This window comes from Paraburkholderia dilworthii, from assembly GCF_000472525.1.
Taxonomy (GTDB): Bacteria; Pseudomonadota; Gammaproteobacteria; order Burkholderiales; family Burkholderiaceae; genus Paraburkholderia; species Paraburkholderia dilworthii.
Genome location: NZ_AWZT01000002.1, coordinates 173,014 through 288,356, shown reverse-complemented (window position 1 = coordinate 288,356; position 115,343 = coordinate 173,014). Strand labels below are relative to the sequence as shown.

The 115,343-nt window shown below is 61.4% G+C and carries 94 protein-coding genes, 1 other RNA gene and 1 pseudogene (2 of these 96 only partly in view); 61 read left to right on the top strand and 35 right to left on the bottom strand.

Going from position 1 to position 115,343, the window contains the following annotated elements; all coding sequences use genetic code 11:
* Together otnI and gcl are read right to left on the bottom strand one after the other, a co-directional pair.
* Positions 1-805: the 5' portion of a 2-oxo-tetronate isomerase gene (otnI, locus tag F759_RS0104960; RefSeq protein WP_027798879.1), read on the bottom strand. It extends 5 nt beyond the left edge of the window; 805 of the gene's 810 nt are visible here — the first part of the coding sequence; the start codon lies at positions 803-805; its stop codon lies off the left edge, out of view.
* 96 nt (positions 806-901) lie between these two features.
* Positions 902-2,677, bottom strand: coding sequence for a glyoxylate carboligase (gene gcl, locus F759_RS0104955; protein ID WP_027798878.1), 1,776 nt, complete (start codon positions 2,675-2,677; stop codon positions 902-904).
* A gap of 346 nt (positions 2,678-3,023) precedes the next feature.
* Between gcl and F759_RS0104950 the strand changes: the two genes are divergently transcribed.
* The 7 genes from F759_RS0104950 to F759_RS0104920 all read left to right on the top strand — a co-directional run bounded on the left by F759_RS0104950 (position 3,024) and on the right by F759_RS0104920 (position 8,797).
* Positions 3,024-3,938 carry a LysR family transcriptional regulator gene (locus F759_RS0104950; RefSeq protein ID WP_027798877.1) on the top strand — a complete coding sequence of 305 codons (915 nt, stop codon included), beginning with the start codon at positions 3,024-3,026 and terminating at the stop codon, positions 3,936-3,938.
* Between the two features lie 349 nt (positions 3,939-4,287).
* Positions 4,288-4,662: a 30S ribosomal protein S6 gene (rpsF, locus tag F759_RS0104945; RefSeq protein WP_027798876.1), complete on the top strand. Its 375-nt coding sequence runs from the start codon at positions 4,288-4,290 to the stop codon at positions 4,660-4,662.
* Positions 4,663-4,712: 50 nt separating this feature from the next.
* Positions 4,713-5,012: a primosomal replication protein N gene (gene priB / locus F759_RS0104940; protein ID WP_027798875.1), complete on the top strand. Its 300-nt coding sequence runs from the start codon at positions 4,713-4,715 to the stop codon at positions 5,010-5,012.
* Between the two features lie 2 nt (positions 5,013-5,014).
* Positions 5,015-5,290 (top strand): 30S ribosomal protein S18, encoded by a 276-nt coding sequence (gene rpsR, locus F759_RS0104935; RefSeq protein ID WP_006048825.1) that lies wholly within the window; start codon positions 5,015-5,017, stop codon positions 5,288-5,290.
* Between the two features lie 27 nt (positions 5,291-5,317).
* Positions 5,318-5,770: a 50S ribosomal protein L9 gene (gene rplI / locus F759_RS0104930; RefSeq protein WP_027798874.1), complete on the top strand. Its 453-nt coding sequence runs from the start codon at positions 5,318-5,320 to the stop codon at positions 5,768-5,770.
* Positions 5,771-5,935: 165 nt separating this feature from the next.
* Positions 5,936-7,321 (top strand): replicative DNA helicase, encoded by a 1,386-nt coding sequence (locus F759_RS0104925; RefSeq protein ID WP_027798873.1) that lies wholly within the window; start codon positions 5,936-5,938, stop codon positions 7,319-7,321.
* Between the two features lie 330 nt (positions 7,322-7,651).
* Entirely contained in the window at positions 7,652-8,797 is a 1,146-nt protein-coding gene (locus tag F759_RS0104920) for a tyrosine-type recombinase/integrase (protein ID WP_036023622.1), read from the top strand.
* 308 nt (positions 8,798-9,105) lie between these two features.
* Here the strand turns inward: F759_RS0104920 and F759_RS0104915 are convergent, their stop codons facing one another.
* Positions 9,106-9,678, bottom strand: a complete 573-nt coding sequence (locus F759_RS0104915; protein WP_152530587.1) for a hypothetical protein — start codon at positions 9,676-9,678, stop codon at positions 9,106-9,108.
* Positions 9,679-10,116: 438 nt separating this feature from the next.
* The gene (locus tag F759_RS0104910) at positions 10,117-10,713 is read right to left on the bottom strand and encodes a recombinase family protein (protein WP_027798870.1); all 597 of its coding nucleotides are present in this window, start codon (positions 10,711-10,713) and stop codon (positions 10,117-10,119) included.
* Positions 10,714-11,269: 556 nt separating this feature from the next.
* Between F759_RS0104910 and F759_RS37245 the strand changes: the two genes are divergently transcribed.
* The 11 genes from F759_RS37245 (at position 11,270) to F759_RS0104855 (ending at position 30,977) form a co-directional block, all read left to right on the top strand.
* Positions 11,270-19,666: a two-partner secretion domain-containing protein gene (locus F759_RS37245; protein ID WP_161633305.1), complete on the top strand. Its 8,397-nt coding sequence runs from the start codon at positions 11,270-11,272 to the stop codon at positions 19,664-19,666.
* Positions 19,667-19,673: 7 nt separating this feature from the next.
* The gene (locus tag F759_RS0104900) at positions 19,674-20,090 is read left to right on the top strand and encodes an Imm63 family immunity protein (RefSeq protein ID WP_027798869.1); all 417 of its coding nucleotides are present in this window, start codon (positions 19,674-19,676) and stop codon (positions 20,088-20,090) included.
* Between the two features lie 182 nt (positions 20,091-20,272).
* Positions 20,273-22,351 (top strand): two-partner secretion domain-containing protein, encoded by a 2,079-nt coding sequence (locus F759_RS0104895; RefSeq protein ID WP_244438784.1) that lies wholly within the window; start codon positions 20,273-20,275, stop codon positions 22,349-22,351.
* Entirely contained in the window at positions 22,351-24,162 is a 1,812-nt protein-coding gene (locus F759_RS0104890) for a ShlB/FhaC/HecB family hemolysin secretion/activation protein (protein ID WP_051377130.1), read from the top strand. Before F759_RS0104895 ends, F759_RS0104890 begins: the two co-directional genes overlap by 1 nt.
* 2 nt (positions 24,163-24,164) lie before the next feature.
* Entirely contained in the window at positions 24,165-25,046 is an 882-nt protein-coding gene (locus F759_RS0104885) for a peptidylprolyl isomerase (RefSeq protein WP_027798866.1), read from the top strand.
* 493 nt (positions 25,047-25,539) lie between these two features.
* Positions 25,540-26,103: a hypothetical protein gene (locus F759_RS43605; RefSeq protein WP_209440471.1), complete on the top strand. Its 564-nt coding sequence runs from the start codon at positions 25,540-25,542 to the stop codon at positions 26,101-26,103.
* A complete protein-coding gene (locus tag F759_RS43600) occupies positions 26,100-26,777 on the top strand; it encodes a Shedu immune nuclease family protein (protein WP_322787079.1) in 678 nt (225 codons plus the stop codon). Before F759_RS43605 ends, F759_RS43600 begins: the two co-directional genes overlap by 4 nt.
* Before the next feature lie 256 nt (positions 26,778-27,033).
* A complete protein-coding gene (locus F759_RS37235; RefSeq protein WP_051377101.1) occupies positions 27,034-28,083 on the top strand; it encodes a PDDEXK family nuclease in 1,050 nt (349 codons plus the stop codon).
* A gap of 23 nt (positions 28,084-28,106) precedes the next feature.
* Positions 28,107-28,427: a cyclic-phosphate processing receiver domain-containing protein gene (locus F759_RS44970; RefSeq protein WP_027798865.1), complete on the top strand. Its 321-nt coding sequence runs from the start codon at positions 28,107-28,109 to the stop codon at positions 28,425-28,427.
* A gap of 1,581 nt (positions 28,428-30,008) precedes the next feature.
* Complete coding sequence (locus tag F759_RS0104860) at positions 30,009-30,302, top strand: hypothetical protein (protein ID WP_027798863.1); 294 nt, start codon at positions 30,009-30,011, stop codon at positions 30,300-30,302.
* Complete coding sequence (locus tag F759_RS0104855) at positions 30,303-30,977, top strand: hypothetical protein (RefSeq protein ID WP_027798862.1); 675 nt, start codon at positions 30,303-30,305, stop codon at positions 30,975-30,977.
* Here F759_RS0104855 and F759_RS0104850 read toward each other — a convergent pair whose 3' ends face one another.
* The gene (locus tag F759_RS0104850) at positions 30,978-31,289 is read right to left on the bottom strand and encodes a helix-turn-helix transcriptional regulator (protein WP_152530586.1); all 312 of its coding nucleotides are present in this window, start codon (positions 31,287-31,289) and stop codon (positions 30,978-30,980) included.
* Between the two features lie 115 nt (positions 31,290-31,404).
* Here F759_RS0104850 and F759_RS0104845 point away from each other — a divergent pair, with 115 nt between their 5' ends.
* The 5 genes from F759_RS0104845 to F759_RS0104820 all read left to right on the top strand — a co-directional run bounded on the left by F759_RS0104845 (position 31,405) and on the right by F759_RS0104820 (position 37,818).
* Complete coding sequence (locus F759_RS0104845) at positions 31,405-32,268, top strand: FtsZ/tubulin family protein (protein ID WP_027798860.1); 864 nt, start codon at positions 31,405-31,407, stop codon at positions 32,266-32,268.
* A gap of 48 nt (positions 32,269-32,316) precedes the next feature.
* The gene (locus tag F759_RS0104840; RefSeq protein WP_027798859.1) at positions 32,317-33,027 is read left to right on the top strand and encodes a hypothetical protein; all 711 of its coding nucleotides are present in this window, start codon (positions 32,317-32,319) and stop codon (positions 33,025-33,027) included.
* A gap of 66 nt (positions 33,028-33,093) precedes the next feature.
* On the top strand, positions 33,094-33,687 hold the full coding sequence (locus F759_RS0104835) for an acyltransferase (protein WP_027798858.1): 594 nt from the start codon (positions 33,094-33,096) through the stop codon (positions 33,685-33,687).
* Between the two features lie 64 nt (positions 33,688-33,751).
* On the top strand, positions 33,752-34,690 hold the full coding sequence (locus tag F759_RS0104830) for an FtsZ/tubulin family protein (RefSeq protein ID WP_027798857.1): 939 nt from the start codon (positions 33,752-33,754) through the stop codon (positions 34,688-34,690).
* A gap of 767 nt (positions 34,691-35,457) precedes the next feature.
* Positions 35,458-37,818 carry an NACHT domain-containing protein gene (locus F759_RS0104820; RefSeq protein WP_027798855.1) on the top strand — a complete coding sequence of 787 codons (2,361 nt, stop codon included), beginning with the start codon at positions 35,458-35,460 and terminating at the stop codon, positions 37,816-37,818.
* A 322-nt stretch (positions 37,819-38,140) separates the two neighbouring features.
* Here the strand turns inward: F759_RS0104820 and F759_RS0104815 are convergent, their stop codons facing one another.
* Together F759_RS0104815 and F759_RS37230 are read right to left on the bottom strand one after the other, a co-directional pair.
* Positions 38,141-38,584 carry a 3'-5' exonuclease gene (locus F759_RS0104815; protein ID WP_027798854.1) on the bottom strand — a complete coding sequence of 148 codons (444 nt, stop codon included), beginning with the start codon at positions 38,582-38,584 and terminating at the stop codon, positions 38,141-38,143.
* A gap of 225 nt (positions 38,585-38,809) precedes the next feature.
* Positions 38,810-40,027 (bottom strand): phage/plasmid replication protein, II/X family, encoded by a 1,218-nt coding sequence (locus F759_RS37230; protein ID WP_051377099.1) that lies wholly within the window; start codon positions 40,025-40,027, stop codon positions 38,810-38,812.
* Positions 40,028-40,582: 555 nt separating this feature from the next.
* Here F759_RS37230 and F759_RS0104805 point away from each other — a divergent pair.
* Positions 40,583-41,497 carry a hypothetical protein gene (locus tag F759_RS0104805; protein WP_027798853.1) on the top strand — a complete coding sequence of 305 codons (915 nt, stop codon included), beginning with the start codon at positions 40,583-40,585 and terminating at the stop codon, positions 41,495-41,497.
* A gap of 150 nt (positions 41,498-41,647) precedes the next feature.
* Here the strand turns inward: F759_RS0104805 and F759_RS0104800 are convergent, their stop codons facing one another.
* Positions 41,648-42,751: a hypothetical protein gene (locus F759_RS0104800; protein WP_152530585.1), complete on the bottom strand. Its 1,104-nt coding sequence runs from the start codon at positions 42,749-42,751 to the stop codon at positions 41,648-41,650.
* Positions 42,751-43,128, bottom strand: coding sequence for a helix-turn-helix transcriptional regulator (locus F759_RS40025; RefSeq protein WP_084534198.1), 378 nt, complete (start codon positions 43,126-43,128; stop codon positions 42,751-42,753). The genes F759_RS0104800 and F759_RS40025 overlap by 1 nt, the downstream gene beginning before the upstream one ends.
* An 808-nt stretch (positions 43,129-43,936) precedes the next feature.
* On the opposite strand from F759_RS40025, the gene F759_RS0104790 reads away from it, so the two are divergent.
* Both F759_RS0104790 and F759_RS0104785 read left to right on the top strand, forming a co-directional pair.
* Positions 43,937-44,563, top strand: coding sequence for a DUF47 domain-containing protein (locus tag F759_RS0104790; RefSeq protein ID WP_027798850.1), 627 nt, complete (start codon positions 43,937-43,939; stop codon positions 44,561-44,563).
* Positions 44,563-45,573, top strand: coding sequence for an inorganic phosphate transporter (locus F759_RS0104785; RefSeq protein ID WP_027798849.1), 1,011 nt, complete (start codon positions 44,563-44,565; stop codon positions 45,571-45,573). Before F759_RS0104790 ends, F759_RS0104785 begins: the two co-directional genes overlap by 1 nt.
* Before the next feature lie 84 nt (positions 45,574-45,657).
* On the opposite strand, the gene F759_RS0104780 is transcribed toward F759_RS0104785, so the two are convergent.
* The 12 genes from F759_RS0104780 to F759_RS0104720 form a co-directional block, all read right to left on the bottom strand.
* Positions 45,658-46,464: an SDR family oxidoreductase gene (locus F759_RS0104780; protein WP_027798848.1), complete on the bottom strand. Its 807-nt coding sequence runs from the start codon at positions 46,462-46,464 to the stop codon at positions 45,658-45,660.
* A 373-nt stretch (positions 46,465-46,837) separates the two neighbouring features.
* Positions 46,838-48,079: an NlpC/P60 family protein gene (locus F759_RS0104775; RefSeq protein WP_027798847.1), complete on the bottom strand. Its 1,242-nt coding sequence runs from the start codon at positions 48,077-48,079 to the stop codon at positions 46,838-46,840.
* Positions 48,080-48,283: 204 nt separating this feature from the next.
* A complete protein-coding gene (locus F759_RS0104770) occupies positions 48,284-50,143 on the bottom strand; it encodes a PhoH family protein (RefSeq protein ID WP_027798846.1) in 1,860 nt (619 codons plus the stop codon).
* Between the two features lie 356 nt (positions 50,144-50,499).
* Positions 50,500-50,961: a peroxiredoxin gene (locus F759_RS0104765; protein ID WP_027798845.1), complete on the bottom strand. Its 462-nt coding sequence runs from the start codon at positions 50,959-50,961 to the stop codon at positions 50,500-50,502.
* Between the two features lie 172 nt (positions 50,962-51,133).
* Positions 51,134-52,027 carry a polysaccharide deacetylase family protein gene (locus F759_RS0104760; RefSeq protein WP_027798844.1) on the bottom strand — a complete coding sequence of 298 codons (894 nt, stop codon included), beginning with the start codon at positions 52,025-52,027 and terminating at the stop codon, positions 51,134-51,136.
* A 10-nt stretch (positions 52,028-52,037) separates the two neighbouring features.
* Positions 52,038-53,102 carry a bifunctional UDP-4-keto-pentose/UDP-xylose synthase gene (locus F759_RS0104755; RefSeq protein ID WP_027798843.1) on the bottom strand — a complete coding sequence of 355 codons (1,065 nt, stop codon included), beginning with the start codon at positions 53,100-53,102 and terminating at the stop codon, positions 52,038-52,040.
* Positions 53,099-54,034 (bottom strand): formyltransferase, encoded by a 936-nt coding sequence (locus tag F759_RS0104750; RefSeq protein WP_027798842.1) that lies wholly within the window; start codon positions 54,032-54,034, stop codon positions 53,099-53,101. Before F759_RS0104750 ends, F759_RS0104755 begins: the two co-directional genes overlap by 4 nt.
* A complete protein-coding gene (locus F759_RS0104745) occupies positions 54,031-55,083 on the bottom strand; it encodes a glycosyltransferase (RefSeq protein ID WP_027798841.1) in 1,053 nt (350 codons plus the stop codon). Before F759_RS0104745 ends, F759_RS0104750 begins: the two co-directional genes overlap by 4 nt.
* The gene (locus F759_RS0104740; protein ID WP_027798840.1) at positions 55,080-56,249 is read right to left on the bottom strand and encodes a DegT/DnrJ/EryC1/StrS family aminotransferase; all 1,170 of its coding nucleotides are present in this window, start codon (positions 56,247-56,249) and stop codon (positions 55,080-55,082) included. Before F759_RS0104740 ends, F759_RS0104745 begins: the two co-directional genes overlap by 4 nt.
* A gap of 207 nt (positions 56,250-56,456) precedes the next feature.
* Positions 56,457-56,828: an SMR family transporter gene (locus F759_RS0104730; RefSeq protein WP_027798839.1), complete on the bottom strand. Its 372-nt coding sequence runs from the start codon at positions 56,826-56,828 to the stop codon at positions 56,457-56,459.
* Positions 56,829-56,853: 25 nt separating this feature from the next.
* Positions 56,854-58,575 carry an ArnT family glycosyltransferase gene (locus tag F759_RS0104725; protein WP_027798838.1) on the bottom strand — a complete coding sequence of 574 codons (1,722 nt, stop codon included), beginning with the start codon at positions 58,573-58,575 and terminating at the stop codon, positions 56,854-56,856.
* Positions 58,576-59,002: 427 nt separating this feature from the next.
* On the bottom strand, positions 59,003-59,377 hold the full coding sequence (locus F759_RS0104720) for an Mth938-like domain-containing protein (protein WP_027798837.1): 375 nt from the start codon (positions 59,375-59,377) through the stop codon (positions 59,003-59,005).
* 544 nt (positions 59,378-59,921) lie between these two features.
* Here F759_RS0104720 and F759_RS0104715 point away from each other — a divergent pair.
* From F759_RS0104715 to moaE, 6 genes are all read left to right on the top strand, one after another.
* Entirely contained in the window at positions 59,922-61,169 is a 1,248-nt protein-coding gene (locus tag F759_RS0104715; RefSeq protein ID WP_027798836.1) for a pyridoxal phosphate-dependent aminotransferase, read from the top strand.
* Positions 61,170-61,394: 225 nt separating this feature from the next.
* Positions 61,395-62,726, top strand: a complete 1,332-nt coding sequence (locus F759_RS0104710; RefSeq protein ID WP_027798835.1) for a homoserine dehydrogenase — start codon at positions 61,395-61,397, stop codon at positions 62,724-62,726.
* A gap of 8 nt (positions 62,727-62,734) precedes the next feature.
* Complete coding sequence (gene thrC / locus F759_RS0104705) at positions 62,735-64,186, top strand: threonine synthase (protein ID WP_027798834.1); 1,452 nt, start codon at positions 62,735-62,737, stop codon at positions 64,184-64,186.
* Positions 64,187-64,533: 347 nt separating this feature from the next.
* On the top strand, positions 64,534-65,895 hold the full coding sequence (locus F759_RS0104700; protein WP_027798833.1) for a molybdopterin molybdotransferase MoeA: 1,362 nt from the start codon (positions 64,534-64,536) through the stop codon (positions 65,893-65,895).
* 24 nt (positions 65,896-65,919) lie between these two features.
* Entirely contained in the window at positions 65,920-66,177 is a 258-nt protein-coding gene (gene moaD, locus F759_RS0104695) for a molybdopterin converting factor subunit 1 (RefSeq protein ID WP_027798832.1), read from the top strand.
* A 17-nt stretch (positions 66,178-66,194) separates the two neighbouring features.
* Positions 66,195-66,671 carry a molybdopterin synthase catalytic subunit MoaE gene (gene moaE / locus F759_RS0104690; protein ID WP_027798831.1) on the top strand — a complete coding sequence of 159 codons (477 nt, stop codon included), beginning with the start codon at positions 66,195-66,197 and terminating at the stop codon, positions 66,669-66,671.
* Between the two features lie 121 nt (positions 66,672-66,792).
* Here the strand turns inward: moaE and F759_RS0104685 are convergent, their stop codons facing one another.
* A complete protein-coding gene (locus tag F759_RS0104685; RefSeq protein WP_027798830.1) occupies positions 66,793-67,335 on the bottom strand; it encodes a group III truncated hemoglobin in 543 nt (180 codons plus the stop codon).
* 312 nt (positions 67,336-67,647) lie between these two features.
* Between F759_RS0104685 and F759_RS0104680 the strand changes: the two genes are divergently transcribed.
* Complete coding sequence (locus F759_RS0104680; RefSeq protein WP_027798829.1) at positions 67,648-68,148, top strand: Rrf2 family transcriptional regulator; 501 nt, start codon at positions 67,648-67,650, stop codon at positions 68,146-68,148.
* Positions 68,149-68,281: 133 nt separating this feature from the next.
* Positions 68,282-70,879 (top strand): ATP-dependent chaperone ClpB, encoded by a 2,598-nt coding sequence (clpB, locus tag F759_RS0104675; RefSeq protein ID WP_027798828.1) that lies wholly within the window; start codon positions 68,282-68,284, stop codon positions 70,877-70,879.
* A 244-nt stretch (positions 70,880-71,123) separates the two neighbouring features.
* Here the strand turns inward: clpB and F759_RS0104670 are convergent, their stop codons facing one another.
* Complete coding sequence (locus F759_RS0104670; RefSeq protein ID WP_407668518.1) at positions 71,124-71,660, bottom strand: YidB family protein; 537 nt, start codon at positions 71,658-71,660, stop codon at positions 71,124-71,126.
* 125 nt (positions 71,661-71,785) lie between these two features.
* The gene (locus F759_RS0104665; protein WP_027798826.1) at positions 71,786-72,376 is read right to left on the bottom strand and encodes a ComEA family DNA-binding protein; all 591 of its coding nucleotides are present in this window, start codon (positions 72,374-72,376) and stop codon (positions 71,786-71,788) included.
* A 294-nt stretch (positions 72,377-72,670) separates the two neighbouring features.
* On the opposite strand from F759_RS0104665, the gene F759_RS0104660 reads away from it, so the two are divergent.
* Both F759_RS0104660 and F759_RS0104655 read left to right on the top strand, forming a co-directional pair.
* A complete protein-coding gene (locus F759_RS0104660; RefSeq protein ID WP_027798825.1) occupies positions 72,671-73,168 on the top strand; it encodes a MerR family transcriptional regulator in 498 nt (165 codons plus the stop codon).
* On the top strand, positions 73,120-73,557 hold the full coding sequence (locus F759_RS0104655; RefSeq protein WP_027798824.1) for a carboxymuconolactone decarboxylase family protein: 438 nt from the start codon (positions 73,120-73,122) through the stop codon (positions 73,555-73,557). The genes F759_RS0104660 and F759_RS0104655 overlap by 49 nt, the downstream gene beginning before the upstream one ends.
* A gap of 179 nt (positions 73,558-73,736) precedes the next feature.
* Here the strand turns inward: F759_RS0104655 and F759_RS0104650 are convergent, their stop codons facing one another.
* The 8 genes and pseudogenes from F759_RS0104650 to trxA form a co-directional block, all read right to left on the bottom strand.
* Positions 73,737-75,116, bottom strand: a complete 1,380-nt coding sequence (locus F759_RS0104650; RefSeq protein WP_027798823.1) for an MATE family efflux transporter — start codon at positions 75,114-75,116, stop codon at positions 73,737-73,739.
* Between the two features lie 2 nt (positions 75,117-75,118).
* Positions 75,119-76,876 carry an ArnT family glycosyltransferase gene (locus tag F759_RS0104645; protein WP_027798822.1) on the bottom strand — a complete coding sequence of 586 codons (1,758 nt, stop codon included), beginning with the start codon at positions 76,874-76,876 and terminating at the stop codon, positions 75,119-75,121.
* 356 nt (positions 76,877-77,232) lie between these two features.
* The gene (locus F759_RS0104640; protein WP_027798821.1) at positions 77,233-77,499 is read right to left on the bottom strand and encodes a type B 50S ribosomal protein L31; all 267 of its coding nucleotides are present in this window, start codon (positions 77,497-77,499) and stop codon (positions 77,233-77,235) included.
* A gap of 167 nt (positions 77,500-77,666) precedes the next feature.
* On the bottom strand, positions 77,667-78,503 hold the full coding sequence (locus F759_RS0104635; protein WP_027798820.1) for a M90 family metallopeptidase: 837 nt from the start codon (positions 78,501-78,503) through the stop codon (positions 77,667-77,669).
* A 14-nt stretch (positions 78,504-78,517) separates the two neighbouring features.
* Positions 78,518-80,074, bottom strand: a complete 1,557-nt coding sequence (locus tag F759_RS0104630) for an MFS transporter (protein WP_027798819.1) — start codon at positions 80,072-80,074, stop codon at positions 78,518-78,520.
* 173 nt (positions 80,075-80,247) lie between these two features.
* Positions 80,248-80,706: pseudogene (locus tag F759_RS37225) on the bottom strand (MerR family transcriptional regulator); the annotation flags it as partial.
* Between the two features lie 175 nt (positions 80,707-80,881).
* The gene (gene rho / locus F759_RS0104620) at positions 80,882-82,150 is read right to left on the bottom strand and encodes a transcription termination factor Rho (RefSeq protein ID WP_006048863.1); all 1,269 of its coding nucleotides are present in this window, start codon (positions 82,148-82,150) and stop codon (positions 80,882-80,884) included.
* A 284-nt stretch (positions 82,151-82,434) separates the two neighbouring features.
* Entirely contained in the window at positions 82,435-82,761 is a 327-nt protein-coding gene (gene trxA, locus F759_RS0104610) for a thioredoxin TrxA (RefSeq protein WP_006048864.1), read from the bottom strand.
* Between the two features lie 428 nt (positions 82,762-83,189).
* On the opposite strand from trxA, the gene ffs reads away from it, so the two are divergent.
* The 7 genes from ffs to F759_RS0104580 all read left to right on the top strand — a co-directional run bounded on the left by ffs (position 83,190) and on the right by F759_RS0104580 (position 91,058).
* Positions 83,190-83,288, top strand: an RNA gene (gene ffs, locus F759_RS40385) — signal recognition particle sRNA small type.
* Positions 83,289-83,575: 287 nt separating this feature from the next.
* Positions 83,576-86,332 carry a DNA polymerase III subunit gamma/tau gene (dnaX, locus tag F759_RS0104605; RefSeq protein ID WP_027798818.1) on the top strand — a complete coding sequence of 919 codons (2,757 nt, stop codon included), beginning with the start codon at positions 83,576-83,578 and terminating at the stop codon, positions 86,330-86,332.
* A 71-nt stretch (positions 86,333-86,403) separates the two neighbouring features.
* The gene (locus F759_RS0104600; protein WP_006048866.1) at positions 86,404-86,730 is read left to right on the top strand and encodes a YbaB/EbfC family nucleoid-associated protein; all 327 of its coding nucleotides are present in this window, start codon (positions 86,404-86,406) and stop codon (positions 86,728-86,730) included.
* A 274-nt stretch (positions 86,731-87,004) separates the two neighbouring features.
* Positions 87,005-87,601: a recombination mediator RecR gene (gene recR, locus F759_RS0104595; RefSeq protein ID WP_027798817.1), complete on the top strand. Its 597-nt coding sequence runs from the start codon at positions 87,005-87,007 to the stop codon at positions 87,599-87,601.
* 101 nt (positions 87,602-87,702) lie between these two features.
* A complete protein-coding gene (locus tag F759_RS0104590) occupies positions 87,703-89,007 on the top strand; it encodes a CaiB/BaiF CoA transferase family protein (RefSeq protein WP_027798816.1) in 1,305 nt (434 codons plus the stop codon).
* A 135-nt stretch (positions 89,008-89,142) separates the two neighbouring features.
* Positions 89,143-90,180: an ABC transporter substrate-binding protein gene (locus F759_RS0104585; RefSeq protein ID WP_027798815.1), complete on the top strand. Its 1,038-nt coding sequence runs from the start codon at positions 89,143-89,145 to the stop codon at positions 90,178-90,180.
* A gap of 56 nt (positions 90,181-90,236) precedes the next feature.
* Positions 90,237-91,058, top strand: coding sequence for an ABC transporter ATP-binding protein (locus F759_RS0104580; protein ID WP_027798814.1), 822 nt, complete (start codon positions 90,237-90,239; stop codon positions 91,056-91,058).
* 176 nt (positions 91,059-91,234) lie between these two features.
* On the opposite strand, the gene F759_RS0104575 is transcribed toward F759_RS0104580, so the two are convergent.
* On the bottom strand, positions 91,235-92,572 hold the full coding sequence (locus tag F759_RS0104575; protein WP_084534197.1) for a DUF2142 domain-containing protein: 1,338 nt from the start codon (positions 92,570-92,572) through the stop codon (positions 91,235-91,237).
* Between the two features lie 282 nt (positions 92,573-92,854).
* Here F759_RS0104575 and F759_RS0104570 point away from each other — a divergent pair, with 282 nt between their 5' ends.
* Positions 92,855-93,679, top strand: a complete 825-nt coding sequence (locus F759_RS0104570; protein ID WP_027798812.1) for an ABC transporter permease — start codon at positions 92,855-92,857, stop codon at positions 93,677-93,679.
* Between the two features lie 126 nt (positions 93,680-93,805).
* Here the strand turns inward: F759_RS0104570 and F759_RS0104565 are convergent, their stop codons facing one another.
* Entirely contained in the window at positions 93,806-94,780 is a 975-nt protein-coding gene (locus tag F759_RS0104565) for an NADPH:quinone oxidoreductase family protein (RefSeq protein WP_027798811.1), read from the bottom strand.
* A 221-nt stretch (positions 94,781-95,001) separates the two neighbouring features.
* On the opposite strand from F759_RS0104565, the gene surE reads away from it, so the two are divergent.
* The 6 genes from surE to rlmD all read left to right on the top strand — a co-directional run bounded on the left by surE (position 95,002) and on the right by rlmD (position 101,353).
* On the top strand, positions 95,002-95,760 hold the full coding sequence (gene surE, locus F759_RS0104560) for a 5'/3'-nucleotidase SurE (protein WP_027798810.1): 759 nt from the start codon (positions 95,002-95,004) through the stop codon (positions 95,758-95,760).
* Entirely contained in the window at positions 95,757-96,881 is a 1,125-nt protein-coding gene (locus F759_RS0104555) for a protein-L-isoaspartate(D-aspartate) O-methyltransferase (RefSeq protein WP_027798809.1), read from the top strand. Before surE ends, F759_RS0104555 begins: the two co-directional genes overlap by 4 nt.
* Before the next feature lie 5 nt (positions 96,882-96,886).
* On the top strand, positions 96,887-97,825 hold the full coding sequence (locus tag F759_RS0104550) for a peptidoglycan DD-metalloendopeptidase family protein (RefSeq protein WP_027798808.1): 939 nt from the start codon (positions 96,887-96,889) through the stop codon (positions 97,823-97,825).
* Between the two features lie 11 nt (positions 97,826-97,836).
* Positions 97,837-98,916, top strand: coding sequence for an RNA polymerase sigma factor RpoS (gene rpoS, locus F759_RS0104545; protein ID WP_027798807.1), 1,080 nt, complete (start codon positions 97,837-97,839; stop codon positions 98,914-98,916).
* A gap of 4 nt (positions 98,917-98,920) precedes the next feature.
* Entirely contained in the window at positions 98,921-99,697 is a 777-nt protein-coding gene (locus tag F759_RS0104540) for a 3'-5' exonuclease (protein ID WP_027798806.1), read from the top strand.
* Between the two features lie 225 nt (positions 99,698-99,922).
* Complete coding sequence (gene rlmD, locus F759_RS0104535) at positions 99,923-101,353, top strand: 23S rRNA (uracil(1939)-C(5))-methyltransferase RlmD (RefSeq protein ID WP_027798805.1); 1,431 nt, start codon at positions 99,923-99,925, stop codon at positions 101,351-101,353.
* Positions 101,354-101,476: 123 nt separating this feature from the next.
* Here the strand turns inward: rlmD and F759_RS0104530 are convergent, their stop codons facing one another.
* Entirely contained in the window at positions 101,477-102,289 is an 813-nt protein-coding gene (locus F759_RS0104530) for an outer membrane protein assembly factor BamD (protein ID WP_123282643.1), read from the bottom strand.
* Between the two features lie 86 nt (positions 102,290-102,375).
* On the opposite strand from F759_RS0104530, the gene F759_RS0104525 reads away from it, so the two are divergent.
* The 11 genes from F759_RS0104525 to F759_RS0104470 form a co-directional block, all read left to right on the top strand.
* Positions 102,376-103,701, top strand: a complete 1,326-nt coding sequence (locus F759_RS0104525; RefSeq protein WP_027798803.1) for an RluA family pseudouridine synthase — start codon at positions 102,376-102,378, stop codon at positions 103,699-103,701.
* A complete protein-coding gene (gene pgeF / locus F759_RS0104520; protein WP_027798802.1) occupies positions 103,698-104,555 on the top strand; it encodes a peptidoglycan editing factor PgeF in 858 nt (285 codons plus the stop codon). Before F759_RS0104525 ends, pgeF begins: the two co-directional genes overlap by 4 nt.
* A 635-nt stretch (positions 104,556-105,190) precedes the next feature.
* Positions 105,191-107,056, top strand: a complete 1,866-nt coding sequence (phaC, locus tag F759_RS0104510) for a class I poly(R)-hydroxyalkanoic acid synthase (protein ID WP_027798801.1) — start codon at positions 105,191-105,193, stop codon at positions 107,054-107,056.
* 150 nt (positions 107,057-107,206) lie between these two features.
* A complete protein-coding gene (locus tag F759_RS0104505; RefSeq protein WP_027798800.1) occupies positions 107,207-108,388 on the top strand; it encodes an acetyl-CoA C-acetyltransferase in 1,182 nt (393 codons plus the stop codon).
* 208 nt (positions 108,389-108,596) lie between these two features.
* Positions 108,597-109,337: a 3-ketoacyl-ACP reductase gene (locus F759_RS0104500; RefSeq protein ID WP_027798799.1), complete on the top strand. Its 741-nt coding sequence runs from the start codon at positions 108,597-108,599 to the stop codon at positions 109,335-109,337.
* 129 nt (positions 109,338-109,466) lie between these two features.
* Entirely contained in the window at positions 109,467-110,090 is a 624-nt protein-coding gene (gene phaR / locus F759_RS0104495) for a polyhydroxyalkanoate synthesis repressor PhaR (RefSeq protein ID WP_027798798.1), read from the top strand.
* Between the two features lie 295 nt (positions 110,091-110,385).
* Entirely contained in the window at positions 110,386-111,777 is a 1,392-nt protein-coding gene (rimO, locus tag F759_RS0104490; RefSeq protein ID WP_036023566.1) for a 30S ribosomal protein S12 methylthiotransferase RimO, read from the top strand.
* A 3-nt stretch (positions 111,778-111,780) separates the two neighbouring features.
* The gene (locus F759_RS0104485) at positions 111,781-112,716 is read left to right on the top strand and encodes a sugar kinase (RefSeq protein WP_027798796.1); all 936 of its coding nucleotides are present in this window, start codon (positions 111,781-111,783) and stop codon (positions 112,714-112,716) included.
* 76 nt (positions 112,717-112,792) lie between these two features.
* Entirely contained in the window at positions 112,793-113,977 is a 1,185-nt protein-coding gene (bktB, locus tag F759_RS0104480; RefSeq protein ID WP_027798795.1) for a beta-ketothiolase BktB, read from the top strand.
* Between the two features lie 50 nt (positions 113,978-114,027).
* A complete protein-coding gene (locus F759_RS0104475; RefSeq protein WP_027798794.1) occupies positions 114,028-114,711 on the top strand; it encodes a hypothetical protein in 684 nt (227 codons plus the stop codon).
* A 130-nt stretch (positions 114,712-114,841) separates the two neighbouring features.
* Positions 114,842-115,343: the beginning of a cystathionine beta-lyase gene (locus F759_RS0104470; RefSeq protein ID WP_027798793.1), read on the top strand. 683 nt of this gene lie beyond the right edge of the window; only the first 502 of its 1,185 coding nucleotides appear in the window; its start codon is at positions 114,842-114,844; the stop codon falls past the right edge of the window.

Genomic DNA, 115,343 nt, shown 5'->3' with positions numbered 1-115,343 from the left:
CCGCGGCGTGCGCGGCGCCGCGTGTTTGCCCAGCAACGCTTTGCACCCAGCCGAGGCCGGCGGTGGTGGTCGTGCGTGGCTTGTATTCGCAGCCGACGTAGCCGTCGTACCCAATCGAGTCGAGCAGGTCGAACAGGAACGGGTAGTTGATTTCGCCGGTGCCGGGTTCGTTGCGCCCCGGGTTGTCGGCGAGCTGGATATGCGCGATTTGCGGCAGATTCTTTTTGATCGTTGCCGCGAGTTCGCCTTCCATCCGTTGCATGTGATAGATGTCGTATTGCAGGAACAGATTGTCCGAGTCCACCGCGCGGATCACGTCGAGGCCTTCGGCCGAACGGTTCAGCGCGAAGCCCGGAATGTCGTAGGAATTACACGGCTCGACCAGTAGCTTGATGCCAGCCTTCTTCAATTCACCCGCAGCAAAACGCAGGTTATCGACGATGGTCGAGCGTGCCTTGTCCGCATCGACGCCCGCGGTCGGAATGCCGACGAGGCAGTTCAATTGCGGCACCTTCAGCGCGCTTGCGTATTCGATCGCACGGCCCACGCCTTCCTGGAACTCGCTCACGCGATCGGGCAGACACGCGATGCCGCGCTCGCCGGCCTCCCAGTTGCCCGCGGGCAAATTGTGCAGCACGAGCTTCAGCCGATTCTGCTCAAGACGCTCGCTCAACTCGGCGATTCGATACGGATACGGAAACAGGAATTCGACAGCGCTAAACCCCGCGTCCGCTGCGGCCGTGAAGCGCTCAAGGAACGGAACCTCGTTGAAAAGCATGGTGAGATTCGCTGCAAATTTCGGCATGGTACGTAGGTCTCTTTGGTCGGTCAGTGGAAAAGCTTCATGACGCGATTGCAACGAAGTCGTGCAATCGCGCTCAAGCGGTCGAAGTCGTACAGATCAGTCGAGCATGCTGATCGCAGTCGGCGCGTCTTCGCGCTTCGCGGCCAGTTCTTCGAACTCGTTGATCGCATCGATTTCCGTGCCCATCGAAATGTTGGTCACGCGTTCCAGAATCACTTCGACGACCACCGGCACGTTGAACTCGGAGAGCATCGACTGTGCTTTTTGCAGCGCGGGCTTAAGCTCTTCCGGCTTGAACACGCGAATCGCCTTGCAACCGAGACCTTCGGCCACCGCGACGTGGTCGACGCCGTAGCCGTTGGTTTCCGGCGAGTTGATGTTTTCGAAGCCGAGCTGCACGCAGAAGTCCATGTCGAATGCGCGCTGCGCCTGGCGGATCAGGCCGAGGTACGAGTTGTTCACGACCACATGCACGTACGGCAGCTTGAATTGCGCGCCGGCCGCGAGTTCTTCGATCATGAACTGGAAGTCGTAGTCACCAGAAAGCGCGACGATCGGTCGTTGTGGGTCAGCGGCGCGCACGCCGAGCGCTGCCGGAATCGTCCAGCCGAGCGGGCCAGCCTGGCCGCAGTTGATCCAGTTGCGCGCTTTATAGACATGCAGGAATTGCGCGCCGGCGATCTGCGAAAGACCGATCGTGCTCACGTAGCACGTGTCGCGGCCGAACACCTGGTTCATCTCTTCGTAGACGCGCTGCGGCTTCATCGGCACGTTGTCGAAGTGCGTCTTGCGATGCATGGTCTGCTTGCGCTGCTGGCAATCGGCGACCCATGCGCTGCGATCCTTCAGCTTGCCTGCGGCCTTCCATTCGTTGGCGACTTCGACGAACAGTTCGAGCGCGGCCTTCGCGTCCGACACGATGCCCAGATCCGGGCCGAACACGCGGCCGATTTGCGTCGGCTCGATGTCCACGTGCACGAACTTGCGGCCCTTCGTATAGACGTCGATGCTGCCCGTGTGACGGTTGGCCCAGCGGTTGCCGATGCCGAGCACGAAGTCGGAGGCAAGCATCGTCGCGTTGCCGTAGCGGTGCGAGGTTTGCAGACCGACCATGCCGGCCATCAGCGGATGGTCGTCGGGAATCGCGCCCCACGACATCAGCGTCGGAATCACTGGCACGCCGATGGTTTCGGCGAACGTGACGAGCAAATCCTCAGCGGCTGCGTTCAGCACGCCGCCGCCCGAGACGATCAGCGGCTTCTCGGAATCGTTGAGCAAGGTGAGGGCGGCTTCGATCTGTTTGCGCGTCGCCTTCGGCTTGTAGACCGGCAGCGGTTCGTAGGTGTCGATATCGAATTCGATTTCGGCGAGTTGCACGTCGATCGGCAAGTCGACCAGCACGGGGCCGGGACGGCCCGAGCGCATCAGGTGAAATGCCTGCTGGAACACGCGCGGCACGAGCGCCGGCTCGCGCACCGTCACGGCCCACTTGGTGACGGGCTTGGCGATCGATTCGATGTCGACGGCCTGGAAATCTTCCTTGTACAGACGCGCGCGCGGCGCTTGTCCGGTGATAGCCAGAATAGGGATCGAGTCGGCCTGAGCGGAGTACAAACCGGTGATCATGTCGGTGCCGGCGGGGCCCGACGTGCCGATGCACACGCCGATATTGCCCGGCTGCGCGCGTGTGTAACCTTCGGCCATGTGCGAAGCGCCCTCGACATGGCGCGCGAGCACGTGGCTGATGTTGCCCGCCCGGCGCATGGCCGAGTAGAACGGGTTGATCGCTGCGCCCGGCACGCCGAACGCGGTGTCGATACCTTCTTTTTCGAGCACCAGTACGGCGGCGTCGACGGCTCTCATCTTGGCCATGAATGTCTCCTGAATGTTTGGGATGGGCAAATAAGGCTGTTGAACGCACTTTAGGCTTGACCTAAAGGTTTGATAAGATCAGTCGGTGTCGCTTATTTCGAAACAAAAAGTATGGAATGGGGCGACGGAATGGTGGGCGGCGCGGGTGTTGGGCGTTGGGGGCTTTGCGTGAGACTGGACTTACGCGCTGAAAAGCGGATTTGGGGGCAGGTGAAGCGCTAGCTCGGGTCGACTCGCGGTGCGTGGGACACGAGTAAGCGCTGAAGCGCTAACTCGGATCGACTCGCGGTGCGTGGGACACGAGTAAGCGCTGAAGCGCCAACTCGGGTCGACACAGGAGACAACGGTGGATCGCTTCAAACAGATCGAAACCTTTGTGCGCGTCGCGGACGCGGGCAGCCTCGCCGCCGCGGCTTTGGAGGAGGGCGTGTCGCCTGTGATCCTCGGCCGCCGCATCGACGCGCTCGAAAAACGCCTCGGCGTGAAGCTGATGTACCGCTCGACGCGGCGGCTCGTCGTCAGCGAGGACGGCGCCGCGTTTCTGGAGCGCTGCCGCGGACTATTGACCGAATGGGACCAGGCCGAGAACGAACTGAGCGCCGGACGCCGCGCGGTGAACGGCCATCTGATCGTGTCGGCGCCCGCCGCGTTCGGCCGCAAGCACGTCGCGCCGCTCGCGCCGGCGTTTGTCGCCGACAAGCCGGAACTACAGGTGTCGTTCAACCTGACCGACCGCGTCGTCGATCTGGTGCGCGAGGGTTACGACCTGTCGATACGCATCGGCGGTGCGGTCGATCCGAACTTCGTCGCGGTGAAGCTGGCGTCGAACCGCCGCGTGGTTTGCGGCACGCCCGACTATTTTCGCAAGCACGGCAAGCCGAAAACGCTCGAGGACCTCCCGCGGCACAACTGTCTGGCGTTCAATCTGCAAGGCGGCCAGAACCGAGGCTGGTATTTCCGCCGTAACGGCAAGCTCGTCACGGTGCGTGTGGGCGGCACGCTCGATTGCAACGACGGCGAACTACTGCACCGCTGGGTGTCCGAAGGGCTTGGGCTCGGCTGGCGTTCCACGTGGGAAATCCAGCAGCAGCTCGCGCGCGGCGAACTGGAAACGGTGCTCGACGAATTCGCGCTGCCCGACTACGACATTCTCGCGGTCTACCCGCAGCAACGCTACGTGCCGGCCAAGGTGCGCTATTTCATCGATTACCTGAAAGAAATCTACGCGAGCGAGGATTACTGGAACCAGCCGGCGTATTAGCGCGCTGAGACCCGCGAGCATGGCGGCGTGGCGCAATCGCTGGCACCGCGGCGGGCGCGGCGTGGGAACAGGCGAGGAAGCGGACCTTGAAGCGCGAACCTCGAAGCGGCACGGAAGACACATCTGCAAGCGGCACAGAGGGTCGAAAGCGCCCGACGGGCAACCGAGCGACGAGGAAGCTCATATTGTTCGTGCAACGCCCAAGCTAAATCATTGAAAACACGCCTGAATCGCTTGCTGAGACGATGCAATGCCTTGCAAGCCGACCCCGATCGGGCTACAATCTTCGGCTTCTCACTTGCCGCACCGGTTCAGACGCCCGGGTGGCTTAAATCCACAAGGAGTGTGTATGCGTCATTATGAAATCGTCTTTATCGTGCATCCCGATCAGAGCGAGCAGGTGCCCGCCATGATCGAGCGTTACAAGGGCACGATCACGTCGCACGGTGGCCAGATCCACCGTATCGAAGACTGGGGCCGTCGCCAACTGGCCTACATGATCGAGAAACTCGCGAAGGCTCACTACGTCTGCATGAACATCGAATGCGACCAGACCACGCTCGACGAGCTGGAACACGCGTTCAAGTTCAACGACGCCGTGCTGCGTCACCTCATCGTCAAGATGAAGAAGGCCGAAACCGGCCCTTCGCCGATGATGAAGGAAGTGCAGCGCGAAGAAGCCAAGAAGTCGGCTGCTACGCAACCGTCCGAAGCGCAGGCTTAAGACACACTATTTAAGCTACCAGATCAAGCGTCACCCTCGTCAAAGGCTTCATGAACCGGCTGCAACTCACGGCCAGCGTCGTCGAACGCGAACCGGTGCGGTACACCCCCGCCGGCGTTCCGATTGCAGGCTGCACGTTGCACCACCGCACGGAAGTCGTCGAAGCCGGTATTGCCCGGCAAGTCGAACTGACCATGCAGGCGGTAGCCGCAGGCGAGGCGAGCGGTAAGCTGGAAAGCTGTCCGATGGGCGTGGAAACGCTCTTCACAGGCTTCCTGGCAAAAAAGCACCGCAACGCAAGAACTCTGGTATTTCACATCACAGCATTGCAGGACATTGGAAAGGACTGAATATGCCCCGCCCGACTGGTAAGAAATTCGACAAGCGTCGTCAGCAACAAAATCCGCTCTTCAAGCGCAAGAAGTTCTGCCGTTTCACGGCTGCTGGCGTCGAATACATCGACTACAAAGACATCGAAACGCTGAAGGACTTCATCGGCGAAAACGGCAAGATCACGCCGGCGCGTCTTACGGGTACGAAGTCGCACTATCAACGCCAGCTGGACACGGCCATCAAGCGCGCACGTTTCCTCGCGCTCGTGCCGTACACCGACCAGCACAAGGCCTAACCCGACGACGCGATAAGGAGCATCCGAATGCAAATCATTCTTCTGGAAAAAGTCGTCAATCTGGGCAACCTGGGCGATATCGTGAAGGTCAAAGACGGTTACGCACGTAACTTCCTGATCCCGAACAAGCAGGCTCGCCGTGCAACGAAGGAAGCGCTGGCTGAATTCGAAGTCCGCCGCGCTGAACTCGAAAAAACCGCCGCTGAAAAGCTGGCTGCTGCTCAAGCTCAAGGCGAAAAGCTGGCTGGCTCGACGGTTCAGATCGGCCAGAAGGCCGGTGTGGACGGCCGTCTGTTCGGCTCGGTGACGAACGCCGACATCGCCGAAGCACTGGGCAAGCAAGGTTTCGCAGTGGAAAAGGCGCAAGTGCGCCTGCCGGAAGGCCCGCTGAAGATTGTGGGCGATCACCCGGTTCAGGTTTCGCTGCACACCGACGTCGTTGTCGATGTGACGGTGTCGGTACTCGGCGAGCACGTGTAAGCCGACCGCATCTGAACTGACCGCATCAAGCATCAGATAGTATTGGCCAGGTTGTTGCTGGCTAAGGGCAGGGGCCGGGCAACCGGCCCCTGCCTTTTTTGTGGCCGTTATTTTTTGCTCCTCCCGCTGGCCGCGGTCGCCTGATTTCCACGATAATTCCTCTCCATGAACGCACCGTCCAAAGATCCCCAACTCGAGTCGCTGAAAGTCCCGCCGCATTCGATCGAGGCCGAGCAATCGGTGCTGGGCGGCTTGCTGCTGGACAACGCGGCGTGGGATCGCATCGCCGATTTCCTGTCGCAAAGCGATTTCTATCGCTACGATCACCGCATCATCTACGAGCACATCGGCAAGCTGATCGCGGCCACGCGTCCGGCCGACGTCATCACGGTTTACGAAGCGCTTGGAACGTCGGGCAAGGCGGAAGAAGTCGGCGGGCTCGCGTATCTGAACGCGCTCGCGCAAAACACGCCGAGCGCGGCGAATATCCGGCGTTATGCCGAAATTGTGCGCGACCGCGCAGTGCTGCGACGGCTCGTTTCCGTTGCCGATGAAATCTCCGCCGACGCCTTCAATCCGCAAGGCAAAGAAGTCCGGCAATTGCTGGACGAGGCGGAATCGAAGGTGTTTTCGATCGCCGAAGACGGCGCGCGCGGCACGCAGGGCTTCCTCGAGATCGGGCCGCTGTTGACTCAGGTGGTCGAGCGGATTGACACGCTGTATCACACCGCGAATCCGAGCGATGTAACCGGCACGCCGACTGGTTTCGTCGATCTGGATCGCATGACCTCGGGCATGCACGGCGGCGAGCTAATTATCGTCGCGGGGCGCCCGTCGATGGGTAAGACCGCGTTTTCGATGAACATCGGCGAATACGTCGCGGTCGAATACGGCTTGCCGGTCGCAGTATTCTCGATGGAAATGCCGGGCTCGCAACTCACCATGCGTATGCTCGGCTCGGTCGGCCGACTCGATCAGCACCGCATGCGAACCGGCCGTCTGACCGACGAAGATTGGCCGAAGCTCACGCACGCGGTGCAAAAAATGAGCGAGGCGCAGATTTTCATCGACGAAACCGGTGGACTGAATCCGATGGAACTGCGCTCGCGCGCGCGGCGCCTCTCGCGCCAGTGCGGCAAGCTTGGCCTGATCATCATTGACTACCTGCAACTGATGAGCGGCTCGTCGTCCGGCGAAAACCGCGCAACCGAAATCTCGGAGATTTCGCGATCGTTGAAGAGTCTCGCCAAAGAACTGGATGTGCCGGTGATTGCCTTGTCCCAGCTCAACCGGGGCCTGGAACAACGCCCGAACAAGCGGCCGATCATGTCGGACCTGCGTGAATCCGGCGCTATCGAGCAGGATGCCGACGTGATCCTGTTTATCTACCGCGATGAAGTGTATAACCCGGACAGCCCGGATAAAGGCACCGCGGAAATCATTATCGGCAAGCAGCGTAATGGTCCTATCGGGCCGGTTCGTCTCACGTTCCACGGCCAATTCACGAAGTTCGACAACTTTGCGGGCGCGCAGAATTTCTACGGCGATTAAGCGCGAATAGTGCCGGCCCAGCGGAAAAAACAGCGCCAAAGCAACCGGGCTGTTGTAACCGCGCTTTGCAAAGTGCTACATCGCGCCCGCAACGGTACAATATGGCGGTTTTATGTCAGCCATAATGTGACCAATTTTCGGGATCCCAATGTTCGGTCGATTCATGCCCACCGAGGGCAAATGTCAGTGTCCGGGGTTGTTCGGTACGATTCGAGTTAGACTTGACATGTTCTTGATAAGCAAGGACTTTTGGTCAAATTGGTTCGTTGGAGTCCGGCAGCGATTTTTCGTATAAAATTCGTATACGGAACTTCGTGAGGGTGTCGCGTGGTGAAAGTAAACATTCAATCGAAAACAGCACGTTCAAAGCTTGAGCCGCGCCGCGAGCCTTACTGGGCGCGCATCAGCACGGGTGTTCACGTCGGATACCGTAAGTTGGAATCGGGCGCGGGCACTTGGATTGGACGTCGCATGGGCGAGGACGGGAAATACCAGTTCAGTTCGTTCGGTGATGGACTTTACGAGTTTAACGAAGCTCGCAAACAGGTTGAGCGATGGGCCGATGAATTGGCGGCGGGTGTTCACCACGACAGAAAGACGGTTGCCGACATATGTCGCCTGTATGTCGAGAATCGGCGTATGGAGAAGGGTGAGGCGACCGCTTACGATGCCGAGGGCAGATTTAAGCGATTGGTCTATGAGGAACCCATCGGCGCAGTCAATATCGCAAGGCTGCGCCCTCTGGATGTCGAACGGTGGCGCAATGCACAACTAGACGATGCCTCCCCCGACGACGAGGAAAGCTACAAGCGCGCAAAGGATTCCGTGAACCGTAATCTCAAGTCGTTGAAAGCGGCGTTGAACTACGCCAAGGCGAGGCTCAAACTTGTTTCGAGTGATGCGGGCTGGAAGGAGGTAAATCAATTCCCTGATGTCGCTACCCGCCGGAAAGGCTGGTTGACCCCCGAGCAACGTACTCGCTTACTTCAGGCTATGCCGAATGATTTGCGCACGTTCTCGGTTGGGCTTTTGCATATTGGCGCGCGCCCGGGCGAACTTGCGAATGCCAACGTTGCCGACTTTGACCGTAGCGCAGGGCTCTTGATGCTCGACGGCAAAACGGGAAGTCGCAAGGTGCCGTTGTCGGACAGAGCGCGTGAATTCTTCGCTTCGCAGGCCAAAGATAAAATAGGTAACGCGCCCTTATTGACCACAGCGGACGCGCAGCGCTGGACCGCACCCGCTTGGGGTAGAGCGTTCCGGGAGGCTCGGGAAGTTGCCAGCATGCTGGACGCAGTTATGTACTGCATGCGACACACGTACATCAGCGAGTCGATAGCGCAGGGCATCGACGTTTACACGGTGGCCGAGTTGACGGGCACGAGCGTCGCAATCATCCAATCAAATTATGGGTCGTTCACCGACAATATCGTCGAACGGCTCAATCGCGTTTCAGTAATCGGCGAAAATTACTGAGCCGTCTTCGGCCGGTATTAAATGACAATCCATTGAATTCAAAACGATTAAACGGTTCTTTGTTTTTTCGGCTCACAAAGCGACTGTCAAAGGTGGCGCCCGATCTTGAGCCGATGGCATCCCTAGCCGGTAGATAATTAGTTCTGGTCTGTTGGTGGCGGGGCATCGGTACGATGACATCGTTAGCCCTTCGCCCGAGCAACCGACCATTACAAGCGCGTTCGCTCCGAGTTGCAGTGATTCAGGAACGGCGGGCAGGACAAGACCCCAGCGGCGGCGCTAAAGTTAAGGCTGATGAGATTCCCACGCTACTCTTCAATTTCAGGAAGCAGTGTTGGATCGAGGTCGATTGTGTGTTGCCTCGGATTCCGCTCGCAGATAAAGCGGTCATCCCGCGGCCCATTCTTGGGGCCAATATTCCGCAGGCGCATCTTTGAGCGGCACCACGGGCACGTTGCGGTGAAGCTGCTCAGATAAATTCCGTCGCGTGTGCCAGCCTCTAGGTAGTATTTTCGTAACAAGAACGGCTCGAAGCGCTTGCGGCGCAATACCGCTGCAACGACGAAAGAAAACGTACCCAGCATGAATAAAAACATAAACAACGCGTACCACGAGGAGTGCCGCGGCTGGGAGAACGGCTGAAACAGCGTGAAGTACAAACCTACAATGCTGGCAATTCCTGTAACGATACCGAAAACGCTAAGCGTTCCAGCCTTAATCGAAGCTCCACCTAGCACGGAGCTTCGCTTTATCGCCATTTGCTCTGGAGTAAAGGCTGGCTTGCCGCCATTTCCCAGGTTTAACGTGGCACCTCGGAAATCGCCAATACCGATATTTACGCTTCCATCGCCACTCTGTGTGCCGTTATTATCGCCGTTCACTTGTGTTCCCAAATAAAGAGCTCGGCCCCGAACGACAGGGCAATCCGTACACGGTCCCAATGCTTAGATATCAGACTAAGGCAGATTGTACATATTTACGTAGCGTGGTCCATCGACGCGCCAAGATTACCGCTGTCGCTTATCAGCTCGCCGGTAGCGCTGGACGGCACGGTCAACATACGTGCGTTTTTCTACCGTCCCCGAAGTGGCAGAGCGGTGGTAAAAAGGTCCTCTAAACCAATTGATTGACCGGTGTCAGCGCTGCAAAGGCCCTCGCTCGTTGCACCGCCCCTGTTGCGCCGAGGCGCCGTCCGCGGCCTCCATCAAAACAGCATTTGGAGATCAAGTTTTGAGCGGTTCGGATGCTTGGTCGGCTTAGCGTTCCCGGTAATCTAACCAATTGACGAGATTGCAGCCAAAAAGGAATGCATCCCGCTGTTAACTCTTAAGCTCAGCACACGCCCTTTTGACTGTTGCCGTGCCAACACCGAACTTGTCGGCGGTTTCCCGGATGCTCGCGCCGTGTTCCACCCGCCATGCCTTAATCGCGTCGTAGTCGTGTGAGCGTGCGCGTCCCTTGTATTTGCCTTTGACCTTCGCGATGGCAACTCCCCGACGCTGCATCTCCGCGCGGTTCAGATAGTCTGCTTCTCCCTGCGCGGCCATGAACGCTAGAATTGCGTCGCGCGTTGCTTTCTCGATGGGGTCTTTGGCCTTGCCGTCGAAGGTCATGCCGTTCAGCGTGCATTCGACGCGTACTTCCAGCGCCATCAATCGGCGCATGGTCGCATGTAGCTCGTCGTAGCGGCGGCTGATGCGGTCCAGCCAGCGCACAATGAGAATGCCGCCGTGCCGCAAGTCGTGCTCAGCTTTGCGCCACTGTTCCCGTGCGTCTGGAGCCACGTGATAGCCGCTCACGCCCTCGTCAATGAAAACGTCCTTGTCGTGCACGCCGTGGGCTCTAGCGTCCTCGTACTGGCTCGCGGAAGACTGGCCGTCCGTGGTGGAAATCCGCCCGTAATAAACTCTGCGCATGGTTTGTGCTGGATCATTTGAATTGGTGGATCGATTTTATCATGGATCAAATACCCGGTTGATCCTGTTGATCCATGGCCCAACGATCCGGCGCGTGGGCCGTTACGGTGTACCCAAAAGAGCCAGCGGGAGTAAGCGTCTTCGTGCGGAGACTGGCTCGGGGAGAATGCCGTAGCGCGGTGTCGCTCGAAGCCGGATATCGCGCAGTCGGTTGCAAACCGGTGTTTGCAACGCGATGGTTTTGCCCACATACGAACTCCGCCAGTATGTGAGCCTCGAATTTCGAATCCGGTTTCGAAATATGAATGTAAGGTTATGCGTCTGGAATTAATGCACCTTAAATCTGTGTCCTGGAAAAGACAGGCACAAAATTTGTGACATTCACTTGCCGGAAGATTCGGTAATATCCAATCCGAAAAAATAAATTCGGATAAAAATAATGCTACGGGGTGCTCGTGAGAGCATGCTGCGACTCGCCCAACAAGAGGCCGCGCAGCAGGCAAAGGTTTTTGATGCGACGGGAAGCGGCACAGCGGAGCCCAAGCGCCCGCTATGGATGAAAGCGACTGCCTGCGTAATGGCGGTCGTGACCTATCTGTTGCCCGGCGTGCTTACGCTGGACGAGGTCGCGCACGCCGCGCCGATCGTCGATCCGCGCGCACCCATTCCCTTCATGCCGAGCGTCACGCAGACGAGCACTGGCATACCCGCGGTCAATATCGCCGCGCCGAACGCGAACGGCATTAGCGTCAACAACTACCAGTCGTTCAATATCGACGGCAACGGACTGGTGCTGAACAACAGCCTCGCCGGTGGGACGCCATTGCTGGGCGGAACGCTTGCGGCGAACCCGAATCTGGCCGGCCGTACCGCGAGCGTCATCGTCAATCAGGTGACGGCAACCGGACCGGCTTCCACGCTGGTCGGTCCGCTCGAGGTCTTCGGCGGTCCCGCTTCCATCATCATCAGCAATCCCAATGGGCTATCGGTCAACGGACTGTCACTGACCAACGCGACGGGCCTCGTGTTGACCACCGGCACGCCGCAATTTGTGACCGCGGTCGCCGGGACATCGACTGACTTCGCGCATGCGGGCTCGCTGGCCTACAACGTGACGTCGGGCAACGTGTCGATCAATGGGCCGGCTGGCGTCAATGGACCGGGCGCGGGGATCGAGGGCACGGTGGGCAATATCGATGTGATCGCACAGACGATCAGTCTGAATGCACCGTTGCGGGCGAACCAGCGAATCAATCTGGTCACGGGCAATCAGCTCGTGAGCCCGACGGCATCAGACGCATCGGGGACGAACTACGGCACGGCATCGAACGGAGTAGCCAACACGGCGGCTGCGATCGGAAACCAGGCGATCGCGATCGATGCGAACCAGTATGGATCGGTGACGAGCGGGCAGATATACATCGTCTCGACGGCAGCCGGCATGGGCGTAAATACGCAGGGAGCGTTGTCCGCGACAGCAGGCAATCTGACCGTCACGTCAAACGGCGACATCGCGGTGAACTCGACTTACGCGCAACAGGCGGCGAGTCTGACAGGCGCGGGCAAAGTGTCCATGTCCGGCACCAATCTCGCGAATCAGTACACGGTCACCGCGAACGGCGACGTCGCAGCCAATACGGCCTCCGTGCAGTCGGTCCAGGACCTGAATATGACTGCGGGCGGCGGCCTGAACGTCGGCACCGCGCAGTCCAACGGCAGCGTCAATCTTCGGGCCGGTGCCGACATGTCGGTCGGCGCGGTGCAGACGGGCAATAACCTGTCGATGACGACAACGGGCAGCACCGGCAACGGTGACATGACGATCGGCGGTGCCGTGTCGGCGCCTGGCGTGATCGCGCTGAACGCGGCCCGTGATGCAACAGTGAATGGTGCGGTCACCGGCGGCAGCACCGTGCAGGTGCTCGCACAACGCAGCGCGACGGTTAATGGTCGCCTGTCGTCGTCGGGCGATCTCACAGTGGTCGGTCAAACGGGCAACGTAACGACTGCAGGAGATGTGCAGACGAGAGGAAATCTCAGCGCCGCTGCAGGCCAGACGATGGCGCTGGGCGGCAACGTTGCGGCAAACGGCAATGCGACGCTGAACGCGGGTACCGATCTCGGTATATCCGGCACATTGGCAGGCAATGGCACTGGCGTGCTGGGCGCGGGTGGCAATCTCACCGCGAATGGCGCCGTGACCTTCGGCCAGAACGCGACGCTTACCGCCGGCCGGAACGTCGATCTGCCTGGCGCCGTGACGGCAGGCGGAACCTTGAACGTGATGGCTGGCAACAGCTTGACTGTGGGTTCCGCTGCCGCGGCAGGCGACACAACCCTGGCAGCCAGCGGTGGCGCCGCAACGATCAACGGCGCAATCCTGAGCGGTGGGAACGCTGCTGTTAGTGCTGCAACAGACGTGGCCGTTGCCGGCAGCATTACGGGTAACAAGACGGGCAAGTTGAGCGGTGGTCGCGATGTGTCATCGAGCGGGGCGGTGACCTTTGGACAGGACGCGGTCGTTACGGCCGGGCGCAACGTTGATCTTGCCGCTGCTGTAAAAGCTGGCGGCAACTTCGCCGTTACGGCTGACAATAACGCGACCGTGGGCGGCGCGGGTGTGGTGGGCAATACGACGCTGATTGCAACAAGCGGTGCCGTAACCGTCAACGGCGCGCTCGCTACCGGTGGCAACACAATCGTGAGTGCCGCCACGGACGCAATCGTCTCCGGCGCGATCACCGGCAATGGCACAGGAAATCTGAGTGCGGGACGCAATCTGTCGGGTGGCGGCACGGCAGGCTTCGGGTCGGACGCAACCTTGAGTGCAGGGCAGGCGATCAACCTGTCCGGGTCGTTGCAAACGGGCGGCAATCTGAGTGCCACTGCGGGTACCAGTCTGACGGTGGGTGCCGCGACCGCAGTAGGCAATGCCACGCTCAAAGCTAACGGAGGGGACGCCGCGATCAACGGCGCGGTCCTCAGTGGTGGCGATCTCAATGCGCGGGCCACGGGCAACCTCACTGTGACGGGGAGTGTGACCAGTCTCGGGAAGACCGCTTTGACGGCCCAAGGCGGCAATCTCGCCGCACAGGGTGGGTTGAACGCAGCGGGCGACGCTACATTAGCGGCGGCCCACAATCTCGCGGTGACAGGCACGACGCAGGTTGGTGGCGACGCGACCCTGACCGGTGCAAGCATCGGCACGGGCGGAACGACCACCGTTTCGGGTAATCTCGTGGCGACCGCGCAGAACGGTCTCGACCTGTCCGCCGGGCAACTGAACGTCGTGAAAAACGCTACGTTATCCGGTGTCAACGTGACGACGGGCAACGCGCTGATTGGCGGGAATCTCAGCGCGAACGCGTCGAATCAGTTGACGACGGCTGGCGCCCAGACGCTCGTGCAAGGCACGGCTACATTGTCTGGTCAGAACGCGGTCGTGAACACGGGTAGCGTGCTGGCGGGCGGCGCACTGACGGTGGCCGGCGCGAGTGTAACGAATACGACGAACGCAAGCCTTATCTCAACTGCTACGACGACCGTCAATGCGACGAACCTGAACAACCAGGGATCGATTGCCGGCTTGACGACCGCTGTTACGGCGAATGGCGTGCTCACGAACAACGGCGGCGCGATTATCGGCACCAATGCGCTGAATGTCACGACCGGCAATCTGGCGGGCAACAGCAACGGGGTGATTTTTGCAGGCAGCACCAGCGCCGCGAATCCCGGTGTGCCCGGCGATGCGACGGTCACGGTGACAGGCGGCAACGGCACGTTCAACAACGCCGGCGGCCAGATTCTCGCGCAGAACAATCTGACGTTGAATCTCGCGAACCAGGCGTTCGATCCGTCGTCGGCTTTGAGCGGCATGCTCAATCTCGGCAACACGCTGACGATTAATACGCTGCAATTGAACAACGCGGGCACGTGGGCGATGCCGGGCAACAGCGTCGCTATCAACGCGACGCAGGGCTTCAGCAACAGCGGCACGATCAGCAAGGCCGGCGACATCACGCTGTCGACCAACGGCACGCTGCTCAATAGCGGCACGATCAGCGCAGGCAATGACGTCAACCTGTCCGGCACGATCGTCAATCAGGCGGGCGGGACGATCCACGCCAACGAGGACGTCAACCTCACCGGCGTGACGACCAATCAGGGTACGGTCAGCGCGGTGCGCGACATCAACCTGAACGGCAGCAGTTACGACAACAGCGGCGCGACGACCGCGGCAGGGCGCAATCTGAACGCGAACCTGGCCGGCGACCTGACGAATATCGGCGGCAAGATCACCGCGCAGAACGACATCACGATCACGGCCGCCGATGTGAACAACAGCCGGGCCGGCGCAAACACGACGACCACCACGACGTCGAGTACGACGATTGCGGCGGCGGGCATGGGATCGGCGTTTCTATCGACGGCGATCGGATCGCTGACATTCTCTGGTTCCACGACAAACCAGATCGACGGTTCGACCAATACCTATTCGGGTTCGCTCACCGGGCGCATCGGCGATTTCCAGCCGGCTTCGGCGACGGAAGTTGCGCCCGCCGATCTGAGCGGTGGTACGTTTAACGGCATTGCGCTGCCCACGGTCACGCAGTCCATCACGACGACACAGCCTACCGGTCAGGCAGGTGTGATTGCAGCTGGACACGATCTGTCGATCACGACCGGCACGTTGAACAATCACGGCAGCACGATCTCGGCCGGGCACAACATCGCGTTGAATGTGGCGGCGCTCGACAACGGCGGCGATGCGGTGACGAGTACGATTACCGACAGCATCGACAGTGGCGCATTCTCCAGTTTTCTGGCACAGCTCAGTGCGGCGTATACGGCGGGGACCTTGGTCCCGATGCTGCAATCCATCGACGATCAGGGCAATCCCGCTGCCGGCACGTATAACCCGAACTCAGCGAGTATCGGCGTGGGCAGCGCGCCGCCGGCTCCGCAAACTTCGACGCTTACCGTCTATACGAACCAGAACGCCGGTCAGATCGTCGCAGGCAACGATCTGGCGCTGACCGGTACGGCCGGCGGGTTGACGAACACGGGCAGCCTCTACGCGGTCGAGGACTTGCGCATTACCGCGAGCGGCTTCACGAATCAGGGCTATTACACAGGCTCCGTGACGTCGAAGACGGGTTGTGCGTCCGGCGTCTCCGTAGCGCAATGCGGTTATATAGGAACGGTGATCTCGTCACCCAGTGGCAACGACGTCTACTATCAGCGGCCGGGGCAGGATGTCACCGATGCGATGACGAGCTCCCAATTCTTCTGGGCGCTTGCGGGTAGTTTCAACGCGACCTATGGGCCGGGCAACGACGCCACGCTGGTCTACGGCGATCAGACCACCACGCAAAGCTACGGCTACACGCAGACGAACAGCACGGTGTTCGCCGGGCGCGACCTCATCATCGCGGCGCCGGCCGTGAACAACACCTACGGCAATCTGCTTGCCGGCCGCGACGTCGTGATCGGCGGTTCGGGGACCACGCGTAGCAACACCGACCCGACCAACCCGCAGACCAATCTCACGCAGTCGGCCAGCGTGACGAATACATCGGGCAATATCCAGGCGGGCCGCGATATCGCGATTAATACCGCTGCGTTGACCAATGCGTTGGCCGCGCCCGTGCAGATTTATCAGAACTTCGGCAAGACCGCCGTGGCCGGTTGCAGCGGCGCCAATCTGCACTACTGCGACGCCTTCACCGACCAGCAATCAGGCGATGCATCGACGATCACGGCGAATCGTAACCTGTCGTTCAGCGTGGGCACGTTGTTCAACACGGGTAGCCTGATCACGGCGGGCGCGCAGGCGTCGATTGCGGCGACATCGACGGTGACCAATCAAGACCAGACGCTGAACGCTTACTGGCATGACGCCTTCTACGGTGGCGTGATCGGCGGGTCGAAGCCGCCTGATAACTTCGGCTGCGGAACGGCAGCAAACTGCTCGACGCTTTTCGGCAGTGCGTACCACGCGAGCGACAGCGTTCAGCCCCCCACGCCGTACAAAAGCCTGTCAGGCACGATACAGGCCCCGTCGTTGTCGGTGACCGCTGGCGGTCAATTGCAGAACTCGGGCAACGTCCTAGGGCAGCAGGTTGCGTTGACGGGGGCGACGCTCGTCAACGGGCTGACATCGCCGGCTGTCTACACGCCTCAACCGACGGGCTCGAATCAGGTCATTCCGTTGGGCCCGGTAGGTGTGCCGGTCGTTGCGTCAAATGCAGCGAATAAGGCCGCGAATATGGTAGCCATCGGCGCAGGTCTGTCGGGGGCGTCAGGCATTGCAGGCGGCATTGCAGCCGTGTCCAGCGGGTCGTTGAGTACGGCAGGAAGTACGTCCGCAGGCGTGAGCGCGCCAGGTAATGCCGCAGGGACGATCACCACGCCGACCTTGAGCGCGAGTTCTCCGTCGGTGCCAGCGTCTCCGGGCGTTTCGGTCGTGACTGGGGAGTCTGCAGCCAGTGGTGCTCCGAACATCAGCTATCTGGTCAACAGTCCGGCTTCGCTGGTGATCGGCAACATCGGGCCAAGCCAGTTGCTGGCGAACCTGCCCGCAAGCTTGCAGCCGAACACCACGCAGTTTTACTACGATCCGTTCACTGAAGATCAACTCCTACAGCAGGCGGCGCTGACACAGACGGGGCAGGCTAGCTTCGTGAGCGGGCTGTCTTACGACAACACCAGGCAGTCGTCCATCACGGATCAGGAGAAGAAAGCGCTGTACGGCAACGCGATCCAGTACGCCGAGGCGAACAACATTGCGCTGGGTACGGCGCTGACGCAGAACCAGATCGCCGCACTCGACAAGCCGATGCTCTGGTATGTCGAAGAGACCGTGCCTGAGCCGGGATGTACCGCAACCGGGACGGCGACCTGTCCGACGGTTGATGCGCTGATGCCGCAGGTGTATCTGCCGCAGAACTACGCCGTAGTTCTGCACGACGGCACGATCAGTGGGCAGAACGTCACGCTCACCGCGTCGAACGGTGGTTCGATCACGAATACCGGCTCCATTACGGCGACGGACACGTTGACGGTTAACGCGGGTTCGTTGACGAACCAGCAGCGTTCGACGGACATTGGGACGCAGAGTACCTACATTCCCGATCTCTATGAGTTGATTACGACTACGGGCACCGTCGCGCAACAGGGCGGGTTCATGTCGGCCGGAAATTACCAGTTGAATGTCGATGCGGTAAACCAGATCGGCGGCGCGCTGCAGAAGCTCAATACGGATGGCACGGTTGACACGGCGGGGACGCAGCAGCAACTGGCGGCGCTGAAGACGCAGTTGGGCAGCAGCTTTACGCAGTCGACGGTGCAGAACGATCTGCATACGAGTGTGACGTCGCTGGCGGATAGCGCGGGGATGTTTCAGACGATCGGGATGCTGGCGGTGATGGTGGTCGCGTCGGTGATTACGGCGGGGGCAGCGTCGGCCGTGATCGGGGTGGGCGCCCCTGCAGGCAGCGCGCTTGCGGCCGGTACGGCGGCCACGGCGGGGGCCGCCGCAGTGCCGGCGGGGGTGGCAAATATCGCGTTGTCCGCGGGTATTGCGGGGATGACGAGCAGCGCGCTGGGGCAGGCCGCAAACGGCACGTTCAGTCTCAACTCGATGCTTGAAGCTGGCGCTACAGCGTTCGTGACCGCGGGGCTGACGAACGGAATCACGGTAAGCGGCGGCACCCCAGGATGGACGTGGACCGCGTCGCCTAACAGTCTGGCGTCGCTGGCGGGCGTGCAGAGTGTCGGCAATGCACTGGTGCCGCAGGCCGGGCAGGTGACGGCGAGCACGGTGCTCGCGCAGGGCGCGGCGATTGCGGGCGAAGCGACGATTCAGGCCGGTGTGCAGACTGCGATTGGTGGCGGCAGCTTCCTGACGAATCTGCGCAACAGCGCGGTGAGCGATGTCGCGGCGGCTGCGGCGTACGCTATCGGTAGCAGTACCGATCCGCTGACGCTTGAAAACGTGGCGGAGCATGCGATCCTCGGTTGTGCGGCGAGTGCCGCCGAAGGTAATGGATGCGCAGGCGGTGCATTGGGAGCGGCGACGAGTGCGGTCGTCACGCCGTTTGCGCTGGCCGGTATCGATCCGAGTGCGTCGGCACCGGATGCAGGGCAGACAGCGGCGATCGCGGCCATTGCCATGCTTGCAGGCGGCGGTGTGGCCGGAGCGCTCGGGCAGAACGTAGGGCCGGCCGCGACCTGGGCGCGGAACGAGGCACTGAACAACGACCTCGCTTCACTCCTCCATATGCAGGCGGCTGTCGGTGCGGCGCAGAGTGCCTTTGCGACAGCCGGTAACTCGTTGTCGGGAGTCTGGAACGGGATGGTTAGCGTTGGCGAGATGGTTGCGAATATCCCCAACGGGGGGCCGTTCGCTTCGCCGGGCGATCCGGGGTATATCTCCGCAAGCAAGTTGAAGTTGCCGTATTCACCGGGCGATCAGGTCGGACCAGCCGCCGAATTCCTGACTGCTGCGCTGGCGACCAGGGGCGTTGGCCAAGGTGCGGCAGATGCGGAAGCTGAAGCGATTGCCGGGAGTGCCTCAGCCAGCGCAGGTGGAACCAGCCGGTCGACTGCGCTTGCTACGTTACAGTGGCCGCCGAACGGCGGGGTCTGGGGTGTCGCGGAATCGACTACGTTGCAACCGGGGACGTTGATAGATCGATTTGGTAATTCGATGGGCACCTATGCCGCACCCGCAGGCGCGCCGTTCAATACTCGTGGATTGCCTGTTGGCTCTTATGAGGCTCCTTATAATGCCTATCAGGTGGTGTCTCCGCTCACGGTTCAGCAGAGTTATGTGATGCCATGGTTCGGTTCCACGACGGGCATTCAGTTCCAGTTGCCTCAGAGCGTCACCAGCTTATTGGAGCAGGGTGTCCTTGCGCCGGTTACTTTACCCAAACCTCCATTGAAATAGAGCATCTATGCGCAATCACGTCCAGGTCGAATTTGACCAGATTAAAACGATGGTCGACGGAATGGCGACCCGCATATCGGCTCCCTCATGTTTACTGCCGACTTACGGGTCATCGGAAGACATGGGGCGACCATATGTCGAAATTGATGCTCACGGGTATCACCTAATTGTCGTTGAGAGAGGCGTCGAACAGTACAGGACGACAGTAAAGTCTCGCGATGATCTCTTGTTCGAAATATTTCGAAGCGTGGCATCTGCAATGGCTTTTGAGTTCGAAAGGCAACAGGCGCAACGTGACGTTGATCCGCGGCGCGTGGCGTTCGACAAGGCGCTTTCGATATTGGGAACGCTGAATAAGGATTGGGAGAAACGGCAAAAAGAGCACTATGATCGAGTGCTACTCAAATCGCCGTTGAGAACTTAGCGTTACAACCGCCGCAGGATAGGCTTGCGCCGGAAATTGACCGGGCAGCGAGCGACGACGAGAGCCGCCCACGTGCCAGGTTTGTGCTTTATGGCGTCTGAGCGTGACGCGGCGCTGTGAACCAGGAAAAATGCAGCCAACAGCGGCCAGCAGACATAAAAAGCTAAGGCTCGGGGAAGCACTTGAATACCAACACCCAAGGGAAGAAGCGTTTATCGCGCCTATCCCGCTTATTGTTCGTTATTGCCGCAGACGCAACCTTCGCGGTCGCAGCGTTTACAGCTCATGCCGCCAGCATCATCCCCGACGGCGGCACAGCCACGGCCGTCATCACGTCACCTGCCGGCCGGCAGACCGTCAACCTCGCCCCCACAATCGGCGGAGTCTCGAACAACACCTACACCTCATTCAACGTATCGAAGGCCGGTGCCGATCTGAACAACGTCGGCATCAACGCACGCACGATTGTTAATCAGGTGACCAGCACGAACCCCTCGCTGATCCAGGGCGACATCAACGTGCTGGGTCCTCGCGCCAATGTGATCCTCGCGAATCCGAACGGCATCACGATCGACGGCGGCAGCTTCGTCAACGCGGGCCACGTCGTGCTCTCGACTGGCCAGGTGAGTTTCGACGATCTCGTGCCGGCTCCCGGCGTGACACAACGCAACGTTGTGCTGACCACTAACCGTGGCGCAATCACCATCGGCCCCGGCGGCCTGAGCGGCACACTCGTCAATCTCGACTTGATCGCCAAACAGCTCTCGGTGAATGGTCCAGTGAAGAACGAATTCACGACCTCCACAGGTGGCGTGCGAGCGATCGTCGGCGATAGCACGAATACCTACGACACGAGCCTATCCCCCAGCGACAACAACCACGACTGGCTCGTCAGCACGACGTCACCCGGCACGACGAACTCAGCATTGGCCGTCGATATCACCGCACTCGGCGGACTGACCGGTGGCCGTGTCCAACTCATCGTCACGGACAAAGGCGCGGGCGTTCGCAGTCTCGGCGCGATCTACGCAAGCGCGGGTGACGTCATCGTATCGTCGCTCGGCGACATCGGCGTAATCGACGGATCGATCAAGGCCGAAAACAACATTCAGATCACCACGCCCGGTGCCTTCTCGTTGCAGGGCGCGCAGATGTCCGCCGCAAATGGCGCGACGCTCAGCGCGAACGGCATCACATTAGTCGACGATGCCACAGGCGGCTCAACGCTCAGTGCGCAAAACGGAGCGATCAAGCTGACCAGTACCGGCGACATCTCTAATACGGGCAGCCTGATCCAGGCCGGCGCAATCAACGCGAGCGGCGCAGCGGTCGGCGGTGATGTGACCTTGAGTGCTACAGGCAACATCCTGAATCGTTCGAGCGCAGCGAATCTGGGCGTCGTCTTCGCGGCGAATGGACAAACGTCGCTAAGCGCGCAAGGCAACATCACCAACGAGAACGCCCGCATCCTCGCGAACGACAAAACGAGCGTGACCGCGCAAGGCGACGTTTCGAACATCATCGATCACACCGACGGCACGAACAGCGGTAAGCCGGTCGCGTACTCGCGTACGGGCGGTAGTTTTGTTTTCTTCACGCACGACACCAGCGGCTTCGACGTCGATTACGGCACCGTTACGCAACCAGGCCAACTAGCCTATATCGCATCGACTGATGGCTCGGTGACGGTCTCGGGAAGAAACGTCACCAACTCCGGTGGCTTGATCCAATCGAATAAGGGAAACATATCGATAACCGCGCAGCAGGCCTTTACCAACGCTGCGGTGTTCTCGGGCCAGGCCAGTTATTCGCGCAGTTGCTGGATATTCTGTCATGCGAGCGCATCGAGTAATGTGATGCCCAATGGCGGCACGATCCAGTCCGGTGCGGATATTGCAATTTCCGCGGGGACCGTCGCGCGCAACATCGGGGGGAATGTTTTTGCAGGCGGCAATCTTAACGTGACGGCGCCGGTGACATACGCACAAGGCGTAACAGGTTACTCGGCGATCAATCAGGACCGCGGCTTCAAGGCATTCTTCGGCAGTACGTGGGCGCAGATTATTGCGAGCGATGTTGGTGGGGGCTTCACGGCCAACGGCTCGGTTTCGTTAGTCGGCAGCGCCGTTATCGATGGCGGCTACATCACCGGTAGTAACGGTGTCTCGGCAAGCGGTGGCATAACGACAGTCCGCGCGCCCGCGACGACACCTGTTCAGATCGGCCAGCATCTCGGCATGACGACGTGGTGGTGGCATTGATGCAGTCCGTATCGACCAGACCGCGCCTGAAGTGCGCGGGAATAGTGTACGCAGTTGCACTCGTCTTCGTGCATAGCGTCGCCGTCCACGCGCAGACGCCACCGCCGCCCGCTCAACCTCTGCCGTTAGCACGTCCGATTCAGGACCCCGCACAGTTAATCATCGATCAACAGCGTGAGCAGGCGACGCAGCGGCAATTGAATCAGCCGCCCGCATCGATTGCGCTGCCGGAGCCGACTTCGCAGGGTTCGCTCGACGTTCCTCCCGACACACCAGTCGATCAGATCGTCGAGACGGGACCCGCCTTTGCGATCAACCGCATCACGGTGGACGGCAATACGGTGCTCGCGCAAAAGCGTATCGACGCAATCGTGACACCGTTCGTCGGTCACGCGCTCGGTTCGCATCGTCTGAATGTACTGCTTAAACGATTGACTGATGCGTTCGTATCGTTCGGCTATATCACGACGCGTGCGTTCCTCGGCCCGCAGAATCTCGAGTCGGGCATATTGAACATTAGAGTTCAGGTAGGCCGCATCGCGGGCTATACGTTGAACGGCAAGCCGTTAGGCCAGCGGCTCAAAAAGGACGAACAGTCGGCCGGTGGCGGACTCCTGACGGACGCTGGATCGGAGTGGGCATTCCCGGCGGCGCCTGGTGACGCGCTCAACCTTGGAGACATCGATCAGGGGGTATCCCAGATCAACCGGCTGCGGCGCAATCAGGCTGAAATCCAGATTCTGCCGGGACAATCGCCGGGGGATTCCATTGTCGCGATCAACAACCGGCCCGGGGACCGCCTTTACTACACGTTGGGTGTCGACAATTATGGCAGTGCTGCAACTGGGATAACCCGCTACCGGGCGGGCGTGGAAGCGGACAACCTGATCGGCTTGCAGGAGTCGATCAGTCTGAATTTCCTCGACAGCGAGGACAGCAATGCGTTCGTCGGTTCGTTTGCGATGCCGTATGGCCGTCACACATTCAGCTATACCTTCTCGGATTCCGAATATCAGCAGCTAGTCGGCACGAGCGCGCTAATGTACGGACGAACGCTGAGCCATATTCTCGGCTGGAACTATACGCTGGATCGCACGCAGGCCGGCATTGCGAATCTCGACGCCACATTGTCATGGCGACGTACCGACCGCGAAATCAACGACATCGAATTGAATCCGCAGCACATTGCGGTACTTCGTATTGGCGGCAACTGGTTGCGTAAATTCGTGCTGAACGATGCCCCTGGCAATGTCACGCTCGATGCTGGTGTCTCAGAAGGGCTGCCGTGGTTAGAAGCGGATCACGACGCACATGGGATAGGCCGTGACGACGCCCATAGCCAGTTCACCAAGCTGGATGCGACCGCATCGTTCACTGTTCCTCTTCCCAAGTTAGGCCGGGCGGCACTGGTCTATCGCGGCACCTTGAGTGGTCAGTTCACGAACGTCGCGCTCTATGGTTCCGAGCAGTTGTATCTCGGTGGTATGGATACGGTTCGCGGTTTCCGCTCGGGTGAGATATCGGGCGACCGGGGCATGTACTCGCGCAACGAGGTCGCGTGGGTGAATACGCCCGCATGGCGCGACGGTCGAATCGAACCGTACATTTTTATCGACGCGGGAAAAGCGAGCCTCATTGCGTTGCCGGGATTCCCGACACTCGCCGGTGCGGGGGCAGGGCTGCGCGGGCAGTGGTTATGGCATCGGCAGATGCTTTCTGCGGAGGCGCTGGTCGGGCGGGCGCTCACGCAGCCGGCTGCACTTGGCCCCAAGGCGACACTTGTCCTTGCGACACTCAACTGGAATTACTAGGCATGAAACGAACTTCCTCTTTCACGCTCCGGACGGTGGTGCATGCAATGCTCGCGTCCTGTCTGGTGGCGTCGGCAGCCATCTCGGCTCAAACGATGGCAGATGCGCAGACGACCGCAGGCCCGGCGACGATGCCTGTCGGAACAGTGGCGATCGTCAATAGTGTCGCGATCCCGCAGGCGAAGCTGGACGAAGCCGTGCTTCAGTCGCGCCAGGCTGACACGCCGCAACTGCGCAAGACGTTGACATCGCAGTTGGTCGCACTAGAGTTGTTCCGGCAGGAAGCTGAGAAACGACACTATGGGACGAAGCCCGAGGTGACGCAGGCGATGAACGCGGCGAAGGCAAACGCCGAAACGGCGCTCTTCCTGAAAGAAAACGTACACCCGGAACCGGTCACGGATGCGCAGGTAAAGGCTCAGTACGATCAGATCGTCGCGTCGCTCGGCAAGGATGAATACAAGCCCCGAATCATTTCGGTTGCGGATGACGCAACGGCCGCTCTCGTCCTTGGAAAGCTGAAATCCGGCGTGGCATTCGACCAGCTCGCCCGCGAGTACAGCATTGCGCCGAGCAAGTCAGTCGGAGGCGAGTTGCCTTGGGTCAGCTTCAGAACGCCCGTTGCCGACGGACATACTCAGGGTGTGCCGTTGCCGATAGCGCAGGCACTGACGCAATTGCCGCCGGGCGGAGTGACGCCTGCGCCGGTCGTCGTCGACAATGCGCGTGTGCTTGTGAAGCTGGATGCGCGCCGGCCAACCGAGGTCCCTACTTTCGACCAGGCAAAAGGGGCGATTCGGCAGCAGTTGCAAACGGTAGCACTGGAAAAAGCGGCTGCGAGGCTGGTAGCCGGATTGCTAAAAGATGCGCGCATTGAGCGATAGTGCGAACATCTCACCGTATATAACCGGGTCGAAGTTGCGCATGGCGAGAGTCTCACTTGGTAGGGGGCAACAGGATTCCGTGACAGGCTAGTAGATTTGATCGGTCAGCGCCTGGTCGCCGTGACACGGAGAGACGCTTACGTCCTTTGTCTTCATTTTTCTGACAGCGCGACGTTCTACATTGAGGCAGGCTATGAACCCTCATCGCCAGAAGCGTTTGATTTTATCGGTCGAAATCTCTTTTGATACCACGAGTTCAACGGATAAACCGCCAAGTTGAAGGTTCGCTCTGGAACTGGTCGAAGGACCACTTCGGGGCGGGGGCCGGGCGCCGGGCGCGGCCGGAGCCTTCGCTGGCGGCGTGCCGAGCGACGCGGGTTCTGTGGAGGCTTGGCGGTTCTATTGTTGGCGCACTCGTTCAGATGGGTACTTTGAACCAGAGTCTTTGGTACGCCACAACTAGACGCGAAATCATCTCGCACTGAGGGAAAACATGTTGAATTTCCGTACCACGAAGGCCGGCGTCGATTTTGACTACCAGCCGGAGCTTGGCAATCAACATCAGTGGGTCTGGGAGGAAATGAAGAGTGGGAAGTCCACGGAGGTATCTCGCGTATTCTCCTTTCGAAAAGCGGACCTCAAGAATCCGCCCACCAACAAAACGGACTTTGATGAGTACGTCTATACATTTCGCTTTGGCACGTTTGAAGACGAGTACTTGCGAATCCCCGGCCGTGTCCTTTCTATCGAGCGAGATGTCCTCGTAAGCCGCGAGCTTCGGCTCAAGCGTTCGGTCTTTGTCGCGGAACGCAATGTCTCAATTATGAAGCGACTCTCCGATCTTCTCGATAATGACGAGCCTATTGTTATCGGGGGCGGCCGTGCCGGGAACATTCCACTGCCCGTCTATCAGGAGTTGCTCAGGAGATTCCCTACCACATATGAGCTTAATCGCTACGCTGCTGCACGCGTTCACACCATCCTCTCGCAGTATGTGGATGGCCTGAAGGATGCACGGGGGTTTTATGAGTCGTACCTCGATAACGGTCAGCGCTGAACGGAACCTTTTCTGCTCAAAATCCGTCGGAACTCAAAGCGTTAAAGGAACAGGAGGTCCTCAAGTACCGCCTTATCCACGACGAAATTCAACAAAGTCTGCTGACCGGCAAGAACCTGTCCGAGAAAGAATGGCAACAGCGGATGGTTTCATTCCTTCTACTGCTGTTTCCAAAGTACATCAGGGTGCTTCAAAACATCACAATTAACGACTACTACAGTAAGCCTGGTAAAACGTCCAAGCGGTATATCGACATCGGCCTAGTGGACGCGAGCGGGAACCTCGACGTCATTGAACTCAAAAAACCCTTCGAAGACAAAATTCTTCGCCAAGGACTGTACCGAGGCAACAACATTCCGACTGCCGAGTTGACCGGTAGCGTCATGCAGGCAGAGAAGTATCTCTTCCACTTATCGAAATGGGGTGTCGACGGAGAGCGCGCCCTCACGAAGGCCTACGCCTCCGAACTTCCTCCTGGATTGGATATCCGGATATCCAATCCGAAGGCAATCATTATCGTCGGCCGCGGCCAGCTTGGCGGTAATAAGATGACTGATAGTCAGCAACTCGATTTTGAAATCATCAAGCGCAAATACGCAAACATGATGGACATCATCACTTACGATGACTTACTAGGCCGCCTCCAAAACACCATCTACGCGCTCGAACACTGACACGCCACTCCAGCCAGTGACGTAGTGCTTCCTGTGCCGGAGGGGCCTCGCTGAGACGCCGAGCTCCTTCGACGGCTTCCGCGCGCCATGCTTCGTCATTTTTCTTCCTCCTGCGGGCCGACGAGGCACGATTTCGCTATGCGGTCTGCCTGGAAAGCGCGCGCAATTGCGCGGGTCATTTGTTAAGCTTCAGCTTTTTCGCGGACGCGGGTCATGGGTGACCCATGAAATGCCGCGGGACCATCGGGGTTTCACCATGCTCTTCAAGCTGAAATCAAATAATGCAAAAATCGACGAGCTCGAACCCGTCGCCTATAAGGATTTCGCTTCATTCGGAAAGCGGGAGAAAGAATTGGAGGAATTGATCGCTGCCAGTCTCTTCGGCGTTCTGTTCGAGGACGCGCGGCTCATGCCGGTCTTTCAGGAGCGGCAGTATCAGGCCGAAGCCGATATTTACGCGCTCAATGAGTGCGGCGATCTCACAATCTTCGAACTAAAGCGCGGCTCGGCGGGAAATGACGCCGTTCATCAGGCGCTAAGATACGTGCAAGACGCGGCGGGCTGGTCGTTCGCTGATCTGCGGCGCAAGTATCAGCAATACAAGGGTTCCGGTGCCGATCTTCAGGCGGCCCACAAGGAAGCGTTCGATTTGGAACACGTGCTTGAGCCGAAGGAGTTTAACCGCAGGCAACGCGTTTCGATCATCGGCAGCGCCGCCGATGAAAGTCTGATCAGTGCCGTGGATTACTGGAAGCGTCAGGGCATCGCGATCGACTTTCTTCCGTATCGAATTTACGAAATCGCGAACGAACGATACTTCGAGTTCTTCGCGCCGCCCTATGACGTGCACAAGAATCCGCACGATCTGAAGGGCGTGCTGTTCGATACGAACCGGAGTTACGACGAAGACGCGATCTGGGATATGCTCGAGATGAATCGTGTGGCTGCCTACGGCGACGCGAAGCGATTCGTTCATTATCTGAGTCCCGGCGACATCGTTTTTTTGTCGCACAAGTGGACGGGCGTCGTCGCTGCCGGCAAAGTCAGGAACACGTCTGTCAAGCTGCTCGACGACAAGGATGGCCTCTACCGTGACGTCGAATTTCTGACGCCTGTTCCGCAGCGAAGTGGGTCGCCGCGCGGGATGCCGTTCAGGAAAGTGTCAGAATACACGGGCAAGAGCTTCTACTGGGCGCGCACGATCAAGGTGCCGTACTTGTCCCGGTCCGAAGCCGATGCACTGGTTTCAGCGCTGAACGATTTCCTCGTTCCGCCGACGCACGCCTCGCTTGCTGCGCCGGTCTAACACCATGACGAAATGTCCGTGACGTGACTTATCGACTTTTCATCGACGATCTCAGGCAAGCCCCGGACGACTCGTGGGTCGTCGCCAGAAGCTCAGACAAAGCGTTGAGCATCATTGCCGAGAGGGGTTGTCCTCGCGAGATATCCTTCGACCATGACCTCGGTGGACACGATACAGCCATGACCGTCGTGAAGGCTTTGGTCGAGTTCGACCTCGATGCCGGCGGACGATACATTCCTCCCGACTTCGACTTCGTCGTTCACAGCTCCAATCCGGTCGGCGCACGGAATATCTCGGGACTTTTGCAGGGGTATCTGCAAGCACGCGACGAGCGTCGGAACTAGGCAATAAGCGGTGATCGATCGGCGAGGGGCGTGGCCCCTGCCCACAGCCGCGCTAGTTTTCATCCAGCGCCGCTGGGGCAATGTATCGGCGATGCGCGGTGCAACGTCGCACGTCGCGTCGGCGGTACCAGCGTGTCTCGGCCACCGATGCTATCGGCATCCGGCCGATCGCATCCGGCAGTAGCCGGGCCAGTTTGGGACATTCGCCACGCGGTGAGAATCTCCATCAACCGGAGGTCCCTTCGCGGCTAATTCGGGCTGCGCAAAATAATATTCATGTGGCTTGCGTCAGGCCGTCCTCTTCAAGACGTGTCGTCCAGCCGCGAGCCAGAACGTCAGGCCGGCAATCGCGCCCGCCAAAGCGAACACCGGGCTGACCAAAAGAACTTCGTGCCAAAATCTCGTTGGCGGCGGAGGATTGGGAGGATCGGTGTACCACGTCAAACTAGATGTAGCGGACACGACTGTGGCGGCGCCGAGAAGCGCCAGCGCGCAACCCACCGAAACGTAAAAGAGCGGGTTCCGAATGCCGAAGCGGGAGACGAAAAGGTAAAGCACGACACACGGCAGAGCCGAAAGTAGCGCGCCCGGCACACAAAGAACAAAGATAACAAGACAGTCCGATAGGAGAACGCCAAACGTTCCCTCAAGCGGATATAGCAGCCCGCCAGACGCCCTTTGCGAGATCACGTGTGGCAGCTGAGACGCGACGATAGAGCCAGTCGCGGCGGTTACGGCCAGCAAATAAGCCACGGTGACACGTGCAGCCGACGGCCGCAGCAGCGGCATACTAGGTTCCATGGTTGTTCAGAGTTTGACGTTGAGTGCGATCATAAATCGAATGTCTGTTTCGCGGAAAGCTGGGAGTCCGCTTCGGGTCGGCAACAAAACTCCAATGGTTGCGGCCTTTACGTCAACAGTTCGCGTTGCTGACGTTCGAACTGGACGGGGCGGCCTTGGTGTCGGGGCCGCCACCTCGGACTTCGTCATCCTAAATGTTTAAGGCGCCATTTTGCTTATTTTTTGAGCAGCTTTCGCCCGAGCCGGCACTGCGCGCATCATCAAAGTGGCAAACTGCGGCGCCCTCAACTTACAAAGCTTTCATGCGCTGCCGATCGGCCCGCTAGGAGGATGGCAGTTGTTCGCCCATACGGAACCCTCATGCGATGTATGAGAAGCCGGCCACGCCCCGGATCGCGGGTCGCAGGGCGGTGCTGTCGTCGCGGGAGTCGATGGCAAACTGACAGACGATGACGGAGAAGTAACATTTACCGAATTTCGTTGTCTCGGTTTTTTTTGACCGTTCTCGGCAACTCGTGTTACATTTTTTCGGGCGAAACGGCTTTCGAACTCGGTTTTCGCTCGTCTTTTGCCGAAAATCGCTTTCATGAGCATCCTGCCTGCCGGTTGCCTTCCAGTTCTTCGCTCATGCCTGAACTCGCACACCGGCACCTTCTCCTAGCGCCTTTGCAATCCCGAACGCCCATTAGCAACCTGGCGCTCTAGTTTCTCACCATTGAGCTTTCAACCGGTTAGTCATCGGGGAACTTCGCTCGCCTTATAACTTTAGGACACCTGATCATGATTCGAAAAAATCTGACAGCGCTTTTTCGCCTCGGTCACACGGTCGCAACGCCCGGGGCTGTGGACCTTCTTGACCGCACTGAAACCGATAGCGCTGGGCTGTTGAGGCGGCATCAGTGCGGCGATTGGGGTGTTGTCTCTTCTCAGGACGCAGCCTCGAACAGTCAGGCCATCGTAAATGGCACACGCATTCTCTCTGCCTATGAGTTAGGCGCTAATCGCGAGCGGCTGTGGATCATCACCGAGGCCGATCGACAGGCAACGACCCTGCTTTTGCCGGCCGAATACTGAATGGAATTCACCGTTCAGCGGCTTCATTCCGCGCTTCATGTCGGACAGCGTCTGACAGTCGCCGACGCCAATATCCCCGCCTTTAGTTATCAAGGGGGCTGGGATTCGGGTTGCACGCTGCATTGCCTGGCCATGGCCGGTGCGCTCCTCGGTCAACTCACCGATCCGAGCAAGGTTTCATCGCGTCGCCGCGGGCCGGAAGCCGCCTTCTGGAACAGCGTGCGGCCGTACTACCTGTCGGGCGCAACGCTGAGCGAACTCGCTGAGCTCATTCGTGAACTGGACTGGAACCTGAAGCCGGTCGTTGCAGAAGGGGCGCACAGCAGTGTGATGGAGTTTTGTGTGCGTGAGCTCTCTCAAGGCCATCTCGTCGTCGTGAGCTGGCGGACTGTGCACCGGTCCCACTATCACGCGGTGCTCGCAATTGGGATGGAAGGCGTCCAGCGCGGCACGACCTTCGAACCGCACACGTTGCTTATGCTGGACCCAAGCGAAAACGAACCGTGGCTTTCGACGTGTAACGCACGAATGTCACTGGGTGGACTGGCGGCAGGCAAACGATCGCGCGATGCGCGGTATGTCACCGCCAGCTATACCGACCGGGTCATCGCGGATGGTGCTGTCTCGATCCGGATGGGGGCGGCGAAACGCAGGGCACGCTCGAAACCACCGTAGTTACTTTTTGACGTCCGCCTGCTTGCGCTGTGGGGCTGCCCTGCGCGAGCCATCCGGCCTTTCCGAGATGTCGAGCGGATGGAAAAGCTCCGACAAGTGGATACCCAGGGCATGGCAGATGTTCGCGACAGTTAGCACGCTGGGATTCGCCTTGCCGCGCTCGACCGCAGACACATAGGTGCGATCGATCAGGGCCTCGTGTGCCAGCCGTTCCTGAGAAAGTCCCGCTGCGAGCCTGCACTCGCGCACACGCTTCCCCAGAACGGAAAGGACGGGATTGCGGTTGGGCTTAGAGGCAGGGCGGGCATCCATGGACGGCAGGATGCCTCAGTGTCGACTAAAAAACGACGGTGTATACACGACATCGATGTAGAGTATACGCTACACTCACCGCGCTTCGCCCACGAAGCGCTACGAAGGAAAAACCATGCAACAGACCTCACGAAAGGGGCTTGCAATACCGGGGGCCATTTTCGAAACCATTGGCGAGCCCCGAGGGCTTGATCCAGACCACGGTTATCCGGCGATCCGCGTGGTCGGAGCAGGAACGGTCGGGGCGCGCCTGCTTAATGCGCTTCACCGGACCGGCGTAGAAGGTGATGTCAGCTTTATCCGAATGAGCATTGGAGACCGAAGCACCGCATCCGCAGGTGGCACCTCTCCTGCGTTGGACGGTGTCGATCTCGTTGTCTTGCTGGTCAGCAGTCGCGAAACGTCGGCCCTGCAGGCCGCGGCTTCTTTGGCAGAGGCGGCGCGAGATGCTGGCGCGCTGGTGATCGCCATGGTTGTCCACCCAACGTCCTCGGGCGTTGACGCGCGAAGCGCCACATCTGCAATCGCGAGGTGCGTCGACGCGTTGATCTTACTCCCTGTGCAGCCTCACGCCTCGGCCGTATCGAGCCTCCTTCATGCTTATGTCAGCGCGACCGTCGATGGCTTGTCAGAAGGCTTCGCGGCAGCAACGCCGGAGGGCGCCGACTTCCTTGACGTTCGGTCGGTCTTTGCCGGACGGCGCGAAGCGTATATCGGCATGGCGCAGGCGGCAGGAACTGGACGAGCCGAGCGTGCAACTGCTGAAGCGATTGCCGATCTCGCGCCAGTCGCATTAGGGGACGCAATGGGCGCGCTGGTCCTGATTGCCGGATCGCGTCTTTTGCGGCTGAACGAGATCGCGGCGATCGCCGACCAGGTCTTCGCCGGCCTTCCTGTCGGCGCCAGCAGAGCGCTTGGTGTCCATTACGACGAAAGGCTGGACAGCGCTTTGCGGGTAACCGTCATCGCAGCCCAATAGGGCGCGGCTCATACAAGCTTAACGAGAACAACTTTTAAGGACCTTCACATGAACCTTACCCAACGCATTTCTGGCTGCGGCATGAAGTCTCTGCTCATCGCACTGCTGCTACCACTCGCGGCCTGCTCCCCGCGTGTTTCGCAAGATGCATCCAAGACCGATGCGCCGGCTGCGGCTAGTGCGCCCTTCGCGGTGAGCTCGTCGATCAGCACTGCGTCTGCATCGTCATCTTCGACAACGTCGGTACCAGAAGAAAGCGACGAGGCGACGGAACATAGCGGTGAGCCGCAGGTAGCTCCAGCAGCCAAAGCTAACAATGAAGGTTCGCAGAGCGGGCCGCGAATCAAGGGAATTGCACTGGGACAGACCGCAGAGCAGGTTCATGAAGCGCTCGTTGCTCTGTTGCCGGTAGGCAGCGCCTGTCAAGCCAGTCCCGATGCTGCACGCGTCGTCTGCGAAGGAATTCCGCAGCGGCTTCAGGGCGCGTTCGCGTTCGAATCCGGCAGGCTCACCGCATTCAAGTTTTATAGCTATCTCAGCAGCGTCGCCTTCGGTCGCATGTCGTTCAACGACTTTACGAACAACTTCATGAACGCCTACGGCATCGCACGGATGGAACCGGCGCAGGACAACCCGATGTTTAGTCAATACCTGAGATACCGGGACGACAGCGGCTGGGAGGCGGGCATTTACCCGGACAACACGTTTTACGTGAAGTCAGTTGCGACCGCCAGCCAGCAGGCCAAGAGCTTCAACTAGTTGCGCAATTCGACTCGTCAACATAACCGGCCGAGGCGGCGACTCGCCTCGGCGCAGGAGGACCACATGCAAAACCCGCTTAATCCAGGCTACTGGACAGAAGACGAATTGAGGCAGTTCGGCTCGCCCTCGGTGGGCAGCAACGTCCGGTTTGCAAAAAACTGCACCGTCGTCGGCATTGAAAACATGACGTTTGGCCACGACGTCCGCATCGACGGACCTACTGTCCTCTCTGCATCTGGCGGCCACATCCACATTGGCTCGCATGTGCACATCGGCGGCATGTGCTTTCTAGCTGGTGGCGGTGGCATCGATATGGAGGACTTCTCCGGGCTGTCGCAGGCCGTGCGTGTATATAGCGCATCGGACGATTACTCCGGCGAAGGGCTCACGAATCCTACGGTGCCGCGTCAATATCTGAATGTGAAGGTTGCACCGGTCCGACTCGGGCGCCATGTCATTGTTGGGTCGGGCACCGTCATCCTGCCCGGTTGTATGATCGGCGAAGGGGCGTCAGTCGGCGCCATGTCGCTGGTTACGAAGAATCTCGATCCGTGGGGTGTGTATTTTGGTACGCCTGCGAAGCGGCTCAAGGCGCGGTCGAAGAAACTGCTGGGCCTGGAAGCGGAGCTTCAATCGCGCGAAGGAAGCAGCTCATGAACAGTACAAGTCAACGGGTCTTCTGCCGCGGTTGCAAAGCATCCGGCCAGTGGCAGGCAAAGTCATGACTGACCTGAAGATGTCGCCGGATGAGGCGGGGCTGGATGTGACCTTATGGGAGACGGGGCGCTCGGTCCCGAGCGACGCACCCGAGGACGACATGCCGCTGATCGTCGTCTGGACGAGCGCGTGCGCGGAACTGAGCGTCACGCTCACGGCGGCACAACTTAAAGGGGATATCCGTTACCTGTACGCTTCCTCGCGAGACGGCGACGCGCGCGACATTCAACCGTTCGATAGCGCTGCCCCGACGTCAGTGGCAGCTATGCGGGATGTGGGGCTGGTGTTCATCGCGGTCGACCCCAAGGTCGATAGTGATCTGACGGTTGCGTATGAGGTTTCGCGCGCTGCCCGGGACGCCGGTGTGTTCGTGGTGGCGGTTGTCGCTCAAGCAGGGGCGTCCGCATCCGATGTTCACACGGTGGAGGCCGGGCTGCTGCGAGCATTCGATTCGCTAATCATCGTGCGGGGTGGCGGGATTCGTGCACAGTCGCTCGCGTGCACTGTGATTGGCCATATCGCCGGTGGTCTGAAAGTCGCGCCGCCAGTGTGCACTGATCTTGCTGATGTGCAGGCGATACTCAGCGGTGCGATCGTCTCCGTCGGCGTCGGTGACGCATTGAGAGCGGGTATTGCACGCGAGGCGGACAGAGCATGTGACGCAACTAAGCGAGCGATGCGCGATGTCGGATACTCGAAAATCGCAACCGCGACGGGTGCCCTTGTCGTCATTGCAGGCGACTATTCCGTCCGTCTGTCGGAGATATCGCGCGTGACTCATCAGGTCGGCGACCTAGTGAGAGCGGATGATGCTACTGTTGTTCCGACCGTACATCTCCAACCCGTCACGCGCGATGACTTCCGGGTCATATTACTGATTGCGCATCGTCCGGTCGCTGACGACGCAGGAAATCAGGCGGCGCTGCTCAACAGGGATCATTAGCACACAGCCAGCGTACGCTGGGACAGGTTCAAGGCAGCTGCGCAAAATACCTGCGCCGTGCACGCCAGTTCCGTTCGATGCTCAGTCTGGAGACTTTGCAGACCGACCGCGGTCGTCTGCAGCCGTTCATCGCCTGCCTCTCAGATTGTCGGCAACGTTTCGTATGCGCGGGGAAGAAGCCAAGCCGTCGAAACACGGTCGCGTTGTTCACCCCGCTCTTCGTTGCGTCAAGAATTCGGAAGCTTGCCCCGGGGGCAGCGGCGGTCCGCACCGGGATTGCGGAATGTCTGCTTGCGTGGTACGCGAACAATGACGACACCGCTGCTGTTGAACGTCCGCCTATTACCTGCAACTGCGCAACGTTGACCGCGTCGCTGGTTGCGACACCGATCGCCACATTGGTCATGGCGCGGCGCAAGCACGCCTAAGACTGCGCGAGGTTTGGAGCATGATCGCGTCGGGCCGGCGTGCGAAAAACGCCGATGCAGTTGGTTTGCAGGTCTCGCTTTGCCCTTCCCCGGCTGCTGCCAAGCCCATACGGCGCGATTTGAAGGGGCCTCGACGAATTGGTTGACAATACCGATCCACGGTGCCGACTCGGAATCGCAGTCGTCCCTAAGCTTTCGTTTCCGCGCCTCTCCGGCGCGGAAAATTTCCCTCAGGCGTGAATTGGAAAAAAGTTCGCTTTTCGTCTGTTCGAGAAGCGCGATTAGCGTTACGCTTGAACCGATGAATCGCACATACCAAACTACGCGGGAGCACGGGGAATGGACTGGCAACAAAAGCGGCAACAGGTCGAATTGATCGACGACGAAGTAAAACAGCTACAGCCCCTGTTACAAGACATCCTCGGAAAACTCGACCAAGTAAATTATGTTGAGCACACGCATGGCCCATTTGAGAAAGGGGCGGACTTTGTGTTGGAGCGACTTGACAGTGCGATAGGTCAAACCTATTTTGTCGGAGTCGTGGTCAAGGCAGGAAAGATTCTCAGCAATTTCTCCGACGTCGAGCGACAAATTGACGAATGCAATCAGAAACGACTAATTAAAGGGGGCACCCAAGAAGTGCGCCTCCCGGAAGTGTGGGTGATTACCAGCAAAACGATCAGCCAAAACGCAAAAGATAAAATATCCGACAAATATCCTGCAAAAAAAATCTATTTTTTTGAATCGGATTGGCTCGTAAAAATGATCGATCGCCATGCGCCGTATTGGTGGCATCAGCTTCCGACGCACATCGGAATATATCTTGGCACGTTAAACGCAAAAATTGTCGAGATAAATGCTCAGACTGCGCTTATCAAGACTGCCACTACGGAGCCTACATTCATTGATATGGACGTAGAGGAAATTGACGACGACCGGTACAAGCGAAAGGGAGCACACAATCGCCATCGGTTGGTGAATATTTTTGAGGAGGTGACATTAAACAAATTAAGCATTCTCGAAGCCCCCATGGGCTTCGGCAAGTCGGCCCTCGCTCGCAGAATCGTGACCCGTCTCTCGGAGCCGGATATCCTCAAAGCTTCACACTTGTTGCCCGTTTTTCAAACATTTTCAGCGTTTGGAGAAGGTTCCGCGACGCCTGTCAGTGAGCGCATCAGGCTAATTTTGGGCGACGCCGCATTCGCCGAAGCGAATGCAGCCGGAATGTCGTTTTTATTAGTGCTTGACGGAGTGGACGAAGCTGTCGCGGATGACGGGGAGTGGGGACACGTCGTCAACGACTTGGTCGCGGAAGTCAGGCGTTCTAACAATATTCGTCTTCTTCTCACGACGCGGCCGTTCAAAGCGCTGACGGACATGGAAAGCGTAGGCGCGAGCGCCAAGCGCTATCAAATCCGTCCACTAAGCACGGGGAAGTTGATCGGGTTTATCAAAGCTATGTGTTCGAATATCGGACTACCGAAGAAACTTTACCACGATCTCTCACGTTCGCAGTTGTTTCGCCAGCTACCGCAGAATCCGATCGCTGCGTCCCTGCTATCAAACCTCATCTCTCAAAACAAGCAGGACTTGCCCTCCAATCTAACGGAATTGTATGCGAAATCCGTGGAGTCCATGCTCGGCCGATGGGATGAACGACGAGCCTTGTCAACAGAGAAACTATATAAGGCCTGCGAGCGCCTTTCTCGCCATCTGGCTCGACATATGTTAGACAACGAACTGGTCTACATATCCAAGAATGAGGCAAGGCAAATGATCGAGCGCTTCCTCGGCGATCGGCAAATGGGCGTTCCGGCGGCGGACGTTTTCGAATATCTATTGACGCGATCGAATCTCTTTGGACAGTTTCCGGAAACGGATACGATATTTTTTCGTCATCGATCCTTCGCGGAATACCTGTACGCCCTTGACGTCTACGAACTGCGTGATTCCCATGTTGCGGAGAAGGCCTACCACCCGTATTGGGTGAATATGTTTTTTTTCTATGTGGGTCTGTTAGCCGAGTGCCCGGACTTATTGAAGAACCTGCTTAGGAACATACCTAGGACAGATGGGGAACGATGGCTCCGCCTCATGCAGACGGCGAATTACCTGCTTGCAGGCTACCAAAGCCCTTACGAAGTTGCAGAGGAAGGCGTAGCGCGGTTGTTGTTGGAAGCCGCAGATATGTATATGGCGGCGAGGAACGGTACATTGAAGAGCAACTTTGACGAAATGTCTGAGATGCGACTTTTGTGGACGTTTGCAATTTTGTGCAAGCAAACGCTCGGGTACGATTTCTTCAAGAACGCATTAACTTTATCGCTGGCTACTATCGACGATTCGGCAGTTGAAGAGCAACACAAGATGGCGGCACTGTTTTTTGGCGCTTGCGTTTTAGGTGACCTCGGGGACCAATGCGGATTCGTATATCTATTGAATCGACAAAAGGCTGAGGAGCTGCCGATACCAATTTCCATTGGAATTCGATGTGAAGTGGAATTTACCGGCACGAGTCTTCAGAAGGACCCTGTCATCAAAAGCTTTCAACGACGTTTGCGTCAGTTGCTCGTCGGCGTCAAAGGGAGCGAAATTGATACGCGCCGCCGCCTTAATGAACTGTTCGATCGTCCGATCGCGGCCACTCGAAAGCCAAGCATCACCGACGAAAGGAAACACGCAAAGTTGCGGCTTCATTAAGGGGACCCAGCGCGTCGCTAACGACGTTGCGGCTGTCATATTTCCCCCCATTTCCGGACATTCGAATGTGGTGCTTTCCCTTGGGGAGACGATCCAACGACTGCTGGATTGCATGCGTCTTTCCACATCGATTCCGGCTGCTGCCAGTGGGCCAGACGTGTTCTCCAAAGAGCATTGGCCTTTGGGCACATCAGGCACGTCTGGAAGTGCTAACGGGCTGCCTCGATGTAGGGCTCACGGCACGAGACGTACTAAGACGCGATCCGCCGTACCTGATGGGCGCCGTTATAAGTGGTGGTGGATCGTCAAGCCTGGCGATATCTTAGCCAGATAAGCTCCTCTGCCCGTCAAGCGTGCGTTTTACCTTGAGCGTCAGGAAGCGCGACGGAGTCGCAAATTTCTGACGCGACGGAGCGTGATGAAAGGGCGCCTGAAAGAGATGAACGCTCTTTCGCGCGCGCGTCACGGCGACGTAGAACAGGCGACGCTCCTCGTCTATCTGCCCACGCTTGATCTCGCGGTAGAAAGGAATCGAACCGTCTGTGACGCCCAGAATGATCACATGCTCCCATTCATCGCCTTTCGCACCATGGATCGTTGACGTCACGATCCGTGGTCGGCAGAAGAGGTCGCCAATATGCGCACGGAGCTTACCAACGCGTTGGAACCGCTGGCTTGTCGTTTGCCACCTCCCGAGTTCGGCGGCTAGGTTACTGGGGGCGTTTCCAGTCGCCTTCATCATCCGCAGATAGATGCGCGTCGCCATGACATAACGACCTTCAAACGATGAAATGCGTGCCGCTCTAGCGAGCAGCCTGGTCTTCAAAATCGCAGAGAAGAAGCTGGTCGACGAAGGCGTGCGCTCGGGGGTAAAGCGGAGCTAACAAGTACGCCGCAGGCACGTTGCCGGACCGACATGTTGTCCATTCGTGGGCGGACTGTGTTACCGAGCGGCGGCGTCGGGGCGAACGACGCCCCGACGCACCGACGATTAATCGTCCCAACGCGACGCTCTCACCCGTACAGATTGAGCACTATCGTCGCCGTCGTATGCGACGTAAGGTGGTGAACCGGCGGTCTCTGCGTCAGCGGCGAGTTCATCCACTACGCCTCCGCAGCGATGGGTGGGTTCGTAGCTCTGCTGTCGCACCATGGCTGAATTGGGTGAGCCGAAACCAGCGGTGGGATAGTCGCGAACCCAAAAGGGAAAGGCACCGAGACAATTGTCCCGCGAAAAAATCTTAGAAAGAGGCAGCGGCTCGATGGTAGGGCGATTAAGAAGAATATCGACACCGGTTTGAGCCTTGATCTTTTTGCGGTGCGTTGCCAATGTGCTTTCAGCGAACAGTTCGTTAAGTGGTGAACCTGCGCGCCACAGTTCGAGCGTGTGTCTCAACTTGCGATTGCTAACACCGGAAATGGCGTCGCGCAGCATGTCGATCGATCTGTGCGATCCGAACGACAGGCGAGCCAGCTCTCTGAAATAGACGTCATGGACGCACTGCAGATTCCAGGCAGAGCCGCGGCTAAGACCATTGTTCGCGAGATATGCCCCGCGCAACTTCAGTTCCGCACGAATGCTCTTGCTCGCGGAGTCAATGAGCAAAGGCCAGATTTCATCTGCTGACTCTCCAACAACGGCACGTAGATGCGTCTTCGCATGTTTGCGTTTGTCGCTCAGTTCCTGCTGCTTGTCGTAGAACGTCCAGACTGCGTTGCTGCGAGGCGCTTCCATGCGGGTTCCCGTTCCTGATTTGAACCAAGCCGTGCGAAAGGCCGTGTCCATGTTCTGGTGCAGGTAAGTGCAGAGAACCCGGCTGCTAACGTTCTCGGGGAGCGGAAAGCGATGGGTCAGGTCGATCATCGTGATGTCGTATTCGCCTGCTTTCCAAATCGTTTCCTGCTCGGCGTCGTACGGTAGTTTCAGCGTATCCAGTACGCCGCGAATCAGCGCAAAGCACAGTAGGCGCACACTGTTCGATCCGAACACGTTATGCCCTTGAAGCGGTTTCAGCGGGCAGCAGTGGATTGCGATTTTCGTTCCCTTTTTCAAAGACATGACGTCGATGATGCTGCCGCCGTCCGACAGGCGAATCTGCTTGGAAAATTGCATCGAAAACTCGCTGCCCGACCCTTCGATCCGCTTGATGCGCTCGTTGCCGAAAGGTTTATGGTCGAATGGAAATTCTATGTGGACGAGATCGATCATGAATACGGTACCGGTTGAAGGAAGTGGTTAGCTGCGATCTGCAGCAGGAGACTTGCTTCAGCCTTTACAGTATTCGTTAGGGTAGTTATCTGGGGTATATAGACTAGTATCGTGTGCGGCGGCAGGGATGGAGGGAGGTCACACCGCGAACTCAGCGACAGATACTCCTGCAGTCTTGCACCGTTTGCATCCATTTGGACCGATCAGTGACGAAGCTGGAAGCGATGCAAGCCGTCGCTACGCGGGCGGACAATCCGGCGAGTTGCGAGGGTACGCGAAGTAGGCCGCGGCTAGCGATATTTGTTCGGTGTCCCTGAGCGGGACGGTATCACCTTTCACGAGTCGAAGAAGGCTGCAGTAACGCTCTCTATGGCGAAAGCCGACGAGGCGTTACGCCGCGTCATCAGACCGGTCGGACGCGCTTTAACAGACAAATGTCTCTTCGTCTCAAGGTCCGCCGTAAAAATGTCGATATCGTCGACTAGGGGCGCGTCGTTGAGCGCCAAACTCCAATTAATTGGCCAGTGTCGGCCGGCCGCCATGGATGGGAGAGCGATGACTGCCAGCAACAGAATCAACCATGCCTTATACGACGCAAGGTGGACCTATGATGGAGCAAACCGGGTACGGCCGACAGCCAGCAAAATGGTGCTCGCCGGTGAATATACAGCGGAGATGGCCGACAGGCTTTACTGTCCGGAATGCTTCACACCTATCTCAAGGTCGCCAAAAGACAAGGATCGATTTTCGAATGGTCGCACGTGTTGTTTTATGCACCGTTCGCGTTACCGTGAGGTTCCCTGTTCGCTTCGAACGCCGATTGCTGATGGCAAAAAATATTTAACGGAAGAAGACGCTAAAGAAGCCATTGCTAGCGATCAACTAGCGATTGTGGATTCCTTCATGCAAGACCGGCCGGCAAAACCGGATGCGACTGGGGCGCCTTACGAACAGAGCGCCGTCGAGGATAAGGATGGTCCCATCGCTGAGGTCCCTATCGGAAGGCATCGGGGCGAAAAGTTCGCCCTGCCCAGCAAAATAGCGACTGTGGCAGGTTTGTGCCGTCGGTTCGACATCAACCTGTACAAGTATTTTGTGCTCCCCGGCAGTGATGTCGCGAGGAAACTCGCCGACGTCCTTATAGACGTTGCAACTGTAACGGATGAATGCGAGGTCCCGCATCTCTATTACGGAATCATCCTCAATTCTTGGAATGCAGGACAGAATCCGAAGCCCAGTAATGTCCGAATGACTAGATTGCGGAAACACCCGAGTGTTGCGGATTTCACGATCAAAGTGCAGGCGTCGGAACAGGAAGACAAGGGAATCAATGACGAGTCGACGGGCCGGGTTGTGCTCTTCTGGGCAAAGATCACCAGGAACGGCATCGGGTTGGCAGCGACACATTTGGCGTGGGGCGAGTTTGCCTTGCTACCAGACAAGTACCAAAAGCTACTGACCGAAAAGTGATTTCAGGCTATGCGGCGGTCCCCGGCGGCCGCTCTGCGGCCCGTCGGGACGTTGCTTTTGCACTTCGCCGACGAACTCGTTGCAGAAGTTGCACGCGTTGCGCCGGAGTCCCGAAGCTCACAACACGTGCAACTGGCGCAACTGGTGCGACTAGAAGCGTCGTTTGCGAATCGCCGAAGCGGGGCGGGCGTCGTCCCATTCTTCGATCACGTCGTCGTCTTCTGGTGCTTCATCCGGAGCCCCACGTTCGCCATCCAGATCGTCGGAGTCCTCGCCGTCGTCATCGGCGTCTTCGTCATCGACGTCGATCCCGAGGAGCGACAGCCACTCGTCGCGCCATCCGCCCGGCAGTTCAAACTTGAGGTCCGGTGAAAGCGACAGGTCATTGAGCCGGCGCATCACAGTCGACTTGTGCATGTCCATCAAATCGGCTATGTCTTCGAGGCGATCGCCTTCCTGCCGCATGTAGCGCATTGCGCGATCTTGCGCGGACACTGCAACGAAGGTGCTGTAGCGGCGCGACCAGCGTGAATGCTGCTGGATCACTTCGCACATTTTCTTGCCGATGCCATCAGCATGCTGGTTTTCCAGCGACATGGCCGCGATGGAGAACGCGATGGATGCGCCGGGTCCAGCCTCGCACCGCTCGACCACGATGAGTTCACGGCAGTAGTCCTGCAACCACAGCGCCTCAAAGCCCGTCGCGCAGTGCAGAAACAGCATGATCACCGCGTTTTTGTCGCGGGCGCCCTCATTAAGGCGAAGGAGTGCGTCAACGATGTCGGTATCCGGCTTGTTGCTGACCAGTTGTTGCGCGGTGACACATTGGCCTTCGCCGACGTTCGAGAGCAGAATGTGAACGCCTTCGTCGGACAGCGCATTAATGTTGCGACAGTCGGCGAGCGTCACAATATGGAGTCGCTCGCTCGTTGTTCGCGGACGGCCGTCCATGCGCGCAAGGGTCTGCGCAAAGTCCGCATCACGCGATCCGCCGCCGTACAGTGCAGTAACCGCCGCGACTCGCGGCATCGGGAGGTCGGCGATATTCTTGCCTGCAAGCATCAACACTTCTATGGCCGCGCGGGCGTGCAGCGCGAGCGACGGATCGAGAAGCAGCACAGGCACGACGCCCGGATTTACCGCGGTGATCGCGTCGCGCATGGCGTCGGCGATGCTGGGCGTCCGTGAGGCACTCGCCTTTCCTGCCGCAGTCTTCCGGTGCTGGGTGTTACCAAGTGTGCGCGGGAACGGCATTATTCGGCCTCCTTCGACGCGAGGAAAGCCTCAATGGCCGACAGTCTCCACCCCCGAATACGGGCAGTGAGCTTCAATGGCGCCGGAAACTCCTGTGCCGCCACCATCGCAAGCACGGAAGTCCGCCCGATGCCGACCATGGCGAGGACTTCCGGCAAGCGCAGGATGCGATCGGGGATTTGAAGAGTGGGGACGCGCGAATTGCCATTGCGGCCGGGCGCGAGCAGTAGAGAAGGGTTCCCAACGCAAGTCGCGTTGTTTGCGCTCGCGGTGCTGCGTCGCGCTGCGCGGTTAGGCCGAGCGCGTGCTTGGGGCTCCTGCTGCAGCGGCGCTGCGGCCAACTGCATTTTGTTACTAGTGGATTCGTTGAATTTCATAGGTCTCACCGTATCTGTAACGGAAACGGCGCGACGACAGACGCGGGGCGATCTTCACCGGCGTTCGCTGCTCAGGCGCAAACGCTTCGCGGGCGCGTCTGTCTGACAGCGCCACGAATATGGGCACGTGAGTGCCGGGGTGAAGGCCCGAAGGCTCGAATCGTTGCCTAATCGACTCGACTGTGACGGTCTTAGTTAGTCCCTAGACCAAGGGCCGCGAACTTGGGGGTTATTGCCGAGTTCGCTTCAGGCGGGTACGAGAATGCCTCATGACAGTTATGTTGTCAACGCCAAGAAGACGCTGTTGAATTCGGCCGGTGTCGCCGAGGTCGTCATTACGGGTGGCCGTCCGTCAGGCCTGTTCTGTTGCGGCTGCAGCGAAGGTCGCCAGTCCTGCATCAGGGCCGCGCGCTTCACGAAGAGGTCTCCTCGCGCATATGCTGCTTCTGCCTTGTCCTTGATGCCGTGCGCGAGCGCCGCCCCTCAGATTTGGGAGTTAGTAGATTGCCTGTACCCAGTTGCGGGACGTTGACAACGGGCCGCATACGGTAGCGTCAGTTCGCCGCATTCATTGCAGAGTGGCTGGACCATTCGGCGACGCGTGGGCTTTCACTGGGTTCCCCGCGTCGTCCAACGTAACAGCACCGCTTGGGTTGCTTTCCTATAAAATCCCGCCTACACGAATCTGTCACAATCGAGTGCGGTGTGCGGGATTTTCGTACCGCCTCCGTACGGAACATAGCGTCCAATGTGGTCTGGTGGACAACTATTTGATTTAATTGAAATTAATAGCGATAGGCTATCATATATGTTCGGTCGATTCATGCCCACCGAGGGCAAGTTCTTTGATATTTTCAATGCGCACGCACAGTGCATCGTGTCGGCGAGCCGCGAACTCGAGCTGCTGATCGACAATCTGCAAGACGCCGAAACTCACAAGCAAAACGTCCAGAAGGCCGAGAAGGCTGCCGACAAGCTCACGCACGAAACCATCGACCTGCTGCACAAGACGTTCATCACGCCGCTCGACCGCGATGAGATCCACAAGCTGATCACCACGATGGACGACATCCTCGATCTGATGGAGGACGTCGCCACGGCCATTTCCCTTTACGACGTCCAGTCGGTCACTTCCGAGGCGAGCCAGCTCGCGCACATTTGCACGGCGACGTCCGAGCGGGTGCAATTCGCCGTCAGCCTGTTGTCGGATATGAAGCAGGCGAGCCAGATCCTGAAGGCGTGCGAGGAAATCGACCGGCTCGAATCCGAAGCCGACCGCGTGCTGCGCTCGGCCATGTCGAAACTCTTCCGCGAGGAAGACAACGTCAAAACCCTGATCAAGCTCAAAGCCATTTACGAATTGCTCGAAACGATCACGGACAAGTGTGAAGACGTAGCAAACATCATCGAAGGCATCGTGCTGGAAAACGCATAATGCAATCGATACAACTCGCTATCTGGGTCGTCGCCGGCCTGGTCGCCGTCGCGCTCGTTTTCGATTTTATGAACGGCTTTCACGACGCGGCCAACTCGATTGCCACCGTCGTCTCGACCGGCGTGCTGAAGCCCCAGCAAGCGGTGGCGTTTGCCGCCGCGTTCAACGTCATCGCGTATTTCGTGTTTCACCTGAAAGTGGCCGCGACTGTCGGCAAGGGCACGATCGATCCGGGCATCGTCGATCATTACGTAATTTTCGGCGCTCTGGTGGGCGCAATCGGCTGGAACGTCATCACGTGGCACTACGGCATTCCGTCGAGTTCATCGCACGCGCTGATCGGCGGGCTCGTCGGCTCGGCGCTCGCCAAGTCCGGTTGGGGTTCGCTGAACTTCGACGGCTTGATGAAGACGGTCGCGTTTATTTTCATCTCGCCGCTGCTTGGGTTTGTGCTCGGCTCGTTTTTCATGCTGGCGGTGTCGTGGATCTACTTCCGCACGCCGCCGAGCAAGGTCGACCGGCGCTTCCGGCGTCTGCAACTGGTGTCCGCAGGTCTGTACAGCCTCGGTCACGGCGGTAACGACGCGCAGAAAACCATCGGCATTATCTGGATGCTGCTGATCGCCACCGGCTATGCGTCGTCGATAGCTGACGCGCCGCCGCTGTGGGTTATCGGCGGCTGCTATTTGTCGATGGGCGTCGGCACGTTGTTCGGCGGCTGGCGAATCGTCCGCACGATGGGCCAGAAAATCACCAAGCTGAAGCCGGTCGGCGGTTTCTGCGCGGAGTCGGGCGGCGCAATCACGTTGTTCACCGCCTCCTGGCTCGGCATTCCGGTATCCACCACACATACGATTACCGGCGCTATCGTCGGCGTGGGGGCGACGCAGAAGCTGAGCGCGGTGCGCTGGGGCGTGGCTGGCAACATCGTTTGGGCATGGATTCTGACGATTCCGGCTTCCGCAGCGCTCGCTGCGGCCGCCTGGTGGCTCGGCCACCGTCTTCTATAGCGAGCCGACTGCCGGCCCGAGGAAACCCGTTCGAAAGCACAGCCGCAACACCGCGGTACAGCCTCAAAACACGGCGCGCATCGCTTAGATCAGCGGTGCGCTGCCCCCATCCATCGGGACAATCGCTCCCGTCACATAGCTCGCGCGGCGACTTGCCAGAAACAGCGCGACATCGGCGATTTCCTGCGGTTTTGCGTAACGCCCGAGCGGCACCTTCGCCTGTCCACGCGCCAACGCCTCGGCGCTCTGTATGCCTTGTTGCGTTGCTTCGAGCTTGACCGCTTCCTCGACGCGCTCGGTCAGCGTCGCCCCGGGATTGATCGCGTTGATCCGGATACCGTAGCGCGCGTAGTAGTGGGCGAGGCCGACGGTGGCCAGCATCAGCGCAGCGTTCGCGGCGCCGCCCGCGATATGGATGTCGCTCGCAATCTTCCCGCCCATGCCGATGATGTTGACGACGGTGCCGGAGTCGCCGCGATTGCCGCTTTTTGCACGCTCGGCCATGCGGCGCAGCACTTCCTGCTGCGGGTAGATGTAAGGAAAATATTTTGCTTCCATCGTGGCGCGGAACGCGTCGGCGTCGAGCGTTTCCGGGTCGTAGCGGCGGGCTGCGCCGGCGCTGTTGACGAGCACGTCGATAGGACCAACGGCCGTGCTGACTTCCTCGACTACGTCGGCGGCGCCGTGCGGCTCATGCAGATCGGCTCGCGTGCGGTGCACATGCAAGCCTTCCTGCTTCAACTGCTCGTAGGCGCGCGCCAGATTGGCGGGGTCGCGCGAGACGATTGCTACCTTCGCGCCTTCCAGCGCGAAGGCCCGGGCGCACGCGAAGCCGATTCCCTTGCTGCCGCCCGTGACCAGCACCACTTTGTCTTTCAGCCCGAGATCCATAGTCACCACCCGCTTCGAAAGAATACCGATGACGATAGCAGATCGGAGGCTAGCGCGTGCTGGCGGAAGCCGCGATTGCGGGCGGCGCTCGCGAGCGCGTCAATGGACAAAAGCGGCTTTCCCCGATTCGTTGGATGGAGACGTCAGCGCGACTTCCGTTCCCCGTCTCATCGCGAGAACGGTCGCATGGGGACTTGAGAAATTGTCAGTATGACGAAGCAATGATTGACGTCGTCATCGACCCGTGTTCCCGCGTCGTGAAAGACCTCGTCTGAACGAGGTGCAAAAAAAATCTGCATTTTGGTACGGTCGCCAGACCGTAAGCAGTGCATCCGAGCCGGGCGCCTCCATTAAGACGATCAATTCTTTACCGCTAAAAATTGCCGTTAGCAAAGCGGGCGATGGGATCGTCGTTGGTCTGCGAGGGAGCGGGAACGCCGTGCGACGCCGTCGACGCTCGCATGATCTGCACGCCGCCGTTATCGGCCGGTGCGCGGTCTGCGCCGTCTGCCTGTTGGGCTTGACGCGCCTGCCGAACGGCGATGGAGGCGGGCGGTGGCGGTTCGAACGCATCGGCGGCCGCGTCGATTGGATCCGGTGCTCGCGCGGTCGCCGTTTGCGAAAGCGGTGCGGCAGCTACAGTGGCTTGCCGTGGAGCCGGTGCGCTGGCGCCGCCGTCATACATACCCGCTTGAGCGGACGGAGCAGAGGTCGGCGATATCGCGCCTGCCGCGCGCGCCTGCATCTGCGCCGCGCTCATACCGGGCGGCGGAGGTTCGAAGGGATCGGCTTGCGGCGTACGCGCTACTGCCGTGGCCGCAAAGGTCGGCTCAGCCGTGGCAGTCGATGGCGTGTGCGGCTCCGCCGCAGCGCGAGTCGTTGCTTGAGAAGGCGACGAACTTGCGGCATAAGCGGGCGCTGCCCTCGTCGCAGTGGATGGTGCATTTGCTGAACTCGCCTGAGCGCCGCCATACGCTGCGCTCGCTGTCGCCAGTTGCGCCTGTCCCGTCGCACGCTCGGTCTGCGGCGCCGCCGCCTCATAGTTCGGCGCATCGAACGGCGCCGGCTTGGGGGCCGGTCCCGCCACGCGGCGGATGCCATCGAAGCGCTTGGCCCAATACGGATTGGTCAAATAATCGAGCCGCACCGTGCCGCCCGTCGACGGCGCGTTGACAAAGCGCAGCTTGCCCACGTAGATGCCCACGTGCGAGTGCGGGCGGCCGGTCGTGTTGAAAAAAATCAGATCGCCCGGCGCGATCTCGTCGGGTTCGACCGATTCGCCTCGTCCGCTCATATCGGCGGTCGTGCGCGGCAGATTTACCGAAGCCGCGCGCGATACGACATAGCGAACCAGGCCGCTGCAATCGAAGCCGCTGTCGGGCGTGTTGCCGCCCCAGCGGTAAGGAACGCCGACGAGGCTCATCGCCTGAATGGAGATTTCTTCGCGGCCGATGCTGTGGTCCACGAAGTTCGGAAAACCCGGCGGCGGCGCGCGATAAGCACCGTTTGCCACGACGACCGAGCTTCCCGAGCCGCGCGAGGACGTCTTCTGCGGCGCGCCCGCGCAGGCGGCGAGCAACAGCACGGTCAGCAGCGAAAAAGCAAGTCGGCGCATGAAAGAGTAAAGCGGTAAACGCTCGTTTAAAGGCGGACGATGTCCGGATGGTAGCCGGTGAAACACGAAAGCGGCAAGAATTCTTAACAAATTACTTGAAGTTCATGCGCTAAGTGTTGCCCGCCAAAGACGCCGCGGCAACGAAAAAAGCCGTGCCCGGAGAATTCCGGGCACGGCTTTGAGCTACTGCGAGCTAATTGATTCTTAAAGGATTTCCGACGCGTAATCGGCCAGGCGCGAACGCTCGCCGCGCGCCAGCGTCACATGACCGCTGTGCGCCCAGCCCTTGAAGCGGTCCACCACGTACGTCAGGCCCGAGCTGCCTTCTGTCAGGTAAGGCGTGTCGATCTGCGCGATATTGCCGAGGCAGATGATCTTCGTGCCGGGACCCGCACGCGTGACCAGCGTCTTCATCTGCTTGGGCGTCAGGTTTTGGGCCTCGTCGATAATCAGATACTTGTCGACGAATGTACGTCCGCGCATGAAGTTCATGCTCTTGATCTTCAGGCGCGAGCGGATCAACTCCTGGGTCGCGGCGCGGCCCCATTCGCCGGCGGCGTCGTCGGTTTTCTGCAGCACTTCCAGGTTGTCGTCGAATGCGCCCATCCACGGCTGCATTTTTTCCTCTTCCGTACCTGGCAGAAAGCCGATGTCTTCGCCGACTGGCACCGTAGCGCGTGTCACGATGATCTCGTTGTAGCGCTTGTCGTCGAGTACTTGCGCGAGACCTGCTGCAAGCGCAACCAGCGTCTTGCCGGTGCCGGCCTGGCCGAGCAGGGTCACGAAGTCGATCTCAGGATTCATCAACAGATTCAGCGCGAAGTTCTGCTCGCGGTTGCGCGCCGTGATGCCCCACACATTGTTCTTGTGATGGCCGTAGTCGCGCAGCGTTTGCAGCAACGCCGTCTTGCCGTTCAGCTCGCGCACCAGCGCGTGAAACGCGGGCTCGCCGTTCTGCGGCTCGAGATAAACGAACTCGTTGACGAGCATCGACGGACACAGTGGACCGGTCACGCGGTAGTACGTGGTCCCCGTCTTGGTGTCCTGCCAGCTCTCCATGCCCTTGGCGTGCCGGGTCCAGAAGTCCTGCGGCAGCGCGCGGATGCCCGAATACAGCAGGTCGCTGTCTTCGAGCACCTGGTCGTTGAAGTAGTCTTCCGCGGGCAAGCCCAGCGCATGCGCCTTGATGCGCATGTTGATGTCTTTCGACACCAGCACGACCTGGCGATCCGACCGGTCGCGCTGCAACGCGCGCACGACGCCCAGAATCTGGTTGTCGGCTTTGCCTTCCGGCAGACCTTCGACGGGCTCGATCGCGGTGAGCTTGGTCTGGAAATACAGGCGTCCGGACGCTTCGCGGCTGCCCAGACGCGCAAGCGAAATGCCGTCGGACATGTTGCCGGCGTTCGCCACCAGTGCGTCCAGCGTGCGGCTCACCTGGCGAGCGTTACGCGCGACTTCCGACATGCCTTTCTTGTGGTTGTCGAGTTCTTCCAACGTCATCATCGGCAGATAGACGTCGTGTTCCTCGAAACGGAACAGGCAGCTCGGGTCGTGCATCAGCACGTTCGTGTCGAGCACAAAGAGCTTCTGCACTTCGACCGGCTGGGTGGCCGTGCCGCGTTTCTTGTTCGTGCCGCGTGCGGTAGGCGCGGCGGCCGGCGTGCTCGCCGCGGGCTGCTTCGCGCTCGGCGCACGTGCGATGGCCGGCTGCGGCTCGGCAGTTTCGACTTGCGGACGCGCAGCGGGAACCGGTTGCAGCAGCGCGGCGGTTTGCCTCGTCTTGCGCCCGGAGCCCGACGCGCCGCGTGCCTGAGCAGTGTCGCCCGCTGCGGGTCCTGTTGCGGTTGCCGACGATGCCGGCACCGGTCGCAAGGTGGTCGCGGCATTCGCGGCATGCGCCATTGGCGTGGCGACGTTCGTGCGGCCGTAATCGGCCGACTCCGTGGATTCCCCTTCGGCCTGTTTCTTCGAAGCGGTGCGCGCCGGCGTGGCGGCCTTGGCTTTGTATTCGTCAGGCGGCAAGAGATTGCCGAGCTTGCTGGGGGGGGTAGGCAAAGGCATGGTTTCCCTCGAAATAATCGGGTCACATATCGTGCGCCGCCTGTCGCATTCTGCCGGTGCCGGTGTTGCGCACGCAGTTTGCGCCCGGAGGCGCGCATTCGGTCTAGAGATGCCGGTTCGCCTGGTTTTCGATCGGCTCCTTAACGGAAGGCGCGCGGCCGAGTGAACGAACGGCTGCGCGCAATTAAAAAAGCCGCCGCCCCGGCGTACGGGGCATGCGGCTCGCCTACAGTGCTCGCGTTGCGCCTGACGACTCCGACGGGCCAGATGAATCCGGCAAAACGGCCGTCAAGTCTTGCGCAGCGACGAAAAATTTGGGGTGGACAGGCACTCATTGCAACCCAATATAACGCGCCTCAAAGCGCTTGTACAGCCTCCAGAATTTCGTCGACGTGGCCGGGCACCTTCACGCCGCGCCACTCCTGGCGTAGCACGCCTTCACCGTCGATCAGGAACGTGGAGCGTTCGATTCCCCGTACTTCTTTGCCATACATTTTCTTCATTTTGATGACGTTAAAGAGCGCGCACAGCTTTTCTTCGGGGTCAGAGATCAGCGGGAAGGGCAATTCGAGCTTTGCCTTGAAATTGTCATGCGAGCGCAGGCTGTCGCGCGACACGCCAAGGATTTCCGCGCCGGCCTTTTTGAACTTCGGATACAGATCGCGAAACTGCAGACCTTCGGTCGTGCAGCCCGGCGTGTTGTCCTTCGGATAAAAGTACAGCACAACCTTCTTGCCCCGCAGTTTGGACAGCGTGATCTCGCCTCCTGTAGCGGGAGCGGCAAAGTCGGGAATAGGTTGGTCGACTGCGATAGGCACGAGGTTCTCCGGTTGTTATGGCCGGCGCCGCCGGTGAATCCGGCACGGCGGCGTCGGCCTGGCATCGAATTGGGGAGGGGCTACCGGTGCGCGCATAGTCTCGCGTGGCGGTTAGGTCGTCAGGGCGGGCTTGCCGGCAGCTATCCTGAAGCTCGGCATGCCTCGTGACCGGTCAAAGCTGAACGATCAGCTCGCCGGAGCGCCCTGGAATTTCGCCCCACGTAACAGGGTACGATGGCAGCGCGCCGCGGTCCAGCGTGGCATAGTAGTCGCCCATCGTCGCGAATGTGTGGCCTTGTGCGCGCCAGCCTTCCAGCAACTGTTCGAAGATCGGGGCGAGCTTCTGGCCTTCCAGTTCCGCGTGCAGCGTGAACACCTGATCATGCGGATTGTTTTCGGTGTGCTTCAGCATGAACGCGGCGACATTGTGCTCGTTCACGCCGTCGACGCCGAGCACTTCGTCCAGCGTCGGCAGCGTGGTCGGCATCTGCACGTGTGCGAGCGTTCTGCCGTCGACCACAGGAAGATACGGCGAATGACCCCGGCCGTCGGACGCGTAATGCATGCCCCACGCGTCGATCTGCTCGAACGCATGTCCGTTCATCTGCCAGCCGGCCGCGCCATGCGTGACGGGCGGTCCGCCGAAGATCCCGACGAAACGATCGTGACTCTTCTGCATTTGCGCCGCGGTCCACGCGCGATCTTTCGAGCGCACGTTGTCCTGCCAGTACACGTGATCCCACGTGTGAATGCCGCATTCGAAACCGGCCTCGTGGATCGCGCGCATTTCCGCCGACGCCTTGGCTCCAATGTCCGGCCCCGGCAGCAGCACGCCGTACATCAACTGCTTGAGCCCGTAGTGTTCGACAACCGACGTGCGCGACACCTTCTTCAGAAAGCCCGGCCGCAGCACGCGACGCATCGCCCAACCCGTATGATCAGGGCCGAGGCTGAAGAGGAAAGTGGCGCGCGCCTTGAAGCGGTCGAAAATACGCGCGAGATTTGGCACGCCTTCACGCGTGCCGCGCAGCGTGTCGACGTCGATCTTCAGGACGATACGGGCCAAGGATCGGCCCTTATTGTTGTTCGACGAGCGCGCGCGCGTCGCCGACGTGGCCGCGATACGCTTCGAAAATCTTGCGCAGCGCTTCGTCGAAGGTCGACTTGGGCGCCCAGCCGAGCTCCTGCATCGTGTTGTCGATCTTCGGCACGCGATTCTGCACGTCCTGATAGCCGGCGCCGTAGTACGCGCCCGACGACGTTTCGACCAGTTGCACTTTCTTCGCGGTCTCTGCGTATTCCGAAAATTCCGCGGCAAGCGTCAGCATCTTGTGCGCGAGTTCTCGCACCGAGAAGTTGTTGGTCGGATTGCCGATGTTGTAGATCTTGCCCGTCGCGATGTTGTCCTTGTTCTCGATGATCTTCATCAGCGCGCCGATGCCGTCGTCGATATCGGTGAACGCGCGCTTCTGAGCGCCGCCGTCGACGAGGCTGATGTTCTCGCCGCGCACGATGTGGCCGAGGAACTGCGTGACCACGCGCGAACTGCCTTCCTTCGGCGTGTAGATCGAGTCGAGGCCCGGGCCGATCCAGTTGAACGGACGGAACAGCGTGAAGTTCAGGCCCTCCATGCCGTAGCCCCAGATCACGCGGTCCATCAGCTGCTTCGAGCACGCGTAGATCCAGCGCGGCTTGTTGATCGGACCATAGGACAACTGCGATTCTTCCGGATCGAACTGCTCGTCCGTGCACATGCCGTAGACCTCGGAGGTCGACGGGAACACGAGGTGCTTGCCGTACTTGACGGCCGAACGCACGATAGGCAGGTTCGCTTCGAAGTCGAGTTCGAACACGCGCAGCGGCTGCTTCACATACGTGGCGGGCGTGGCGATCGCGACCAGCGGCAGAATCACATCGCACTTCTTGATGTGATATTCGACCCACTCCTTGTTGATCGTGATGTCGCCTTCGAAAAAGTGCATCCGCTCATGATTGATGAGATCGCCCAGACGTTCGGTCTGCATGTCCATTCCGAAGACTTCCCAATCGGTCGTTTCGAGAATGCGTTTGGACAGGTGATGGCCGATGAAGCCGTTCACACCCAGAATCAGGACTTTTTTAGCGAAACCTTCGGTTTTCATGAATGACGGGGAGTTTGGATGAGCTGGGCGAATTCGGCGGGGGTGACGACGGTTTCGGCGCCGTCGTGCTGATGCCGCAATTCGTGGATGGCGATCGCGCGACCGTCGCCGCATATCGCGAAAACGGCATTATCGCTTACGTGCAGCCCCGGCGGCAAATCCGGGCGAAGCGCGCCAGGCGCCGCAAGCCGCGCGCGCGCAACGACAAAACGCCGGCCGCCGATGTCGGTAAACGCGCCCGGATAGGGCGGCGCGACCGCGCGAATCAGGTTGTAGACCTGCTGCGCCGGCTGCGTCCAGTCGATGCGGCCGTCTTCCGGCTTGCGCCCGCCGTAGTAGCTGCCGTGCGCGAGATCGTTCGGCAGATGCGGCGCTTGCCCCGCGAGCAAGGCGGGCAAGACGCGCCACAGCGTTTGCTCCGCAGCCACCGTGACTTTGTCGAACACTTGCGCGGCGGTGTCGTCGGGGAGAATCGGCACCGGCGTTTGCGCGATGATCGCGCCCGCGTCGGGCTTCGCGGCCATTTCATGCAGCGTCGCGCCGGTTTCCGTTTCACCGTGCAGCACTGCCCAGTTGGTCGGCACACGGCCGCGGTACTTCGGCAATAGCGAGCCGTGCATGTTGTAGGCGCCACGCGCGGCGAGCGCGAGCAGGTCGACCGGCAACATGTGGCGGTAGTAGAACGAGAAGATGAAGTCCGGCCGCGCCGCGCTGACGGCCGCGCGCAATTCAGGGCTTTGGGGATCGGCGGGCGTCACCACGCGAATGCCGTGCTCGGCCGCAACGGTTGCCACGCTGGCGAACCAGATGTTCTCGAAGGGGCTGTCTTCGTGCGTGACGACGAGCGCCACATCGACGCCGCGCGCGAGCAGCACCTGCAGGCAGCGCACGCCGACGTTGTGATACGCGAATACGACGGCGCGCGGTTTCATCGGTTCGGGCCCTCGTCCTCGCGATCGGCGAGCGGCGCCGGTTGGATCGCTTGCACGACCGTTTGACGCGGCATTTCAACCACGGTCGTGCCGTCGCGCTGTTCGAGAATCGTCTGCACGAGATAGCGCGGACGCGCGCGCACCTGCTGATAAATCCGGCCGATATATTCGCCGAGCAGCCCGAGCGCGAAGATGATCACGCCGAGCAGGAAGAACGTAATGGCGAAGAGCGTGAACACACCCTGAACTTCCGCCCCGATGATGAAGCGGCGAATCAGCAGCAGCACGAACAGCGCCGCCGAGCCAAGCGACAGGATCACGCCGATGAACGACAGCCACTGCAGCGGCACCACCGAGAAGCCGGTCACGAGGTCGAAATTCAGGCGGATCAGCGAATACAAGGAGTACTTCGATTCGCCGGCAAAGCGCTCTTCGTGTGCGACTTCGATCTCGACGGGATTCTGTGCGAAGGTGTACGCGAGCGCCGGAATGAACGTGTTGATTTCACCGCAGCGATTGATCGTGTCGATGATGTGCCGGCTATACGCGCGCAGCATGCAACCCTGGTCCGTCATCTTGATACGCGTGATGCGCTCGCGCAGCCGGTTCATCGCGCGCGAGGCCTTGCGGCGCCACAGGCTGTCCTGGCGTTGCAGGCGGATCGTGCCGACGTAGTCAAAGCCTTCGCGCATCTTCGAAACGAGCTTGCCGATTTCTTCCGGCGGGTTTTGCAGATCGGCGTCGAGTGTGATCACGATCTCGCCGCGCGACTGCTCGAAGCCCGCGAGAATCGCCATGTGCTGACCGTAGTTGCCGTTCAGCAGGATCACGCGTGTGGTATCGGGGCGCGCGCGGAACTGCTCGGCGAGCAGCGCGGCCGATTTGTCGCGGCTGCCGTCGTTGATGAAGATCACTTCATAAGACGTGCCGAGTGCGTCGAGCGCCGGATAGAGCCGCACGAAGAGCTCCGCCAGCCCGGCTTCCTCGTTGTACACCGGAATGATGATCGACACTTCCGGTGTGACGGCGCGTTGTTCCGTATAAATCATTTCCGCTTATTTCCGTATTGTTCGCAAATTTCGTTGACCGCGCGGCACACGCGCTCCACGTCGCCTTCGTTCATCAGCGTGAAGAGCGGCAGCGTGACGTTCGTCGCGCCGAAGCGTTCGGCGTGGGGGAACATGCCTTCCGTAAAGCCGCGCGCGCGGTACAGCGAGAACAGATGAATGGCCGGATAGTGCACGCCCGACCCAATGCCGCGTTCTTTTAACTGGCCCATGAAGCCGGCACGGTCGATCGAGAGTTTTTCCAGCGGCAGCGTGATCTGGAACATGTGCCAGTTGCTGTTTTCGAAGTCGGCGAACGGCAGGCCGACGCCAAGCTTCAGCGCCGCGCCGCCCTCGAAGCCGGCGAAGTATGCGCGCGCCAGTTTCCTGCGTTGCGCGAGAAAGCGTTCAAGGTGCGGCAGCTGACCGAGGCCGACACGTGCGGCCACGTCGGTCAGGTTGTACTTGCCGCCCAGCACGTCGCAGTCCATGCCGTCGAAACCAGTGCGTGTGATGCCTTGCAGCCGATATTTCTGCGCAAGGACGGCTTCCTCCTCGTTGTTCAGCACCAGTGCGCCGCCTTCGATCGACGTGAGGTTCTTGTTCGCGTGGAAGCTGAAGGAGACGAGGTCGCCGATTGCGCCGATGCGCTTGCCGTTCCACGTTGAGCCGAACGCCTGTGCGGCGTCTTCCACCACGCGCAGTTTGTGCTGGCGTGCTATCGCGTACAGACGGTCCATGTCGACGGGCAGGCCGGACAGATAAACAGGAATCAGCGCCTTGGTGCGCGGCGTGATCGCCTTCTCCAGCTTGTCGAGGTTGATATTGCGCGTGACCGGGTCGATGTCGGCGAATACCGGCGTCGCGCCGACTTCGTAGATGACGTTGCTGGTCGAGACCCACGAGGCGGGCGTCGTAATCACTTCGTCGCCTTCGCCTACGCCGGCGATGCGCAGCCCAATTTCGAGCGTCGCCGTGCCGGAATTGAACGTACGTACCGGACGGCCGCCGCAAAATTCAGAGAGCGCCGCCTCGAACTTCTGATTCTGCGGGCCGGTAGTGATCCAGCCCGAGCGCAGAACGTCGGCTACGCCGCGAATCGTTTCTTCATCGATTTCCGGTTTGACGAACGGCAGGAACGGCAGAGGCGGGACGGATGACTGGGTCATGAATGCTTCGCTCGATCGAAAGGGCCGCGGCCCGATGGGCGCAGTTCGACACACACTACGCGCAAATCCAGGCCAAGGCTAAAAAGGGTGCAAACCGCGGAGCATACCGCGATCAACCTTACGTTTTGCTTAGCCGGCATGGATGCCGGCTTACGCTATCTTTACGCCAGTTTTGCCACGGTTTTTATCGTGGTGTTCTAGCCGCGCCTAGCCGCGCGCGACTATCACCACGCCCACCAGAATGACGCCGATGCCGACCAGCTTCTGTACCGACAGCACTTCGCCGAACAGATACCACGCGGCGAAAGCGTTGACGACATAGCCGAGCGACAGCATCGGATAGGCGATCGACACATCCACGCGCGACAGCCCGACAATCCAGACGGCGAGGCTGATCACATAGCAGGCCACACCGCCGATGATCGGCGGCTGCGTCGCAAGGCGAAAGGCGATCGGCAGGATGTTCGCACGGGTGAATTCAAAGTGTCCAACGGCATTCGTTCCGGCTTTGAGCAGCAACTGCGCGCCGGCGTTCAACGTGACGCCGGCGAGAATGCAAAAGAGGGAAATCGGGTTCATCGGGTGTCCAGGTTCTGATATGGGGTCACTGTTGCGGTTTTTCCATCGGCGCCGCCACCGGGTCTGCCGCGAGCGGCTTCATCACGACGACGCGGCGCGAGTCACGGGCGATGACCTGCATGGGCAGGCCTTCCTTCAGGAGCCGGTCGTAAGTCGATGGCGGAATCAGCGCGAGCGCGTAGCGGTCGGCCTTCCAGCGCTGGATCCACGCGTCTACCGACGGCAACCATTTCTGTGGCTCCACGGATATGCCGAACGCCAGTTCGTCCGGATGCTCGACCATCGTCATCGTATGGCCGATGTAGAAGGGCAGCGTGTGGTCGAGCACGCCGACTGAGTAGAACGGCGTGTCGGCCGGCAATTTCGCCATCTGGGCCTTGATCGCGGGCGCGAGCTGTGCGCCGGAACTGAGGCGGCCGAATACGTCGTGACCGATGCCGGCGATCGTGCCGAGCAGCAGCCACGCCGCGCCGAAACTCGCGATCGTGCCGAGGCTGCCGGCGCGGCTGCGGCGATTGAGCCACAGTGCGGCGAGCGTCAGCACGAATGCAACGGCAAGCGCCGCCAGAACCCACGTGCGGTACTCGGCGTACAGTTCGGCGGGGTTGCGCTGGCTGCCGAAGCGCGAGAGGAACAGCGCGGCGAACGCGGCGACTACGAGAAACAGTGCATAGCCGGCGAGGTGGCGGCGCAACCGGTCGCGTGTGACGAGCGGCAGATACATGCCGATCAGCAGCGCGATGGGCGGCGCGATCGGCAGCGTATACGAGAGCAGCTTGGAATGCGACGCGCTGAAGAACAGGAAGATGAAGCCCGTCCAGACGAGCATCATCGTGACCGGCGCGAAGCCGTTCGGCTGGCGCGGCAGGCGCCATGCGTGACGCACGCTCTGCACCGTCACCGAGAGCCACGGCAGGAAACCGACGATCAGCACCGGCACGAAGTAATAAAACGGCCCGGGACGGTTTTGCTCAGGAGTCAGGTAGCGCTTGAACTGCTGAACGATGAAGAAAAAGTTGAGAAATTCCGGATTGCGTTCTTGCACCAGCACGAACCACGGCGTGACGATCGCGAAGAACACGATCAGGCCGCCGATCAGGTGCAGGCGTTTCCACACGGCCCAGTCGCGCGCGATCACCGTGTAGAGCACCAGCACGGCGCCCGGCAGAATCACGCCGACGAGGCCCTTCGACAGGACCGCGAGCGCCATCGAGCCCCAGCACAGCCACATCCAGCCGCGTATACAGGCGGTCTCGAGATTCGGGCGCTGCGCGAGCAGCAACGCGCACAACGTGAGTTCCATCCAGAACGACAGGCCCATGTCGAGTGTGTTGAAGTGGCCCATCAAGTTCCAGTAAGGCGAGGTCGCAAGCACCAGCGCCGCGAACACGCCGGTGGCCGCATTGAACACGCGCGCGCCGGTGAAGCCGATCAGCAGCACGCCGGCAAAGCCGGTGAGCGCCGTGTAGAGCCGCGCCTGCCATTCGCCGATGCCGAACCACGCGAACGTAAGCGCGTTCGCCCACGTTTGCAGCGGCGGTTTTTCGAAGTATTTGTAGCCGTTATAGCGCGGCGTGATCCAGTCGCCGGTGACGAACATTTCGCGCGCCATTTCGGCGTAGCGGCCTTCGTCGCTTGGCAGCAGATGGCGCCAGCCAAGCGGCACGAACCAGATGACGGCAAGGGCCAGCACCAGCAGCAGGATCGCGGTGCGGTTGAGCGGTAGCCTCGACGGCGTATCGTTCATCGATTTAAACCTTTCTGGCGACGCCGCATTGCGGCGCTGCGTTGTTATTCGGAAATGGCGGCTGGCTGGATCGTCCGGTCAGCCGCGGTGCTCTTATGCCTCGCCTTGCGTAAGGTCTTATGACCGGTCTATGCCAGGCGGGTTTCGGGCGCAACTGCGCACGCTGCTGCCCGTGTCGCCAGGCGTCATGGCGACTCGCGCCGGCCGCTGCCGCGGCTAGCTGACCGACCAGCGGAGCGGCCCGCACGGCGACGCCGCTGCGAGCCGCAATCGCTCCTATGCAGACCGCCGGCTTTGCGCAGATGGCGCGCAGTGTACGTGATCGTCGGTGACGCGGCGAGGGCGGGGCGCAGCACAGCGCGTGAAGCGGCCGCTCAGCGCGCTCTGCCGGCACCGTCGGCCATGAATGGCCAGCATCGGCTACGTGCTAGCCTTCGATCAGCAGTGCGGCCGCGACCTTGCGGCCCTCGGCCATCAGAATGTTGTACGTGCGGCAGGCAGCCTTGAAGTCCATTGTTTCGACGCCGATGCGTTTGGCGGTGAGCGCAGCGGTCAGGCGCGGGTGCGGAAAACGCAGCCGCTCGCCGCTGCCGAATATCACCACCTCGGGCGCGGGCTCGACCAGCATGGAGAAAAGCTCGGGGCTCAGTTGCTCGAAGGACGTAACAGGCCAGGGAATGACAGGCGCTTCCGGCAGCACGAGGATGCTACCCGAATGACGCACCAGATTGATTTCGACATAGCCGGCGCCGTAACCGGTCACGGTGTTGAGGGCGCCGCTGGAATCCTGATGTAATTTCAAATTCGTTTTCCGAAGTCGTCGCGAGACATCATGCGTGTTGGCGGCCTGATCATAGAGAGTACGAACAGGGCGGTCGACGCGAGTGGGACACGAAAGGGCCGAAAAAGCTCCCGTTATGGATTCCGCTACGGTCCCGTTACGGTTGGTGCATTGCGGAAGTCGGCCAAAATCCGCTAAATTATAGCTTTTTAGCCGCCCAGCGGCGCCCTCCGCTCATGCGCCGCCATAAGCCGCGCTGACGATCCGGGGCGGGCCTTATCGGCTACATGCCTGGTTTTGCCCGCTTTCGTCCATTTCTGTTCCGTTTCCTGCCTGTTCGCTGCTGCATCGGCGCAATCCGCCATAAAGCGCATCGAACAGCTCAGCAGCGGCTTTAACGAAGTGGCTGCATGGGCAGCCGCTGCAACCGCTGCCGCGGAAAAGGGCGACCCGATGCGCGCTGGCCGCACCCGCTTCCCGTATCGGCGAATCTGCCCGGCACGTTGAGTTGTTTGTCGGCGCCTGCTTGCTCCAGCCCCAGCCCTAAGCCATTAACCAGGATGAAGTGCCCGCCGTGAAACCGATTCTCAAATCCAACAAGTTGTTGAATGTCTGCTACGACATCCGCGGGCCTGTCCTCGAACATGCGAAACGGCTCGAAGAAGAAGGCCACCGCATCATCAAGCTGAACATAGGCAATCTGGCGCCGTTCGGTTTCGAGGCTCCGGACGAAATCATTCAGGACATGATCCTGAACCTGCCAGGCTCGTCCGGCTACTCGGATTCCAAAGGTGTGTTCGCCGCGCGCAAGGCGATCATGCATTACACGCAGCAAAAGGGCGTACATGGTGTGGAGCTGGACGACATCTACATCGGCAACGGCGCTTCCGAGCTGATCGTGATGGCGCTTCAGGGCCTGCTCAACGACGGCGACGAAGTGCTGCTGCCCGCGCCCGACTATCCGTTGTGGACCGCCGGCGTGAGCCTCGCGGGCGGGACGCCGGTGCATTACATCTGCGACGAGGCGAACCGCTGGATGCCCGACCTCGACGACATCCGCGCGAAAATCACGCCGAATACGCGCGCGCTCGTCGTCATCAATCCGAACAACCCAACCGGCGCGCTGTACTCCGACGAACTGCTGCTCGGCCTGATCGAAATCGCGCGCCAGCACGGCCTGGTGATCTTCGCCGACGAGGTCTACGACAAGATCGTCTACGACGGCAAGACGCATACGTCGATGGCCGCGCTTTCCGAAGACGTGCTCACCGTCACGTTCAACAGCCTGTCGAAGAGCTACCGCTCCTGCGGCTACCGGGCGGGGTGGATGTTCATCTCGGGCCTGACGGGCGAAAACCGCCGTCACGGGAAAGACTATTTCGAAGGGCTCGGCATTCTCGCTTCCATGCGCCTGTGCCCGAACGTGCCCGGCCAGTACGCGATCCAGACCGCGCTCGGCGGCTATCAGAGCATCAACGACCTGATCGTGCCGAGCGGGCGTCTCTACAAGCAGCGCGAACTCGCCTACGACATGCTGACGTCTATCCCCGGCGTGAGTTGCGTGAAGCCGGAAGCGGCGCTGTACATGTTCCCGCGTCTCGATCCGAAGGTTTATCCGATCCAGAACGATCAGCAGTTCATTCTCGACCTGTTGCTGGAAGAGCGCGTGCTGCTCGTGCAGGGCACCGGGTTCAACTGGAAAACGCCGGATCATTTCCGCGTCGTGTTCCTGCCGAACGTGGACGACCTCGCGGATTCCATCAACCGGATTGCGCGCTTTCTCGACGGTTACCGCAAACGTCACACGGCTTAGCGCACAATAGGCGTTTCGCGGCCTCGGCGGCGTATCGCGTCCGACATCGAGAAAACGCCGGGTCGCCGCAAGTTTTCTCACGCCCTCGGGGCCTGGCGCAAAGGGCCGGGGTTGGGGCAGTTGAAAAACGCCGGGCAGCCTCGAGCTTTTTTCAGCCCTCGGGGAGCCCGGCGCGAAGCGCCAGGTCGTTCGCACTTTTTAAACATCTACTCGAAAACACGCTGCATGGAACCGATCAAAGTTGGACTGCTGGGCTTCGGCACGGTAGGCAGCGGCACCTTCACGGTACTGCGCCGCAATCAGGAAGAAATCAAACGTCGCGCAGGCCGCGGCATCGAGGTTGCGCGCATTGCCGTGCGCAATCCGGCGAAGGCCACGGCGGCGCTCGGCGCCGATGCCGCAAGCGTCGCGCTGACCGACGACTTCAACGCGGTGGTCGACGATCCGTCGATCGACATCGTCGCGGAAATGATCGGCGGCACGGGCGTAGCGCGCGACCTCGTTCTGCGCGCGATCAGAAACCGCAAGCACGTGGTCACGGCCAACAAGGCGCTGCTCGCCGTGCACGGCACGGAGATCTTCGAAGCGGCGCGCGCCAACGGCGTGATGGTCGCGTTCGAGGCGGCGGTGGCGGGCGGCATCCCGATCATCAAGGCGCTGCGTGAAGGACTGACGGCCAATCGCATTCAGTACATCGCGGGCATCATCAACGGCACGACGAACTACATTCTTTCGGAAATGCGCGACCGCGGGCTCGACTTCGCGACCGCGCTCAAGGCCGCGCAGGACCTGGGCTACGCCGAAGCCGATCCGACCTTCGACATCGAAGGCGTCGATGCCGCGCACAAAGCCACGATCATGAGCGCGATTGCATTCGGCGTGCCGGTGCAGTTCGACCGTGCGTATGTGGAAGGCATCAGCAAGCTCGCGGCAATCGACATCAAGTACGCCGAGGAACTCGGCTACCGCATCAAGCTGCTCGGCATCGCGCGGCGCACCGACAAGGGCATCGAATTGCGCGTGCACCCCACGCTGATTCCCGAAAAGCGCCTGCTTGCGAATGTGGAAGGCGCGATGAACGCGGTCGTCGTGCACGGCGATGCCGTCGGCACCACGCTGTATTACGGCAAGGGTGCGGGCGCGGAGCCGACTGCGTCCGCGGTGGTCGCCGATCTGGTCGACGTGACGCGCCTGCATACGGCGGACCCCGAGCATCGCGTGCCGCATCTGGCGTTCCAGCCGGACCGGCTGTCGAGCACGCCCATACTGCCGATCGACGAAGTAACGAGCGGCTACTACCTGCGTCTGCGGGTCGCGGACGTGACCGGCGTGCTGGCCGACATCACGCGCATTCTGGCCAACACCGGTATCTCGATCGACGCGCTCCTGCAGAAGGAGTCGGAGCAGGTGGACGCGAACGGCAAGGGCGAGACCGACATCATCCTGATCACGCATGAAACGGTTGAAAAGCATGTCAATGCGGCGATCAAGTCGATCGAGGCGTTGCACACCGTTGTCTCGCAAGTCACGAAGCTGCGCATGGAAGCGCTGAACTAGGCCGAACTATGAACTATCTCTCCACACGCGGCGCCGGAGCCGGCGAGCGCCACACTTTCTCCGACATTCTGCTGGGCGGCCTCGCGAAAGATGGCGGCCTGTATCTGCCCGCCGAATATCCGCGCATCAGCGCCGACGAACTCGCGCGGTGGCGCACGCTGCCGTATGCGGACCTCGCATTCGAAATCCTGTCGAAATTCAGCGACGACATTCCCGCTGAAGATCTGCGCGCGCTGACTCGCAAGACCTACACGGCTGCCACTTACTGCAACGTGCGCGACGACGAAAGCGCGGAGCAGATCACGCCGTTGAAAACGCTCGGCGTCGAGAATGGCGCGCCGCTCTCGCTGCTGGAACTGTCCAACGGTCCGACGCTCGCGTTCAAGGACATGGCGATGCAGTTGATCGGCAACCTGTTCGAATATGCGCTCGCGAGGCATGGCGAAACGTTGAACATTCTCGGCGCGACTTCGGGCGACACGGGCAGCGCGGCGGAATACGCGATGCGCGGCAAGCAGGGTATTCGCGTGTTCATGCTGTCGCCGCACAAGAAGATGAGCGCGTTCCAGACCGCGCAGATGTACAGCCTGCAAGATCCGAACATTTTCAACCTCGCGGTCGAGGGCGTGTTCGACGACTGCCAGGACATCGTCAAGGCCGTGTCGAATGATCACGCGTTCAAGGCGAAGTACAAGATCGGCACGGTCAATTCGATCAACTGGGCGCGCGTCGTCGCGCAGGTCGTCTATTACTTCAAGGGTTATTTCGCCGCGACGAAGCGCAACGACGAGCGTGTGTCGTTCACGGTGCCGTCGGGCAACTTCGGCAACGTGTGCGCGGGTCACATCGCGCGCATGATGGGTCTGCCGATCGAAAAACTCGTGGTGGCCACGAACGAAAACGACGTGCTCGACGAGTTCTTCCGCACCGGCATCTACCGCGTGCGCAAGGCCGCCGAGACCTATCACACGAGCAGCCCGAGCATGGACATTTCGAAGGCGTCGAACTTCGAGCGCTTCGTGTTCGATCTACTTGGCCGCGATCCGGCGCGGGTGTTGCAACTGTTCCGCGACGTCGAGGAAAAAGGCGGTTTCGACCTCGCGGCGAGCGGCGACTTTGCTAGCGTGAAGGCATTCGGTTTCGTGTCGGGCCGCAGCAGTCACGACGATCGCGTCGAAGCGATTCGCGATGTGTTCCAGCGCTACGACACGATGATCGACACGCATACGGCAGACGGCCTGAAGGTCGCGCGCGAACATCTGCAACCGGGTGTACCGATGATCGTGCTGGAGACGGCGCAGCCGATCAAGTTCGGCGAGACGATTCGCGAAGCGCTGTTGCGCGAACCGGAGCGTCCGGCTGCTTTCGCCGGGCTGGAGTCGCTGCCGCAGCGTTTTGAAGTGCTGCCCGCGGATGCGCAGCGCGTGAAGGACTTCATCGTGGCGAACACCGGCGTGTAATCGGCGTGAAGCGCGGGCCGGCGACCCGCGCGATGACATGCTGAGCCGGCATGGCGCGACCCACACCGTGCCATCAGCACGGGATTGAAAGGGCGCGTGCCGCAGCGGCACCTGGCGTGCGCCTCAAAAATATCCGGCAACGCACACAACGCAAAGGCTCGCGAACGGATCGGGTAAGCGGAAACTGAGCGAAGACCCGCTCCGCGGATCTGCTCCGAAGCCCGCGCTAAGCGACCTGCCAGCAGCCGGAAACGGGTCCAACGGTCCAATGGTCCATAAGTGCGGCCCGACAAGGCCCAGCCTTCGACCGCTACAATGTTCCTTTAACCTGCGGCTTCGAACCACAGATGTCCACTCCCACGCCCCGCGCTCCGATGCTCGCCACCGCTGACGCATTGGCGACCCTGCTCAGCGCTGCGAGCCCGGTGATCGGCACCGAATTCATCCCGACTCTCGAAGCGTCGGGCCGGGTGCTCTCGGCCGATGTCGTCTCTCCGCTCGACGTGCCTCCCATGAACACCAGTTCAATGGACGGCTACGCGATCCGCGCCGCCGACGTCGCGCCGCACGGCAACCGCCGTCTGCCGGTGTCGCAACGCATTCCGGCAGGTCACGCGCCCGAGCCGCTTAAGCCCGGCACGGCAGCGCGCATTTTCACCGGCGCAACGGTGCCGCCGGGTGCGGACGCGATCGTCATGCAGGAGCAAGCGGAAGCGGGCGGCGACGGGGTCACCATTCTGCACAGCCCCCGGCCCGGCGAATGGATCACCGCGCAAGGCGCGGACATTCGCAGCGGCTCGGTCATCCTGCCGGCCGGCACGCGGCTCACACCGCAGGCGTTGGGGCTGGCCGCGTCGGTTGGTTGCGCCGAACTGGAAGTGCGTCGGCGGGTGAAAGTCGCTGTTTTCTATACCGGCGATGAGCTCACCATGCCGGGCGAGCCGTTGAAACCCGGCGCGATCTACAACTCGAATCGCTTCACGCTGCGTGGCCTGCTGGAGAAGCTCGGTTGCGAGGTGAGCGACTTTGGAATCGTCGCCGATCGGCTCGATGCGACGCGTGCCACGCTGCGTGAAGCCGCGCACGCGCACGATCTCATTCTGACGTGCGGCGGCGTGTCGGTCGGCGAGGAAGACCATGTAAAGCCGGCCGTCGAGGCGGAAGGGGGCCTTGCAATGTGGCAAATCGCGATGAAACCGGGCAAGCCGCTCGCGTTTGGCGCGGTGCGCCGCGGCGCGGGCAACGGCGGCGGCGGAGGCATAGGGAACGACCGCCACGGCAATGGTAACAACAGCAACGACAACGCCGGGCGCGCCCAGTCGGTTTCGGATCCAACAGCCCCGGCAGACTCGCGTGCATCTTCCGCCGAAACCTTTTTCATCGGTCTGCCGGGCAACCCGGTGTCGAGCTTCGTCACCTTTCTGTTGTTCGTGCGCCCGTTCATCTTGCGTCTCGCGGGCGTGCAGGCCGTCGCGCCGCGTGCGCTGTCGCTGCGCGCCGACTTCACGCAGAGCAAAGCGGATCGCCGTAACGAATTCCTGCGTGCGCGCATCAATGCCGCCGGTGGGCTCGATCTGTTCCCGAACCAGAGTTCGGCCGTGCTGACGTCGACGGTATGGGGCGACGGCCTGATCGACAATCCGCCCAACCATGCGATTAGCGCCGGCGAAACCGTGCGCTTCATTCCCTTTTCCGAATTGCTGAACTGAGGCCGGCAACGCCGGCGGCATCCCATGAAGATTCAACTCCGATATTTTGCGAGCGTGCGCGAAGCGCTCGATCTGGCCGACGAAACGGTCGAGGTGCCCGAGGGCGTCGCCACCGTCGGCGACGTGCGCGCGTGGCTGCGCGTGCGCGGCGGCATCTGGGCCGACACGCTCGCCGAAGGCCGCGCGCTGCGCATGGCATGCAATCACGTAATAACGGACGCCGGCACGAGAATCACCGAGGGTTGCGAGGTCGCCTTTTTTCCACCCGTGACAGGCGGTTGAACCGCAAGGAGCCCGCCATGCCCGTACGTGTCCAGACTGCAGATTTCGACCTTACCGCGGAGGTCGCCGCGCTGCGCGCGCGCAATCCGAAGATCGGCGCGGTGGCGTGCTTCGTCGGCACGGTGCGCGATCTGAACGAGGGCAGCGCTGTCGAGGCAATGGAGCTCGAGCATTATCCCGGCATGACCGAGAAGTCGCTGGAAGGGATTGTGGAAACCGCACGGCAGCGCTGGCCGGGCATCGAGGTGCTGATCGTCCATCGCGTGGGCAAACTTTATCCGCTCGATCAGATCGTGCTGGTGGCGACCACGGCTGCGCATCGCGGGGATGCGTTTGCGTCGTGTGAATTCGTGATGGACTATCTGAAGACCCAGGCGCCGTTCTGGAAGAAGGAGAAAACCGACGCAGGCGAGCGTTGGGTCGATGCCCGCGTGACCGACGATGCCGCACTCGCGCGATGGGGCATCGAATCGGGGAACGGTGTTTCGGAGTAAGCGTCTGCCGCGTTTGTTCTCGCTTGTCGCCGGTTCGCACTGTTTCCGCTGCTTGCCGCGCCTAGTGCGGCAAGCCAAAACAAGCCGGACATCCCCGAGATCACCCGCAAGCGCCGCATCGTCACTCGTCGCGCCCCCGCCCGATAATACGCGCCGGAAACGGCTCCCCGGCGGGCCGTGCCGGAAGCTGGGGCTCATCGTCGCGAGGCGCGCGTTTCGGCGCCACACGCTCAAGCAAAGCCTGCTGTTCGGCCGGAATCTTATAATCCCAACCAAAGCGGCTCAACTGCAAGCTCTGCGCGATACGCAGCGCCGGTTCCATGAAGCGGACCGCTGCGGCCGGCTCATAACGCGACTCGACAGTGTCGAGAAACAGATACAGCCAGCGGCTGAAATGCTGCGGCTCGATTCCCTCGAGCGGCTGATGCGCCTGCTGCACGTTGCCCCGATATTGCTTCGCGCCCAGCACGAGACTCGCCCAGAACGTACACATTTTCGGCAGATGATCGTCCCAGCGGCCGGCGAGCGTCGCATCGAAAACCGGTCCGAGCAGCGGGTCGGCGCGCACCCGATCGTAGAACCCGTACACGAGCTCCCGGATATTAGCTTCGGTAGGCTCGGAGGCGCGCTCGACAAGCGGTGCGGCGGGAAAAGAAGGCTTCATGCTGATTCCAGAAATATGCGACGATCTGTTCGCGCCTTGCCACAGCGCGCCACAGACCGTCACGAACGGTCACAGATCCGGCCAGTCCGGCAAACTGCCCGGCAGAACTGCGCGGAAAATAGCGCGCTTTTCATGTGAAAGCGCGCGGCGGGAGACGTTACCATTGGCGTCGAAGGCCCGCTCTCACTCATGCAGCATAATTAAATATGTGCCAGCTCTGCATCTTATGGCGAACGAGCGGCCCCCGGCAACCCTTGCATCGACGCGGTTATCCCACGGATCGCGGCTTGTGTTCATCGTGATACTGCACCTATGAGACTGACCGACTACACCGACTATTCGCTGCGCGTCCTTTTGTACCTCGCTGTTCGTGGCGAGGGTTTATCGACTATTCAGGACATTTCGCAGGCGTACGGCGTCTCCAAGAATCACTTGATGAAAGTGGTGCAGCAACTCAGCGAACTCGGCTGGGTGGATACCGTGCGCGGTCGCAATGGCGGCTTGCGGCTTGCCGAGCGAACGCGCGCGCTGACCGTCGGCGAGGTCGTGCGCGCGACGGAAAACGACTTCGCGCTCGTCGCCTGCCTGCCGGATCAGAACGGCGAGCGCCGCGCCTGCGTCATCACGCCCCAGTGCCGGTTGCGCAATGTACTCGAAGCGGCGCGCCACGCTTTTCTCACGGAACTCGATAGCCATACGATCGGCGACGTTGCGGGTCCCCAAGGCCCACTGGCGGCGTTGCTCGGCATACGCACCGTCATTCCGGTCATGCCCGCCGCGCCGGAGGGCGACAAGCCGGTGCCGATCGCCTGAGCTCAGCTGAGAGGCACCGTCACGCACTTTTTCTTCGCGTTAGATGTTCGAAACTCCGTCGGGACGGCAAAAAAGCGCTTGAAACCTGAATAAAACGCCTCATTTTGGTGATAATCGAAATTGGAGGTCTCACATGAGAATCGACAAACTCACCACTAAATTCCAGGAAGCGCTGGCGGACGCGCAGAGTCTCGCGGTCGGCCATGACAATCAATACATCGAACCGGTTCATGTCCTCGCGGCGCTCGTCGCGCAGCAGGACGGTTCCGCGCGTTCGCTGCTTTCGCGCGCCGGCGTGCATGTTCAGGCGCTTCAAACCGCGCTCGACGAGGCCATCACGCGTCTGCCGCAAGTTCAGGGCACCGACGGCAATGTGCAGATCGGCCGCGAACTCACCGGTTTGCTGAATCAGGCAGACAAGGAAGCGCAAAAGCTCAACGACACGTTCATCGCGAGCGAAATGTTCCTGCTCGCGATCGCGGACGATAAAGGGGAAGCCGGCCGTGTCGCGCGTCAGCATGGCCTGTCGCGCAAGTCGCTCGAAAGCGCGATTGCCGCCGTGCGCGGCGGCTCGCAGGTGCACAGCCAGGACGCCGAAAGCCAGCGCGAGGCGCTGAAGAAGTACACCGTCGATCTGACCGAACGTGCGCGCGCCGGCAAGCTCGACCCGGTGATCGGCCGTGACGACGAAATCCGCCGCTCCATCCAGATCCTCCAACGCCGCACCAAAAACAATCCGGTGCTGATCGGCGAGCCGGGCGTGGGCAAGACCGCGATCGTCGAAGGTCTCGCGCAGCGCATCGTCAACGGCGAAGTGCCGGAAACGCTCAAGGGCAAGCGCGTGCTCTCGCTCGACATGGCCGCATTGCTGGCGGGCGCCAAGTATCGCGGTGAGTTTGAAGAGCGTCTGAAGGCTGTACTGAACGACATCGCGAAAGACGAAGGGCAGACCATTGTCTTCATCGACGAAATTCATACGATGGTCGGCGCCGGTAAGGCCGAAGGCGCGATGGACGCGGGCAATATGCTGAAGCCGGCGCTTTCGCGCGGCGAGTTGCATTGCGTCGGCGCGACCACGCTCGACGAATATCGCAAGTACATCGAAAAGGATGCCGCGCTGGAGCGCCGCTTCCAGAAAGTGCTCGTCGACGAACCAACGGTCGAAGCCACGATTGCGATTCTGCGCGGCTTGCAGGAGAAGTACGAACTGCATCACGGTGTGGACATCACCGACCCGGCGATTGTCGCGGCGGCTGAACTGTCGCACCGCTACATCACCGATCGTTTCCTGCCGGATAAGGCAATCGACCTGATCGACGAAGCCGCGTCGAAGATCAAGATGGAGATCGACTCGAAGCCCGAAGAGATGGACCGGCTCGACCGTCGTTTGATCCAGCTGAAGATCGAACGCGAAGCCGTCAAGAAGGAGAAGGACGAAGCGTCGCAAAAGCGCCTGCAACTGATCGAGGAAGAAATCGAGCGGCTCGATCGCGAATATTCGGACCTCGAAGAAATCTGGACTGCGGAAAAAGCCGCAGTGCAGGGCAGCGCGCAACTGAAGGAAGAGATCGACAAGACGCGCGCGGAAATCACGCGCTTGCAGCGCGAAGGCAAGCTCGAGAAGGTCGCCGAATTGCAGTACGGCAAGCTGCCGGGTCTCGAGGCGCAACTGAAGGAAGTCACGCAGGCCGAGGCGAAGGAGCAGAACAATCCGACGCGCCCGCGCCTGTTGCGCACGCAGGTCGGCGCGGAGGAAATCGCGGAAGTCGTGTCGCGTTCCACTGGTATTCCGGTTTCGCGCATGATGCAGGGCGAGCGCGAGAAACTGCTGCAGATCGAAGACAAACTGCATGAGCGCGTGATCGGCCAGGATGAGGCGATCAGCGCGGTGGCCGATGCGATCCGCCGCTCGCGGGCCGGCTTGTCAGACCCGAACCGGCCATACGGTTCGTTCCTGTTCCTCGGGCCGACCGGCGTCGGTAAGACCGAGTTGTGCAAGGCGCTGGCCGCGTTCCTGTTCGATTCGGAAGATCACCTGATCCGCATCGACATGAGCGAGTTCATGGAGAAGCATAGCGTCGCGCGTTTGATCGGCGCGCCGCCGGGATATGTCGGCTACGAAGAGGGCGGTTATCTGACGGAAGCCGTGCGGCGCAAGCCGTATAGCGTGATCCTGCTCGACGAAATCGAGAAGGCGCATCCGGACGTGTTCAACGTGCTGTTGCAAGTGCTCGACGACGGCCGCATGACCGACGGCCAGGGCCGTACCGTGGACTTCAAGAACACGGTGATCGTGATGACGTCGAACCTGGGTTCGCAGGTGATCCAGTCGATGGTCGGCGAGCCACAGGAAGCGGTGAAGGACGCGGTGTGGGAAGAGGTGAAGCTGCACTTCCGGCCCGAGTTCCTGAACCGGATCGACGACGTCGTGGTGTTCCATGCGCTCGATCGTTCGAACGTGCAGTCCATCGCGCGAATCCAGTTGCAGCGTCTGCACGAGCGGCTTGCCAAGCTCGATATGCAACTGGTGGTATCGGACGAGGCGCTGGAGCACGTCGGCAAGGTCGGCTACGATCCGCTGTTCGGCGCGCGGCCGTTGAAGCGCGCGATCCAGCAGGAGATCGAGAACCCGGTCGCGAAACTGATCCTGGCCGGCAAGTTCGGTCCGAAGGACGTCATTCCGGTCGAACTTGAAGACGGCAACCTGGTGTTCGAGCGCGTGGTGCATTGACGTCGCGCGTCGTTAGGGCGGGAGATTGACGCGGCGCGCTAACGTAACGTGTTGACGTCACTTGTTGACGTCGCATATTGGCGTCAATTATTGGCGTTAATTATTGGCGTCAATTATTGCGTGCGGCGCCACGCCAGCCCCAATTCGCGCACATGGCAAAACGGCAACGAAGTCACCTTCGTTGCCGCTTTTTTTTTGCCCGATGAATGGGCCGACGAGGCGCCGCTTGAGTCGCTCTGGCCGCTTACGCAGTGCCTTTGCCAAACAGCGCGGATAGGCCGCCGAGCGCGCCGAGCACGGTGGTCGCGTTCAGCTTGCCTTCGGCCGGCACTTCGCCGTCCGGGGTCGCGGCGTTGACGACGTGCGGCAGGATCTGCGAGAGCAGGCCCGTGACCTGGTCCGGTTGCACGCCGGCTTTCGCTGCAAGACCGGTAACGGCTTCGGAACCGAGCACGCTATGCAGCGCGTCGGCTGCAATCGGCTGGTTCTCGCCATTGCTGACCCATGACGACACGACGTCGCCGAGGCCTTTTTCCTGAAAGCGCTGGATCAAGCCGTTCAGGCCGCCCGGCTGGCTATTGACGAATTCGAGTGCGGCTGCGACCAGCGCTTGCTGGCCGCCGCCTTCGGGCGTTTTGCCGACCAGGGAACCGAGGGTGTCGAGTAGGCTCATGACGGTCTCTCTTGAATGCCGACACGTCGATGACGAGCCGGCGGGTGATGCGCCGCGCGGCTGCGCGGCGTCGTGGAAAGGAAGGCGCCCGGCAAGGGCGTTGCCGATATGCTGGTCACGCGCCCGCTAGGCGGTGATTGCACGGCGAACCTTGCTTCGGGCGCTCGACCTTGCTGGTGAGTGAATCCTCTCGGACAGAGTGCGCTTACGTCAGTTCTCAGGCGCAAGTCCGCTCAAGCGCCGCCCGAAGCTGCCGCCGCGGACGCAGCCTTGCTCTTTTTCGCTTTCTTCTTCGATGCCTTCGCGCCGGATGCATCGGCAGGCGCGCTTGCCGAGGCCGCGGGCGCCGCGGCGGTTGTAGCCGGCGCCGATGCCGTTGCGGCTTCGGACGCGGCGGCCTTGCCCTTCTTCTTCGATGACTTCGAGGGCTTGGTACCCGATGCCTCGGCGGGCGCGGCGGGCGCGGCTGGTGTCGCCTGCGTTGCCGCAGGCGCGGCCTTCGTGCTGGCGGTGCTCGGCGCCTTCGTGGCGGGCTTCGCACCCGTTGGCGGCGTGGACGAGCCGTTGATCGTCAAGCCCGCCGCTTCGAGGTTCACGACCGACTTGTTGCCAATGCCTTTGACGCGCGTGGCCAGATCGTCGGCGTCCTTGAACGGACCGTTCTTCGTGCGTTCTTCGATGATCGCCTTTGCATGCGCGGGCCCGATGCCCTTGACCGATTCGAGCGCGGCCTGATCGGCGGAATTCACTTCGACTGCCGCCGCAAATCCAGCCGACAGCGACAACGCCAGGGCAACGCAAAGCATCACAAGCTTTTTCAGCATGGCAAGCACTCCATTGAGGGCAAAAAGTTAGCCGGGAACGGACGACGCAAGGTGGCAGCAGGCGCTGCGCTTAAGCATAGGACAAATGCGCGCCCTTATTTGCAACCGCCGACGATTTATACCGACCGATTGATGGCAAGTAAATCGCTGCGAACAATCTTTAAACCTTTTGCCCGGCAATAAGGCGGTTGTGAGCCGATTGCTCGCATCGCCGCAACCGCGAGGTCGCGTGAGAAATGACAGCACAGCGTACTTGACTTAGAGTGCACTCGAAGTCCTAACCTGAGTCCTGTCATGTCGAAAACGTCGAACGCACTCACTATCGGGCAGGTCGCCGACACCATCGGCGTCTCCACGCACACGCTGCGCTACTACGAGCAGGCCCGGCTGATTCGCGCGGTCGGCCGCACGCAGGCGGGGCATCGCCTGTATTCGCCGGCCGACCTCGACTGGCTGCAATTCGTGATGCGCCTGAAAGCCACCGGCATGCCGATCGCCGGCATGCAGGCCTTTGCGGCGCTGCGTGCCGAGGGTCAGCATACGATCGGGGCGCGCCGCGACATGCTGGTGGCGCATCGCGATGCGGTTCTGGCGCGCATCGCCGAGTTGCAGACCAACCTTGGCGCGATCATCGACAAGATCGCGTATTACGAAGGCGAAGCGGCTGGGCTGGCGCCCGCGGCGGATAGTCAGGCACGACAGATTGACGACACATCGTTCTCACACTCGGAAAGGGATTCATCATGGACCACGCACAAAACGACCGCTACACGCAAGGCTGGAACAAACTGAGGGAAATCGACGGCTCGGCCGGCGAGCAGGTGATCGCCGCGCTTGCGCCGATTGCGCCGGACTTCGGGCGTCTACTGATCGAATTTGGCTTCGGCGATATTTACAGCCGTCCGCACCTCGACCTGCGCGCGCGGGAAATCGCCACCATTGCTTCGCTCGCAACGCTCGGCTGCGCGCAGCCGCAGTTGAGGGTGCATATCGAAGCGGCGCTGAACGTCGGCTGCACGCGCGAGGAAATCGTCGAGGTCTTCATGCAGATGGCGCTGTATGCCGGCTTTCCGGCAGCGTTGAATGCGCTGTTCGCGGCACGCGAGATCTTCGAGCGTCACGATCAGGCATCGAAAGAGACGCAGTCAGAAACGGCTGCGGAGGTTGTGCGGGAGGCCTGAGCAGCAGCTCGGCCACGCGCGTTGCTTGTCTGCGCGGTTTCAGCGCCGGCGGTCCTTGTGTAAGAGGCAGATCTAAGCGCCGAACGGTGGGGCGGAGGCGTGCAACTGTGGCGTCAAGCGGTGGCATGAGCGTGCAGCTGTGCCGTCAAGCGATGGCGCGTCCGCCTTTAGCCTCAGCGTCAAGCCGTGCCATCCGTTCGCAGCGCCGCACTCGCGCGCATGTGCCGTTTGCTCACCACGCGCCAGTAAACCAGCAGGCCGACGCCGGCAATTGCGAGACTTGCGGTATTCGCTACCCAGAAGCCGCGTGCTCCCGTCAGCCATGACGGGATCGCGCCGGTCACATTGAAGCCTAGTAGATAACCGCCACCTAGACCCACACCCCACAGCGCGACCGCGTAAATCGCGGTCGGCACGACGGCGACCTTGTAGGCGCGCAACACGAACGCGGTGGTGATCTGCAACGCATCGAACAGGTGATAGCCGACGACGATCAGTACAAGCGGCATCGCCGCCGCCACCACTTGCGCGTTCGGCGTATAGCCTTCGATCACATACGGCCGCAGCACCAGCAGCACCGCGCCGTAACAGCAGGCGAGGGCGACGGCCATCATGATTCCGTGGCGTGACAGCGTGCGCGCAGCTTCGGGACGATGCGCGCCGAGCGCCTGAGCGACCAACGTCGACGAAGCGATGCCGATCGACAGCGGCGTCATATACAACACCGCACCGATGTTGCCGGCGATCTGATGCCCGGCGAGCGTCGTGGTGCCAAAGCGCGCGATGAAGAGCGCCATGAAGGTGTACGAAGTGACTTCGATCAGATACGACAGCCCCATCGGAATGCCGAGGCGCAACTGCGCGGCCTGACGCTGCCACACCGGCCAGCAGAAGCGCTTGAAGATCGCAAACGGCGTGAAGACGTCGACGCGCGTGAGCAGCAACATGCCCACGAGCGCGAGCCCCCAGTTGATCAAGGTGCTCGCAAGCGCGCAGCCGGGACCGCCCAGCGCCGGGACACCAAATCCGCCGAAAATGAACCACGTATTGAGCGGCACCTTCAGCAACAGCGCGCCGATCTGCAAAATCATCACGAGTCGCGGCTTGCCGACTGCATTGCTGATCGAACCGTAGACGCGAAACACAAGGCCCGCAGGCAGGCCGAACGCGAGTATCCGCAGATACGACACCGTCCGCTCGTGCAGCGCAGCGGGCACGCGCGCGAGTTGCAGCAGATGGCCGGGGAAGAACAGGATCAGGAAGCCGATCACCGTGAGCGCCAGTGCGAGCCATAACGCTTGCCGGACCTCCTCGCCGATCTCCCCATAGCGGCGTGCGCCGTACAGTTGCGCGGTGATCGGTTGCAGCGCCGTGAGAATGCCGGTCAAGCCGATATAGACCGAAATATAGATCGACGAGCCGAGGCCCAGCGCAGCTAGATCGACGGCCGAGTAACGCCCCACCATCGCCGTATCGATCACGCCGAAAGCGATGATCGCGAGTTGGCCGATCAGCACGGGCCACGCGAGTCCGGCGATTTTCCGTACGTCGGCGAGCATGTTCAGCCGGGCTTCTTGTGCCAGTTGCGCCGTTTGACAACCGGCGGCTTCGGACGGTCGATGCGCACATACAGACGGAAACGCTCGTCGCGGTCGGCCGCGCGGCGGCCTTCCCACACCAGCTTCCACATAAAGTCGGACATCGCGCTCGGCTCGCCGTATTCCTGCGTGTCCTGCCGCAGAATGACGTCGCAGTCCTGATCGAACGAAAAATGCATGTCGCCGAAATACGCGAAAGTCGCGATCTGCGCATTGCCGAGGCGCACCGGCGATATGCAGGTGTAGTCCTCGGGCAGATGGCTTGCGATCTGTTCGGCGACGTCTTTATAGGTCCGGCTGTAGTTGACGACCGGCAGCCACAAGGTCATCAGCAGCACCCACATTAACGTCGTGCCCGCGCTGGAAAGCACCACGCTGCGCCATAGCACCTTCGGATGGCGCGCGAGACGCCATTGCACCAGCACGAACCAGCAAACCGTAACGGCAACCGCGCAGATGAACGAAAGAATCTTGAACTGCGGCGCGAAGCCCGGCGCGAGACGCGCGAGGTTGCGCGCGAGCGGATGCGGGAAACCGGTCAATCCGGCCACATACACGAGCCACACGAAGCTGCCGAGAATCGTGAAGCTCAGCAATGCAAACCAGTCGATCGCGTTGATCGCGCCGCGTTTGAGCGTGGGCAACGCAAAGGTGGCGAGCACCGCGAGCGCCGGCAGCAGCAGCATATAAAGCCGGTTCGACTGATGGCTTTGCAGGATGACCAGCACCAGTAGCGGCCCGATCACCGAAAGCGGAATCGCGACGTGCGGCGCACGACGCAGACCCGACCAGCTGAACCATGCCCACAGCGCGAGCGGCCATGCAGGCCACGTGAAGAGCGGCAGATTCTTGAGCGCGTAAGCGGCGACTGAGCCAGGCGGGCCGGCGAACGAACTCAGGCTGACGTGCACCCATTGGTTCAGATACCAGACGGCATCGACGGGAAAGGCGGCCAGCGCGGCAATTGGCCATGCAACCGAAAGCGCGAGGGCGATAGGCAGACCCGCCAGCAGCAGCCACCGCGAGCGCGTCTCGCGCACGATCAACGTCATGGCGAGCGTGCCGAGCAGAAGAGCGCCGACCAGCACCGGGCTGCTCGCGAGTGTGACGAGGCCCATCGCGAGGCCCCAGATCGATGCGCCCTGAATCGGCTTGTCGATCATTCGTACGAGCCCGTAGACGAGCATCGCGATACATACGAATTGCGCCAACTGGGGCGTGGTCTCATGGCCCCGCTCGGCGAGGCCGAAGCAGGCGAGCAGAATCAGCAGGGCGCCGTCGGCTAGCGTGCGGCCATAATCGCGAGGTTCCGGTTCGCCGCCGAACGCGTACTTGAACGGCTGGACTTCGGCGCGTCGGCCGAGCAGGTAGGCGGCGTACCAGACGAATGCGCAGCCCGCGCAGAACAGCAAGCCCGTCACGACCCGGGACGCATTGCTCGCATCGACCCACGGTGCCAGCGCGCGGATCGCGCTGGCGCCGAGCCAGTAGCCAAGCGGGCCGTCTTCAGTCAGGTATTTGCCGACCAGATTGGGCAGGAGCCAGTCGTGCGCGCCGCCGTTCGCCATTGTCCACATCACGCCGAAGCCCGCTGCGTCCTCGTTCTTCCACGGATCGCGGCCGAACAGGCCGAACGACGCGTAGACGATACAGATAGTCAGCAGCAGCCAGCGTGGCAGCGCACTGGTCGCGGAAGCAGTGAGGCGAACGACAGGTCTCATGCGGTTTGGGATATTTAATAAGCGAAAGCCGGCACCGGACTGCGGGTCCGGCTGCAATGGCCCGGTTGGAGCATCCGGCATTGTAGTCGGGAGGCACTGTACGCGTCACGGCCGGTAATGGCCTGCAACGGCGTTGAGCATGCTGTTACACGATGCCCGGTTTGCATGGCGGGTGCGGTGGCTCGAACACTCGCGATCCGGCAGCCTGCACGCAGGCGACAAAAAGCGAAAAAAGGGCGGCAAAAAGGCGACAAAAAGGCGACAAAAAAGGGCAGCTCGCGCTGCCCTTCTTTTTTGCTGCTTCGCTGCCCACAGAACGTGGCCTGAATCGGCCGGGCGAGCCAAAGCGGCGGCTATTACTTCGCTGCTGCCTTGCCGGTAGCGCGCGAACCGAACTTCTTGTTGAACTTCTCGACGCGGCCTGCCGTGTCCATGATCTTTTGCTGGCCGGTGTAGAACGGATGCGATTCCGACGACACTTCGATCTTGGCGAGCGGGTAGCTCTTGCCGTTGAATTCGGCAGTTTCACGCGTCTGGATGGTGGAGCGCGTCACAAACCTGAAGTCGTTCGACATGTCGACGAACAGGACTTCGCGATAATTCGGGTGAATGCCTTCTTTCATGGTCTTTCCTTTAATCTGGCGGTAGCCAACCCGCGTGCGGCCGCTTTGCGCTGACCGCATCTAGGCGCGAGCCACTTGCCTATGGTCGAAAAACGGCGATTATGCCAGAAAATCAGTCGCTTGACGAATTCTGTCAGGTTTTTGCCGGCTTTTTGCCCGCATTTCGCTTATTGCAGCGGCGCGAACGTCAGGCCGACTCGCGCGGGGTCCTGACGATAATAGTGGGCTAGGAGCCGATATAGTTCCGGATACTCCGCCTCGAACGCGTGTGGCTTTACGAACAGCGCCTCACTGCATACCGCGAAAAATTCCGACGGGTGATCCGCGGCGTAAGGATCGATCAGCGACTCGCGCTCGAAGCGCGTCCAGCGGCGCTGCGGCACCGCGTCGACGCGGGCGCAGAACTGATCGTAGGCGGAGTCGAACACATCGGCCCACGCTTCGCCGTCGAGCGGCGCGTGCCAACGGCGCACGAGCGGCGGGTGGCCGTCGGCCTCGCCGTTCAGCATGTCGATTTTGTGCGCGAACTCGTGGATGACCACGTTGTACGCGTCCGCGCCGTCCGTCATCTGCGCGTCTTCCCACGACAGTACCACCGGGCCTCCTTCCCACGCTTCGCCGCTCGCGTCCTGTTCGACCTCGTGAATGACGCCGTCTTCGTCCTCGACGGTCTTGCGGATCACGAATTCGCCCGGATAGACGATCACGCCGACCCATCCGCGATACAGATCGAGGCTCAGATTCAGCACCGGCAAGCACGCCTGGGCCGCGATGGCGACGGTCATTGCGTCGGTCAACTCCAGATCATGCGCGGTCGAGAACTCCTTTTGCGCGATGAAAAGGCTGGTCAATTCGCGCAGGCGCGCGAGATCCGGCGCGTTCAAATGCGCGAAAAACGGCAAGCGGTCGAGCGTGGCTTGCCAGAGGGCGTCGCCAATCGCGTAGTCGCGCAGCGCGCGCTCGCGCCGGCGAGCGCCGAGCCATTGAGTGAGTTTCGAAAGCATCACCGATGAAACCGTTAGTCGATCTGTTTTTGCCACGCGGCAAAAATCCCGCCGCATATCGCAATGCCAATCAGGAAGTAAAAGCCGTCGAGCGAAGTGAGAAAGCTGGCCTGCCGCGCCACCGCCCGGCTGATTTCCACGACCGCGAGCGAATGCGCGTCCGACGGCGAATGCCCCGAGGCGGACAACGCGCGCGTGAGCGCCGCAAGCGAGTCCTGAAACAATGGATTGTACGGATTCACGAACTCCGCGAGGCGCGCTTGATGCAACGCCTGGCGATGCTGCTCGACGATGATCACCGACGCGGTCGCGAATGAGATCGTCAACTGCCGCACGACGTTCTTGAGCCGGTAGCCGTGCGTGAATTCTTCTATTGCGAAGATTCTGAACGTCAGATTGGCGACCGGCAGCACAATGAACAACAGTAGCAGGCCGCGCAACAGGAGCGGCCCGACAAGCGCCGATTCGCCGACGGACGGCGACATGCGGGTCATCCACGCGGCCGTGAGCGCGGCAATGACGAAGCCGGGCACGATGATCCATTTCTTGCGCGTCAGAAGTTTTGCGAAGCGCAGATAAACGAACAGGGCGCTCGCGGAAATCACCGAGGTTGTGCCGACGAGTTGTCCGGTGTTCTCGACCGGATAGCCGAGACCGCTCTCGAGGAAACGCGAAATAAGATAGCTAAAGGCGGTGGAGATGTAGTAGTAGAACATGTACAGCACGAGGCCGACCTGAAACACCTTTTCACGCAGTGCATGCAGGCGCATGAGCGGCGCGGGGTGATGCCACTGGTGATACGCGAACCAGCCGAGCGCGACGATGCCTGCGAGCGTCAGCAGGATCAGACTGGGCGATGCGCTAAATAACTGGAAACGCACCTGTTGCATGACGATTTGCAACGCGCCTTGCGCAAAGGCAAAGATGATGTATGGCCAGAAATGCGCTGAGCCTCGCTCTTCGGGCAAACGGTTGCCCGCGTCAGGCAGCGCGAGCAACGCGAGAGCGGCGAACAGCATGCCGGCGGGCGCAGTGCAGGCGAAGACCGCGCGCCAGCCGAAACACGCGATCAGCTGAGCGCCGATCAACGACGCGAGCGCGCTGCTCAATACGATCAGAATCAGGAATGCGCGGGTCGCAGCGGGGCGTTGTTTGGGCGTGAAGCTCATCTGGATCAGAATGCGGCAGGTGCCCATCATCGGGCCGATAAAATAGCCCTGAAAGCCGCGCGCGAACGCGAGTTCAACCGACGATTCACACAGCGCGGCGGCCACAGCGCCGGCGGCATAGAAAAGCATGCAAGCCGCGACGTAGCGCCGATAGCCGAAGCGCTCGACCCACCATTCCTGCTGCAGAATGCCGAGCACCGCGGCGACGGCGTACGCGCTCGAAGCCCACACGAGTTCGTCCGGCGACGCGTTCACGCCACCGGCGATATAGCTCGCAAAAAACGAAAAAGCCGAGTTGTCGAAGTAGTCGAGACCGGTGACGACCGCAAGCACCCACGGGAAAAAATCGCCGCGCAGCTTCTCCGCGCTTAGCCACGTGATGCGAGGCCGCGCAGCGCTCATGAGCGCTCGCGCGCCGTAGCGGCACGTGGTTTTTTGGCAGGCTTTGCAGCAGGCGCTGTACAGGCTTGATTGCGTTTGGCGGCTTGGGTGGCTTTGGCGGCTTGGGTGGCTTTGACTGCGTTGATGGCTGTCGGGGCCTTCAGGACATTTGCAGCTTTTGCGCCTTTCCCCAGCGCGTTGCGGCGCTGTTCCAGCAGGGTGTCCGCGTTCTCGCCCGCTAGGCGGCGCTTCAGGTAATCGAGGTCCGGGCCAAGTTCGCCGCGCAGCTTCAGCGCTTCCTTGAGCTCGCGGCGCATGGCCTGAATGCGTGCGTCGAGTGCGTCGACCTGTTCCGCGAGGGCGTCGTGAATCTGCTGTAGCGATTCAGTCGAAAAACGATGCCCGCCTTGGACCGGTTCGAGCGGCCGTTTGAGCATTTCGGTAATGCCATGCAGCGAGAAACCGAGCGAGCGCAGCCGCAGAATGCGTCCGAACTGCTGCAAGTCCTTATCGTCATAAAGACGGTAGCGGCCTTCGCTTCGAGCCGGCGAGACGAGCCCGCGCTCCTCATAGTATTTCAGTGTGCGCGGCGTGACGCCGAGGCGCTCGGCAGCGTCGCGTACGGTAAGCAGAGTAGGCGATTCATTCGACATAGGGGTTTGGCGCGCAGGAGGATCTCGCCCGATTCTACTTCAACGTGTACGTTCACGTACAGGTTGGCTGCATCGGCGTTAAAGTCACGCCCCCCGATACCGCTACACAATCGCAGGGCGAAAAAAAACCGCTCGTGGTGACGAGCGGTTTTTTATACAGCTTCGAGGCGCAGCTTTAGCTGCCGCCGCCACGACGCATCATGTCGAAGAACTCGGAGTTGCTCTTGGTCTGGCGGATTTTGTCGAGCAGGAATTCCATCGACTCGACTTCGTCCATGTCGTGAATGAACTTGCGGAGCACCCAGATTTTTTGCAGCACTTCGGGCTTGATCAGCAGTTCTTCACGGCGCGTGCCGGACTTGTTCAGATTGATCGACGGATACACGCGCTTTTCTGCAAGACGGCGTTCCAGGTGCACTTCCATGTTGCCCGTGCCCTTGAACTCTTCGTAGATCACGTCGTCCATGCGGCTACCGGTTTCGATCAGTGCCGTGCCGATGATGGTAAGCGACCCGCCTTCTTCGATATTGCGCGCCGCGCCGAAGAAGCGCTTCGGGCGTTGCAATGCGTTGGCGTCCACACCGCCCGTCAACACCTTGCCCGAAGCGGGCACGACCGTGTTGTACGCACGCGCGAGACGCGTGATCGAGTCGAGCAGAATCACCACGTCGTTCTTCATTTCGACGAGGCGCTTGGCTTTTTCGATCACCATTTCGGCGACCTGCACGTGGCGCGCGGCGGGTTCGTCGAACGTGGAAGCGATCACTTCGCCGGCCACCGAACGCTGCATTTCCGTCACTTCTTCCGGGCGCTCGTCGATCAGCAGAACAAACAGCACGACGTCCGGATGATTCTGCTTGATCGCATGCGCGATGTGCTGAAGCATCACGGTCTTGCCGGACTTCGGCGACGCAACGAGCAGGCCGCGCTGGCCCTTGCCGATCGGCGCGATCATGTCGATGATGCGGCCCGTGACGTTTTCTTCGCCACGCATTTCACGTTCGAGCAGCAGCACCTTGTTCGGATGCAGCGGCGTCAGGTTTTCGAACATGATCTTGTGCTTCGAGGCCTCCGGCGGCTGGCCGTTGACCTTGTCGACCTTTACCAGCGCGAAATAGCGCTCGCCGTCTTTCGGCGTACGCACTTCACCTTCGATCGTGTCGCCCGTATGCAGGTTGAAGCGGCGGATTTGCGACGGGCTGATGTAAATGTCGTCCGTGCTGGCGAGGTAGGAAGTTTCCGGCGAACGCAGGAAGCCGAACCCGTCCGGCAGCACTTCAAGCGTGCCGTCGCCGAAGATCGTGTCGCCCGTTTTGGCTCGTTTTTTTAGAATGGCGAACATCAATTCCTGCTTGCGCAGGCGGTTCGCACTTTCGATCTCGAGGCCATTGGCCATCTCGATCAATTCGGACACGTGCAGAGTCTTAAGCTCGGATAAATGCATACGGAGAACCCGCAGGAGAAGGTGCGACGAAATGGAATCTGGGAGGAGAAGTGAGCGGAACCGCTCAAGGACTTACACGTCTTTTCGACGTTTTGCGGATTCTAGCATAGCACACGCCAGTTTCCGCCAGTGGGGCGCTACGGCATCTTTCTTGTTGGAAACGTTGCCGACCGACAACAGGTGAACAACGGGGCGGACACCAACGCCGGCACCAAGGCCGACAACAGCACGGACAAGGCGCGCGCCGGTCGCGGTGGACCGCGCGGCGCGCCCGCGTGACCGATTTACAGGTTGCCGTCGAGGAATGCGGTGAGCTGCGACTTCGACAATGCGCCGACCTTCTGTGCGGCGACAGCGCCGTTCTTGAACAGGATCAGCGTGGGAATGCCGCGCACGCCGAATTTGACCGGCGTCGATTGATGTTCGTCAACGTTGATCTTCGCGATTTGCAGGCGATCGGCGTAATCCTTGGCGACTTCGTCGAGGATCGGCGCGATCATCTTGCACGGACCGCACCATTCAGCCCAGAAGTCGAGCAGCACGGGTTTATCGGATTTAACGACGTCCTGTTCGAACGATGCGTCGCTAATATGCTTGATTTGTTCGCTCATTGTATGAATACCTCTATCGGTTCGAGGCCCGCCTGAATTGCTCGCCACGATACGTCAAAACCTAGGGAAACTTCCGTTCGCTTAACCGCACTCCGAACCTCGCCACCTGCGCACGAAAAGTCAGGGACGATTCGGCATGGGCGGAAGGCTCGCGCTTGCGGGTCATCCGTACGGCAGTTTAGCTTAATTCGCTATGCGTTGCCGGGGGCGATAGTACTCATCAGGGGCAGTGGGGCCGACGGCTGCCGATGAAGTGCCACCGTGTTTCATCAACTGCGACGTAGCCTATGTGGAGGCTCGGCGAACAAACTCAAGTGGGCGGTGCGCGCGGCGTAGCAAGGCACGAACGGCGGTGATTCGGCGCGCGCTTACCGCTTTGGTCGCATTAACAGTCGCGCGACGAGCCAAGCGGTGATAGAATGTTTCGTGACGGGCCTCCTCGCATGGAGGGATGGTCAACCTGGTCAGGTCGGGAACGAAGCAGCCACAGCCGTTTTCCACCAGTGCCGAGGGTCAGGCTCGTCACCTTCCTCTTTGTTCGCTCTGTTTTCTTCCCTTTGCGTTTGCCTCGATCGCATCTTTTCAGGTGCCGGTTGGCTCTGCGCTGATCTCCTGCCATGCGTCTGCTCGCTGGTTCAGAGCCCTTTGCGGTACGGCTTTGCGCTCCTGCGCCTACGATCGGAAACGATACACGGCGTCTCCGCTCCTATTTTTTCCTATCGCACCATTAGCGACTTTCAATCGCGCGCTTTCACGCGTTCGCGCGGCGTCTCGAATCGGTTTTGCACGGCATTGTTACTGATACAATTTCCGGATGACCTATCAAGTTCTCGCACGCAAATGGCGGCCGAAAGATTTCGCGTCGCTCGTCGGACAGGAGCACGTGGTGCGCGCGCTCACGCACGCGCTCGACGGCGGCCGTCTGCATCACGCCTATCTGTTTACCGGCACGCGGGGCGTCGGCAAAACCACGCTGTCGCGCATCTTCGCCAAGGCGCTGAATTGCGAAACCGGTGTGACGTCGACACCGTGCGGCGTATGTCGTGCCTGCCGTGAAATCGACGAAGGGCGTTTCGTCGATTACGTCGAGATGGACGCGGCGAGCAATCGCGGCGTCGACGAAATGGCGGCGCTGCTGGAGCGTGCGGTGTACGCGCCGGTCGATGCGCGCTTCAAGGTCTACATGATCGACGAAGTGCACATGCTCACGAACCACGCCTTCAACGCGATGTTGAAGACGCTGGAAGAACCGCCGCCGCACGTCAAATTCATTCTCGCCACCACTGATCCGCAGAAAATTCCGGTCACGGTGCTGTCGCGCTGTCTGCAATTCAATCTGAAGCAGATGCCGGCCGGCCACATCGTTTCGCATCTCGAGCATATTCTGGGCGAAGAGAAGGTGCCGTACGAGGCGCAGGCGTTGCGCCTGCTCGCGCGCGCTGCCGACGGTTCGATGCGCGACGCGCTCTCGCTGACCGACCAGGCTATCGCCTATTCGGCTAATCAGGTGAATGAAGAGGCGGTGCGCGGCATGCTTGGCGCGCTCGATCAGAGCTACCTGATCCGTCTGCTCGATGCGCTCACCGAAGGCGACGGCGCGGCCGTGCTGTCCGTCGCCGATGAAATGGCACTGCGCAGTCTGTCGTTCTCCACGGCGTTGCAGGATCTCGCAAGCCTGCTGCATCGCATCGCGTGGGCGCAGTTCGCGCCGTCGTCGGTGTTGGACGAGTGGCCCGAGGCGGGCGACCTGCGCCGCTTTGCGGACACGCTCAGCGCCGAACAGGTGCAGTTGTTCTATCAGATCGCGACGATCGGCCGGAGCGAACTCGGTCTTGCGCCCGACGAATACGCCGGTTTCACCATGACGCTGCTGCGCATGCTCGCTTTCGAGCCCGCCCCCACGGGCGGCGGTGGTGGAGCGGCGGGGTCGGGCCGGCAAGCCGGTCAGACGGGCGCGAGCGGAGCGAAGCGGGCGGGTACGCCCGCGGTGGCGGCGGCGCAAGGAGCGGCGGGTTTCCCAGCTGAGCCGGTTCCGGAGGCAAAAGGTATCTCCGATGCTGCAGGTGCTGCGGGTGCCGTCGTGAGCGCGCCCGCGAGCGCCGCTCAGACGCAAGCTGTCGCAGGCGGCACACAGCCTGCATCTGGCCCCGGCGATGTCGCTGACGGAGCGGCTCGAAAGCCGGCACCGGCAAAATCCGATTTCGCCGTCGAAACAGAATCGGCGCCGAGCGCTGACGAAGCGAACGTCGCGCAGATGTCTGCGCGCGTCGATGTGCCCGCGCCGGCTGCGGGAACGTCCGCGGCTTCAGAAGGTACAACCGTGCTTGCGTTGGCTCCGTGGGACGATGAGCCGGCTGCGTCTGCCGCGAACGACGTGTCGGACACCAAAGCTGTCGACATGGCGGCTGGGTCCGCTTCAGCCTCCGCGGAACCCGCGTCTCGTCAAACCGCGCAAGTCACGCAAATAAAGCCGACACCCGCGCCGGATAGGCCCGCTGCGCTTGCATCCGAATCGACGTCCGAAGAAACAGCGTCCCCCGACAGCACGCCACCCGCCGCGCTCAGCGCGCCGGCTGCCGCCGCGCTCGCGCGCGCGAGCGAAGCGGCCTCGGCGGCTGATTCGAACGAAGCAGCCAAACCCGCGCCCGCGATGTCGCCCGGGACACCGCCGCGCCGCGCGGGCGGTGCGAGCGCTGCGCTCGACGTTTTGCGCAGCGCCGGCCTGAAAGTGTCGTCCGACCGCGGCCGCGCAAGCGCCGCGTCGACGGCGAAGCCTGCCGCTGTGGCAACGCCGAAGCCGGCCGCGCCGCGTGTGGTGGTGCCTGTGCCGACGCCCGGCGCACCGCGCGGCGCGTCACAGCAGGAGTCGGCAACGGGCGCTCGCGCGTCGGCAGCAACCGCAGCGGCGCGCAACGACTCGCAGTCAAACGGCTCGACGGTTCCGCCGTGGGACGACATGCCGCCCGACGACTATGTGCCACTTTCGGCATCCGACGACGGCTACTACGGACCGCCCGACGACAACTACATGCCTGTGTTCGACAGCGGTCCCGACGACGTCCGCGTGAACGCACCGGCGTCAACGCCCGCACCGGTCATCGATAAGCGTCCGCTGCCGGCCGCCGTGCCGCTCGATTCGCTCGGGTTCAAGGCCGACTGGCCCGCGCTCGCCGTCGATCTGCCGCTCAAGGGCATTTCGTATCAGCTCGCGTTCAACAGCGAACTGATGGCGCTCGAAGGCAACACGCTCAAACTGAATGTGCCGGTGCCGCAATACGCCGAAGCCTCGCAGGTCGCGAAACTGAAAAGCGCGCTCGCCGAAAAGCTCGGCCAGCATGTCGACGTCCTGGTGGAAGTCGGTCCGGCGCGCCGCACGGCAGCCGCTCACGACGCCGCTATGCGCGCACAACGCCAGCAGGAAGCGGAGCGCGAGATCGGCGCCGATCCGTTCGTGCAGTCGCTGATCCGCGAGTTCGGCGCGAGCATCGTGCCGGGCTCGATCCGCCCGATTAGTCCGCTTGGTCAGATCAATCCGGACACCGGCCCGAACGGCGCGTCCTCCGTTCACTGATTCACCGCGCCACAAGCACACCGGGGCGCGCGCGATTTCCGAATTCCACGCTATCAAGAAGGAGCATTTCCATGATGAAAGGTCAACTTGCCGGGCTGATGAAACAGGCCCAGCAGATGCAGGAAAACATGAAGAAGATGCAGGAGCAGCTCGCTCAGATCGAAGTCGAGGGGCAGTCGGGCGCCGGTCTCGTGAAGGTGACGATGACCTGCAAGAACGACGTGCGCCGCGTGTCGATCGATCCGAGCCTGCTCGCCGACGACAAGGACATGCTTGAAGACCTCGTCGCCGCTGCGTTCAACGACGCCGTGCGCAAGGCCGAAGCCACCGCTCAGGAAAAAATGGGCGGCATGACTTCGGGCCTGCCGCTGCCGCCGGGCTTCAAGTTGCCGTTCTGACGTACACCGGGAGCCGGAGCGGACTCGCCACGGTCGCTAACGCGGCCCCCGAATTAGAAGCGCCGGGTGACGGGCGCGGGTCGCAAGCGCCGAAGTCGCATTGTCCGGCCCACGTTTCGCCGGTCGTTGGCTTCGCGATGCAATCCGCGCCTGGGCGATCCGTCCGTGTGCCGGCGCGGCGCGATGGAAACCGATAGAACCTGAAAAAACCGATACGCGCAAACCGCATTACCAACCCGCCTGCCTGGGCATACCGAACCCGACGCCGATCCGCATGAAACAACCTTCCGCCTTGTCGGCGCTCGTCGAAGCGCTGCGCGCGCTGCCCGGAGTCGGGCCGAAGTCCGCGCAACGCATGGCGTACCACCTGATGCAGCACGACCGCGACGGCGCTGAAAAGCTCGGCCGCGCGTTGCTGTTCGCGACCGAGCATCTGCAGCACTGCGAGAAGTGCAATACCTTCACCGAAGCGCAGGTCTGTGAAGTGTGCCTGGACCCGGAACGCGATCCGACGCTGCTGTGCGTCGTCGAAACGCCCGCCGACCAGATCATGCTCGAACAGACCATGACCTACCGCGGTCTCTACTTCGTGCTGATGGGCCGTCTGAGTCCGCTCGACGGCATCGGCCCGAAGGAAATACATTTCGATCGCCTGGTCAGGCGCGCGTCGGACGGCGTCGTCAAAGAAGTCGTGCTGGCAACCAATTTCACCAACGAAGGCGAGGCCACCGCGCACTACCTCGGGCAGACGCTCAAGGCCCGCGGCCTCGCAGTCACGCGCCTGGCTCGCGGGGTGCCGGTGGGCGGCGAGCTCGAGTACGTGGACGCCGGAACCATCGCCCGCGCGATGCTGGACCGCCGCTCGATGTAGCCGCGCGGTGCGCGCAACGAAGACGCACCGCGGCGGATGTGGCGGCAGCGCGGGTGGCGCGGGCACAAGCAAGCCGGCGCACCAACAGAACAAAGGAGACTATGAGCGCAACTCCCCAATCAGGACCGACCGAGCCGAGCGCAAGCGCTAAAGGCAACGAACGCAATGAAGGCAACGAGGCCAATCGAGCCGCTCAGACGCCGCAACCCGCGCCCGGCCCGCTTGCCGGCGTGAAGGTACTGGAACTCGGCACGCTGATCGCGGGGCCGTTTGCCGCCCGCTTTCTCGGCGAGTTCGGCGCGGACGTGATCAAGATCGAAGACCCGAACGGCGGCGATCCGCTGCGCAAATGGCGCAAGCTGTATCCGGAAGTCGGCGGCACGTCGCTGTGGTGGGCCGTGCAGGCGCGCAACAAGAAGTCCGTCACGATCAATCTGAAGGCCGAAGAGGGCAAGGAGATCGTGCGGCGGCTCGCGCGGGAAGCGGATATCGTCGTCGAGAATTTTCGGCCTGGTTTGCTGGAGAAACTCGGGCTCGGCTATGACGCGCTATCGGCGGAAAACCCCGGGCTCGTGATGGTGCGTCTGTCCGGCTACGGCCAGACCGGACCGTATCGCGACCGGCCGGGCTTCGGCGCGATTGCGGAGTCGATGGGCGGCTTGCGCCATATCACCGGCTATCCGGATTTGCCGCCGCCGCGCATCGGCATCTCGATCGGCGATTCGATCGCGGCGTTGCACGGTGTGATCGGCGCGCTAATGGCGCTGCATCACAAGCAGGTGAACGGCGGCAAGGGGCAGGTCGTCGACGTCGCGCTGTACGAGGCCGTCTTCAACATGATGGAAAGCGTGGTGCCCGAATACGGCGTGTACGGCATGGTGCGTGAGCGCACCGGCGCATCGCTGCCGGGCATCGTGCCGTCGAATACTTACCCGTGCCGCGACGGCAGCATTGTGATTGGCGGTAATAGCGATCCGATCTTCAAGCGCCTGATGATCGCGATCGAACGAGAAGACCTCGCGAACGATCCTGGTCTCGCGCACAACGACGGCCGCGTGCCGCGCACGCAGGAAATCGACGCTGCGATTGCCGCGTGGCTCGCCACGCGCACCATCGACGAAGCGCTCGCGGTGCTCAACGCCGCCGACGTGCCGGTGGGCCGCATCTACAGCGTGGCCGACATGTTCACCGATCCGCAGTACATGGCGCGCCAGATGATTCAGCGCTTCAAGTGGCAGGACGGCCGCGAAATCACGCTGCCCGCGGTCACCCCGAAGCTCTCGGAAACGCCCGGCGAGACGCGCTGGCTCGGCCCCGAACTGGGTGAACATACGGATGAAGTCCTGCAATCGCTAGGTTATGATGCAGACCACATCGCAAGGTTGCATGCGCAACAAATTGTGTGAGCATACTGCGCGAGCAGCGCTTTTGGGCTGCGTGTGCGGGCGAGCCATGTGAGCAACGCATGTGAGCACCGCCCGCTGCGGCGAACAAATAAAATCGCAAGACCAGATTTTGCAAGAGCCTCGGAGACAACGAACATGCATCGCAGAAGCTTCCTCGCCGGTACCGCCGCGCTGGCTGGCGCCACACTGACGGCCACGCCGCTTGCTTTCGCACAAGGGAAACTGGAAACCACTAAGGTGGCCATTGCTGTCGGCGGAAAAAACCTCTTCTACTATTTGCCGCTCACGATTGCCGAGCGCCGCAATTACTTCAAGGACGAAGGACTCGACGTCGAGATCTCCGACTTCGCCGGCGGCTCGCAGGCGTTGAAGGCGGCGGTGGGCGGCAGCGCCGATGTCGTATCAGGCGCATTCGAGCACACGTTGCTGTTGCAGGCGCAGAAGCAGTCGTTCCGCGAATTCGTATTGCAGGGACGCGCGCCGCAGATCGTGCTTGCGGTGTCGAAGAAGACCATGCCCAACTACAAGTCGATTGCCGATCTGAAGGGCAAGAAAATCGGCGTGACGGCGCCGGGTTCGTCGACGGCGATCATGGCGAGCTTCGTGCTGGCCAAAGGCGGGCTGACCGCGAAAGACGTCGCGTTTATCGGCGTCGGCGCGGGCGCCGGTGCGATCGCGGCGCTGCAATCCGGCCAGATCGACGCGCTCGCCAATCTCGATCCGGTAATGACCAAGCTCGAACGCACTGGCGAGATTCGCATCGTCTCGGACACGCGCACGCTTGCCGACACGCGCAATGTGTTCGGCGGCGACATGCCGGCAGGGTGCCTCTATGCATCGCAAAGCTTCATCACGAAGAATCCGAACACCACCCAGGCGCTGACCAACGCGATGGTGCGCGCGCTCAAGTGGCTGCAGACGGCGACCGGCAGCGAACTCATCAGCACGGTGCCGGAAGGTTATTTGCTCGGCGATCGCGCGGTGTACCTCGACGCATGGCAGCATGTGAAGGAAGCAATGTCGCCCGATGGGCTGATGCCCGCCGACGGTCCCGCGACGTCGCTCAAGACCTTGCAGGCGTTCGACCCGGCAGTGCAGGGCAAGCCGATCGACGTGTCGAAGACGTGGACCAACGACTTCGTCAAGAAAGCACTGACGACCGTCAAGGCCTGAACCCAAGCCGCGCGCGGCGCTCCACACCGAAACCGATCCACCAAGCGAGTCGAACGATGACCGTTGCAGCCCTGGCGCTCGAAAACATCACTTGCACGTTCGCTGCGCGCGACAACCGCGCGCAGCGCTACACCGCGGTCAAGGACACCACTTTGCGGATCGCGCCAGGCGAGTTCGTTTCGGTGGTAGGGCCGACCGGTTGCGGCAAATCCACATTGCTGAACGTCGGCGCGGGTTTGCTCGGGCCGTCGTCGGGTACGGTCAGCGTGTTCGGCGAGCCGTTGAAGGGCATCAACCGGCGCGCGGGCTATATGTTCCAGGCCGATGCATTGATGCCGTGGCGCTCGGCTATCGACAACGTTCTCGCGGGTCTCGCGTTCCACGGCGTGCCGCCGGCGGAGGCGAGCGATAAAGCGGAAGAGTGGCTCAAGCGCGTGGGCCTCGGCGGTTTCGGCGACCGCTATCCGCATCAATTATCGGGCGGCATGCGCAAGCGCGTCGCGATGGCGCAGACGCTGATTCTCGATCCGGACATCATTTTGATGGACGAGCCGTTTTCGGCGCTCGATATCCAGACGCGTCAGCTGATGGAAAACGAATTGCTCGACCTGTGGGCAGCCAAACGCAAGGCAGTGCTGTTCATCACGCACGACCTCGACGAGGCGATCGCGATGTCCGACCGTGTGGTGGTCTTGTCGGCGGGGCCGCGCACGCATCCTATCGGCGAATTCACGATCGACTTGCCGCGTCCGCGCGACGTCGCGGAAATTCGCTCGCACCCGCGCTTTGTGGAACTGCACGCGCAGATATGGAGCGTGTTGCGTGACGAAGTGCTGAAGGGCTATCAGCAGCAACTGTCTGCGACCCCGGCTCAGTAAGAGCTAGTGACATCACGCGGACGGTTGTTGATGCTCCGGTTATTCTGCTTTCGGAGTAACGGGAAGCGCGCTCTAGGCGGCGCGCGTTTTCTGACAATGCGAACGCGCTCAAAAATGGCCGGGTAGAGGAGCCCCGAATACCCGGCTCACGCGTCGATGGGTTCATACGATCCGCCTCAAAGATAGTATTTCCAGATCAGCGTCGAGACGGTCATCGACACTGAGGCAACGATGAACACGCCGCAGACGACAAGCCGCGCGATGGAGCGCTGGTCGCCGATATACCGACTGCTTAGCGCGTACGCCGCCAGAATGGCCGGCGCCGTGAAATAGCGCCCTTGCACGCCGATGATGAGTTTCGCCGGTTGATCGGTCCACGTAATGAGCAACGCGACGAGAGTCAGCAAGACCGCAGATGCGGCGACGAGTAGCGGAACCGTTCGAGCGAAAGCGCCTACCCGTCGCGAGCACGAGAGTGCCAACGCAACGATCAGTCCGACGCCGGCCAGCTTGTAAGTTATCGGCGGCATAGGCCGGTCGAGCCAACCCAGCACGCCGACGAACTGGCGCCAGTATGAATCGAGGATAGCGGGATTGGACAGCGTGCGCCATACGACTTTCACGAGTTCGATTGGATGGTGCAGGTAGAGCGCTACTACCTGGCCGGTCGTGACCGAGCGCGGCCAGCGTAGATCGACTGTATGCGATGCACCGTACAACACCCAACCGACAGCCAGCAGTGCCGCAATGAGCGACGCGGCAAGCGCACGGCGATCGTTGCGCACGAGGAACACCACCGGCGCGAGAACGAGTATGGCGATCAGTTGCGGCCGGCTGGTGGAGATCATGAACGACGCTACGATCAGCAACACCGACCACCAGAGCGGGAACGGTTCTTCCTTCTCCATGCCGCGGCGGAACAGGCTGGCGGCGAGTACCGTCCACGCAAACGACATGCCGTCAGCCGAAGCACTCGACATCTGAAACATGGTCATTGGCAGCGCGAGAATGCAGATGACCAGTGCGTTTGGACAGAAGATGGTGAACGCATAGGCGATGATTGTCGCGATCGTGATCAGCGTCACGGCCCGCGCGAGCCGGTATGACGCACCGACTCCGAGATCGAGCGATTCACCGATCCGCAGGCCGATTGCTGCGGGTAGATAGCCTAGCGGGAAATACGGCGCCGCGCCGGCCATATCAACGTAATGCCGCACGCCGCTCCATCTGATCGCCGAGCCGTCAGCGGCTGTCTTCGCGTCGAAGCGCGCTTGTGGCTTCGTCGAAAGCGCCTGAAAGTTCAGGACCTGATACTGCTGCAAGGCGTCGTCAAAATATCCGCCGGTCGAGCGGCCCGGTTCCGTAACGGTTGGGCTAAGCGCTGACAGCAGATACGCGCGCTTGATGTGGTCGTTTTCATCCGGCGACTGCATCGGAGGAATCAGGGCGGAAAGGATTGCGCCTATAGCGACGATCGCAAAGAAAGTGAGTGCACCGCGAGATAGTCTGTTCATTCAGCTGTAGGGGAAATAATTTTGCCGGATGATAGCGCAATGCTGATTTTCGCTGGCTTTCACGTTTCAAATATTTGCCATACACTTTGCGGCAAACCGCTCCGGGATTCGCTCATTCATGAGCAAAATATTAGAAACGGTCTGCGCGAGTTCCTTATCCAGCGTGCGTTTGCTATGGGTTTAAATACTCTGCAAGGCTATCAGCAGAAGATCATCGCTGCCCGAAGGCTGTTCGAGCGCATTGCGTTTTACGTCTATCAATCGTCTAAGGCAAACCGAGTCATGTGGAAGACGTTGCGCCCCAACCGGGCGAATCTGGTGATCTGGCAATGGGTGTTGCTGGTACTCTGCTTCGTGCTCTGGTACGTGTTGACGAGCCCGACACTTTTGCCGGCGTTCTATTTCGACGATCCGAACAAGGCGGCTTTCTTCTTCGGCGAACCGCAAAAAGTGCTGCAGCGGATCTGGGAGTGGTTCACGACCGGCGAGATTTATCTGCACCTGTGGATCACCTTGCTCGAGACGGTGCTCGCATTTGCGCTCGGCACGGCGCTCGGACTCGGCGTCGGTTTATGGCTTGCACTGTCGCCGCTCGCGAGCGCGCTGTTCGATCCGTATATCAAGGCCGCAAACTCGATGCCGCGCGTGATTCTCGCGCCGATCTTCGGCGTGTGGTTTGGCCTCGGCATCTGGTCGAAGGTCGCGTTGGGCGTGACGCTGGTGTTCTTTATCGTGTTCTTCAACGTCTATCAGGGCGTGAAGGAAGTGAGCCCGGTCGTGCTCGCAAACGCGCGCATGCTCGGCGCGAACGGCAAGCAACTGCTGCGCTTCGTCTATTTGCCGAGCGCGATGAGCTGGGTGTTTTCGAGCTTGCACACGTCCGTGGGTCTCGCGTTCGTCGGCTCGGTGGTGGGCGAGTATCTCGGCTCGGCGCGCGGCGTCGGCTACCTGATTCTGCAAGCCGAAGGCACCTTCGACATCAATACCGTGTTCGCCGGCATTCTTGTGCTGACCGCGTTCGCGCTGATTCTCGACGCGATCGTCGGCGTGGGCGAGAGGCATCTGATGAAGTGGCAGCCTAAGACGGGCGATACGGAAAAGCTGTAGGAATCGCAAACGCCGCGCAAGAAAAAACAGCGTGTGGGCCAGAGAGCCACACGCTGTTTTTATTTTTGCGCAACGCTCGGTGAAGGCCAGTTCCAGGCCGCAGCCGCACGTTGGCTACAGACGCAGCTAGGGGGTAATCACCACTTTGCCGATCACGCGCCGCTCGGCCATATCTCGCAGCGCGCGCCCGGTTTCTTCGAGCGGATAGCGCGCCGACACGTAGGGCTTGAGCTTGCCTTCGCCAATCCAGCCGACCATCTGCTGGAAGGCGGCGTGATTGCGCTCGGCCTCGCGCTTCGCAAAATCTCCCCAGAACACGCCGACCACGCTCGCGCCTTTGAGCAGCGTCAGATTGAGCGGCAGCTTCGGAATTTCGCCGTTTGCAAAGCCGACCACGAGATAACGCCCGCGCCAGCCGATGCTGCGAAACGCCGGCTCCGTATATACACCGCCGACCGGATCATAGATCACGTCCGGACCTCGGCCGTCGGTGAGAGCCTTGATGCGCTCGCGGAGGTCTTCGGTGCTGTAGTTGATCGTCGCGTCTGCGCCGTGCTCGACGCATATCGCGAGCTTTTCATCGCTCGACGCCGCCGCGATCACGCGCGCGCCGAGCGCCTTGCCGATCTCGACGGCCGCAAGTCCCACACCGCCCGCTGCGCCCAGTACGAGCATCGTCTCGCCGGATTGCAGCGCGCCGCGATCCACCACTGCGTGATGCGACGTGCCGTACGCCAGCGTGAACGCGGCGGCGAGTTCCAGGTCCACTCCGTCCGCGAGCGGCACGCAGGCCGAGGCGCTCGCGAGCGCCTGCTCAGCGAAGCCACCCGAACCGGTGAACGCGACCACGCGCGAGCCCGGCCTGAACTGCGTGACGCCTGCGCCTACCGCGCGCACGACGCCCGCGACCTCCGAGCCCGGCGTAAAGGGCAGCGGCGGTTTGAACTGGTACTTGTTCTCGATGATCAGCACATCGGGAAAGTTGACGGACGCGGCCTTCACGTCGATCACGACATGGCCGGGCCCGGGCTCGAGGTCCGGCAGGTTCTCGACGGTGAGGCTTTCCGGCGGGCCGTATTGATTACAGCGAATCGCGCGCATCGTGTCTCCATTCGATCGGGGGTCGCAGTGACTTCGAGTGTAAATCATCCGCACGACCGTGCGGTTTGCTCCTTTGCGCGGCCGGACAACCCGCGTTAATGCACTTCATGCGGCACGTTCATGCGCTGGCATCGGAAGGCGGGCGCACGCGCTTCGCGAGGCTTGCGCAACACGCCTGCCGTGTCGTTCGCGCGCCTTCTTTCCTCGGTTACAATCGCCGCATGCGAATTCTACTCAGCAACGACGACGGTTATCTGGCGCCCGGCCTTGCCGCGCTTTACGAAGCGCTCAAGCCGCTCGCGGATGTGACCGTGATGGCGCCCGAACAGAACTGCAGCGGCGCGTCAAATTCCCTGACGCTGTCGCGGCCGCTTTCGGTGCTGCGCTCGGCCAACGGTTTTTACTACGTGAACGGCACACCTACCGATTCGGTGCACATCGCGCTGACGGGCATGCTCGACCACACGCCCGATCTGGTTGTATCCGGCATCAACAACGGCCAGAACATGGGCGAGGACACGCTTTATTCAGGCACCGTCGCGGCTGCGACCGAAGGCATCATGTTCGGCGTGCCGGCCATCGCGTTTTCGCTCGTCGACAAGGATTGGGTGCATCTCGAAGACGCAGTCCGCGTTGCTGCGGAAATCGTTGCGCATTACCTCGCGCATCCGTTGCCGGGGCATCCGCTACTGAACGTCAATATTCCGAATCTGCCGTATGAGCAACTCGGCGGCTGGTATATCACCCGTCTTGGCAAGCGGCATCCGTCGCAGCCGGTGATCCGCCAGACCAATCCGCGCGGCGAACCGATCTACTGGATCGGCCCGTCGGGCAGCGCGCGCGATGCGAGCGAAGGCACGGATTTCCACGCAGTCGCCAACGGCCATGTGTCGATCACGCCGCTGCAACTCGACCTGACGCATACACAAATGCTGCCGGCGGCGCGCGACTGGGCGCGCGCGGGCAGTCACGCTTCATGACGAGCGAGCGCGCAAAGCGCTTCCCGCTCGGCCTCGAGGATCTGGTGCGCGAGCCGCGCCGGCCCGAAGGCCGTCCAGGCGAAGTGCGCGCGGCGGCGCTTGCCGCGAGTGCGGCGCTCAATGTGCGGCAGCAGCCGGCGAAGAATCTGCAGCCGGGTCCGGCAGGCAAAGCGCAGTCCAGGCAGGGCCGAGCGCAGGCGCCGGTCGCAGCGAAGGCGCCGGGCGGCACGCAAGCGAGGCCACAGATCATCACGCCGCCGAAGCCGCTCGCCGCGCCCGCAGCGAAGGCGCCGACGAGGCCCATCGTGCAGAGCACGACTGCACGCCCAGCGTCTTCGGGTAACACACCGGCAGCGGCGCTATCGCCCGCGCGAACGGCGGGCAAACGCGCTGCACAGTCCGCGCCGCCCGCGAAAGCCGCAAACCGGCCGCTGGAGCGCAGTGCCGCGCCCAATGTCGCTTTGAACGGCGTCATGGCGTTGACATCGGAACGGGTTCGCGAACGCATGGTCGAACGCCTGCGTGCGAACGGCGTCACCGATCAGCGCGTGTTGAACGCAATGTCGGTCGTGCCGCGCCATATGTTTGTCGACCCTGGCCTCGCGGTTCAGGCTTACGAAGACGCCGCGCTGCCAATCGGGCATCACCAGACTATTTCGAAGCCGTCCGTGGTCGCGCGAATGATCGAGCTGGCGGCGGCAGGGCGCGCGCTGAACAACGTGCTGGAAATCGGCACCGGTTGTGGTTACCAGGCCGCCGTGCTGAGCCAGGTCGCGCGCGAGGTGTACTCGATCGAACGCATCAAGCCTTTGTCCGAGCGCGCGAAGACAAACTTGCGTCCGCTGCGAATTCCGAACATCCGGCTGCATTATGGCGACGGGCGTTTGGGTCTGCCGTCGGCGGCGCCGTTCGACGCGATCCTGATCGCCGCAGCGGGCCTCGACGTACCGCAAGCATTACTTGAACAACTCGCGATCGGCGGCCGTCTGATTGCGCCGGTCGGCTCGCAGGAAAGCCAGAGCCAGGTGCTGACGCTCGTCGAGCGTCTCGGGCCTGCGCAGTGGCGCGAATCGCGGCTTGATCGCGTTTTCTTTGTACCCTTAAAATCCGGAGTGATTTGACACCGATGAGTATGTTGCGCGCGATGCAAAGAACCAGCCTGAATGTCCCCATGTCCGTAACCCAGCGCAGCGTGTGCGTGCTCGCCTTGTCCCTGTTGATGACAGCCTGTGCATCGCGGCTCGATCAGGCGCCGGTCGTCGACCGCTCCGGTGGCAGCGTGCTCAGCACGCAAGGCACGCCGCAGCCGGCCGTGCCGCTCGGGCCGCCGCCGCCTGGCTACTACCGCGTGAAGCCGGGCGACACGCTGTATCGGATCGCGCTCGAGAACGGGCAGAACTATCGCGACATTTCGGCGTGGAACAATCTCACGAACCCGAACCAGATCGAGGTGGATCAACTGCTGCGCGTCGTACCGCCGGGCGCAAATACCGCCGCGTTGACGCCGGGTGTGGCGACTGCGCCTATCGGCAGCAACGGTGCCGTGCAAAGCGCGCCGCTCAACGGCACGTCGCCGTCCGCAGGTGCGGCTGCCGGTGTCGCCGCGCCGCCCATCTACGGTTCGACTGCGAATAGCGCTGCGCTCACGCCGCCCTCGGCTGCGAGCGCAGCGAGCGATTCGAGTGCAGGCGCATCGGGCAACGTGAACTTCTCGTGGCCGGTGCGCGGGCCGCTGCTCGGCACGTTTAACGATTCGACAAACAAGGGCGTCAATATTGGCGGTGCCGCCGGCGAGGCGGTCAAAGCTTCCGCCGATGGCCGCGTGGTTTATGCCGGAAACGGGCTGCGTGGTTACGGCAATCTCATTATCATCAAGCATGACGCAACTTATCTCACGGCGTATGCACACAACCGCGCTTTGATGGTAAAAGAGGGGGACGCGGTAACGAAAGGGCAGAAAATCGCCGAGATGGGCAACAGCGATTCAGACCGCGTCATGTTGCATTTCGAAGTTCGCCGGCAGGGTAAACCTGTCGACCCACTGAAGTATTTGCCGCCGCAATAAGCGATACGACCATGCCGAAACCGAAGCGCCGCCTGCCGCAAGCCGAATCCGAAACGATCAGCGATGCCACGTCCGCTTCGGTGGACGACAGCGGCGCTTCTGAAGCGGAAGACGAAATCGCGGAGGAGCGCGAGCTCGACGACCGTCGGAGCGCGGAAGAAGGCGGCGAGGCGCGCGAAGGCGCGGCCGAGGTCGTGCCGGACGCAGACGATTTCCGCGCTCTGCTGCAAGCCGAGCTAACGGCTGACACGATCCAGCATTATCTGAATCGCATCAGCGTGAAGCCGCTCCTCACTGTAGAGGAAGAGCAAAAGTACTCGCGTCTCGCCAAGGCCGGTGAGTTCGAAGCGCGGCAAGTGATGATCGAGCGCAATCTGCGGCTTGTCGTCAGCATCGCTAAGGGTTATCTGAACCGCGGCGTGCCGCTGCTCGATCTGATCGAAGAGGGCAACCTCGGCTTGATGCACGCCATCGAAAAATTCGATCCCACGCGCGGCTTCCGGTTTTCTACTTATGCGACCTGGTGGATTCGCCAGAGCATCGAGCGCGCGATCATGAACCAGGCGCGCACTGTGCGCTTGCCGGTGCACGTGATTCGCGAGCTCAATCAGGTGCTGCGAGCGAAGCGCCATCTGGAAAAAAATTCGATGAATTCGGGCGAAGCGGCCGAACGGCGCGACGCGAGCATCGACGACATCGCTTATCTGACCGGCAAGACCACCGACGAAGTCACCGACATTCTCGCGCTGAACGAGCACACGGCGTCGCTCGACGCGCCGCTCGACCTCGATCCGGCCAGCAGCCTGCTCGACTTGTTGTCCGACGACCAGAGCCAGTCGCCCGATGCGGAGGTGCAGCATCGGGAGCTGGAAACGCTCACCCGCGCGTGGCTTGCGCGCTTGTCCGACAAGCACCGTCATGTGATCGAACGTCGCTTTGGCCTGAACCACATCGAACCCGCCACGCTCGAAGAGCTGGCCGATGAAATGGGCCTCACGCGCGAGCGTGTGCGCCAGATCCAACAGGAAGCGCTCGTGCGGTTAAAGCGCTTCTTCGCCTCCAACGGCGTTCGGAAAGACGCCGTTCTCTAACCTGATGACACCGATTCTTGTTTTCGACATCGAGACGATTCCCGATGTCGCCGGCATCCGCCGCCTCGAAGATTTGCCCGCGACGATGAGCGACGCCGAAGTCGCCGAGCACGCGTTTGCCGCCCGTCGCGAAAAGACCGGAAGCGATTTTCTGCCGCATCATCTGCAACGGATCGCCGCGATTTCCTGCGTGTTCCGCGACAACAACGGCTTTCGCGTGCGCTCGCTCGGCACGCTCGAAGACGGTGAAGCGGCGCTCGTGCAGTCGTTTTATCGAGTGATCGAAAAGTACACGCCGCAACTCGTGTCGTGGAACGGCGGCGGCTTCGACTTGCCGGTGCTCAACTACCGCGCGCTCGTCAACGGCATTCCCGCCTACCGCTTCTGGGATCTCGGCGAGGACGACCGCGAGTTCAAGTGGAACAACTACATTAGCCGCTATCACGCGCGCCACACGGATCTGATGGACGTGCTCGCGATGTACCAGGCGCGTGCCAATGCGCCGCTCGACGCGCTCGCGAAAATGTGCGGTTTTCCCGGCAAGATGGGCATGGACGGCAGCCAGGTGTGGCACGCGTATCAGGAAGGGCGCATCGAGGAAATCCGCAATTACTGCGAGACCGACGTCGTCAATACGTATCTGCTGTATTGCCGCTTTCAGTTGATTCGCGGCGCATTTTCCGCCGCCGAGTATGCCGACGAGATCAATCTGGTCAAGAACGCGCTGGCGCTCGAAACCGCGCCGCAATGGGCGGAGTACCTGGCGGCGTTCGATCAGTAATCGGCAGAGTGCGGCGAAAGCGGGCGCCGCTCGCGGCTCGCCAGTGAACGCGCTGGCGAGGGCGTGACCCGGCGAGCCGGATGCATCATCCTTTCCGCACCTGGCGTATGCGCCCGGTGCTTCGTTGCCCGACATCCGCTGCCCGGCGTTTGCTTGCGCAGCAATTCGTTGCCCGCGCTTCGTCTACAATCTCGCCTTTCCCCAAAGTTTGTCAGGAAGTCGCAGGTGTCCCGAACTGCCCCCCATCGTCGCTCGCCGAAGCGCTCGTCGAAATACCACAAGACGCCCGCGCCGGCGCCAGCCCTCGTCGTTACCGGCAACGAACCGGTCATTGAAATCGTTTCGCTCGATATGGAAGCGCGCGGCGTGGGCCGCATTGAAAGCGAAGACGGCACGCCCGGCAAGGTAATTTTCGTCGAGGGCGCGCTGCCCGGCGAGCGAGTGAGCTACTCGACACATCGCAGCAAACCGAAATTCGAGCAAGCCGAAGTCGTCCAGGTGTTCCGCGAAAGCGTGATGCGTACGAAGCCGAAATGCGCTTACTTCGACATTTGCGGCGGCTGTTCGATGCAGCATCTCGACATTCGCGCTCAGGTCGCAGTCAAGCAGCGCGTGCTCGAGGACAATCTTCAGCATCTGGCGAAGCTGCGCCCCGAAACGGTGTTCCGGCCGATTCACGGACCCGCTTGGGGCTATCGCTACCGCGCGCGTCTGGCGGTGCGTTTTCTGCCGGAAAAGGGCGGCATGCGCATCGGCTTTCATGAGAAAAAGAGCAGCTACATCGCCGATATGAAAACCTGCGAAGTGCTGCCGCCGCACGTGTCGGCAATGCTGATGCCGCTGCGCTTCATGGTGCGCAAGCTGTCCATTTACGATCGCATGCCGCAGCTGGAACTGGCGGTCGGCTCGTCGGTGACGGCGCTCGTGCTGCGCAACCTGGAGCCTCTGACTCCGGCTGACGAACAGGTGTTGCGCGAGTTCGCCGACGAGCACAACGTGCAGTTCTGGCTCCAGCCGGGCGGCCCGGACTCGGTCACGCCGCTGTATCCGCTTGACGCGCAGCTAGACTACACGCTGCCCGAATACGATATCCGGATGCCGTTCAAACCGACCGACTTCACGCAGGTCAATCACGCGATCAACCGTGTGCTCGTGAGCCGCGCGCTGCGGCTGCTGGCGCCGGCACGCACTGATCGTGTGCTCGATCTGTTCTGCGGGATCGGCAACTTCACGCTGCCGCTCGCGCGCATCGCGAAGGAGGTGGTGGGCATCGAAGGCAGCGACGTGCTGACCTCGCGCGCGCTGGCCAACGCCGAGCTGAACGGGGTGGCGGGGCATACGTCGTTCGCGTGCCGCAATCTCTTCGAAGTCACTGCCGACGATATCCGTGCGCTCGGCCGCTTCGATAAGTTTCTCATCGACCCGCCGCGCGAAGGCGCGCTGGCCGTCGCGAAGGCTTTGGCCGAGATCGCTCAGAGCGGCAATGGGCCGTTGCCCCAACGCATCGTCTATGTGTCCTGCAATCCGTCGACCCTTGCCCGGGACTCGGGCCTGCTCGTGCACGAGGCGGGTTACCGGCTGGTGGGCGCGGGCGTCGTCAACATGTTCCCGCACACGTCGCACGTGGAGTCGATTGCGTTGTTCGAGAGGGATTGAACGACGCAAAACGCTGAGACCTGAACCCCCCAAGCTGAACACAAGCTGAGCACACAAAGCAAAACGCCACGACCAAAGTCGTGGCGTTTTTTAATTCAAGCTGGTTTCAGCGTGCCGCGCGGCTTAGAACTGCCACCACGACTTTTCCTTACCCGGCCTTGCGTGGCCCGTGATGTACGGGCTGTCCGGGAAAGTGCCGGCCAGGACGCGTTTCGTGTCGTCGGCGAGTTGCGGCTGGTTCAGCTTCTCATACGACAGCATCATGATGTGCAGTGCGTCTTCAATAGCCGGAGCGTTCTTGTATTCCTTCAACGCAAGTTGCGCGCGATTGATTGCCGCCACATAAGCGCCACGGCGGTAGTAGTAGTCCGCTGCGTGGACTTCGTGCGAAGCCAGCGCGTTGACGATGTAGCGCATGCGCTGGGCGGCGTCCGGCGCGTATTTGCTGTTCGGGTAACGGTCGACGACGACTTTGAACGCGTCGTACGACTCACGCAGCGACTTCGGATCGCGTTCGCTCATGTCCTGACCGGAGAAGCGGCCGAAGAGACCCAGGTCGTCGTTGAAGTGGATCATGCCCTTCAGGTAGTACGCGTAGGCGATGTCCGGGTGATCCGGATGCAGCTGGATGAAGCGGTCGATAGCCTGGTCGGCGGCCGCGGCTTCATTGTCTTTCCAGTTGCAATACGCGACGTTGATCTGCGCCTGCTGCGCGAAGTGGCCGAACGGATCGCGGCCTTCGAGCATTTCGAAGTATTTCGCGCACTTGCCGAAATCTCCGCCGCTCAAGGCGTCGTTCGCCTCCGTATATAATTTGTTGTTGTTCCACGTTGCCGTTTCGTCGGTCTTCTCCGGCAGGCCGTGACAAGCCGCAACAACCGCGACGGCTGCGGCACACGCAATGTATCCGGCCACTTTCCGGGCCGCGTTCTTCATGGCCTTCAAATTGATCGCCGCTTTAGTGATGGTGTTCAAGGCTCGCATTTTCCAGTCTAGCTTTACGTCCAGGTGACCCAGACTCAATGACCCGCTCAAATACTCCAGGCGCTGCAACCGGTGCCCGGAATAGCAACGAAGATTATAGCGTAAGCGCCGACCCCTCCGACGCGTTGGACGCCGATTCCCTCGACGACGATCTTGGCGCCGACGCGCTCGGCGCAGTGCGTGCGGCGAGCACGGTGCCCACCGTGGCGAACCGTGTCGCGGACGAAACGCCGCGCCATGTCGCGGTGCCCGACGAACTGGCAGGCGAACGCCTCGACAAGGTGATCGCCCGGTTGTTCCCCGAGTTCTCCCGCAACCGTATGCAAAGCTGGATCGAGGCGGAGCGCGTGCGCATCGACGGTAAGCCCGCAAAGATCCGCCAGCCAGTGCCGCTCGGCGCGACCATCGAACTCGTGCCGGATCTGCTGCCCGAGCAGCTCGCATTCACGCCGGAGCCGGTGCCGCTCGAAATCGTCTACGAGGACGACACACTCGTGGTCATCAACAAGCCCGCCGGCATGGTCGTGCATCCGGCGGCCGGGAACTGGAGCGGCACCGTGCTCAACGGCCTGCTGTACCGTTACGGCGACGCGGCGGCGGGCTTGCCGCGCGCGGGCATCGTGCATCGGCTCGACAAGGAAACGTCGGGGCTGATGGTGGTCGCGCGCACGCTCGAGGCGCAGACCGACCTCGTGCGCCAGTTGCAGGCGCGCACCGTGAAGCGCCGCTACCTTGCGCTCGTCTGGGGCAACATGCCCGAAGAAGGCACGATTGACGCGCCGATCGGCCGAGATCCGCGCGAACGTACGCGTATGGCTGTGGTGACGGGCGCATCGGGCAAACCGGCGCGCACGCATTTCCGGCGCGTCGATACGGCGATCTGGCAGCGTCAGCCGGTCACCGCGATTCACTGCGACCTCGAAACCGGTCGCACACATCAGATTCGAGTGCACTGCGCGCATATCGGCCATCCGCTGCTTGGCGATCCGGTGTATGGCCGCGCGCGCGGCAAGCGCTCGGTCACGCCGCTGCCCGGCGAGTTCGCGCGTCAGGCGCTGCATGCATGGCGCCTCGGTCTGGTTCATCCGAAAACCGGCCGCACGATGCAGTGGCGCGCCGACGTGCCCGAAGACATTGCGACGCTCTCGGCGGCGCTGGGTTTGGGCCGCGACGATGCAGGCGAATTCGACGAGACGTACTATGAGGAAGACGGCTACGAAGCATCGCTCGACGATGAGCACGACGGGCACGACGGAGACGACAATCACGACGAGCACGACGAGCACGACGAGCACGACGAGCACGACGAGCACGAAGCAGCCGCGGACCATCCCGAGCAAGACGAGGACGACCACACATCATGAGCTTTCCCGAACTGAGCTTCGCCGATGTCGCGCAGCCCGCATGGAACGTGGCGCCGCGCGTGCGCGCGCTGGTGACGACGCGCGACGGCGGCGTGAGCGAGCCGCCGTTCGGGCGCTGGCGGAACGGCGTGGACCAGCCCGGCGGGCTGAATCTCGGGATGAAATCCGGTGACGATCTGGCGGCCGTTGCCGCCAACCGTGCGCGGCTGCTGGAACTCACGGGCGTGAACGAGGCCGCGTGGCTCGATCAGGTTCACGGCGCCGGCATCGTGCGTGCGGAAGACGCGGTGGCACGCGCGCAAGAGAGCGGCGCGCCGATGCAAGCCGACGCGAGCGTCACCGATCGCGCGGGCATCGCCTGCGTGGTGATGGTCGCCGACTGCATGCCGGTGCTGTTCTGCGACGAAGCGGGGCGCGCAGTCGGCGCGGCACACGCGGGCTGGCGCGGACTCGCTGCCGGCATCGTCGAGCAAACGGCCCGGCGCGTTGCCGGACTCGCCGGCGTGGAAGTGGGCGCGCTCAACGCCTATCTCGGACCTTGCATTGGACCGGACTCGTTCGAAGTCGGTCCGGATGTGCGTGACGCTTTCATAGACGGCGCAAACGGCGCCGAGCGCGATGCGACGGCAAGCACGTTCGTCGCGCATCCGCGAAACGAAGGCAAATATCTGGCGGATCTTCCTGCGCTGGCTCGCCTGCGCTTGCAGCGGCTTGGCGTGACACGCATTGTCGGCGGCGATTTGTGCACGGTCACGCAACGCGAGCGATTCTATTCGTACCGCCGCGATCGTGAGACTGGCCGGATGGCCGCACTCATCTGGCTCGACGATCAGGCACAGACGCTTGGCGATTGACACGTATTGACCGAGTTCGATGGCTGATCGCTAGCGACTGATTTCAGCGACGAATTTTGAGCGACGAATTTTCACCGCCTGACCTGCGGTGCCTGTTGTCCGCAAATCGCTCCAGGCGCGCCGCGCGACGCATTCCTACGAGCATGCGTATGCATGCTTCTTCCGACGCGCGCCGCGCTTTTTTGCTGCGCTGCCGGAACCGCGTCCGCACTGATAAATCGACGCAGACTTCCGGTTCTCCACAACTTCATAAATGTGATTAAAGCGCCGGAGTAAGCGAGTTTTTTCTTCGTCCGCCATGCGATTGACATATGTCCGAAATGCACGATCGGCGATACAGGGAAAACGATAATTAAAAAACTATCGCACTGCGGCAAAATCGGGAACAAGCATTGACATGCCTTGCGATGGGGAGCAAGAATGTTTCTCACAGCTCCTCGTACATGGGACAGGGCGTGACGAGGGCGCGAGCGATCGCCCACGTGCGCAAGAACCTGCCTCTCAACCGTCCGCAAGGACTTACCGGTCTAAAAGCAGGTATGGCAGCTTCTCATTCCTCAGCTTCCCCCAGCACCGACTCCTCGAAGGAGCACACGCAGCAGGCTGATACGAGCGGCGCGACACCGGCCGCGGGCATGCAGCAATTTTTCGACGCATGGTTGAACGCATGGCGCTCGCTGGGTATGACGCCCGGTGGTAGCAGTGGTCCCGGTGGTAACGGCATGCCGTTCGCGATGCCGCCGTTCCCTCAAGCGCAAGGCGCCGCACCGTGGAGCCTGCCGCAAATGCCGTCCATCCCCGGCTTCGCGGGCTTTCCTGGCATGCCTGATTTCAGCAAGCTGGCGGCGGGCGCAATGCCCGCAATGCCATCGCTGGCGGGGTTGAACATGCCAGCTGCGGCGATTCCGCCCGAGCGTCTGCAGAAACTGCAAGCGGACTACACGCGAGAAGCGATGGTGTTGCTTCAGCAGGCGAGCGGCAGCGGCGCGGCGCCGAAAGCGCCGGAACTCAAAGACCGCCGCTTCAGCTCGGACGCATGGAGTTCCACGCCCGCCTTCGCATTCACCGCCGCATGGTATCTGCTAAACGCGCGCTATCTGCAGGAAATGGTCGACGCGCTGGAAGCCGAACCGAAGGTGCGTGAGCGCATCCGTTTTGCGGTTCAGCAATGGACCGCCGCCGCATCGCCGAGCAATTTCCTCGCGTTGAATCCCGAGGCGCAAAAGACCTTGCTCGAAAGCCAGGGCGAAAGCTTGCGTCAGGGCGTAATGAATCTCCTTGCCGACATGCAGCGCGGCAAGATTTCGCAGACCGATGAATCGCGTTTCGTGGTCGGCGAGAATCTCGCGACCACAGAAGGCTCGGTCGTGTTCGAAAACGAGCTGATGCAGCTGATCCAGTACAGGCCGCGCACGGCGAGCGTGCGCGAGCGTCCGCTGCTGATCGTGCCACCTTGCATCAACAAGTACTACATTCTCGATCTCCAGCCGGAGAATTCGCTCGTCGCGCACGCGCTCGATTCAGGGCATCAGGTGTTTCTGATCTCGTGGCGCAACGCGGATGCGTCGATTGCCCATAAAACGTGGGACGACTACGTCGGCGAGGGCGTGCTCACGGCAATGCAAACGGTCAGCCGGATCAGCGGCCGCGAGCAGATCAATACGCTCGGCTTCTGCGTCGGCGGCACGCTGCTCGCCACCGCGCTTGCGGTCGCGGCGGCGCGCGGCGAACATCCGGCTGCGTCGATGACGCTGCTCACCGCGATGCTCGATTTTTCCGACACGGGCGTGCTCGATATCTTTGTCGACGAGGCGCATGTGCAGATGCGCGAGCAGACCGTCGGCGGCAAGAATGGTGCGCCGCCGGGACTGATGCGCGGCGTCGAGTTCGCCAACACGTTTTCGTTTCTACGGCCGAACGACCTGGTGTGGAACTACGTCGTCGACAATTACCTCAAAGGGCGCACGCCCGTGCCGTTCGACCTGCTGTACTGGAACAGCGACTCGACGAGCCTGCCGGGCCCCATGTACGTCTGGTATCTGCGCAATACGTACCTCGAAAACCGTCTGCGCGAGCCAGGTGCGTTGACGACCTGCGGCGAGCCGGTCGACCTGTCGAAGATCGACGTGCCCACCTTCATCTACGGTTCGCGCGAAGACCATATCGTGCCGTGGCAAACGGCCTATGCGTCGGCCCCGCTGCTCAGTGGACCGTTGAAGTTCGTGCTCGGCGCGTCGGGTCATATCGCCGGCGTGATCAACCCGCCCGCGAAAAAGAAGCGCAGCTACTGGACGCTCGAGGGCGAGACCGACGCGTTGCCGGAAAGCCCGGACGAATGGCTCGGCGAGGCGAAGGAAGTGCCCGGCAGCTGGTGGCCCGAGTGGACCACATGGCTCGATCAGTACGGCGGACGAAAAGTGAAGCCGCGCGCCGCAGCGGGCTCGGAAGAGTTTCCGGTCATCGAGCCGGCCCCGGGGCGTTACGTGCGTCAACGTGAATGACGTGATGACGTGGTGACGCGAGCGAGGCGGATGAAGCGTGCGGTCGGACCGAGCGCAACGAAGTAGACGAGCTAGTGATTTGACGAGCAACAAGATTTTTAACTTGACGGGCTGCGGCGTAACCAGCCGATGTGCCCGGAGGATATGGAAATGACTGATGTTGTGATCGTATCGGCCGCGCGTACGGCAGTAGGCAAATTCGGTGGGTCGCTGGCGAAGATCGCGGCGCCCGAACTCGGCGCGACGGTGATTCGCGCGGTGCTCGAACGCGCGGGGCTGAAGCCCGAGCAGGTGAGCGAAGTGATTCTGGGCCAGGTGCTGACGGCGGGCTCCGGTCAGAATCCGGCGCGTCAGTCGCTGATCAAGGCGGGTCTGCCTGCCGCGGTGCCCGGCATGACGATCAACAAGGTGTGCGGCTCGGGCCTGAAAGCGGTGATGCTCGCGGCCAACGCGATCATCGCGGGCGACGCGGACATCGTGATTGCCGGCGGTCAGGAAAACATGAGCGCCGCGCCGCACGTGCTGCCGGGCTCGCGCGACGGTTTCCGCATGGGCGACGCGAAGCTGATCGACTCGATGATCGTCGACGGCCTGTGGGACGTGTACAACCAGTATCACATGGGCGTGACGGCGGAAAACGTCGCGAAGGAATTCGATATCACGCGCGAACAACAGGACGCGTTCGCTGCGCTGTCGCAGAACAAGGCTGAAGCCGCGCAAAAGTCGGGCCGTTTCGACGACGAAATCGTGCCGGTCGAGATTCCGCAACGCAAGGGCGACCCGGTGCGTTTTGCCACCGACGAGTTCGTGCGTCATGGTGTGACGGCGGAATCGCTGGCGGGCCTCAAGCCGGCTTTCTCGAAGGAAGGCACGGTCACGGCGGCCAATGCGTCGGGTCTGAACGACGGCGCGGCGGCGGTGCTCGTGATGTCGGCAAAGAAAGCGGAAGCGCTCGGCCTCACGCCGCTGGCGCGCATCAAGGCGTACGCGAACGCGGGTGTCGATCCGAAAGTAATGGGCATAGGCCCGGTGCCGGCCTCGCGCCGCTGCCTCGAACGCGCGGGCTGGACGCCGGCCGAACTCGACCTGATGGAAATCAACGAAGCGTTCGCCGCGCAGGCGCTCGCGGTGCATAAGCAGATGGGCTGGGACACCTCGAAGATCAATGTGAACGGCGGCGCGATTGCGATCGGCCATCCGATCGGCGCGTCCGGCTGCCGGATTCTCGTCACGCTGCTGCATGAGATGCAAAAGCGCGATGCGAAGAAGGGTCTGGCTTCGCTGTGTATTGGCGGCGGCATGGGCGTCGCGCTGGCGCTCGAGCGCTTCTGAACGAGCGCGCGCCTCGTCTGCGCGAGGCGTCGGCAGTCGCGAGGCAAGGGGTTGGGGTTGACGCTCGCCGCATGTAGCTCGCGGCACGAGGTCAACGGCGACCTCAGAGCCGTTCGCCCGGCGGCGTGGATGAAGCATCTGGCGAGGGTAGAGGTAGCCGAGCGGGGCAGCCGGTCGGCGCCTCGAAAACGATAAGGGAGTCTAGTTCATGACACAGCGAATTGCGTATGTAACGGGCGGGATGGGCGGCATCGGCACGAGCATTTGCCAGCGGTTGCACAAAGAGGGCTATAAGGTCGTCGCGGGCTGCGGGCCGAATTCGCCGCGCCGCGTGAAGTGGCTCGAGGAGCAGAAGGCGCAAGGCTTCGAATTCGTCGCATCCGAAGGCAACGTCGGCGATTGGGAATCGACCAAGGCCGCGTTCGACAAGGTCAAGGCCGAAGTCGGCGAGATCGACGTGCTGGTGAACAATGCGGGCATCACGCGCGACGTTGTGTTCCGCAAGATGACGCACGAAGACTGGACCGCGGTGATCGACACCAATCTGACCAGTCTCTTTAACGTCACCAAGCAGGTGATCGACGGTATGGTGGAGCGCGGCTGGGGCCGCATCATCAACATTTCGTCGGTGAATGGGCAGAAAGGGCAGTTCGGCCAGACCAACTACTCGACCGCGAAGGCCGGCATTCATGGCTTCACGATGTCGCTCGCGCAGGAAGTGGCCACCAAGGGCGTAACGGTCAACACCGTGTCGCCGGGCTACATCGGCACGGACATGGTCAAGTCGATTCGCCCCGACGTGCTGGAAAAGATCGTCGCGACGATTCCGGTGCGCCGCCTCGGCCGGCCGGATGAAATCGGCTCGATCGTGGCGTGGCTCGCGTCGGAAGAATCGGGTTTTTCCACGGGCGCGGATTTTTCGCTGAACGGCGGTTTGCATATGGGCTGAGTTACAGGCGCGCCGCTCACAAGGCAGCGCGTTCTGGCTCGGATGGTTCCGGCGGCGTCCCGGTTGCGCAAATGCCCGATTGCGCAGCCGGCACGCCGTCCGCGCTCTACTTGCGCTCAAAGGCGTTACATGACTACTACTACAAAGAAAGCAGCCGAACGACTGATCAAGAAATATCCGAACCGTCGGCTCTACGATACCGAGACAAGCACGTACATCACGCTGACAGACGTCAAGCAGCTCGTGCTGGATCAGGAGGATTTCAAGGTCATCGATGCGAAGAGCAACGAGGACCTGACGCGTGCGATCCTGCTGCAGATCATTCTCGAGGAGGAGAGCGGCGGCTTGCCGATGTTCTCGTCGTCGATGCTGTCGCAGATCATCCGTTTCTACGGTCATGCGATGCAGGGCATGATGGGCACGTATCTGGAGAAGAACATCCAGGCTTTCATCGACATTCAGGCGAAGCTCGCCGACCAGTCGAAGAACCTGTACGAAGGCAAGGCGATGAACCCGGAGGTCTGGTCGCAGTTCATGAACATGCAGGCGCCGATGATGCAAGGCATGATGACCAGCTACATTGAGCAATCCAAGAACATGTTCGTGCAGATGCAGGAGCAGATGCAGAACCAGGCCAAGTCCATGTTCGCCACATTCCCGTTCACGCCGGGCGGCGCGGTGAATGTGCCGGGCAGCGCGAACACGGCGGCGCCTGCTAGTTCGCAGGCCAATCCTGAGCCGGAGAAGAAGTAGCGGTTTGCTGGCTGCGGTCCGGCGACAGTTCGGGCGTTGGTGGTCGTCGTTGGTGCGCGTTGTGGGTCCGCGTCGCTGGTTCTCTTATCGAGCCGGACGGCGCTGCGGCCTCGGAGCGTAGATGGTCCGGCCGCGCAGCGGGCCAAGCGGCGCGGGCGCGGTACAATGGCGGGTTGCGTGCGCGGGATGCCGAATCCTGAGATCTGGGCGTCGTGAGTTCCCAGTCGCCTGTCCTTGCCGCGCTGTCCCGATCGCCCCATTGTCGCCACGTCACCGCTATACGCCGGATTCATCTATGCCGCAGACCATTCCCTCTATCTCGCCGACGCCTTCCAGTCCGAAGGTCGGCTTCGTCAGCCTCGGATGCCCGAAAGCGCTGGTCGACTCCGAGCAGATCATCACGCAGCTGCGCGCCGAAGGCTATGAGATTTCCGGCACGTACGACGGTGCGGACCTCGTGGTCGTGAATACCTGCGGCTTCATCGACGAAGCGGTGCAGGAAAGTCTCGACGCCATCGGCGAGGCGCTCAACGAAAACGGCAAGGTGATCGTCACCGGCTGCCTCGGCGCCAAGAAGAGTGCGAGCGGCTCGGGGCTCATCGAAGAAGTGCATCCTAAAGTGCTGGCTGTCACCGGTCCGCACGCACTCGGCGAAGTGATGCAGCATGTACACACGCATCTGCCGAAGCCGCACGATCCGTTCGTCGATCTCGTGCCGGCCGCGGGCGTGAAGCTCACCCCACGTCACTACGCGTATCTGAAAATTTCCGAAGGCTGCAATCACCGCTGCACGTTCTGCATCATCCCGTCCATGCGCGGCGATCTCGTGTCGCGTCCGGTCGCGGACGTCATGCTCGAAGCGGAAAACCTCTTCAAGTCCGGCGTGAAGGAACTGCTCGTCATTTCGCAGGACACGAGCGCCTACGGCGTCGACGTCAAATACCGCACCGGCTTCTGGAACGGCAAGCCGATCAAGACGCGCATGACCGATCTGGTCGGCGCGCTCGGCGAACTGGCCGCGCAATACGGCGCATGGGTGCGCCTGCATTACGTGTATCCGTATCCGAGCGTGGACGAAGTCATCCCGATGATGGCGACGGGACCGTACAAAGGCCACGTACTGCCGTATCTCGACGTGCCGTTCCAGCATGCGCATCCTGAAGTATTGAAGCGCATGAAGCGCCCGGCCAACGCCGAGAAAGTGTTGGAGCGCGTGAAGGCGTGGCGCGAGATGTGCCCGGACCTGACGATCCGCAGCACGTTTATCGCGGGTTTTCCTGGCGAGACCGAAGAACAGTTCCAGACGCTGCTCGACTTCATCCGCGAGGCCGAGTTGGACCGTGTTGGCTGCTTTGCGTACTCGCCGGTTGAAGGCGCAACGGCGAACGAACTCGACGGCGCGTTGCCCGACCAGGTGCGCGAGGAGCGCCGCGCGCGCTTCATGGAAGTCGCCGAGGAAGTGTCGGCGAAACGGATCGCGAAGAAAGTCGGCAAGACCCTGAAAGTGCTGGTCGACGAGATCAATGCGGATGGCGGCATTGGCCGCACGGCAGCGGATGCGCCGGAGATCGACGGCGTCGTGTATATCGCGCCGGCCATGAAGGCGTCGAAGCGTTACAAGGTCGGCGATTTCGTGTCGGTGAAGATCACCGGCGCGGACGGCCACGACTTGTGGGGCGAGGTCTGAACGATGTCGGTAAGCACGTCCGCTAAACCCGAAATCCTCGCGCTCGGCGAGGCGATGATCGAGTTCAACCAGTCGGCGAAAGACCAGCCGAACTATTTGCAGGGCTTCGGCGGCGACACGTCGAACTTCTGCATCGCGGCGGCCCGGCAAGGGGCGCGCACGGGTTTCGTGTCCGCGGTCGGCGCCGATCATTTCGGGCGCCTGCTGATCGACCTGTGGAAACGCGAGCAAGTAGATTCGGCGCTCGTGCGCGTCGACCCGCATTCGTCCACCGGCGTTTATTTCGTCTCGCACGGCCCGGACGGCCACGCGTTCGACTATCTGCGCGCAGGCTCCGCGGCGAGCCGTTATGCGCCACGCGACCTGCCGCTCGATGCGATCGCCGCCGCCAAAGTCATTCATCTGTCGGGTATCAGTCTCGCGATCAGCCTGAGTGCGTGTGACGCCGCGCTCGAAGCCATGGCGCATGCCCGCGCCAATGGCGTGCGCGTGAGCTTCGACACCAACCTGCGCCTGAAACTGTGGCCGTTGAACCGGGCCCGCGCGGTGATGCTCGAAGCGATCCGTCAGACCGACATCTGCCTGCCTAGCTGGGACGATGTTACGGAACTCACCGGTTTGACCGGTCGCGACGAGATCGTCGATTTCCTGCTGTCGGACGGCCCGCGCGTGGTCGCGCTGAAGCTGGGCAAGGAAGGCTCGTATATCGCGACGCCCGACGAGCGGCGCGTCGTGCCGGGCCACGTCGTCAATGCGGTCGATGCGACCGGCGCGGGTGACTGCTTCGGCGGCGCGTTCATCGCGCGCCTGGTCGAAGGCGACGATCCGTTCGAAGCGGCGCGTTATGCGAACGTCGCAGCGGCGCTGTCCACGCAAGGATATGGCGCCGTTGCGCCGATTCCTTCGCGGGCGGCGGTCGAACGGATTCTGGCGGGCTGAGCGCCGCGCGTTTCGCGCCGCGATCGCGCCCAGCCAAAAAGCCAACCATCTTGAGACACTAAACGAGGAGCGAACGATGCAACGGGACGTCGTAGTGGTCAGCGGTGTGCGTACGGCAATCGGCGGTTTTGGCGGCAGTCTGAAAGACTTTCCGCCGACCGACCTCGGCGCACGAGTCATACGCGAAGCGCTCGCGCGCGCCAGCGTATCCGGCGACGAAGTCGGCCATGTGGTGTTCGGCAACGTCGTGCATACCGAGCCGAAGGACATGTATCTCGCGCGCGTGGCCGCGATCAATGGCGGCGTCGCGCAGCACACGCCCGCGCTGACCGTGAATCGCCTGTGCGGATCGGGCTTGCAGGCGATCGTCTCGGCCGCGCAAAGCGTGCTGCTGGGCGACGCGGACATCGCAATCGGCGGCGGCGCCGAGAACATGAGCCGCGCACCTTACTCGATGCCCGCCGCGCGTTTCGGCCAGCGCATGGGCGACGCGCGCCTCGTCGACATGATGGTCGGCGCGCTGAACGATCCGTTCCAGTCCATTCACATGGGCGTGACCGCCGAGAACGTCGCCCGCCAATACGATATTTCGCGTGAAGCGCAGGACGCGCTCGCGCTCGAATCGCATCGGCGCGCGGCCCACGCGATCACGAGCGGTTACTTCAAGGAACAGATTCTGCCGATCACGATTCCGTCGAAAAAAGGCGACACCGTGTTCGATACCGACGAACACGCTCGCATGAACGCATCGGCGGAAGATTTCTCGAAGCTCAAGCCGGTGTTCGCGAAGGAAAACGGCACGGTCACGGCGGGCAACGCTTCCGGTATCAACGACGCCGCCGCGGCCGTCGTGTTGATGGAGCGCGGCGTCGCCGAGCAGCGCGGCATTAAACCGTTAGCGCGGCTCGTCTCATACGCGCATGCGGGCGTCGATCCGGCGTATATGGGCATCGGTCCGGTGCCCGCGAGCCGCAAGGCGCTCGAGCGTGCCGGGCTGACGGTTGCTGACCTGGATGTGATCGAGGCCAACGAAGCTTTCGCCGCGCAAGCCTGCGCGGTTAGCAAGGAGTTGGGCTTCGATCCGGCCAAGGTCAACCCGAACGGCTCGGGCATTTCGCTTGGCCATCCGATTGGCGCTACCGGCGCACTGATCACCGTAAAGGCGCTGTACGAACTGCAGCGTATTGGCGGGCGCTACGCGCTAGTCACGATGTGCATCGGCGGCGGGCAGGGCATCGCGGCGATCTTCGAGCGAATCTGAATGGCCTGAAGGGCACTGCAAGCGGTGGCAAAGTAATGAGGAAAGAACGGATGCAGGAATCGAAATCGGTCAAAGGCGCGATGCGTCGGCGCGGCTGGACGGCTGTGAGCGTTGCCGCATTGCTGTCCGTCAGCGCGATGGCTTTGTCGCCGGAAGCAGCCTGGGCGCAAAGCGATGCAGTAAAGGAACTCGCCGCGCCACCGCCGATCCAGTTGCCGCTCAAGCCGAGCCCCGAGTTCGCCAGATTCCCGCGCTATAGCGGCATGCTCGGTTCGCGCCAGATCGTGCTGCGCCTTGGCCCGAAGACGGACGATCCGTCCGGTGTTCACGGCGAATATCAGTTCACGGACACCGGCGAAGTGATCCTGATCGCCGGCGACCGTGACGGCGACACGCTCGAAGTCGAGGAATCGAACGACGGCACCCACATTACCGGCAACTGGGTCGGCAAGTTCGCGGCCGACGGTTCCGTGGCCGGCGACCGCATGAACGTCGATGATTCCAACCCGCAGCCGTTCGATCTGAAGCCACTGGCAGCCGGACAGGCAGTGCCGGCCGTCGGCGCGGCTGCGACTGCGCCCGCTGCCGCAAAAAGCGGCAAGGCCGCTGCTGGCGACACAGCTTCCGCAACTCGGCCTGCTGCAACGGCGCCCGCATCCGCGGCCCCGCCCGCACCCGCAACGGGCGCAGGCCGGCCAGTGGGCGGCGTCAGCAACCTGCAAACCGGCGAGTGATTCTCTGCCGCGGCGTGGGCCTCCCGGCGCCTGCGCCCGGCGAGGCGACATTCCGCCGACTCGTCTACTCTTGCGTGAGCGGCGCGGCGTTTTCCGCTCCGCGCATCGACTGTTCTTCATTGAATTCACCATGACCCAATCCAAACTCAAACGGGCTTTGCAAACTCGCATCGTGCATGCGGAGGACAAGCTCACGCCGGGCTTCGAGTCTTTCTCCGTGCCGGTCACGCGCGCATCGACCGTCGTATTTCCGGACCTCGCGACAATGCGCGCGCTCGACTGGAAAAACGACGCGCAGTGGCGCTACGGCCTGCATGCGACACCGACCTCGCTCGCTCTGGCGCAGCGCCTTGCCACGATCGAGGGCGGCAATCATGCACTGTTGCAGCCGTCGGGGCTGTCGTCCATTTCGAACGTGTACTTCGGGCTCGTCAAATCGGGCGACGACGTGCTGATTCCCGACAACGTCTATTCGCCGAACCGCGATCACGGCGACTGGCTTGCACGCGACTTCGGCGTGACGGTTCGTTATTACGATCCGATGATCGGCGCGGGCATTGCCGACCTGATCCAGCCGAACACGCGGCTCATCTGGCTGGAAGCACCCGGCTCCGTGACGATGGAAGTGGCCG

What these genes read in the sequence shown, in the direction of transcription:
- F759_RS0104685 (WP_027798830.1), bottom strand. Translation starts at nt 67,335, where the DNA reads ATGAAGCCTTCTTTTCCCGCCGCACCGCTTGTCGAGCGCGCCTCCGAG.
- F759_RS0104600 (WP_006048866.1), top strand. Translation starts at nt 86,404, where the DNA reads ATGATGAAAGGTCAACTTGCCGGGCTGATGAAACAGGCCCAGCAGATG.
- F759_RS0104550 (WP_027798808.1), top strand. Translation starts at nt 96,887, where the DNA reads ATGAGTATGTTGCGCGCGATGCAAAGAACCAGCCTGAATGTCCCCATG.
- F759_RS0104655 (WP_027798824.1), top strand. Translation starts at nt 73,120, where the DNA reads ATGGACCACGCACAAAACGACCGCTACACGCAAGGCTGGAACAAACTG.
- F759_RS0104900 (WP_027798869.1), top strand. Translation starts at nt 19,674, where the DNA reads ATGCGCAATCACGTCCAGGTCGAATTTGACCAGATTAAAACGATGGTC.
- F759_RS0104525 (WP_027798803.1), top strand. Translation starts at nt 102,376, where the DNA reads ATGACCCGCTCAAATACTCCAGGCGCTGCAACCGGTGCCCGGAATAGC.
- rpsR (WP_006048825.1), top strand. Translation starts at nt 5,015, where the DNA reads ATGCCCCGCCCGACTGGTAAGAAATTCGACAAGCGTCGTCAGCAACAA.
- F759_RS0104680 (WP_027798829.1), top strand. Translation starts at nt 67,648, where the DNA reads ATGAGACTGACCGACTACACCGACTATTCGCTGCGCGTCCTTTTGTAC.
- F759_RS0104890 (WP_051377130.1), top strand. Translation starts at nt 22,351, where the DNA reads ATGCAGTCCGTATCGACCAGACCGCGCCTGAAGTGCGCGGGAATAGTG.
- F759_RS0104505 (WP_027798800.1), top strand. Translation starts at nt 107,207, where the DNA reads ATGACTGATGTTGTGATCGTATCGGCCGCGCGTACGGCAGTAGGCAAA.
- F759_RS0104840 (WP_027798859.1), top strand. Translation starts at nt 32,317, where the DNA reads ATGAACCTTACCCAACGCATTTCTGGCTGCGGCATGAAGTCTCTGCTC.
- rho (WP_006048863.1), bottom strand. Translation starts at nt 82,150, where the DNA reads ATGCATTTATCCGAGCTTAAGACTCTGCACGTGTCCGAATTGATCGAG.
- F759_RS0104820 (WP_027798855.1), top strand. Translation starts at nt 35,458, where the DNA reads ATGGACTGGCAACAAAAGCGGCAACAGGTCGAATTGATCGACGACGAA.
- F759_RS0104770 (WP_027798846.1), bottom strand. Translation starts at nt 50,143, where the DNA reads ATGCCTTTGCCTACCCCCCCCAGCAAGCTCGGCAATCTCTTGCCGCCT.
- F759_RS0104855 (WP_027798862.1), top strand. Translation starts at nt 30,303, where the DNA reads ATGGAATTCACCGTTCAGCGGCTTCATTCCGCGCTTCATGTCGGACAG.
- dnaX (WP_027798818.1), top strand. Translation starts at nt 83,576, where the DNA reads ATGACCTATCAAGTTCTCGCACGCAAATGGCGGCCGAAAGATTTCGCG.
- F759_RS0104530 (WP_123282643.1), bottom strand. Translation starts at nt 102,289, where the DNA reads ATGAAGAACGCGGCCCGGAAAGTGGCCGGATACATTGCGTGTGCCGCA.
- F759_RS43605 (WP_209440471.1), top strand. Translation starts at nt 25,540, where the DNA reads ATGTTGAATTTCCGTACCACGAAGGCCGGCGTCGATTTTGACTACCAG.
- F759_RS40025 (WP_084534198.1), bottom strand. Translation starts at nt 43,128, where the DNA reads ATGAAATTCAACGAATCCACTAGTAACAAAATGCAGTTGGCCGCAGCG.
- F759_RS0104660 (WP_027798825.1), top strand. Translation starts at nt 72,671, where the DNA reads ATGTCGAAAACGTCGAACGCACTCACTATCGGGCAGGTCGCCGACACC.
- F759_RS0104850 (WP_152530586.1), bottom strand. Translation starts at nt 31,289, where the DNA reads ATGGATGCCCGCCCTGCCTCTAAGCCCAACCGCAATCCCGTCCTTTCC.
- clpB (WP_027798828.1), top strand. Translation starts at nt 68,282, where the DNA reads ATGAGAATCGACAAACTCACCACTAAATTCCAGGAAGCGCTGGCGGAC.
- F759_RS0104635 (WP_027798820.1), bottom strand. Translation starts at nt 78,503, where the DNA reads ATGCTTTCGAAACTCACTCAATGGCTCGGCGCTCGCCGGCGCGAGCGC.
- F759_RS37245 (WP_161633305.1), top strand. Translation starts at nt 11,270, where the DNA reads ATGAAAGCGACTGCCTGCGTAATGGCGGTCGTGACCTATCTGTTGCCC.
- surE (WP_027798810.1), top strand. Translation starts at nt 95,002, where the DNA reads ATGCGAATTCTACTCAGCAACGACGACGGTTATCTGGCGCCCGGCCTT.
- recR (WP_027798817.1), top strand. Translation starts at nt 87,005, where the DNA reads ATGAAACAACCTTCCGCCTTGTCGGCGCTCGTCGAAGCGCTGCGCGCG.
- F759_RS0104485 (WP_027798796.1), top strand. Translation starts at nt 111,781, where the DNA reads ATGTCGGTAAGCACGTCCGCTAAACCCGAAATCCTCGCGCTCGGCGAG.
- F759_RS0104585 (WP_027798815.1), top strand. Translation starts at nt 89,143, where the DNA reads ATGCATCGCAGAAGCTTCCTCGCCGGTACCGCCGCGCTGGCTGGCGCC.
- F759_RS0104570 (WP_027798812.1), top strand. Translation starts at nt 92,855, where the DNA reads ATGTGGAAGACGTTGCGCCCCAACCGGGCGAATCTGGTGATCTGGCAA.
- pgeF (WP_027798802.1), top strand. Translation starts at nt 103,698, where the DNA reads ATGAGCTTTCCCGAACTGAGCTTCGCCGATGTCGCGCAGCCCGCATGG.
- F759_RS37235 (WP_051377101.1), top strand. Translation starts at nt 27,034, where the DNA reads ATGCTCTTCAAGCTGAAATCAAATAATGCAAAAATCGACGAGCTCGAA.
- thrC (WP_027798834.1), top strand. Translation starts at nt 62,735, where the DNA reads ATGAACTATCTCTCCACACGCGGCGCCGGAGCCGGCGAGCGCCACACT.
- F759_RS0104730 (WP_027798839.1), bottom strand. Translation starts at nt 56,828, where the DNA reads ATGAACCCGATTTCCCTCTTTTGCATTCTCGCCGGCGTCACGTTGAAC.
- rplI (WP_027798874.1), top strand. Translation starts at nt 5,318, where the DNA reads ATGCAAATCATTCTTCTGGAAAAAGTCGTCAATCTGGGCAACCTGGGC.
- F759_RS0104755 (WP_027798843.1), bottom strand. Translation starts at nt 53,102, where the DNA reads ATGAAAACCGAAGGTTTCGCTAAAAAAGTCCTGATTCTGGGTGTGAAC.
- F759_RS0104500 (WP_027798799.1), top strand. Translation starts at nt 108,597, where the DNA reads ATGACACAGCGAATTGCGTATGTAACGGGCGGGATGGGCGGCATCGGC.
- F759_RS0104580 (WP_027798814.1), top strand. Translation starts at nt 90,237, where the DNA reads ATGACCGTTGCAGCCCTGGCGCTCGAAAACATCACTTGCACGTTCGCT.
- rimO (WP_036023566.1), top strand. Translation starts at nt 110,386, where the DNA reads ATGCCGCAGACCATTCCCTCTATCTCGCCGACGCCTTCCAGTCCGAAG.
- trxA (WP_006048864.1), bottom strand. Translation starts at nt 82,761, where the DNA reads ATGAGCGAACAAATCAAGCATATTAGCGACGCATCGTTCGAACAGGAC.
- F759_RS0104775 (WP_027798847.1), bottom strand. Translation starts at nt 48,079, where the DNA reads ATGCGCCGACTTGCTTTTTCGCTGCTGACCGTGCTGTTGCTCGCCGCC.
- F759_RS0104565 (WP_027798811.1), bottom strand. Translation starts at nt 94,780, where the DNA reads ATGCGCGCGATTCGCTGTAATCAATACGGCCCGCCGGAAAGCCTCACC.
- F759_RS0104845 (WP_027798860.1), top strand. Translation starts at nt 31,405, where the DNA reads ATGCAACAGACCTCACGAAAGGGGCTTGCAATACCGGGGGCCATTTTC.
- phaC (WP_027798801.1), top strand. Translation starts at nt 105,191, where the DNA reads ATGCAGCAATTTTTCGACGCATGGTTGAACGCATGGCGCTCGCTGGGT.
- F759_RS0104805 (WP_027798853.1), top strand. Translation starts at nt 40,583, where the DNA reads ATGACTGCCAGCAACAGAATCAACCATGCCTTATACGACGCAAGGTGG.
- F759_RS0104590 (WP_027798816.1), top strand. Translation starts at nt 87,703, where the DNA reads ATGAGCGCAACTCCCCAATCAGGACCGACCGAGCCGAGCGCAAGCGCT.
- F759_RS0104645 (WP_027798822.1), bottom strand. Translation starts at nt 76,876, where the DNA reads ATGAGACCTGTCGTTCGCCTCACTGCTTCCGCGACCAGTGCGCTGCCA.
- F759_RS0104475 (WP_027798794.1), top strand. Translation starts at nt 114,028, where the DNA reads ATGCAGGAATCGAAATCGGTCAAAGGCGCGATGCGTCGGCGCGGCTGG.
- F759_RS0104860 (WP_027798863.1), top strand. Translation starts at nt 30,009, where the DNA reads ATGATTCGAAAAAATCTGACAGCGCTTTTTCGCCTCGGTCACACGGTC.
- moaD (WP_027798832.1), top strand. Translation starts at nt 65,920, where the DNA reads ATGAAGATTCAACTCCGATATTTTGCGAGCGTGCGCGAAGCGCTCGAT.
- F759_RS0104785 (WP_027798849.1), top strand. Translation starts at nt 44,563, where the DNA reads ATGCAATCGATACAACTCGCTATCTGGGTCGTCGCCGGCCTGGTCGCC.
- priB (WP_027798875.1), top strand. Translation starts at nt 4,713, where the DNA reads ATGAACCGGCTGCAACTCACGGCCAGCGTCGTCGAACGCGAACCGGTG.
- F759_RS0104830 (WP_027798857.1), top strand. Translation starts at nt 33,752, where the DNA reads ATGACTGACCTGAAGATGTCGCCGGATGAGGCGGGGCTGGATGTGACC.
- F759_RS0104780 (WP_027798848.1), bottom strand. Translation starts at nt 46,464, where the DNA reads ATGGATCTCGGGCTGAAAGACAAAGTGGTGCTGGTCACGGGCGGCAGC.
- F759_RS0104740 (WP_027798840.1), bottom strand. Translation starts at nt 56,249, where the DNA reads ATGACCCAGTCATCCGTCCCGCCTCTGCCGTTCCTGCCGTTCGTCAAA.
- F759_RS0104555 (WP_027798809.1), top strand. Translation starts at nt 95,757, where the DNA reads ATGACGAGCGAGCGCGCAAAGCGCTTCCCGCTCGGCCTCGAGGATCTG.
- F759_RS0104925 (WP_027798873.1), top strand. Translation starts at nt 5,936, where the DNA reads ATGAACGCACCGTCCAAAGATCCCCAACTCGAGTCGCTGAAAGTCCCG.
- rpsF (WP_027798876.1), top strand. Translation starts at nt 4,288, where the DNA reads ATGCGTCATTATGAAATCGTCTTTATCGTGCATCCCGATCAGAGCGAG.
- F759_RS0104910 (WP_027798870.1), bottom strand. Translation starts at nt 10,713, where the DNA reads ATGCGCAGAGTTTATTACGGGCGGATTTCCACCACGGACGGCCAGTCT.
- F759_RS0104745 (WP_027798841.1), bottom strand. Translation starts at nt 55,083, where the DNA reads ATGATTTATACGGAACAACGCGCCGTCACACCGGAAGTGTCGATCATC.
- F759_RS0104835 (WP_027798858.1), top strand. Translation starts at nt 33,094, where the DNA reads ATGCAAAACCCGCTTAATCCAGGCTACTGGACAGAAGACGAATTGAGG.
- phaR (WP_027798798.1), top strand. Translation starts at nt 109,467, where the DNA reads ATGACTACTACTACAAAGAAAGCAGCCGAACGACTGATCAAGAAATAT.
- F759_RS0104665 (WP_027798826.1), bottom strand. Translation starts at nt 72,376, where the DNA reads ATGCTGAAAAAGCTTGTGATGCTTTGCGTTGCCCTGGCGTTGTCGCTG.
- F759_RS0104710 (WP_027798835.1), top strand. Translation starts at nt 61,395, where the DNA reads ATGGAACCGATCAAAGTTGGACTGCTGGGCTTCGGCACGGTAGGCAGC.
- F759_RS0104885 (WP_027798866.1), top strand. Translation starts at nt 24,165, where the DNA reads ATGAAACGAACTTCCTCTTTCACGCTCCGGACGGTGGTGCATGCAATG.
- F759_RS0104540 (WP_027798806.1), top strand. Translation starts at nt 98,921, where the DNA reads ATGACACCGATTCTTGTTTTCGACATCGAGACGATTCCCGATGTCGCC.
- F759_RS37230 (WP_051377099.1), bottom strand. Translation starts at nt 40,027, where the DNA reads ATGATCGATCTCGTCCACATAGAATTTCCATTCGACCATAAACCTTTC.
- rpoS (WP_027798807.1), top strand. Translation starts at nt 97,837, where the DNA reads ATGCCGAAACCGAAGCGCCGCCTGCCGCAAGCCGAATCCGAAACGATC.
- F759_RS0104790 (WP_027798850.1), top strand. Translation starts at nt 43,937, where the DNA reads ATGTTCGGTCGATTCATGCCCACCGAGGGCAAGTTCTTTGATATTTTC.
- F759_RS0104630 (WP_027798819.1), bottom strand. Translation starts at nt 80,074, where the DNA reads ATGAGCGCTGCGCGGCCTCGCATCACGTGGCTAAGCGCGGAGAAGCTG.
- moaE (WP_027798831.1), top strand. Translation starts at nt 66,195, where the DNA reads ATGCCCGTACGTGTCCAGACTGCAGATTTCGACCTTACCGCGGAGGTC.
- F759_RS0104650 (WP_027798823.1), bottom strand. Translation starts at nt 75,116, where the DNA reads ATGCTCGCCGACGTACGGAAAATCGCCGGACTCGCGTGGCCCGTGCTG.
- F759_RS0104725 (WP_027798838.1), bottom strand. Translation starts at nt 58,575, where the DNA reads ATGAACGATACGCCGTCGAGGCTACCGCTCAACCGCACCGCGATCCTG.
- F759_RS0104575 (WP_084534197.1), bottom strand. Translation starts at nt 92,572, where the DNA reads ATGAACAGACTATCTCGCGGTGCACTCACTTTCTTTGCGATCGTCGCT.
- F759_RS0104640 (WP_027798821.1), bottom strand. Translation starts at nt 77,499, where the DNA reads ATGAAAGAAGGCATTCACCCGAATTATCGCGAAGTCCTGTTCGTCGAC.
- F759_RS0104750 (WP_027798842.1), bottom strand. Translation starts at nt 54,034, where the DNA reads ATGAAACCGCGCGCCGTCGTATTCGCGTATCACAACGTCGGCGTGCGC.
- F759_RS0104700 (WP_027798833.1), top strand. Translation starts at nt 64,534, where the DNA reads ATGTCCACTCCCACGCCCCGCGCTCCGATGCTCGCCACCGCTGACGCA.
- F759_RS0104800 (WP_152530585.1), bottom strand. Translation starts at nt 42,751, where the DNA reads ATGCCGTTCCCGCGCACACTTGGTAACACCCAGCACCGGAAGACTGCG.
- gcl (WP_027798878.1), bottom strand. Translation starts at nt 2,677, where the DNA reads ATGGCCAAGATGAGAGCCGTCGACGCCGCCGTACTGGTGCTCGAAAAA.
- F759_RS0104815 (WP_027798854.1), bottom strand. Translation starts at nt 38,584, where the DNA reads ATGGCGACGCGCATCTATCTGCGGATGATGAAGGCGACTGGAAACGCC.
- bktB (WP_027798795.1), top strand. Translation starts at nt 112,793, where the DNA reads ATGCAACGGGACGTCGTAGTGGTCAGCGGTGTGCGTACGGCAATCGGC.